Consider the following 81,725-nt stretch of genomic DNA (forward strand, 5'->3'; position numbering starts at 1 on the left):
ATCTTACTGCACACAATATGAGCTATGATTACCGGTTGGCCACCAAATCATAGCTTATAAACATATTAGCATATTCAAACGAACCTAGTAAAAAATTGAAGTCGACTAGGTTTATTTGTCATCCCTTTCACAGCCTAACCCGCTTTACCTTATGTGAATAACCTTTTCATTTTAAAATGTTATTCACAAAAACATAAATAACCCATTGACTAACCGTAAGAAAAAAGGCTATGGCCATATTCGCGAAAAAGTAACCGAATCAGAGCTCATCGATTTTATCGAGGAACACAAGGATCAATATCCCGTCCAGAAAATGTGCGAAGTACTGGCCGTGCCAAGAAGCAGCTACTATGGCTCCCTTGAAAAAACGACGTCAAAACGTGAACTGGAAAACCAGGAACTCACGCAGGAAATCCAACGAATTCACCTGGAAAGTAAGGCGCGTTATGGCGCACCGAAAATCCATAAGACCTTATCAAACAACGGGGTTTGTTTAAGCCTGAAGCGTGTCCAGCTGAGAAAGGCAGGCATCCGTTCGATTACCAGGGAAAAATACCGTCCTTTCCCCTCAAAAGAAAAGGTTGTGCAGCTGGGTAATCTTTTAAAAAGAGACTTCTCTACCTGCACAATCAATGAGAAATGGGTGGCGGATATTACGTATATTCCTACGGTAAAAGACGGCTGGTGCTATCTGGCCTCTGTATTGGATCTGCATTCAAAAAAAATTGTTGGCTATTCTTTTTCTCGTTTTATGACTTCGGAATTAGTGATCGAAGCACTTGAAAACGCCTGTTTTTCTCAAAAGCCCCGAAAGGGCTTAATTCTTCATACCGATCTTGGCTCACAATATACCAGCAGTGAGTTTACTCAGCATGTCCAAAAATACGGAATCAGGCAGTCTTTCAGTCAGAAAGGCTGTCCTTATGACAATGCCTGTATAGAGTCATTTCACGCCATATTAAAGAAAGAAGAAGTCTATCATACCCAGTACACAGACTACCGGGCAGCGAAGCTGGCCATGTTTCAGTTTATAGAAGACTGGTACAACAGAAACAGAATTCACAGCAGCATCGGCTATCAAACACCTCAAGCTATGGAGGATCAGATTAGAAGAACCGCTTGATACTTAACTTTTTTGTGTCCAAATTATTGACTCAAATCCACTTATTCTAGTAGAGGAAGTCATAAAGAAAAGTCAGCTATTTAAAATAACGGAACAAAGATATGAAGCATTACAAGTGTATAAAGAGGAAAAAAAGAAGAATGCTTCAAAGGCGAAGCAAATTTATAATAAAAAATTGAGTGATATAGAATCAGAACAAGCGAAGATAGAGAAAAATTTTGAAAAGAAGATAACACAATTAAATGAGTCTAAAGCGAAACAATTAGCCTCTATAGAGAAATCGATGGAATACAATATCTCTTCCATGCAAAAAGACGAATCCAAAAGAATAGAAATAAATTCTGGAACAGATGAGATTATAAATAATATTAATTTAATTAATAAAGCGGTGGTTAAATATAAAAAACAAGCAATCCAATTGAATTTTGATAATGATATAAAAAATAAAGAAATAGAAATTAAAATACTTGGTTTAACGACTAACTTAGAAAAGGATAAATGGAATTTTCAATTTAAAAAAGGAACTATATCTAAAACGATACTCAAAAACAAAATTAGCAATCTAGAGTTTGCAGAAAAAACAGAAAGAAACAGGTTGAACAGAGTTGTATCCACAATGGAAAAAGAAAAGAACAATCAACTTCAAAATCTATCTGTAACCGCTAAAATAAAGTGAACAGTTTTTGCTCACTTCCAATGAACACTTTTCGCCTAAAAAATCATTCCTGTAAACTGGGTTTATCAGTTTGTAGGAGGAGCAAAATGGAGGAAAAGTTAATGATATATCTAGAGATTCACCAATTAACTAAACAAAGATTAAGAGTTTCTCAAATTGCTAAAAGATTAAAGATTTCCCGAACTACTGTGTATAAATATTTGGAAACGACTTTTGAAGAAGCTGTAAATGAATTTGATATTGGTGAACGAAAAAAGATATTGGATCCCTATCGGGATTGGATTGTCAATTGGCTGAAGGATTATCTTCCCTCAGTGGAGCTCAGATTTTTGATTGGCTACAGGAAAGATTTCCAAATATTAAAGTCGGAGAAAGCACAGTGCGACGCTATGTAAATGAAGTAAGAGAACTGTATCAAATCGAAAAGAAAGAAGAATCACGTGAATATGAGTCTGTCGATGAACTACCACCAGGAAAACAGCTGCAGGTGGATTGGGGACAAGGTGTTCAAAAGGATATGTATGGTAAGGAAATACGCCTCTATTTCATTGCGTTCGTACTAGCACATTCCCGACATAAATATATGTGGTGGCTCAACAGACCCTTCACTACCGAGGACACCATGCGCTGTCATGAACTAGCTTTTCAATATTATGGTGGTGTCCCTGAAGAAGTTGTATATGATCAGGACAATTTGATTGCGGTAAGTGAGAATGCAGGAGACCTAATCTTGACTAAAGGATTCCAAAAATATATTCAGCAAAGAAAGTTTCGAGTGTATCTATGTAGAAAGGCTGACCCTGAATCTAAAGGGAAAGTCGAGAATGTCGTAAAATACCTAAAGAACAACTTTGCCAAGAACCGAGTGTATTCTACACTGGAAGATTGGAACAACCGTAGCCTAAAATGGCTTGAAAGAACCGGAAACTTCAAGGTGCATAAAACAACTAAAAAGAGACCTTGCGAAGTGTTTCTCCTGGAAAAGCAACACTTGCGAAAGATCTCTAATCAGCTTTCTTACGAAAGCAACTATACTGAAATTATAACAAGGAATGTCAGTAAGGACAATACGGTGCAATTCAAATCGAATCGATATTCTGTACCTGTGGGTACATATACTAGACAAGCAATAGTCCATTTACACATCGCTGACTATGTACTGAAGATTTGTAACCCTTCCACAGGAGAAATTATTGCGGTGCATTCTATCTCTCAAGATAAAGGGAGACTAGTCAAGAATAGGAACCATTCTCGTGAGCGTTCCAAGTCGCTCGAGTTATTAAGACAAGAACAGATTGACCTTCTTGCCCATGATAAACAAACTACATAGATAAAGTCAGCAAGGATTATGAACCTTATCGTTGAGACCAATTCACACTAATTAAAAAGTTGCTTAAGAAACAAGGAATGGGTCCACTTAGTGCTTGAGAAGTGATAGATGAATGCCTGTACAGCGACAATAGCTTCCGTGATGACGTGGAATTTCTCAAGCAAACATCACTTGATCAGCAACACAAAATGATGGAAGAGAGCGACAAAACCCCAGTAGATATAGAGGTTCAGACTAGAGTTATGGATCAATACCTCCCAATTGATGGGAGGAAAATAAATTAGTAAGAGTAACAGCAATCCTTTTGGCAGTTAATGATGTGGGAAACTGCAGATGGTCTCTCCGATATCCACCGCAAGGCGGAACAGAAATCTTGGACCTATCTCGAGTTATTAGAAGAATTAACCACGTTTGAACTTAAAAAGCGAGAAGAGAAAAGTATTGAAAAGCGATTGAACTGGGCACGATTCCCTTACCATAGACCGATTCATATGTTCCGAGTTGAGGAACAAGACGCAATTACTGAAAGGCAATTAAAGCAGTTACGTGAATATGAGTGGCTTGAACAAAACTATAATCTCATACTACTTGGGCCGCCAGGTGCAGGCAAGACGCTACTTTCCTTGGGACTTGGTATTGAAGCAATCTATAAGGGATATATTTCATAACAATGGGTGAGTTGATTCAGTTACTTAAGACAGAGGAGTACGTAAACAAATCTAAGATCCAGTTGAAGCGCTTGCGCGCTTCTGATCTGGTCATAATTGATGACATCATGTATATGGCAATGGATCAACGAGAAGCTACCCTTTTCTTTCAATTAGTCCACCAACTATACGAGCAAAGTTCTTTAATTTTGACATCTAATAGAAGCCCTGAAGAGTGGACAGAGATTGTCGGAAATCAAGGAATGATGACCGCAATATTGGATCGATTATTGCATCGTGTCGAGGTTATTCATATGAATAATGAAAGTCATCGACTGAAGAATCAACATGTCCAACTAAGTGTAGCCTATCCAACTCATTTAAAAACCTCCTTAAAGGTGTACCTTCCCTGGGTAAACCTATTTTATTTATAAACCAAACTCTATTGCAGGTGGGTTCTTATGAGTGTTTGTAAAGCAACGAGCTTTAGAAAATCAAAAAGTACTGTAACAAAAGTAAGTAACAAGAATATTATATATAGACATAATATCACCTGTCGCAATAAGGTAGGTTTTAACGAAGACAATTGTAGGGAGTTGTCTTCGTTTTATTGAGCCTTTAAATACTTAAAACTTATAGCCCTCGTACCAATTAGTTGAACTAGCATAAATGTACCTTCTCCTTTAATATTTTTTCTTTCTACCCTTCTTTCTAGAAGGGTTTTTTACCTAAATAGATAAGGTGTACTTTTAAAGTACACCTTATCTGGACAGAAAAATTAAGATCACGTACACTAGATTTAAAACAGATGAGGAAAAGCCACTATGACAAACCGAGCCATTATTGATGAATATGATCTGACTCCGTCTTCTCTTGACCGGTGGATCAACCAGGAACTGAACAGTAGGAGCTTTTAGAACTCCGCAAGGAACTAAAACAGCTAAGAATGGAGAACGACATTTAAAGCAAGCCGCGCTGATAATGGGACGAAAGTAAATAGCATTAAGCAAAATAAAGACAAATACTCGGTATCAGCAATGTGCAGCGTCCTGCAAATCTCACGTAGTACGTACTATTATTATGAGGATAAAGAACTTCAGTTAGAAGACGAATTGGCCGTATCATGAAGGAGCGAGGGCTAGTTTCTTCCTATACAGTAGCACAGTTTAAGCCACAGAAAACTCCCTGTAATGAGTCGGCTCAGAAAAACGAATGGAAATGAAAGTTTCAGCAGGCAGAAGTAAAAAAGTAGTCGTCAGTGATTTAACATACGTAAAGTCAAAAATAAATGGTATTACGTATTATTGATATGCTCCCCTTAAAGTAGACAGACAAAAAACAAAAAATCTGTTGCTTATCTTTGTCACTCTCTTTAATCACGAAATCATTGGTTACAGCATAGGACCCAACAAAGATGCGTGCCTTGTCGCACGAGCTTTCTCTACTATTAAGGGTGATCTGTGTAGCGAGTTTAAAAACCAGCTGATCGACCAACGTTAGCGGCCTTCCGGATTGGCTGCTCTTTAAGTATGAAAGCTGTCGGGTAACGCTATAGTGGAAGCTACATTTAAAATCATTAAAACAGAATGGAAGGGGGATCCGTTTTCTTTCCAAACTTCCTTCTTATTAGCAGGGCATATCTTCAAAAAGGTGTATCCATTTCAGCTTGAAGGAATCACACAAAGTGTAAAAAACCTTACTCGGCTGAGTAAGGTTTTTTACACTTTGTGATTAATGAAGGGTTAATACATTATATGCAGATATATATAATTTTCTACAAATTACATTAGGAAATTAAGATTAGTTGTAATTCATTTAAATGAGCAATTTTTAGGACTTTCCCTAGATAATAAAAGATACTTTTTATGTAACAATCTGGAGAAATAAACCTTTAGTGGAAAAAGGGGTAGCATTCCTCCAATGAATGAACTTTTAAGATCAATTTTATATTCCAAGAAGGATTTATAACATTTATTAATTGGATTAATCAAATAAAAGAGTCATGTGGAATGGAGCCAACAGGCCATTATTGGCTTAATTTAGTTTATATTCAAAAGGGGGAACAAGCTTAAATTCGATATGGTTAATCCCTTACACGTCAAGCATAAGCATTGTACACTAAGCGGTTTGATTGGCATACTAAACCTCTTTTTCCTAGTGAAGGAATTCTAACTCCTATCTACATGACTTATAATCGCCAATTACCAATATCTCTTTAGATTCATCCATAAAGTCTAAGAAATTATCATTGTCATAAACTTTTCTTAAATCTCTTACGGTTGCTGTACATTTTATAACTCATCCAAATTTAATAAAGTGTCTTCCAGCTCAGGAGTTATAGTTACAAGATTTGGATCAATTTTAATTTCCATTGCTATTCCCCCAAATTTCAAGAGATTCCTTTTTATTTTTACATTGTCCTATTATCCTCTTTTATTAATCCAATCAAACACTTATTCTCTCCAATAACAGAACAGCAAGCAGAGGAACAGGCTTTTTCTGTTAAGCAATCTTTTGAAAGAACTGCACGGACTAAAAAGTAACTTGCATCAGTATTGTTTGAACTTTTTATTGAATGAAGCAAAGCTAAAAGACCAATTTGATTTAGGAATCTTTTCTAAATCCCTTCACTTTAAATGTTATTAAGATATTGTTTCTTCACAGCATCATATACCCAATAAATAACGTAGCTAGCAATGTAACCATATTTAATTGACCCTCCGTCTGGTTATATGAGTGTAAATAACCCTATTAATAGATGTGGCGACCTTAGAATTAGTTTAGACAAAAATTTCCCCGAATAAGGTATATAGTTGATTTTGCAGTAAGTGTTCAAAATCCTACAAATGCGACAAGATTTCAAGAAATTCTTAGAAAATTTCTCACTAAACTTTAGCCGAATAAAACGAGGTTATAGAGTTTAGACAGTTCGCCCAGCATGCTTGCCAAACAAAGCTAAAAACAATATAGTTTCTATTTCTAACCCACTTCTGTGTTAGAAATAGTATTAATAATTTTATGGTAGGTAGAAAAAACGAAAATCACGAAGAACAAGGTGCTTAGATAAACCAAATTCAGAGAGGTCGCAAAAATTATTATGGGCATGGTTGGGCCCTTTGGTCAATTACTAAAATCTATAACATAAGAGCGTTACAGGAGGAGTATGTTAAGGTGTAGTAGTCAAAAAAGCTTTAACTTGGGAAAAGGATATAAAAAATTTAAAAAAAGAAATTATGGAGCAAAATACCTCTAAATAATAAAATTACTTTACCGATAAAATAAAAGGAAATTGTATTGTATATACAAGCTCTAAAAGTTGTTCTGGATAAATAAAATTGGCTGCTTTTAGTTTTTGATTAATAAGTGCTGTTTCAGTTGAGAAAAAAAACTGTAATAATACCTTTTGATTTCTTCTATTCATTATAAAGACACCAACTTAAAAAATGGAAGAAAAAGTATTGGTGTAATGGGTATATCTCTTATTTAATCTTAAATACATCATTTTATTATCTGTCACGAACAGTATTAATAAGTAAAGAGGGGATTATTCCATTAATCGTGTAAAGTTTAAATTTACTCAATAGTTCATTAGGGTTAAATTTTTTATGTTAGAAACAGTTATTTATACCAGATAGGCGAATCAGTACAGGAGATGACACCAATGAAAATGAATGTAAGAAAGAAATTATTTGCAGGATTTTTTTCAGTTTTGATTTTATTAGTAATAGTAACAGCTATCACAAATTATCAGTTTAGAACTGTTGATGAAAGTTACACTGAGGCTATTGAAGATCGCTTTGGTAATTTAAATCTAATTTCTAAAATGGAAAGAGCAATTCTCGAAGAACAAATTGCTCTGCGTGGTTACCTTATAAATGGGAACGAAGAAAGTCTAAATCAATTCGGTAATTCAGCAGAAGATTTCAAATCAAGTTCAGGAGAATTTTTAAACTTAAAAATTTCCTCTGAAGCGAGAAAATTAATTGAAGACTTGGTTGAAGTAGAAAAACAATATCAACAAGTGGGAAAAGAAGCAATTGAATTTAAAAAACAAAACCGTTTAGATGGTATTACAAGATTGATGCAAGAAAAAGGAAATGCAATAACTCAAAAGATTAATGAAGTTGGAGAAAAGGCTCGTATATATCAAGAAAAAAATCTAATAGAAACAAGTGATAATCTATCTCACCAAGTAAGTGTTATCAGAAACCTAATACTCTTTATAAGTGTAGCAGCATTCATTTTAGGGGTAGCTATCGCAATATATATTGGTAAGATTATATCCAAGCCTGTTCAATTAATTTCTAAATCCGCAGAGCAAATTGCTGATGGGAACCTCTTAATAGATGAGATTAACATTAAGAATAAAGATGAAATCGGTCATTTAGCTGTTTCCTTTAATAGGATGACCAGAAATTTGAGAGATTTAATTCACCAGGTAAGTAGTACATCAGAGCATGTTGCATCATCTGCTGAAGAATTATTGGCAAGTACGGAACAAACTAATTCTGCAACTAATCAGGTTGTCACTTCGATACAAGAGATTGCAGGAGGCGCTGAAATTCAAGGTAAGAATACTGAAGAAAGCGTAAAAGCAGTCAGTGAAATGGCAATAGGTATTCAACGTGTTGCGGAGTCTATTTCAACTGCTGCAAAATCTTCATCGCATACTACTCAGCAAGCTAAAATAGGTAATGAGTACATTCAAAAAGTAATAGAACAAATGACATCAATAAATAATTCAACAAATGACACAAATCTTGTAATTAAAGAATTGGATAATAAGTCTGCACAAATTGGTAAGATCATTGAAGTTATTACGGGAATAGCTGACCAGACAAACTTATTGGCTTTAAATGCGGCCATTGAATCCGCCAGAGCTGGGGAACACGGTCGAGGATTTGCAGTTGTAGCAGACGAAGTAAGAAAATTAGCGGAGCAATCAAGAGATTCTGCTAGTAAGATCGCTCACTTAATACAAGTCATACAAAATGATACATTACGAGTTGTTGAATTGATGGGTAAAGGAACAAATGAAGTAAGCCAAGGTATGCAATTGGTCGAAGAGACTGAAAAGACCTTCAATCTAATTTTGAAATCTGTCGAAAACGTTAATTCTGAGATGCAGGAAGTATCTGTTATTACCGAACAAATGTCAGCAAGTGTGGAGCAGGTCAATTCTAAAATCGGTCAGGTTTCAGGAATTGCAAAAACTTCTATAGAAAGTACATCAGAGATTGCATCGGCTTCTGAAGAACAGTTAGCCTCCATGGAGGAAGTTGCTTCTTCATCATCAGCATTAGCCAGAATGTCAGAAGAATTAAGAAATTTAGTTGGGAGATTCAAGGTATAATTAAATGAGACTATCATTATGCATTAAATATTGTAATGTAAAGAGCAAGAAATTATGGAAATGATCATTCAGAAGAATGTAATCAGTTTATAGTAATATATTTAATCAGGAGAGAATGCTTCGAAAAATAAAAACATTCATAATGAGTTGTCGAACTTAGCAATACGAAAAAAAATTTGAGAAACATCAAATCATCTACTTTTCCACAGAAGAAGATTTCATGTCATTATCGGTGATCATCTTTCTTTGCATTCAGTCAATTAATGTAAGAGCGTCATTAATAAATGACATCATTTATAGAAACAAAACTAAAGATGTTTTAGATTGTATACCTAGCATAAGCGGATTAAATCTATAAGCCTTTCAAACTACAAGAATTGTTTGACGTAATAAAAAGAGACAAACGTGTTAAGTCACTTAACCAGGTCATGAGAATCTGCCATTTATTACTGCAGGTTATTAGAAAATGGAATACTCTGATCACATTAGAAATACTGAAGAAGTTTTCCTAAGTAATAACCTAACGATTGCCATTTTTAGTAATACTTTTTACAGAGGTAATAAATGCTGTGCCGATGAACATTTAACAGTTTTGTATTGTACACATAGTAAATACAGCAGGAGTCGTTTTTTATTATACACAGAAAAACATAAATGACCACGTTAATTCAGGTAAGATTAGATTCTCAAGAAACTTTTGCTTCTGAGTTCTTGAAGTAGAAATTATGTTACCCGTGTTAAAAGGTAAGATTGATTATGATTTTATCGAAGAAAGTTGTGCACCAACTGAGAGTTAAAAAGGATATAAAGTTAACATTATAGAACATATCCAGTTGTTAAACAAGAAGTTATAATATTAACCCCACCTAGAAAAATTCTTGGTGGGTTTTTTTTGGGGGGGGGAATCCTTTTAATTTTTGGCTATGTTAAAGGTAAAGGTTGATTTTTTCAAAAACACCCTTAAGATTAATTTTTTCCGGAAAGGATTTGCATACGATGGTAAAGAAAAGAAAAACAAACCAAATTAAAGATGTGTGGATGAATATGTCGCTTGCTTAGTGACATACGGCGGCGGCAAAAGTTATATCTATGAAAAATTCAATCCAAAGTTTGCTAAAATGGCTGTCACTTCTTGCGGACTTACTACAACTTTCGTTTGGGAATTCATGCAAAAGTAAAAGCAAATTAACTCCTACACAACAGCTGGCATTACTGACAAACAATTTACCTTGAATGATATAATGTATTTCAACTAAATACGGTGATTTTGGTTTTGTTTTTTTTGAAAGATTGAGGAGCGTGAGTACCGTGTCGGAAACAGAGTTTGTTGAACTTCAAAGAAAGGTTTTTGGCTTATATAAATTAGGTAAATACGATGAAATTCATTCACTGATTGAAAAAGTACAGGATAAATTTCCCGAAAAATTAGATAAAACAATCTTTTGGAGGGCTTGTGCTTATTCTGTTCAAGGTAAGCAAGAAAACGCCATCGCAGCTCTTAAAGATGGTTTGCAAAAAGGAATATGGTGGAACCCTTTGACATTAACTCGTGACCAAGATTTAAACAACCTCAAAAACATCGAAGAATTTGAAACGATAGTAAATGAGTGCCAGGAAATATTGGAAAGTCGTAAACATAAATCTAAACCTCAGCTGTTTATTTACGGAAATGATAAATCAAATACAGGATTAATCTCTTTGCATTGGCGTGGTTCAAATGTGAAAGACTTCGCTCCTTATTGGTTTGACAACAGAGAATTTCTTTTTGCATTTCCGCAATCATCACAGGTCTTCGGATACAACACTTATTGCTGGGACAATCAAAAAATTACAGTTGAAGAAATTACGGCATCATTCAGGGAATTCAAAGAAAAATTTAATACAAAGCAGGATATTATGGCTGGTGCATCGCAAGGTGGGAAATTAGCGATTGAACTAAGTTTAAATGGAAATGCTCTTGGGACAAAAGGATTTATAGCAGTTATTCCTGCAATTAAAGATGTGGCTTCCGTTGAAAGATTATTAGTTGGAAATGGAAACAAAATTAAGGGTTGCATTATCACTGGAGATAAAGACCCTTTTTACAATAAAACAGTTGAATTAGTAAACCTTCTAGAGGAAAATGAATTTCAATGCAAATTGCTGGTCAAAGAGGGTTTAGGTCACTTCTTCCCTGCTGATTTTGCTGATTTATTAAAAGAAGCCATTGAATTCATTCATTCATAAATCTAAAAAGTAAATATTGGATAACTAAAAAGAGCTTGATATTACTCAAGCTCTTTTCTTGTGATTTTAATGTGAATTACCCTGCGAAAATTTAGTGATTATCCCTGTTTTTAAGACTGCTAAATGGTGTTTTACACCCCCAAAGTAAACCCGTTAGGGTAATCCTGGTGTCTTTTCTTTTGAATATTATATAGATCAACCTTCGCCTTTAACATAGCCTAATTTTTTGCATTTTCCAGCTATACTAAACATTGCTGAATTAACATAAACACTGGAATGTCAACCCAAATGGGCAAATTTTATAAGGCCTACCTCTTAAAATTCACTGGTAATAAATATATATAAAAGGGAAAGGTAAAGAAGGTAATTTCAAAAATGTTTATAGAAGGCAAAACGAATATTATACTGTTTCATTTGAAGCAAATATTTTAAAGTCTTTTATATTGATGAGTTGGAAAGCGTCAAGTTAGCCGTATCTAAGGCTACTAAGAATTAGAAGTTTACGTTTGAAAGAGGTTTTATAATTCATTAAAATAAACGAATTAAAGATGAAATCGAATACGATTATCTTACAATGGTTACCTTAAAAATACTATTAAATTTTAAGGGGGATTATATTGAACGAAAAACGTATAGAACATTTCAATGAAATTGTGAATTTAAGAAAAGAGTCAACGGAAGCCTTATTGAATTATTGGGAATATTTTACTTTTTATACCTCTTTTGAGTATTGGTTATTGGTAGGGTTCTTTTTAATACCATTGATCATTCTTATTAAAAAAATTGATAAAAGTAATATTTTTTTAATCGGTTTTTTTGGATATTGCATCCATATTGCTACTTTATATTCAAATTTATTAGCTGTTAATTTAGGTTTATGGAATTATCCAATTCAATTAATACCAACAATGCCCAGTTTTTCACTTGACTCAAGTCTTATACCTGTAACTTATATGTTAGCTTATCAATGGACAATGATTAAGAATAAAAATTATTATATAACAATTTTTGTGGTATCAGCGTTTTTTTCGTTTATTTTTGAGCCATTGATCGTAAAATTAGGAATGTTAAAGATGTATGGTGAAATTACTCATGTACATACTTTTTTTGTGTATATTTTTATAGGTCTATTTGCGAAATTCACTACAAATATATTCTTATGGCTTCAAAAAAAATATGCTAGTTAGCATAATCTGATTTTCAATATCAAAATATTAGTTTAAGTAGGAATGAGAAATAAACCTTTCTAGGAATAATTCGTTAATGTTCTTAAATTTTACCTTTTTAAATATTTCCTATCTGAAAGCTAATATTTTATAAACTTCTTGTAAAATTACTACTTAACGAATCTTGGAAAAGTGCTTAAAGCGGAGACATTGATGTTATATTAATTATCAAAAGTAATGTCTATACACTGAAAATGGTGATTCAGCAACTTGATTTGAAGAAAAGGGACTTTTACTTCTTGATAAACTGTAGAGAGACAAAATTTATCAATAAAAATATCCAGAGGATTAAAAATTTCGCAAGTGATTTCATCGTCTTTAAATACCAAATGAGAAATCCAAAAAGAGTTTATTTATTTTCCTTTCCAATAGCAGTTACTATTGCCTTTGTTCAGTACATATCAATAGAATAAATAAGGACCAGTTGACAAATAATAGGATTAACTCAAAATAAAAGGAAGATGATTCTATGTCAGACACAGGAAAAATGCCAAGAGAAGAAGGAATGGACCATAGTATAAGCCTATTGAGAGAAGGCTATATGTACATAATGAATAAACGCCACAGTTTTAACTCTGATATATTTGAAACCCGTTTACTTGGAAAGAAAGCTATCTGCATGGGTGGTAAAGAATCGGCGGAACTTTTTTATGATTCTGAAAAATTCAAAAGGGAAGGGGCAGCACCAAACCGGGCGATACAAACATTGTTTGGCAAGAACGGTGTTCAGGCGTTAGATGGCCAAGCTCACAAACATCGCAAAGAAATGTTTATGTCAATCATGTCTCCTGATGAACTTATTAGGTTAACTAGCATTACAAAAAAACAGTGGGAGATAGCAGTAACTAATTGGGAAGCAATGGATAAAGTTATTCTTTATGAGAAAACGAAGGAACTTTTGTGCCGGACAGCTTGCGAGTGGGCCGGCATACCAATTCATGAAAGAGAAATAAAGGATTTAACAAGAGATTTGGGGGCGATGTTTGAGTCAGTAGGGGCTGTTGGACCAAATCATTGGCGGGGAAGAAATGCACGTAATAAGGTCGAAAAGTGGATGGAGGAACTAATTGAAAAGGTTCGTCAAAGGAAAGTTAATCCACCTGAAAATACGGCATTACACAAATTTTCTATGCAGCGAGACTTAGAAGGAAGTCTTCTTGACACAGAAAATGCTGCTGTCGAAGTAATTAATATCTTACGACCAATTGTGGCAATTGCAATATTTATAAATTTCATAGTTTTAGCAGTGCATCATTATCCAGAAGAAAGAAATAGGCTTCAATCCAGCGATGATAAATATGCTCAGATGTTTATTCAGGAAGTTCGTCGTTTTTATCCATTTTTTCCATTTGTCATTGCAATAGTAAAGAAAAATTTTACTTGGAACAGTTATCAATTTGAAGAAGGAACCTTAACTCTTTTGGACATTTATGGAACAAATCATGACCCTGAAATTTGGGATAATCCAGATGTCTTCAATCCTACTCGCTTTTCCGATTGGGAAGGGAGCCCATTTAACTTCATACCCCAGGGGGGCGGTGATTATTTTTTAGGACATCGATGTGCAGGTGAATGGGTAACGATTGAGATTATGAAAGTGAGTCTTAACTTTCTTGTGAATCAAATGGAATATGAAGTCCCTGATCAAGATTTAAGTTACAGTATTGTATCCATGCCGAGTATTCCCCATAGTAAAATAATAATTAAGAATGTTAGACGAAAAGTATAGTTTCCTTTAGAATGGTTTGTTTTTAGTTAGTAGGGAAGTAAAAAAGCCGATTCCGTTATGTATGAAAAAAAACACTCATACTTATTCATCATAAAATTGAGTTATAATGAACTGATTTACAGATTAATGGTGTATTTGTTAATTATTCACAAGTACAATATGTAAGCTATAACATGTTGTGGATAAAGGTATTAAAAGTATGTTGGAGCATTTCCCTTTCATTTTCGTGAATATGAATGATAGAGAAATGGCATTAGCCAATTTACACTTTAAAACGTTCTAGTCGATAATATGCATATTATTCAGTAATGGGAGCAGCAAACTCGAATCAATTGCTTTTCTGCCACCACTTTTTTATATGAATTTTCCCATGTGTATGATATGTAGCAATACATAGTAAATAGGTTTTGCTTTCTTTTAAAACGAGTGGATTAAAGCATGCCTGGCTAAAATTGGAGCGTTTTTTAAGTTGTTTCCGAAAAATTCAGGAAGAATTCAACAATATGTAAATCAGTACTAATAACACACTTGGTACAAGTGATCCAGCTAATTTGTAAAGCAGGCTAAGTGGTTGTTTTGATGATTATAGTCCCAAAATAAATCTTTTGGGACTATTTATTTTTAGGGTTTACCTATTGATTAATTGATACTTCACATTTGCTAAGTATTGATTGAAGAAACAGGATGTAGAAGCGCATGAAAAGCATTAGTAAATGATGGAACCAATCACTTTTATAAAAAACCTTTAATTTAAAAGGCTTATACTTTACTCAATTGAATCCCCTAAATTTTTAGCAACAGCCAATTGTTTTTTTGTTTCCTGGGATTCTCTTAATGCAAGAATTAAATTCTGATCTCTTTCTAATTGCCTTTGTTCCTGACGTTCTAATCGTTCTAGTATCTTTATATTGAATTCTTCTTGTCTCTTCATCAAGGTCAAAAGGGGAGATTCTTCTTGTTGTAGCGTTGTTGTATCGGTAGGAAATATAGATAAATTGTGATGATATAAGTGCGCTATATGGGTTATAGATTCTTCTACAGATGTACTATTGTTCCTTAATGCGGTTAAGTGTTTGAAGGCGGTTAGATCGACGTCAGTATAGCGTCTATGATCTTTACTATCTCTTTCAAAGACATAGCCCTTTTCTTCAAGCATCTGAGAATACTTTCTTACCGTTACTGGTTCTGCTAATATCTGTTTGGCTATATCGCTAGATGTATATCTTTTTGTTTTTTCCATATCGGATTCACCTCGCAATATACATTCCATGCAACTAGATAAATTCCCTATTGATGCGATATAAATTTAAAACCTTTGTGATAGCATAGAATAAAAATTTAGAGGTGTTTTATTTGAAGAAAAATGACCATTATCAAAATTTATTAAAAAGACTTTGTGAAGCTAATAATATTCGAAAACCAAGATTCGAAACTCTTGAAGGTTCAGTCATTATCCATATTAAAAATCAATTGAAAGAAGGAGTCGATTTAGATAGTTTTAAAATTCTAAATTTGGTACTTCAAACAATTGTCCCCCTAAGTATAAAGTTCAATCAGCAATTATATTTGTATCCAAATGGAGATAGATTGGATAGAGTGACAATTACTTTTAGTGAAGATGATTATATAGAGCTAAACAGAAAACTAGAAGAAGGAGATTTTAAGGCTGATCTCTAGAATTACAAAAAACGCATTTAAGCGTTTTTTTTATTTTTAAGATTTTTAATCTGAAGATAAAACTTAACGAGGAAGAAACCGTAGGGAGCATTAAGGAGTTGATAGATTCTCTATCCCCGAACCCTCTTGGCATTGTCAAAACCTTCATCGCTGTGCCCGTTGCTCCATCTTTTGATTTCTCCCTTCTGTTTGAGTTGAACAAATGACATATAGCTTTAGCTTTAGCCACTTGAACCCTTGGCTTGTAGAGGAAATTTAAAAATTGAAATAAAGTGACCGAATTATATTAATCAAGTACTCTTAATTACTAAGACCAAGTAAGACTCCCGAGTAAAAGTCAATTATTTATCTGATCTTATCCATCCGGGTATGTGGGGAAAGATGGATAATAATGAATTAAGTGACTTACATTTAAATCCAATTTTTTTAGGTTTGTTGTAAATTCCTTAATCTCAGCCGTTTTTTTATAGCCATTTTTAGTTTTCTTATATCAGATTATAAAACAAGTAATTCATAAATTTTAAGTGTTTCATGCCAAGCTAACGTTTTGCGTTCTTCCATATTCATATATTTTCATACACTTAATCCATACAAACTAAGAATCAATAGTCAATTGTCCCAAGGAAACAGCATTTCAATCTTGATGTTCAAGGTAGAGTTAGCCTTTTTTAATTTTCAAATAATACGATATTTTATATAACAAGAAGGAGGAATCTTCATTAAAATCCTAATGTTACATTGACAATTCAATTCGGAGGATCTAATGGAAATTTACTACAACTATAAAGTGAATAAAGACTTAGATAGAAAAGGGATATAGTTACAACGATAATAATTATTGAAAAACAGGAAACCACTTACAATTAATTGGGAATATATTATCTGCAATTGGAGTTTCTATTTTGGATTTTGGGCAAAAGGAGAGGAGGATAGCTGTTTTATTATTATATTATGAAAAGGATTTTTAATCGGCCTCATTAAGTTGTATAGAAGATATAAGGGCTAGTCACTAAACATACTGACATAAAGGAGCTTGGCATTATGCTATGTCAATGTAGAACTCCTACAACTGAATTTAAACTTCTATTTAAATAATATAACAGCATCCGCATTAGGTTGAATGAAAATCCATCAAGAAACAGGATCCTTTTTTGCGAAAAATAATTTCAAGAAAGAATAGATTAAGTTTATGAGAATTCGCAAAGAAAACCAATGCTTCATGATGGGGAATGACATTTTAAATCAAGTTGTGCTAGTTATGGGCCCTAATATAGATGTGGTTAGAAATTACACACACAAATATTCAATTTTGCAATGCGTAACGTCCACCATATTCCCCAATGTACTTACTATTACCAAACCAATTTGCACGTAAAAGAAGCAAAAAAGGATTGTTTCTCGGTGTCAAATCGGTAGAATTATGAAACAACTAGGGTTTGGTATTAATTATAAGATGGAGTAATATAAGCCATATAAATAAAACAGTAAAGAAGCTCCTATACGAAAGGAGTTACAACATCCGTTTAACAAAGAAGAATTGCTGCAGTTGTAAGTGATACCATACGTCCATGTCTAAAAAAATTGCATTACATTTGCTTATTTGTCGATTTTTCTAACTGAGAAAATATTGGCTATAGTTCTGGAACAGATAAGATGGGTGGCCTTGTATATAATTAGTCAGTATTAAATAGAACATTAATAATATTAAGATGTTTCATAAGACCGAGGAAAAGAGTTTGATAATAAACTACTATCCGAGACTTTAGAAACATCCGGGATTCAAAGATCCTTGAGTAGGAAGAAATGTCTGTACAATAACGCCTTGGTAGAAATAAAAGTTATTAAAACAGAAATTGCAAGCGTTGCGCACCACTGCACTACTCTAGAACAGCTAAATCTAGATTATGTTCATTAGTTCAATAATATTCGAATTCACAGAACACTAGGTTATTTAACGCTCATAGAATTTAAGAAAAAATCCGTATAAAATCTTCCAACTTAGTGTTGACGTACTAGTCATCACTAGTAAATAAACCTAATCTTTGGGTGTTACTAGAAATGTTTTTAGAAGTTATAAGATATATGAAATATTATTTTAAAGCATAGAGTATACATACTTTGCTTGAGTAAATAATTTATATTTTTTATTCTATTACTATCATTTATTTGGTTTAAAGATAAAATATATAGGGAATGTGTAAGATACTGTATGGTTTTATTTTAGGTTGCGTTTGAAAGAAAATTAAATCAAAACGTATATCTGTTTTTTGATTTGGAATTAGTATAGTTTTATAGACACAACTTAGTTAAAGTCCTTACAAAAAATAATTCATGCAAAAAATATAAGAGGATTTCAAAAAAACAGTAGTGCATTATATCATTCCGGATCCCTTTGAAGGAATGATATGATGCTCCGAAAATACCTCGGAAACTTTTTTAGAGTGGACTCTCTGTATATATAAAACGTGTACATTGAATCATGATCATTAAAAAAGTAATAATCTGTTGAATAACCAAGAAAAAAACACCTATACTCCAGGTGAGAAAAAGAGATGGAACGAATGACCTGTTAGTTAAATAGAGAATTTTCTACTAACACAATTATGAGGAATGGATCTCAGTTATTACCTATATCCATAATGAAAGAGATGTATGTTTTACCTGACTGCCAAAATGGACTTACTTTCAAAGAAGATGGTAGGTTATTCGCTTTTACGTTCCATGACAACAGATTTAGTAATAAATGTTTTAGGAAACGCTTACTCTGCTCGAATCCAACCAAAGGTTTACTTCTACATACAGATTTAGATTTACCTTACACAAGATGGAGTTTATGAATACGTTCAATCTCATGAAATTAAGCAATCATTTTAGCCAAAAAGGTTGTTCTTATGATAATGCCTGTGTCGTATCCTTTCACATTAATATATAAAACTCCAGTTAAACCTAACTTAAGTAAGGAGGACAAAATTTTGAAGAATAAAAACAAATGCATTTATTCTAATAGGCTATTTTTTGAAATAGGGAGACTCACAGATAAATCAAAGGAGCTTAAAAAAGTTTCAGTAGATTTGAAAAACAAAAGTAAGATGTTAAAAAGTATTCCTTACCATTAATCTATGACATAGAATATACTCGGAAAAGTTAGTATTAGATGAAAAGAATGAAGGAGTCTCAAGTATAATGGGTAAGGTGAAAATTGGATAAAAGTTCATAAATAAGTGGTATTGTATATTTACTCCCGATAAGGACTTTTTACAAATATATTTATCACTATGGGGAATATTAATCCTTGATAAGTATAGAGTAAAGAGGGGTTACTATAAAAACAATGAAGTAGTATTAATATTGACAACTAGTGAAGTTGCAAAGTAGAGGAATTCGTATTCAAAAGATACTCTGGGGATTTGTACAATCGCTTATTAGATAAAGGTTAAAGGACATTGAAATCCGTAAGTATTAAAATATGCGTTAGATTTGTTATAAAGAAAACAAATAGAAAATATAACTTACATTTTTAATTAAGAAAAATTCCTATTCCGATGGGATTTATTAATCAAGATGTAAACATACAGGCTGCAAAACTTTATACCGATGCATTTATACTTTATAATATTCAAAATATGGGAACAATAGGATTAATAGCTATAGATAGCATTAACTAGTGTTGTTCGTATGGATATTCAAAAAGTTTATACAAGCTTGCATTCCTCCATGGAACTCTTTATGAAGCTTTATAAAGCCAGTGCCCTTTTCTACAAGAAAAAAATTTGCGTTTCGTGCACCTTTTAGCCTTATCCTATTCAAGTTGAGTTTGTACATATAAAGCATTGTATTGAAGAATGGTTCGGAAAATCAAGGTCTCTAACAGCGATTAAGATTTGTTTGTTTGATAATCTGTATCGTAATTCTGTTACTAGTGCTTTACTAATGTTTTTTTCCCAACTCGCACAATCACATGAAGTCCGCCAGATTATATTACGTGGTTCGAAAATTGCTAGACATCATTGTGCTATTTTTAGAAAATTCCTGGTGATAGTAAGATTAATATTAAATGCTTCCATGAGTGAAGATTTGTTACATCTAAGTCAAAAGATTCGGTTTTTAATGATGAATTATTGATGTTTCGTATCGAAGATAATATAGGAATAGAGGAATAGCTTATAACGGATCGAGTTGGGTAGTGTAGCACGAAAGGATTTGGACACAACCTATACGCGATTATGAGCTGAGGCAGCAGAGTTTGCAGGAGAGGGAGCTAATAAAATGATTGTTAATGGTTGGTTAGTAGCCGCCTTCAGCACTTGACCAACAAAATTTGGCAAGGGGTTAACCAAATGTGGGTAAGTAGAAAAGAATTATTATTATGGAGCATAGCCCTACCAGGATTTGGACAGTTATTGAATGGAAAGCTGTTTAAGGGTATTGGTATAATTATATTAGAAATACTCATTAATGTTAATTCTCATTTCAATGAAGTAATTATGCTTAGTTTTCAGGGAGATATAGAAAAAGCGACTTTACAAGCAGACTACCAATGGTTAATGTTTTACCCGTGTTTGTATTTTTTTTCGATGTGGGATGCTTGGATTGATGGGGGAGGAAGAAATAATAAATATTCATTTCTCCCCTTAGTGTTTGTTGTTTATTTTGTGACGATTGGTTGTATTTATTCTTCAAAGTTTCGTTTGTTTGGAATATTATTTGGTCCAGTGTGGCTGCCAATATTAGCTGTTATACCGGGATTGGTAATAGGGATATTAATAAAAAATCTTTTAATAATATTTGTCAGCAGGAAGAGTAGACTTTAAATTAATAATGTCTTCTAATTTATAAAAAAAACGCAAAAAAGTTCTCAATATGAGAACTTTTTTCATAGGTGTTTATTAAGTTAGAAAATCAGAGAATTAATTTTTAATCTTCTTTCTTTTGAGCTAATTTTTTCCTGTTTTTAGTCCCAGGTGGTTGTTCAAGCCAATTGTACTTTATCATTATATCAGCACCACTTTTGGCATATTTCCCAATTTCTAAGGACAAACGTTCATAATTTAACGCTAAATCACTACGTTGACTAGCTGAAGCAGCAGTTGCGTAATTTCCAGTTCCAGCAGCACTTAATAAGGACATATGAAACATCATAAGTTTGTCAGAATATACTCGAGTTGTAGAACTAGTCACACACACATCAGGTGAACCTGGAGTTGTGATATTATCATCAAGCAAGGTTTGTCTAAATATACTTACATGTTTATCAGATATTTCCTTACCTCTGAACATAAAATCTTGAATTTCTTTAATAGATGTTGTTTGAGCAAAAGCTAAACATAATTTAATCCCTATTGAGTTTGTTTGTATATTTGTAAACAGGTGTGATATTTCTATGGAGTTAAGTGGGCGTTTATCTGTAAAAGGATTTAGTCCACTTAAGTAACTTTTACTGTTTATATAGTCAGTTTCACTAGGAGTCTCAATATAAGGAGCACGGATATAAATCCCTTTGTCAAGCATTACATTTAAACTTTTTTCATACAAAGAAGTTGTTTCGATTAGACCATTTGTAAAATATTCTCGGATGTCATCTCTCGCACTCATAGAAATCATTCCACTGTAACCTAATAAACCTACTTTTGCCATGTGATTAACATAAGTTAAACAAAATGTTTCTGAAAATAGTTGAGGTGAATTTATATTAACATCTCCTTCATTAAAGCCAATTGGTATAGCGTATTCTTCCTCTGTTAATAGTTGTATCAAAAATTCTACGTGATTCTTTGCAATATCATATGAAAATTGAATGATTGATTTAATCTCTGTATCTTCAATATGTGCCATCATATGAGAAAGGATAGCTTTGGCCATACTATCATTCATATAAGATGTCCAAAGAGCAGCAATTTCTGATGAGGTAAGATGAATTTTATTTAGTTCCACAAATAAATCCTCCTTAGGATTATAATTTTTATTTATATTATTTACAAAAAAAGACTGGCTATGATAAAACTTTTTTATTTTTCTTCTAGAATCCTTGTTGCCAAAGTATACTTTCTGATCATAACTAGTAATTATATGTGATTTTAAGAAATAGAACTAGTTATGGTACATACAATTTATTCACTGATATAATGACTTATTGGTATGTTGTTTTACTGCTCTGTTGTTTTAAATATGGAGGGGTTAGATTATTTAATGAGTTTTAGTTCTGAATTTTCATATAAGTATGATAGTATAGAAACTAGGATAAAGTCTCCCAACTTTCCTAATTGTCCCATCTTCTCGATTTCTTAAAAAGAAGATGGGATGGTTTATGGGCTTGACTATAATGCTTATAAATAATAAATCATAACTCAACGTTAACAATGACTGAAAGTATTTATCTTAAAATTATTGATAGATGCTTTTTTATTTTTCAATGAGACATTAGTTTTGCAATATGCTTTTGTTAAAAATATCATTTCTTTAGAAAGTTTTAGTCATATGCGCCTCCCTTAAAATGAGACTTATTTTATCTTCCAAACAAAAACAAGATTATCTATTACATAACCAAGTAGTATTTGGAAAAGATAACAATGAGGTGGTTATTTATGGATAAAAAAGAGTACTGGGAAAGAATATATGAAGAAAATATGGAATTAAATTCATTATATTCTTCATATTGGAGTCAATATTCTAACTATGAAACTTGGCAATTTTGGATAGTTATTTCATTGTTAGTAATTCCCTTGGTGCTATTGATCTCTACAGTAAACCGTAAAAATGTATTTGAATTATTTTTCTTTGGTTATACCATACATATGCTTTGGACATATATGGATTTAGCACTTAACCGAAACGGTTACTTTATTCACCAATACTATTTGACACCTTTTTTGCCTGTTTCATTGAATATAACTGCATCTGTTTTGCCCGTTGGATTTTTATTGATATACCAATACTGTTCTAATAACAATAAAAATTTCTACTTTTATGCAGTGATAATAAGTTGTTTATATGCATTTGGATTTGCTTCTATTGAGAAGTATTTTGCATTTGTGGAATTAAGGAAAGGAATGAATCTCTTTTATCTCTTTTTTTTGGATTTAGCGATAGCATTTATCTCTTACTGGTTAACAAAAGCAGTATTAAAAATGAGAATTAAGGTTAACTCTTAGTCTACATATTGAGGGGAAATAAATGAAAGTATTTAAATTAATGATAATTATATGTTTAATTATTACTTTAACCGGTTGTTGGGATAGAAGTGAAATAACTGAGGTATCTATTGTGACAGGAATGGCAGTAGATAAAGGGGAAAATCAAAAGTATAAATTAACTATTGAAACAACAACAGCAACTGAAATGAATAGAAAAACCGCACAAGGATATGCTCCATCCTATATCCAATCATTAGAAGGGAATACAATAGGAGAACTTACTCATAAGGTTAGTATATCAAGTGCAACCCGATATATATATTCCCACATGCGACTGTTGATTATAAGCGAAGAAATAGCAGAAGAAGGACTAATAAGTTTTATGGACTTTTTGTATCGTAATAGAGAGATACGAAATGATTTTAATATTGTAATCGCAAAAGGGGGGGACGCAGCAGATTTAATAAAAATTGTTAGTACAGATAAGAAAAGCTCTGCTTTAAAAATATATTCTCAATTAATGACGATGCATGAAGAATGGGGAGGAGCTCCTAATATTAAATTAAAAGATTTTGTCCACGTTTTTACTTCTGACGGGCAAGTTCCAGTACTTGCAGCTATGCGTCTAATTGGTGATTCAAAGAAGGGCGGGAATGTAAAAAATATGAAGCAAGTATCTAGTGATAATAAAGTTACTATAGATTCACTTGGGATTTTAAAAAATGGAAAACTAATCGCTTTTTTATCACTGGAGGAAATTAGAGGAATGCTGTTTCTTCAAAATAAAATAAAAAATACAGTTATAACAGCTAATTGTGGTAAGGAAAATAAAAAATACGGATTACGTATTACCCGTTCTAATACAAAAGTGAGTGCAAAAGAAGAAGATGGAGTTCCATCTTTTCGGATAAAAGTTAGGGCAGAGGGATATGTACAAGGAACAGAGTGTATTACAAATCTTGAAAACCCAGATACATATAAAAACTTTGAAAAATCTATTAATAAAAAAATGAAGCAGGATCTGACTGACTTAGTTTTTAAAATGAAAGAAGATTATAGAGCAGATATTTTTGGGTTTGGTGAGCATTTAAAGGACCAAAATTATAAAGTCTTCAAGAAATATAAAAATGATTGGGAGAACCACTTTGTTGATTCTAAGATACATATAGACTTCTACAGTGATGTAAAAAGAAGTGGAATAAGGAAGGAAAGATATATAATTAAGTGAGCAAAGCGAAGTAACTTTTTATTTTATCTACTCATTTTAAAAAAAAGGTGTCTAATTATTAAGCTGTGTTATATGGCTGATAACGCATAAAGAAATGCAGGAACTTCAAAGTCCCCTGCAATCTATTATCGTTGAATAATTAACAGATTTTAACAACAGCCCTACAAGAATGTAAAAAGAGAAACCTATACAGTGCAACAGATTTTAGCGATATCATTCTATACCTTAAGCGACAACAACAAGTTCATGATACAGCGAACGACAGCGCTGGTCTTGTTTCACCATTAAACAGCATATCCGGCTGGGTTATGGAAATGGAAGCACAAAAAAGAAATGTAGATGCCTATACAGTCTTTTTGGAGGAAGGCTCAAAGATGAATCAACACCAGGAAGTTCAAGATTTATTGAGGTCCCTTCGGTTAGCTGAGACAGCTAATCGATTACATAAATTACTAAGAGAAGCTGAGAAAAATGACTTGGCCTTTTCTCAGTTTCTACTAGATGTAGTAGCGTTTGAATAAAAACGCAGAGATGAAAAGCAACTGTAAAGGCATAATGCGGAGGATGAATAGACGTGAATGAGCGAAAGTGTCCTTAAGCAGTACTAAGTTAAACCAGTTAAAAGGGACTTAACATGGATGGAGTAGCTATATAAATATCATTTTCCTAGGACCGCCAGGAGTAGGTAAGACCCATCTTTCGATAGGACTGGGAATCGAGGCTTTAAGCTAGGGATATAAAGTGATTTTTACAACTATGGGAGATCTTATTCAGGCATTAAAAATAGAGGGAAAAACGAGGAATCCAAAACAAGAATGAAAGGAATCAGAGAAGCCGATTTGATCAGATTTTCCATCGAGTAGAAATTATTCATTTAAATGAAGACAGTTGGAGAATGAAACATCGAAAAACGATATTTGGTGAACAAAGTGATTCAAATTAATCAGCAGAAATTGTGTCATTCTACTTGACGGTCACAAGTATTTTGAATAAGCTGAATGCTTAGATAAATATTTGCCAATATATAATTTTATTTTAGCTTATACAAGATTATTTTTGTAATCGTTTTTTGAAGATACTCTTATTCAAAACTTGCGCAAATAGTTATAAAAAGTGAAACAGCTACACTAAGTTGACAGAAATATTGGGCTAGTAAACTACGTTTCGTACTATGTCAACTCAGATCTTTTACAGAAGAATTTAATTAAGCTATGTAAAAATAGAAAGTCGTTCAGATATCTGTCAAGAATATAAAAATCACCATCCTCATTAAGCAAGCTGCATTGATTATGGGAAGAAGGTATATGTGAGTCAAAATAACACGTATCAGCAGTGTGTAATGAACTCATATTCCCAAATGTACTTTACTATTGCCAAGCCAATGTGTTTGAAAAGAAAACTCATGACGACAGAGAAAAAGTGAAGTTTTTAAATCCCGCATTATAAGGGAAGTCGTAGTAAACATGATCCACAATAAATTTAAAGTAGAGTAAAGTAAAAGAACAAAAAGGGCTCGTTGCACGTTGTCGATTCAGTCGAATTAACTAGATGTACTTTCTAATTATACGGTGTCACAATACAGCAAAATAATCAAACCAGTAATGAAGTGCCTATAAAGTGAGTTGCACCGTCAATTTAATCAATCATGGGGTAGTTATTGGATATACTGCTGGTCCAATTAAGAAGGCTGATCTTGAATATAAAGCACGTTGACGGACATATGTAATTTACATAACTTGAAGGTTTTCCTTTATTTACCTAGGGAAAGAGTTTGATTATAATCTAATTTTTAAGGCTTTAGAAAGAAACATTGATCTTAGAGTAAGAAGGAATTTCCCAATGATATAGTTGTTGCTGAAGTGATACGTAAAGTATGAAAAAAATCCAAAAAATGGAGCATACACCTTTACTGGAGCACCTCGCATTATAACAGAATGATTACGTTCATTGGCTTAATATATTTGATTCGAATTCCGATACCTAAGTAAACTTTACATCATTAAATCCAAGGAAACAAGCCTTATAAAGGTTGTCCAAACTGATATTGATTTACAAGAAAACCTAACCTCATTGAGATGGGTTTTTCTATGTTTAAAATTTGCTTGTAATTTTATGTAGCATAACTAATAAAATAACCATAATATATATAGACAACTTTTCCCTTTTTTCAATAAGTGAGGGGAGGGGTTTAACAGAGACAATTTGGACGGAGTTGTCTCTGTTTTATTATTTAAGTATGTACATAGATAGTACTAATTTTTAAAGCCTGCATATAATATTAATGTAATCTTCCCCTTTTAAGCTTGTTTTATTTTGCCTTCTCATAAAACTTTGGGAAGGCTTTTTTCCATAAAGAGAGGAGTATTGCTTGTCAACATTTAATCAAACAGCTTTTTTAAGGGATAATCGTTTTAGTAAATTGGTCTTACGTAACCTAGTGTGCCATGAAATCGCAGCTCAACATAGTCACTGAATCCAAGCGTTAGATGTTATAAACTATCAAATTTTATTTGGCTAATAAACCCTTTTTTATGATTTTAAACGTTGCTTTCGCCACGGCGTTATCACACGGACAGCCTTCCTGCTTAAAGAGTATCCAATTCTGGAAGGACGCAACCGGTTTTGTCGATGAGTTGGTTTTATAGATTGTCATGGTTTGTGTGGAGGAGCTGATAATCCAGCAGATCAATTAGAATGGAAGAAAAAACTCGTGCGACAGGGTCCGCATTTCCTGCTGCTAAAGCCCATGATCTCACGATTAAAGAAATCCACAAGATACATACGTATACGTAATGCCATTTATTTTTGACTTTAACTTATGTTAAATCACTGACGACTACTTTTTTGACGACTGTCTGCTGAAACTTGTGTTTCGATTCGTTCGCCTGTGCTGATTCATTAGAGGAAGTTTTCTATGGCTTAAAATGTACTACTGTATAGGAAGAAACAAGCCCTTACTCCTTCATGTTACGGCCAATTCGACTTCTAAAAACCGTTAATCCATGCTTGTGCAGTAGCTCGACTTTAATCTTACCATACTACATACATAGGCATTGTTTGAAAAACTATATGACAGTGGCTGTTACGTCGTCATCTGACTGACGTTCTTTAGCCTCATAAAACCACTTACAACGTGGATTTATTTGTAGGACGCTGCACATTGCTGATACCGATATTTGTCTTTATTTCTGTAAATAACATTTACTTGCATCATCATGATCAGTGCGCCTTAAAAATATCCTTCTCCATTCTTAGCTGTTTTAATTCCTTGCGAAGTTCTAAAAGCTTCCGCTGTTCAGGAGAACAGTTGTCTTTCTCTTTAAAAGACCGGAGGTTTTATCCTGGTTGATCCACAGGTCAAGATATTATGGAGTCAGATCATATTCATCAATAATAGTTCGTTTCGATTTTTTCGTTCTGATTTAGCTAAACCAATTTGCTTTTTAATATCGGGCGTGAATGTGCTACGTTCTCGTTTTGTCATAATTGCATCTTCTGATCAGTTTTAGGTCAAGTGAACATGAGCTTATTTTTCTGTCCAGATAAGTGTAGACAATCCATATAAAAATTACTTTAGGAACGAAACAGGGTGCGCCTTTTAATGGCACACCCCTTAATGAGGAGGTTTTATGAGAGTACGGATGCCCCACTACTCTTAGACAGAAGGGTTTGTGACTTCCACATCACATTAATAGAGTATGCATTGTGAAATAATAATGCACGGCTATTGTCCATTTAGCAATGGTGTTTATTTAAAAAAGTATGTATAAGAAGTTATACTAGCTATAAATAGGATTTATTTTTTTCAATTCATCTTTTACTTCCTTTCTGAGTAGTACTTTTTAAATTACTGTTATATCTCTTAATGAAATTATCATTAGAAAGTGGTGTTGTGATGAATTGCATGTTTATATAACTGTACAAAATTGAAAAAAGTATAAAGTATTAAAATAATTAGTGAATATGAATGGTTTCTTAAAAAAGTAAATGCACTAACTGAGCTATACCCCAACGATAGTGCCGATTACCAAAGAATGAAAAGTATGGAGGTAAGGCCTTACTCTGCGAGTAAGGCCTATTTATTTTTATAGATTTTTTTGTTTTTCTATTAATTGTTGAAGTGTTCGTTTTTCTTTTATGGAGAGATTGTCCAGTTTATTTAAAAGTAATTTTTTTGCGTAATCATAAACTTCTATATCCATTTCGTTATATTTTTCAATGAGCCTTAAGGTTTCTTCAGGTAATACTTCTTTTGTTAATCTAGATTTAGTCATATTCATTTTTCTATATTGTATATTGTGCCATTTGAAAGTTTTTTTAAACAAATATAGTGACTCATTAAACAATTCTGTTATTCCGACCATATCAAATGACATTATTCTTTCTTTTGCTATATTCACATCTGGATTTATGGGGTATCCACACAGAAGAGTAGTTTGATTATTTTGTGCTTCAGGAGTTGCTTCTACAAATTCTTCCAGAGTCATTTCCTTCATCCATTCGTATCCAGGATAGTCGTTCTCCTTTAAATAATAATAAAGAGACAGAACACGGTCGACAGGATGACGAAGCATTGTAAAATAACGATAGGGCTTATTGAAATGTTCATGTATACCATAAAAATGATGTCCAGAAATGGCATTAATTCTTTTTTTATGCTCCTTATCTAATTCGGATAAAGGAATGATCTTCCGATCAAATAAATCATGATTATGGAATTCTTTTACTGTATATTGACGAGTAAATACTGAATTAAGTGTTGTACCTCCAGTTTTGGGTATATGGAGAAAAATTGTTAGGTTCTGATTCTTTTGGCTCATACTGTCCCTACTTTTTCAATTAAATTTATCTGAAATTAATGTTATACCTTGAAAAATACGCTCCCATAGTAAATCATTACCCTCCCAAATTTCCTCATTTGGCATTTCGATTGCGCATACATTTTTGATTTTCCAATCTAGTTCTACTATTTCTGTTACTTTAGAATGGTTAACAATAAGAATACAAAAGTTATATTTTACTAATTGGGATAATATATTTTCTAATTCTAAAGTATCTTTTATATTAGCTTCTGTTCGTATAAATAATAAACGTTCTGAATTGGATTGTGTTTCAATAAAATGATTAATACGCTTTTCATACTTTGCTTGTACTTGTGGTAAGCTTGGAAGGTGGTTCAGTGTATTCTCATGAGTTTTAAAATCATGATTAAACGATATGTGATTAACGGTATCAACTACAAGAAGATCTTCATCAGATGCATACTGTGGAACTATTAAATGGTCGGAGATGAGAAAATTTGAAAAGTTTGTTCTTAATAGGTTAGTTACCTTTGGTAGATTTGGAGAACCAACCCAATCTAAAGGACCTGCAAATTCCCGCAAGTTAAACTTTCTTAGTTTTAAAGCGGGTATACAATTTTCTCCGAGACTATATATCGCATTGTATGCACCTTTAATTTCATTTATTTTCATAAAATTTCCCCTTGAATCTATATTTGGAGTCCAACTACAGAGAAGTTGGACTCAAGGAATTTTACATGAAGCTTACTATATTTAATGATTTTCAACGAAAAGTGTACATGATAAGAGTTTACTTTTTTCAATTATGGACAATAAAAATAATTATAAGTTATAACGGTCACATCCTTCCATGAATTGCAATGTAAGAACATACTAAGTTGTTTCACGCCTGTAGCATTTCTAAAAAATTTTGAAGAAATGTACTTGAAGTAAATAAGTTTCCTCAATTAATGGGTAAACAATTACTTGTTAGTATCTTATACGACGAGGATCTACGTTCTAATACTTTAATATGTAAAAAAATAAATAAAGATCAACAAGAAGAAATAAAAAGTACTTGGAGTTAGTGTAGTTTCATGGACACAATCGACGAACTCATTTTAAAGGTATCGACCTTTTCTAAGAAATTTTTGATGATAACGTTCTTCAAGCCACGAATCATAAGATGGCCGGTGGAAATGTTCTTCTCACAGACTCTACCCACTTGGAAGCCAAGCGCCAATAAACATAAATTTACTCGTCAAGAAGTAGAAGTGGAAACTAGAGAATATGTAGATGAACTCAACCGAACAATTGAAAAAGACCGAAAGTCACATGGGAAAAAGCTTTAAAAGATAGAGAGGAGGTAACAGAAAACTAGGCAAATTTGTAAAAGTACCACAGACCCTAATTTTGGCATTATGTCTAGAGATAACAAACAGGAAACTTTCTGTTATCTCGATTATTGCACGACGGCAATGAAATACAATAGTTTTACAGATGCCTTTGTCATGCCTTGAAAATACTTCATTTGAAAGCTTTAAAGCCTTTCGAACAGTGTAAGAGCTTCATTATACTTAATTTGTATCTTAGTTCCCGGTGGGGGATGTTCTCCTATCATGTATCGCCAGAAAGAATTTACTCTCTGGCATTCTTTTTTTTACTTTTTTCAAAGTTGTTCAATTTCTAATTTGTTATATTTGTACGGATGAATTTCATCACAGATGAGAATAGAAGGTGAAAAAATCCTCGTTTTTTGAATATCCTATTTGATTAGCGTTTGTTTTATTTTTTCGAGGATAGAAATGTCGAGTGAAACAGATATTTGGAAGGAAAAATCCTTTTAACTTGTTAGTACAAATGTTGAGTGATGTTGACGTATGTACGTATGAATAATATACTTAAATTGTTAATAATCTCAAAAAGAGTTGGAGGTACCTTTTTTTTACAAGATTTTTTAATAGCAGACAGAGGAGGATTTATTTGAAAACAACCAATTAGACCTGAAATAAGCAATTTATAATAAAAACAATATCACTAGGATTAGAATAGGAACAACAAAAATCAGAGTTCCTTTTTGTCCTCAAAAAGCTAAGTTGGAAATGTTAGAGAAGGAACTTTCATCTGCATATCCTTAAATTGATCTGGTAATAACACCAAACGGAATTTCTGTTTCCTGCGAACAACCGCTCTAACACATTTTTTCTCTTTCTAGGATTTTTGAATTTTTCAGGCAATAGGTCAAGAGGTTGTAACGAGTAAATTATTCAATTGATGAATTAAAAAATGGAAGCGGAACCAATCAGTGTCTATTTCGCTTAGCTGGTAAACTATAAAATTATTAAACGAATGAAAAGAGGTTACTAAGATAGAACAGGAAAATAGTATTTTGGTTTGTCGTAGGTTCAAAGTATCTTTATAGTGAATAAGCTTTAATGGAAATTAAAGCAAACGTTCAAGGTATGACAGATACCAAAAATGAAAGCGGTTATCTAACTTACCCGCAAGTATCGCAAGATTTAGCTATAAGTGCAGATAGAGTTAAAAGCATCAGGATAGAGGTAACCTATCTTGACGAAATAGCTAGTATCATCACTTTTATGATACATTCTCATCTTTTAAAATGTGGATTTGGAAAATAAATTTATTAAACTATTGTATCATTTAGAGACACACAATTTAAGGGATTTACCCCTTGTTCAAGAATTGATATGGACTTCTATGAACCTGAATCATTCCGCTAGTGATGACCGTGAATATGGTTTTACCATTGCCCAGTTGTAAAAAAAAAAGAAAATAATATAGGAAATCGAGAGCGTCCTGCAGTACACAAACAAATTATAGAGTGGATGAAAATTTCAGCTATATAACGAAATCCTCAATATCATGGTTGCTCGTTTTGGTAATAACATGTTTAATTTTGGTGAGTCTGAGGGGATAAAATGGGAGCACAAATTCAATTTGGTTGGAAAATGGACTTGGCTACTATAATGGTGACTTAGGTTGGATAAGTGAATACTGTTAAAGACGAAGATATTATAGACTTCTTTCCAGAATATGCAGACCTGTATGAATTTGATTATGGGACATACAGCCAGGAAGATTGGGAAAAGATTATAAAAATCCAAGGAAGCTAAGGAATTTAATATATAGCGCTTCCTTAATAATAGTGAGTTGACTATTGGGCTTTTCATTTAACTTAAAAAATTTACATTGACCGAAACAGCTCCTAGTTTTGCTGTCCAAGTGCTATGAAACAATGAAATAACTTCGCATGGGAAAGGCATTAGAAACTGCAGTACTCGATCGCTTACTGAAAGTATGAGCCATAACCAATCAAATGATTTTATGAAAGATTACATAAACTGGTCAAGAATCAATTTTTCATTAGTATATGCTTGAAGTAGTTCCATCTTTTGCAAGTGAAAAACGAAAGTCGTTGTATCTCCATTAGGTATTGGTAATCGAGAAGACCAGCTCGTTAAGTACTCGACGGAAAAGCAGGGGATGATGTGTTTGACTCAACACCAGACTTTATTACGCATTACCATCTATTTTTTCACAATAAATAGGAAGCGTTTAAACTATTCAAACTGTAAATTGTGGAAAGCTCCAAAAACTATAAACAGAAATGAACTTTTGAGGAGAGAATCTTAATGGTTAATGAAAAGAAAATTTCAAGTGGCTTCATTTATTTTTTTGGGGCATTTGCGGGAATTCTATTTGGTTATGATATTGGGGTTATGACCGGTGCCCTACCTTTTCTTCAACAAGATTGGAGTCTTGAGAACAATGCAGGTACAATTGGCTGGATTACTTCTTCGGTGATGCTTGGAGCGATTTTTGGAGGTGCATTGGCCGGACAACTTTCTGATCGTCTAGGTCGGCGCAGAATGATTTTAATATCTGCTTTAATTTTTATTGTTGGATCTATTTTATCAGGAATAGCTCCTCATAATGGTGTCATTTTTTTAATCATTGCTCGGATATTATTAGGCTTGGCTGTAGGGGCTTCCTCTGCTTTAGTTCCAGCCTATATGTCGGAAATGGCGCCTGCACGTATGCGTGGTCGTTTGTCAGGAATTAATCAAACAATGATCGTTTCTGGTATGTTGCTATCTTACATTGTTGACTTTATATTGAAAGATTTGTCGGGAACACTGGCATGGAGATTAATGCTTGGTATGGCTGCCATACCTGCTATAATCTTATATGTTGGTATGTTAAAATTACCTGAATCTCCACGTTTTTTAATAAAGAACAATAAACTTGATGAAGCTCGTAAGGTCTTAGGCTATATTCGCTCTGACAAAGGAGAAATTGATTCGGAAATCAAACAAATATTTGAAGCCGCCAGAGAGGAAAGGAAGCTAAACCAAAAAACATCATGGGGAACACTCTTAAGTAATAAATACCGTTATTTATTAATTGCCGGTGTGGGTGTTGCAGCTTTCCAACAATTTCAGGGCGCTAATGCCATTTTTTATTACATCCCTTTAATTGTAGAAAATGCAACAGGACATGCAGCTAGTTCAGCGTTAATGTGGCCAATTATTCAGGGAATTATTCTTGTGGTAGGTTCATTAATATTCCTAATGATTGCTGATAAATTTAATCGACGTACTTTATTAACAATTGGTGGAACAGTTATGGGACTCTCCTTTATTTTACCTGCAATAATGAATGTATTAATTCCTAATGCAAATCCAATGATGATGGTTGTTTTCTTAAGTATCTATGTAGCACTTTACTCATTCACTTGGGCTCCTTTAACTTGGGTTATCGTTGGGGAAGTTTTTCCGTTAACAATTCGTGGACGTGCGTCTGGATTAGCTTCATCCTTTAACTGGATTGGTTCATTCTTAGTTGGATTGCTATTTCCAATTATGACCGATTCCATGCCTCAAGAAGCAGTTTTTGCAATCTTTGGTGTTATTTGTTTACTTGGAGTTATCTTTATCCGGATAAGAGTTCCAGAAACTCGTGGCTGCAGTTTAGAGGAAATTGAAAAAATTGGAGAAAATAAACAAAGCGCTTGAACTGGGATGGCTAGCAGGGGTAGGCTCAACTTAGTTCTAGTTTTTACAGATATTTGAATGATATAAAGAATAGTGCTTTATTAAATTAATTGTATGGCTTTTAACGGTCGGGGAACTTTATGATGTATAAATGATCTAAAATTCAGGTAACAACCATATTTTCGCGAAACTGAATTCAATATTTAGGCTTTTTAAACAAATGAAATTATAAACATATAAAAAAAAGGCACTTTCTTTGCATAAATATATTCAAAAGTGCCTTGCTTTTTAAATAGTGATATTCCATTGGCTTAATATTCAAAGATGGAAGAAAGTGACCGTTAAATATCGGTAAGCAGCGTAGGAAGTTAGATATAGATTATGGCATCTGGAAGATCTCTCAATAGCAAGGATGTCTTAAGCCTCTATAGATTGTTGGACTCAAAAAGGCGGAGTTTTAACTGCACGTATTTTGCACATGTTAAGAAAAATCATGAGTGGGCCGCTAAAAGGGACATATCTACTCGGGGAATAATCGTGAACTATAACCAAACTCATAACATAAATTACACCTAAAATCATAGTGATTAAAGAGCAGGATTATAAAAGCATATGGTTTAGGTTCTACTTGCTTTTTTAATAATACCCAAGAAGGATTTATGACATTTATTAATTAGATTAATCAAATAAAAGATTCCTGTGTAATGGAGCCAACAGGCCAATATTGGTTTAATTTAGCTTAGCTTCTAAAAGGAAGAATAGATTAAGTTCGTAACGATTTTCATATAAAAAGTTTCTTATGTACAGCGAAGGTCGAATTGTTGGAAATCCTATGTAATACCATGATTGTATGTATTCAGTTTGTATATGGAAGCATATAAGTGTGTCAACTACCATTAAAACATATTTTGGGAGATTGTCTCCGTTTTACATAATCTTGTTTACCAAAAATTTAATATAGCGATTCAACTATAGGTTGCTGTAAAAAAGGAAAATGAATTTTTGTCCTAAACTAGCCCCTATGTAATGACACAATAAAAAAAGAAATTAAGCAGCTTTAAGATGGTTCCTATACTGTATAAGAACCATCTTTTTTAAATTCCACTGGTATTGATAGTTGTTATAGTATTTCATGTAGTGATTTATTTTTGCAAACCAGCTGCTTTAGTCTACCAGCTTCCTATCTTACTTCTTCTGGATAACTCTCGTGCCCATAGAACCCCCCTCCTAAAATCATGTATTAATCCGATTCAGGTTGTTTATTCCTTGTCTCAATTATCTGGGTCTCTCCAGGTCAGCTTATCGTTCAAAATGCTATAAAATTTGTGAATCAGATTTTACTCTTAGTCATAATTCCATAGAAAACATTCTTTAATCAATATATTCAAGTCTATTAATAGCATGAGCAAGAGAAGAAGTGATAGAGATATCTTTAAACTTTAAACCAAGTTGAATGGCAGTTTGGGCCACTTCAGGTCTTATACCTGAAAGGTGAGTTTTCACTCCAATTAGTGATAGCGCATCTAATAATTGGAAGATTTGGTGTGCGACCATTGTATCAATAACTACAACGCCAGAAAAATCTAAAAGTAAATGTTCTGTTCTTAATCGACTACATTCTTCTAATGTTCTTTCAAGTAAAATTTTAGCCCTAGCAGTATCAATTTCTCCTACTAATGGTAGCAATGCTACTTTATTATTTAATGTAATTACTGGCGTACTTAACTCCAAAATTAATTCTTGCTGGGAAAATAGTCTATTTTCAGCATTTTTATTATACTCGATGGTAAACCATTCAATTACCTGACTCATTGTCTCCACTACTAAGTTATATAAGGAATGAATATCCTTTAAAGTATATTTACTTGAATTGTTTTCTAGATAATCGTTCACTAAATCAAGGTATTGTTTCTGAGTGCTATGGAATTCCCTAATAATAAATTGAATTGGTGTACTACTATGTTCCTCGTCTTGAGCAACTTTTAAAACCCATTGTTCAAATTCTTGTACGTAGGTTTCTCTGTCTTGGTTGAAAATCTCTGCAAAATGTAAATGAAATTCATAGTTTTGTTGTTTTACTGTTTTAATAACTTCCGGTTCACTAGAAGCATAAACGCCCGAACTATCATTCTTACTAACATTGGCATACCAATCTTCTGTTAGATCCCAAGTCTTATCAAGGAAAAAGGTATATAATTTATTTGAATCCATTTCTTATCAATCCTTTATTGGTAAATTTTTTAGAAAGTAATAATTTTGTTAAAATCTCATTTTAATCTAGAAAACGATTTGAACGTTCCTTTAAGAGAACTATTTTTAATTTTAATAAGATTAATTACTCTTGAATGGATATGAATGTGTATGTACGCTTTATGTTTTTGTGATTTTCAATTATTCATTACGTTGATTTAACTTAATAATAATAATAAACAAATTTTAGGAAAGATTTAAGCAGATCCCTTCATTCATTGCATAAATAAAGTATTATTATTTTAGGAGATCTAATATATTCAATATGATATTTCCTTCTTTTAAAAGTCCATTTTATTTTACATATTCTCAAGTAACTAGCATTGATTATACTATTTAGTCTATGGAAAGGGGAATAATTGAACTGAAATTTAGAATAAAAGTGATATATTCTCTTAATCTCTTGTTTCGGGGAAGGAGTAGTTAACACTCCCAGATTTACGCTTGTCACGTTTGGCTGCGTTGACTGCCATATATAAAGCGCGACGCAGTCTACTTGAACAGCGTTAAGTAATACGGTTTTATGAAGTTCTTAATTTACGTGATACAAAGACACTAGGATCAATGTCCGCAAATGGACAAATTTTTGGGACTTGTACACCGTCTATTTTACCAACCTCGTGTTTAATCGTTGCCGCGATTTTTTTAACAACTCCTAATTGACTTGATTTAGTATATTCTTCAGTTTCTTTTACAGTGTAGAGAACGGAATTCCCATAAAACATTGATTGTAGTAGCTAACTGTTCCTCACTAGCCGTAATATATCCTTAGAAGATGGATATTCTGAAAATGTCTTCAAAGAAACGATCGAATGTTAATCTCCAAAATCCCTCTATATTCAGGGGAAACTTAATCTAAAATAAGAATATACCTGTGACATTCTCGTGTTGTCTTGTCTGATTTCGCAGGTTTAAGAGTTAAATGTCACTTTTTTATAAGGCTTTAGGTCCTCTTTGAAATACAGCTCGCATAGATAACTGGCTTCAATTGGGTCAGTTTTCACTTTTCTAAAACTTTAAACCCTCTTTGTTCGATACGAGATTAATGATTTACGATTATAAATAAATAATGTCGATTGTCCAAATGGTGTACAACAGAGGAATGATAGTGTCCTGTTGATTCTAATACTACAGGGTGCTGAATCCAGTTTTACCTTTAACTTCTTACAGGAAATTGAGGAGCTCCTTCAGCTCCTCGAAAGTATGAGAAACTTTAAATCGAGCGAAGGCTTTGTGAGACTTGGGTGGGTAAATTCCCATAAGTTTGTGGACATCCATTGGTTCGTACAATACCTATTTATCCAACTTTTGAATCTGTACTCAATTTCTTTGTAAACAGCATGACTGTGATCTTTTTTCGTTCTAACTAAATCTATAAAATCAAACAAGTTGGATAGCATAAGAGATGAGTGTTTGTTTATTGAGGCAGTTAAAGAAGGGATAATGAACATATAATTTTGTAATATAATCGTTCGAGTTGGTAATAATATTACGTACAATAACGAAAGGGTTGGTGTTTAATTTTGTGGCTGATATTACCCTATTTTGCACTGTTTATAAACCTAATTATTATTTCGTTAATGCCAAAGCGTTTAACTAAAGTAGAAATCTATATTTCTTGGTTTGTAATAGCAATGATAAATTTAAGTTCAGATGTTGTTTTAGATTTGGTTTTTAATCTATATAGTTTGAACGGAGGTAAAGTCCAACTCAGTGTACACTTTATTGAATGGACTCTTTCAGCCTCTTATGGAATTATATATCTAAATTTTTTACCACATAAAAGAATACAATTTATAATATATCTATTTGGATGGCTATTGTATTCTTGTTTATTTGAATATATGTTAGTTCATTTTAATTTTATCAATTACTCAGGTTGGAAGTTATGGTTCTCAGTACCTTACTACCTCTTTGCATTATTGTTTATGAAGTGGCATTTGAAGTTTATTAAATCTGAAAATAAAACATAAAAAGGGGAGCTATCTTTTGTAAAGAATAATTACCTTTTTAAATTAAGATTGAGTGTTTCCTTTAATTATGGAAAAACAACTTTTATTATTTCACTATAAGGTGTAGAAATTGTTGTGATTTCCGTAATTCAATTTAAGAATTCAGATTGAATCAATAATAAAAGGACCCCATTCAAGCGGGTATAAGTATGTTAATCTTGTTGGACTTCTCATACCACCATCAACAAGTTCTTTTTTTATCAATAGAATTCTCCCTTCTTGTAGGGTACAGTTTGCGGGTGGTTCTTCTTTATTCAAAGACCTAGTAAACCGTACGCAACTAGGAATCGAACCATGCAAGCTTCCTGCCGGTGGGATAGTGGCCCAGAAACAAAACAATTTGTCTGTAAAAGTGATAAGAAGGGATAGTATATAATAAATTCAATAGATCATTGCTTATTGAAACGTAATCGGTGGTTTAGAAGAATAAAAAAATTTGTAAAGTATTTAAACTATATAAATGTCGTTGCTATTTGTGGGTAAGGAATATCAATATAAATCATCAGATCTTGAAATAAAAATTGTTGCATACGGAGTAGAGCAAAAAATGATAGTATTGTGATACTTGTTGTGACTGGCATAACATTTCATTTCATCATTACAATGGCGAACTATAAAAATACTGAGAGGACATAATGTAGCATATAGAGTTGAAGTTTCGTTTTAAGACTTATATGTTGTAGGGAAAAAGAACTTGTTGGGTTATGATTTTGAAGTTCTCGGTTCAGAAAACAGCATTAAATGTCTTATTAAGTGTCAAGGTGAACAGTATTATAAGGCTGTAGATGAGTTTGGTGGAGTCTAACAATATGAGTTTCAAGTAAAGAATGACGAATTAAACGGATTTATGCCTAGTAACATAATATACCTTTATTTGAAATTTCCTATATTTGTAATACATTCGAAAAGGAAATAGAATTTCTTAAAACAGCTAGAATTAGTTAATCACATATTTTTCAACAAATGAGTAACTTAACTGCACTTGTCAAGTTGCACTGAGAAAATGATTGTTGGATATCGGAAGAGAGCATAAAAATCTTATTATCGCTTAATTAATCTGGTAGTGAATAAGTCTAATCGCTTATATATAAGGGATTAGACTCATTTTTATTATTTCTTGAATCCAAACTAAGAAGGTTTAACGTCCATTTCCAACGTGTATTATTTAAGAGAGAAATGTTTCTTTATTAAGGAAGGATTGTTTAATAAAAACAACGAATAATTAGATAGAAAAATATCTAATGAAAGAGGATTTAAAGCATGAATGATTGGATGTTAATGCCTCCAGCAAGTGAAAGGGAAATAACAATTGTTGAGGAGAAGATGAAGTTAAGATTACCTAATTCTTATAAGGATTTACTAAGAGATAATAATGGTTTGTCTGTTAATGGGAGAATATTAATTTATGGTACACAAGATATAATGGAGAGAAATGAAACTTGGGATATACAAGTATTTGCACAGGGTTATATTGCTATTGGTGACGATGGCGGTGGAAGAGTATTTCTTATGCACCAAGGTGATAATGAGACAAGGGTTTTAATAGTTCCTGGTGGGGATAAGGTTCACGAACATGCCCATTTGCTTACTTCAGATTTTACTCAATGGGTTCAAAGTGGATTCTTAATTAATTTAGATGAAACTGAAGATGATGTCAACTGGTCTAAAAATTGTGAAGTAGTTTTAATAGACACTATTGATGGTGGATTAAAGGATCTATTAAAAATTAAAAGATATTTTAGACTAGATATTGCAGCAGCCGACTTACTAAAGGGTTCAAAGAACCTCCCTTTTATAATAGTAAAGGGATTTCCATATGGATTAGCAAACAAATTAGTTGGAAAATTGGAGAATATTAAAATAGAGCTCAGAGTTATGAAATAAAAGTTTCTTTGTGTTGAATTTGAACTTATTGTACTAAAGTGGCAGCTCCTGTAATAAGCGAAATCTTGTTTGTGTTAGAAAAATTGCAGTTTTGTGGTGGGAGGAATTGTAACCTAAACTGTAGAAGTAAGAATAACAAAGTGAATTAATAAGGAGGAGATTAATGTAATGATTTTAAGAAAAACTGTTTTTTCTTCCACTATTATTCTTGTTTTCACATTAATCATAGTCACATGTTATCTAATTATTCTAGCCGTAAGCTCTGTGCATCAATTATTCTTTCCAATGGTTACATCTTTTGTTGAATCAAGAAATAATAAAGCAAGTTGGGAAAGTATAAGTTTTGATAATGAAAATGTCTTTACTTTCAATAGCTTTTTCTGGGATACGAATATTACTAATAGTGTAAATAGTGTAGGAGAGATGATTTTTAAGGGTAAAAGATATATATGGGAATGTTGTATTAGATGAATTTAAAATAGTACCTAGAGAAAGTGTACACTTAGATTATCTAAAAAATGATGAAAAATACTTTTTTGAAATTAAAGCTTCAAAAGGGAGAACATTTATAACCGTAACCTGAGCGAAAAGAGACCTAAAGGTCTTTTGGATGTGATAGTGGGTTAGAATTAGATTCTGAGATATATGTATGCAGAAAGAAGAAAAGAAAAGTACAAGTGTGTGATTCAATGCAATACACTTAAATCTTCATGGCATTGTTCCAAGAAGGTTAATGCTTTTGGTATAGAAGTACTTATGTGATAAAGGGTAAGGATTATTATGTATGATGCGTTAAATATTTGAGGAAAAATAATATTTTGAAAAAATAAAAGATATAAAAGATATAGGTGATGAAAGTGCTTTTCTTAAATAAAGAGGAAGTATATATTGATTATTCAATCGCAGACTTTCAAAGGTGAGAGATATTTTAAAAGAAAAGGGTATTAAATTTACAAACAAAACTGTTAACATTTGGAGTTAGTATAGTTTTATGGACACCATTTAGTTAAGTCCTTACAATCTAATTTATGGAAGGATGTGTCCGTATGGAACGTAATAACACAAGCAAAAAATACAATGAAGATTTCAAAAAAACAGTAGTGGATTTATATCATTCCGGTACCTCTGTGAAAGAACTAAGCAACGAATATGGCGTTTCTGAAGTGACTATTTATAAATGGATTAAGGATTTTACTCCTATTGGAACGGGAGAGGAATTCCTTATGCCTAAAGAGCTGGCTGCCATCCAAAAAGAGAACCTTCGTTTAAAACAAGAGATTGGAATCTTAAAAAAGGATGGCCAAATTTGCGAAAAAATAACCGATACAGAGCTTACCGATTTTATGGAGGAACAAAAAAATATTACTCGGTTCAAATGATGTGTGATGTATTAGGTGTTCCAAGAAATATCTATTACCATTCCTTACAGAAAACAGAGTCCACCCGTGAACCTGAAAATCCTGCAAAAACCCAGAAAATAATACATATCCATCAAGAGAGTAAGGAACGAAATGGAGCTCGAAAATACATTGGATACTCCAAAGCAAAAATCCGTTCGATCACCAAGAAAAAATACCGTCCGTACTCCATCGTGAAAAAAGTGATGGAACGCAAGAATCTGTTAGATCAAGACTTCTCTACCACCACAATCAATGAGAAATGGGTCGCAGATATCATCTACATTTACACGGTAAGAGACGGATGGTGTTACCTAGCTTCCGTAATGGATTTACATTCTAAGAAAACCATTACTTAATGATGGAGAATGATAATTAAAGCAAGATACGCTGATTATGGGGCGAATTAGAAATGATTCGAAATAACACACACATTTCTGTATCAGCAATGTGTAGCGTCCTTCAACTTCCTATGTATCTTCTCCTACCAAGCTACTGTACGCGTCGGCAGTTTTAAACAAACAGGAGCCATTAGCTTTAATTGTAAGTGATTTAACATACGTTCCTATAGAGAAGAACGGCAATATGTAGGCTTATTTTTCGATTTTTTTCAACCCTGAAATTATAGGGCAAAGTGCTGGTCGAAATAAGAATTCAGTCCTTGGGTATAGACCATTAGCCAGCATAAAAGGTAATTTACATACTGTAAAGCTGTTTCATACAGTTCGAGGAGAAGAGTTTGATCAATAACATAATTTCAGAAGAATTAGAAACATTTGGGATTCATCGAATCCCTGAGTTGAAAGGGATGTCCCTATGGTAACGTTATCGCTGAAGCGTTGTTCTAAGTATTTAAACAGAAATCGCGCAAATGGAGTAAACTTCACCTCTTTGGACATTATTTTATTATTATGACTTTATGGGAATAATGTTTGTAAAAATAAAAAAGGGGAATTTAGCTGTGTATTTGTTTTTAGTTGTTGGTATTTATATTCTTTTCGCTAAAATATTTGTAGACTGGAACCGATGGAGGGAATTTTATCCCACTATTCAATTCTATATAATTTGCAATTTACTTTACAACTTTGTTTTTTATCAACATACACTATGGAGATATAAGGCTGTGACACTGCCATGGCTAAATCATACGCTTATTGAAATCACGTTTTCATTCTTTATAATTCCCGTTGTGCTAATTATCTATCTTCAATATTATCCAAGGAGGAAGAAGAGATTCATCTATATGGGAGTTTGGATTGCCTATTTTTCATTTATTGAAGTCCTATTTGAAAAAAAGGGTTTATTTATATATGAGAATGATTGGAACGTCTGGTGGTCTACATTATTCAACTTAATTACATTTAGCATCATACGAATTCATTATAAGGATCACTTAGTTGGTATATTGGTATCTATTCCAATTGTAATCATTCTCTTATTGTTTTTTCATCCATCATTACATGAATTGAAATAGGCGGTGATAGTATGGATTCCCTATCTACTCCATTATTTTTAATTCTTCTATTAAGCATTTATATTTGTATGGCAATATATTTAATGAAATTGAGGAAAAAGAAATAACTATGACATTACTTTGTAATAGTTTAAGAATGGTCAAAAAATACCATCAATCAAGATAGGAAAAAAGGGCATCTTGTCAAAAACTAATAAATCTTATTTTACGAAACCCCTTAAAATAGAAAAGTGGTTGAAAGATACTTACCTTAACTAAGCCTAGAAAAATAGGAAGAGGATATAGCGAAGGCTTTGAGATATTAATAATTAGAAGAGGATCGAAATCTGCTTTCATAAATAAAATACAAATGTAGTCGTTAACCCCATTTGAATTTTTAATCTTTAAAGATCCTTTGTTAGTTCTTCAGAGATTCTATTTGAAGTGAAAATTAAAGAACCGTTCTTATTATAATTTAGTCAATTCTTCCAAAAACTTGAGATAGGTCCAAGATTCTGTTCCGCCTTTCGGTGGATATCGGAGAGGTCATCGGCAGTTTCTCCAATCCTTACTGCCGAAAGGATTGCTGTTACTCTAACTCATATTTTTATCCCATCAATTGGAGGTAGGTATTGATCCATAACTCTAGTCTGAACCTCTATATCTACTGGGGTTTTGTCACTCTTCTCCATGATTTTGTGTTGCTGTTTAGTGATGTCTTCTTGAGAAATCCTACACATCACGAAAGGTATTGGCGCTGTACAGATTTTCGTCTATACTCTTCTCAAGTGCTAAGTGAACCCATTCCTTGTTTTCATAAGCAACTTTTCTAATTAGTGTAAATTGGTCTCAACGATAAGGTTCATAATCCTTGCTGACTTTATCTATGTAGTTTGTTTATCATGGGCAAGAAGGTCAATCTGTTCTTGCCTTAATAACTCGAGCGACTTGGACCGATTACTGGGATGGTATCTAATCCTTGACTATTCTCCCTTTCTCTTGAGAGATAGAATGCTCTGTGAAGGGGCACAAATCTTCAGTACATAGTCGGTAATGTGTTTATAGACAATCGCCTGTCTAGTGTATATTCCGACAGGTACAGAATATCCATTCGATTAAGGAATGTACTGTGTTATCCTTACGGACATTCCTTGTTATAATATCAGTATAGTTGCTCCCTCGGAAGATAGCGGATCAGAGATCTTTCGCAAGTGTTGCTTTACTAGGAGTAGGAGAAACACTTCGCAAGGTCTCTTTTTAGTTGTATTATGCACTTTGATGTTTTCGGTTTTTTCAAGCCACTTTAGGCTATGGTTGTTCCAATCTTACAGTGTAGAATACACTCGGTTCTTTCTCAACTTTTCCTTTGAATTCAGGTTCAGCTTACTACATAGATACACTCAAATTTCTTTGTTGGATATATTTTTGGAATCCGGTAGTCAGCTCTTCCACTAATATTTATTATTTATACAACCTTATTTTACCTAGTGCAGCTAAATAACAATATAATAACTGTATATTATCTATTCTTAGGGAGCTTAAGTTTATAAAGTGGTTAAAATGTTTTATTCTTATTTGTTTGATTTCCCTTTTAACGGGATTTTGGGTTGAAACGTGCTATCTGAAACATCTATTGTTACAGGAATGGTAGTTGACAATGGAGATTCATTTAAGTACAGATTAACCATTGAAAACAGCGGATGCAAGAGAAATTACAAACAAAAACAGCCTCCGGTTTTGCTCCATCTAATGTTACCACTTTGGAAGGTAATACAATTGGGGATATGGTTCATAAATTCAAATCTTGTTAAACCAGTTAACATTATTACTGAATTCAAGCGTTAAATTCTTTATAAAAAAGATGTCTGATTTAATGTTGACAATCCATCAGATTGGATAAGCCAGTACAAGCTTCATTACCGAGGTTGAACTCAGACTCTGAAAGGCTTTTTCTTAATCGGGATCGTAACTTTTAAAAGTTGTTGTACTTTATTTTTTCTTTGGGTAAGTTGGACATTTAAATACCAACGATCTCTCTTTACCGTTCTAAAAAGGGACTGTAAACCCTGCTTTTGCTCTTAAAGCGTAACTCCTTGCATCTGAAGGTAATTGTCTATACCATAAGTTTTTAACGGAATCACCATTTGTAGATGCAGCAATCACTCTTTTCTTCATTCCTTCCTGATTTTTCCGGTTTCCCACATCACCTATGAGCAGCAGTAACGGGCTGCCTCATATTCTTAAATATTTTTTTTGTCGTAACACATTAATTTTTATTAGCTAAATTTTCTCGATCTTCAGCTAGCGGCGGTTGCTCAAGCCAACCGTTTTTTATCAGTAGTTCTGCCCCGTCTTCAGCATATAATCCTACCTCAGTCATAAGTTTAGTATATTTAAAAGCTAGATCCCTCCTCTGTGAAACAGATACACCAGCTCCATAATAACCAACTGCAGCCGATATTAAAACAACAATATGATTTAACATCAATTTATCCGAAAAAGGAGGTATCGTTGAGTTTGTTACTTCTGATACCCATGAAGCAGGTGAAGCCAATCCTCCAATTGTTAAAATTGAGCTAAGAGTACCAAATTGTTTTTCGCAAACCTTTTTTCCTCTTTGAAAATAACCTTTTATTTCTTTTGTTTGACATACTTGTGCAAAACCAAGTTCTAACACAACTTTTACGATAATCTTTACCATATTGAAGCTTATGCCACTAATTTCAACAGCACTTAAAGGTCGCTTTTTTCCAAACCAACCCGATAAATACCGCTGATTATTTACAAAATCAATTTCATTTGGTGTATTAATTCTTGGTGGTTTACTATAAATTCCCTTTTTTAACATTACAGTTGCAATACGTTTATATAATTCCATCGTTTCTGTATTACACTGAATAAAATATTCAATTTGGTCAGAACGGGATGAAGTTGCTATTGCACCAGCATATCCTGTTAATCCAAGTAGGGTCATAACGTGCATATAGACTAACATAAATGTATCTGTAAAAAGGGCAGGAGCATTAACATGAACATCTTCTCTTACCGAGTATCCTTTTGGAACCTGGAATTTTTCTAGTTTAAAAAATTCTGTGAGTTTTTCAATATGAGATTCAGCGAGGCTACGTGCAAATTCAAGTATAACCTTTATTTCTTCATCTTTCGCCACTTGAATAGAGTGGGTAAGGATACATATAGATGATGAATCGTTCATATATTGAGTCCAAAGATTTGCTATTTCTGCTGATGTAAGCTCAACTTTATGTTCCATGAATTACCTCCGATTATATTGTACATAATAGGTATTATGTTTATTATGTCGCATTTTATCCATGGGAATGTTTAAAGAATAACCGAAATATTTTATAATGTTAAAAGGAGGGGTGTTATTTGAGAATAGCAATAGAGGAACTTAATTTTCAGAAATTAATGGATAACAGCTTAAATTCCACTTTGGTACTTGATAAAAGGACAATAGTTTATGCTAACTCGGCATGTATTAAACTATTATCATTAAATACTAAGGAAGATATATTAAATCAGAATTTCGATTTTTTCTTACATCCGGATTTTCACTCTATCTGTAAAGATAGATTAAAACGTGTAGTGGAATATCAAGAAATTGCTCCTTTAATGGAACAGAAAATGATTCGATTGGATGGAACCATAATTGACGTAGAAATAATGGCTACTCCCTATCAACATGAAAGAAAAATTGTATCTCATGTCATCATTAGAGATATTACAGAAAAAAAAGTGATTCAAAAAAAAATAATGCAATCCGAAAAACTATCATTAATAGGAGAATTGGCTTCTGGTATTGTACACGAAATTAGGAATCCCTTGACCTCGATAAAAGGATTTATACAGTTGTTAAAAATAGATTTTCCCAAAAATATATATGCTGATATTGTTCTTTCTGAGTTAGAGCAGATCGAGCAAATAACAAATGAATTGTTATATTTATCTAAACCCAAAGAGACTATTTTTGAGTCTGAGGACTTAATCCAAATAGTTGAGGAAACTGTTAATTTATTCGGGACACAAGCCTTTAAAAATAATATTGAAATTCTATTTGATAAAAGAGACTGTGAAGGAATAAACGTTTTAGGGGATAGATCTCAACTGAAACAGGTGTTTTTAAATCTAATAAAAAATGCAATAGAATCTATGGCGGAAAATGGGAAAATACATATAAGTGCAGAAAAAGATGTTAAACAGGTACATATTAGCATTAAAGATAGTGGCATAGGCATTCCAAGAAATCAAATTAAAAAAATTGGCCAGTCCTTCTTTACGAATAAAGCAGAAGGAACTGGTTTAGGTCTCATGGTAACATATAATATAATTGAAAGTCATAACGGTAAAATTGAGGTTGATAGTGAAGTTGGGATAGGAACTGTGTTTACTGTCAAGTTACCATATGTAAAAAGGATATTATAAAAACTCAAACATTTATAAAAGTATAAAAGTATAAATAATTATTCATTTGGAATAGTAAACTAGGTTAGAACTAACCCTTAACTGCTGTTATAATGCCGATAAAGTATCATGCAATGGAACAGTAAATAACAATTGAATTCGAATGTTTATAACTGCATAATTACATATCAATCTTGTAAAATAATAGATATTTGTCCGTAATACAAGGACGAGCTTTTAATCCATTTCGTTTTCATTGTTGTATTGGTATCTTACGAGGGATTATAAGATAAAACTAGTATTTAATTCCAATGAGTTTCAGTGGTGTCCCTAAAGTACTACATGAATAAGGATTTTAGTGGCTTGGACAATAGAACATCTGCAACTTTTACAACAAGCATAACGAAGTAATGTGGAAATAAATTTAAGTCTTTTGAATAAAGTATTGAGATTATATCACATATAAAGAAAAGGACTGAGCCAGAACAGTCTCAGTCTTTGCCTTATTTAACAGTGATGAAAAATCTGATAACATCGTATAAATCAAAGGTTATATCAAGTGCTTCCTTAAAAATGTGGAGCGTCTACACTTATCTGGACAGAAAAATTAAGGTCACGTACACTTGATCTAAAACAGATGAGGAGAACCCACAATGACAAAACGAGAACGCCGTACTTGCACGCCCGAGTTTAAAAAGCAAATGGTGCAGCTATACCAGAATGGAAAAACGAAACGAGCCATTATTGATGAATATGATCTGACTCCGTCATCTCTTTACCGGTGGATCAATCAGGATGAAGTTCTTTTAAAGAAAAAGACAATCGTTCTTCTGAAAAACATGAGCTTTTAGTACTCCTCAAGGAACTAAAACAGCTAAGAATGGAGAACGACATTTTAAAGCAAGCCGCGCTGATAAAGGGACGAAAGTAAATGTCATTAAGCGAAATAAAGACAAATACTCTGAACAAAATCGAAATGACTACGGCACGCGCAAAATTAAAGTAGAGCTGCAAAAGCGTGGATTTACGGTTTCTAGGAGGAGTATTGTCCGTATCATAAGAAGCATGGGCTTGTTTCTTCCTTTACGATGGCACAGTTCAAGCCGCAGAAAACTCCCTGTAATGTGTCAACTCAGGCAAACGAATTGAAACGCAAAACAGAGGCCAAAAAAGTGGTCTTCAGTGATTTAACATTCGTTAAAGTCAAAAATAAATGACATAACGTATGTACCTTTGTCGATCTCTTTAATCGCATATGAAACCCAATTCACTGCCTTAGTAAAATACGAATAACCTCTATACTTAAAATTAACGAAGGTAACAACATTCGAACAATATGGTATAAAAACCAGAATTTAAGGTATTTGACATCTGTTTTCCTGTATAAGTGCTGCACCTATTTTCAGAGTTCTTTATCGTCTTTAAAAGTTGGAATAGGAAGGCAGCCCTTCACTTGTTAAAGCTGAAACATTTTCGGATGAACTTTTGAGATATACAGACGAAGAATTATAGTATACCTTATGCAAGCAGTGAACATAGTATAGGGATAAAAAGGAGATACAGGGCTTAAGAAAAGTAGTCAACCCGCTCGATTGGCATTCGTTATGGAGCCATCCATGATGGCTAGTATGGAATTAAGATTAAATCGCTTACAATAGTGAAGAAATCCGCTATAGTAAGTGTCCAAGTCCAGTTATCTCTAACAGTAGATCCAGGCCCGGAATATATCTTTCAATGTTACAAAGAGCAGGATTAGTTCATGCTAAACTTATTTAGGAAGTGGACATATTACAAAAAGAGAGAGAAAGGCAATTAAAAAACTTGGCTTGCAATTTTTAGAAGAAAGGTAACAAACTATAAAGAAAGGGTCTGTTACAACTTTATCATTGGTTCTTTTGTTTTCTTTGTGTTTTTTGATAATGAAATCGACAATTTTAGAATTGACTATTTCGTATCATTTTATTGAAATGATTCACCTACATGGAAAAATTCGAGTACTAACAATGTACTAAAATTTATCCGCATTCATTCTAACTGAATAGACTGTCCTTTACCATCATCAATTTCTTCAAATGATTGCCCTCTAATTTGTTCGCTAGAGTTACCTTTTAAAATAAAATTATAGCAGGATTCTAGTAATTCGAATAGAATTTTATATATTACACATATCGTTCAAATAGCTAGAATTAGTGAGGTAGTCTTAGATATGAAAATTACAGAAATAGGTACTCGTGAGATATTAGACAGAATTACAGATGGCTTTTTTTCATTAGATAAAAACTGGAATTTCACCTATATTAACAAGGAGGCAACACTCCTTTTATTCCGTAGCCGCGAGGATCTCGTTGGTAAAAATGTATGGGATGAGTTCCCAGAGTCAGTGCAATTGCTATTCTATGAACAGTATCATAAGGCTGTTCTTGAACAAATTTCCGTTAAATTTGATGCTTATTTTCCACCGCTAAATACATGGTTTAATGTGAGAGCTTATCCTTCAGAAAATGGCCTAACAGTTTATTTTCAAGATGTTACAGAAGAAAAAAAGGCATTAACACAAAATGCACAACATTATAAATCCCTTTTTGAACATAATCCTGATGCTGTATTTTCTTTTGACCTAAACGGAAAATATCTCAGTGTAAATACTGCTATGGAAAAGCTCTTAGGATATAGTGAAGAGGAATTCTTACAACTAACATATGTCCCTTTAGTTTCCCATGATGATATAGAGAAGACAACGGAGTATTATGAAAATGCAACCAAAGGCACAACTCAAAATTACGAAACAAAGGCAGTACATAAGAATGGTGAAGTTGTTCACGTAAGTGTTACAAATATGCCAATCATAGTTGATAATGAGGTTATAGGGGTTTATGGAATTGCGAAAGACATAACAGGTCAAAAGCTTACAGAACGGAAGCTAGTAAAATCTGAAAAACTCTCAGCAGTTGGACAACTTTCAGCCTCCATTGCCCATGAAATACGGAATCCCCTCACAGCGCTAAAGGGGTTTCTACAATTAATGAGCTCATCAGAAGGAAAGGTTACAGTGAGTTATTTAGAGGTTATGTCGAAGGAAATTGAACGAATTGAATTGATTACGGGAGAACTATTACTGCTAGCTAAACCACAAGCTCATCATTTTAAACTTGAAAATATATATGGGATTATTGAACATGTAACTGCGCTTCTTAAATCTCAAGCATTGATGAATAGCATTGAAATAAAAGTAATGTATGAGGAACTACCTCCAATACGTTGTATTGTAAATCAAATAAAACAAGTATTTATTAATATTATTAAAAATGCTATAGAATCCATGCCAAGTGGTGGGGAAATAACTGTTAATCTTAAGAAAAAAAATAAAAATACATTATTTATTCAAATTGCTGATCAAGGATGCGGAATCCCAGAAGATTTAATTGAAAATATTGGTATTCCCTTTTATACAACCAAACAAAGAGGTACTGGGTTAGGAATGATGACTACTCTGAAAATTATTGAGGTCCATAACGGAACAATGGATATATCAAGTGAAATAGGAAAAGGCACAATTGTTAATATTTATTTACCTATGTATTCTTTAATTTAAGAATATTTTAAAAGGCTAGAAGTAATTGAATTAGTAGTTCCAATAAACGATGTATTACGCATAATACTACAAAAAAATCTTTCAGGAACAAAGTTTTTGAAAGGTTTTTCTTTGTCTACTCATTTAATGATACCATTTTAAAATGGGTTTTCCTTAAATAAAAGGAACCTTATCTAATATCGCTAGATGGGGGCAGCATTCCTGTAATAACTAAAATGCAGGATAAATGAAAAAAGGTTCTTGGATAATCTGCAACAATTAAACCTATTAGATAGAGGTGCTTTTGTTAATCCGTATTTCTGATTATATTTAAGAGACACAAGAAACTTAAAGAGGTCATGATAATCATGTACCAATATTCATTCCACCATTCCACCATGTGATTACACACCTTTCGTTACTTTTAACAAGCATAAACCTCACTCTAATGACTTATTGGAGTTTTATTTAATTGGCAAGTTTTAATGATGTCGGATAGAAGAGAAAATATTGAACTGCTGTAGAAGGAATAAACCCCTGATAACTCGTAGAGTCTTTATAGATAATCCTCAAGTTACTTGTTACCTATTACTAGTGTGTGTAAAGTCAAAAAAAATATACGTAACATTGATCATGCTTTGAATTATCAAGGCTTTGCTCGCTATTTAATGTAATTAAAAGTGACATTCCTGTAATAACTATAGAGTATCTTTCGTGAGGAACAAACTTGGGAGAATAATTGAAAAAGGATTACATGTTGTACATATTGAATAAAGTTTATGAATGAACAACTTTATGAAGGGAATCCGTTTGGAGAATTTAGAAATTGTACGAAAAGCCGAAAAAGACTCTCATGATTCTTGCAATGAAAACTATAAGTTAGTTGAAGATGGTTCATGGTAATATCAACCAGGTAAAACAGTAGCCATTAAAAAAGTTGGATTAAAAGTGCTTGATTTGAAGATCCTGAGTTGGTAGAAATAGCATTCCTATTGCAATACAAATAAAAGAGAAGGAAAAGTTGTTTGTATAGAACTGCTTGATTCAGCTTTAATTATACTGAAGTATAGTAAGTAATATAAAGTAAAACATAGCATTCAACTAGAAAAGGCAGATATAGGTGATTATAAAATAACCCACAATAAGTTTGATCTTATTATTGTTGTTTTCACATTGGAACATGTTAAATGAAGAGACATTTGAAAATGCACTTAAAAAATGGAACAGGAATTAAGATGAATTGTTGGAATGGTCAATATTAAAAAGTTACTATCCAATATGGCTGTAGGTAATCAGCTAAGCGAATTTTATCAGAACACACATTTGTAACAGCAATTACTCGTATTCAGGATATCTTGTATAAAATGCAAAAAGAAAATATTCATATAGTATTGATCATTGATGAATACGGTGGTACTTCAGGTATTCTTATCATGTAAGATATACTGGAAGAGGAAAAGAACTATTAAATAAATGGTCGTGTTTTATTAGAGGAACTAGAAGATCGATTTGGTATACATTTTGACGAACAGGAAAATATCGATATACAATTGGTGGGTGGATACAGTATCAATTTGTGGATAATATTCAACTAAATGATCAAGTGAAAATTCGTACAATATACTTGGAAGGTAAAGGAAATGGATAATTATCAGGATTAATGGTATTAAATCTGTTTTTAGTAGCAGTATTTGTTGGGTAACTGCATTCTTCGTAGGTGTGAAATTGCAATATTGAAGGTAAGGATGTCTCGGATTGATCAACTAATAACTGAAGGAAATAAAAGGCGATTATTGCGAAAAAGGTTGCACAAACTCTAGACTTTTACCTTTCAGCATGTTTAGTTAGGTATTACCATTACTGCTCAAATACTTTCAGCATTAGGTGAACCTACAATGGAAAAGATGTTACATCCCGTATTTGAAAGATTCAATGTGTCAGAAGCTATATCTACTATTCTTTCTTATATAATTGCTTCTAGCCATTGTAGAATTTTTACACGTTTTTCTTAGGGAACTGGCACATAAAACATTAACCATTAAATTCTCAGAAAGAATGACATTAGCATTGTCTCCATCACTATATTGGTTTGGAAAAGTAACAAACCCTTTTATAACTTTGTTAAATGGTTCTTCTCGTCTTCTTATTCGTATTTTTGGAGTTAAACCTGCTAGACATGAGACAGTTGACTCAGAAGAAGAAATTAAACTGATTGTTACTCAAAGTTATGAAAAGAAGATTAATCAAACGGAATTAGAGTTTCTTGAAAACATTTTTGTATATGATGCTTATAAAAATGACATTATGATTCCAAAAGAAAAGATTGTATCTCTTGAAAAAAAGATGACGATTGTGGAAGTTGTATCAGATTAGATAAATTTCAATAGATTTCCAGTAACTAAAGATCAAATTACTATAAATTTATAGGTTTCATTAATACAAGAGAGATGTTAACAGTATTTTAGCTGGAAACGCACCAACTATGGATACTTTTATTCACCGTCTTCCTAGCTTCTTTGAACTGCTCCTTTTTCTTTTTGTATAGATTTACAAAAGTTTTTATGTTGAAAAATAATTGAAATATTCTTTTTATATTTGGATAGTACTGGCACACTAGTGGAATTTTTTCATAAAATGCAGGATAAACAACTATTGGTTTTCACTAAAGCGACTATTCTTTCATATGAGGTGATAATCTTGAAGAAAGAAAAAATGATTGCAGATGAATTACAGTGTATGTACTTAGAGGGTAGACTTGTTGAGTTTGATGAGAGATATATTAATAAGATAAGTCGGAAATTACGGACAGGTGACTTATCACTTAATGAGTTAATTCGCGATGATTCTATCCTAAAAAAGGTAGTACTCGAGGCTTTCGAGCGTTTGTATTTATAGAGAATAATTGCCTAATCCCTTCTTAATAAAGAAGAGTTCATCTAATAGTTATAAAAGAATTATAAAATACGCTAGAAAAAATTCACTTACGAGTGACTTCCTCAATAGGGCTCAAATGTGATAATCAGGTCATGATAGATGAAGTGAAAAAATCACAAAAACTATTCTAAACAGGCTTCGATAATATTTACAGTACTACTTCACTAAATCCCTAAAAGGACGAAGATAATGATGTGGAAGGTGAAACTGCCACTATATATGCAAGTTGTTTGCATATATATAATCTGTTAATTATAAAAAGAGAACAATCCATCGCTGACTAACACCTTTCCGGAGTGGGTTATAGAGTTCGAACAAGTAAAATGAAGAGGGTAAACCTAAATATGAAAGTTTATGTCATTCAAATTGCCGTCTTATTTTAATGAATAGGGCGCTTTTTTGTTGTGTCTATAGTTAATTAACCGAATAGAATATAAAGGCTTTTTAATTAAAACTTAATCTTTAATTCTATAAAGTCAAATCGATCTATCGTTTTACGGTAAGGAAACCTCGCAAACTTTAGCAGAATTTTTCTTCATTATTTCCTGTTTATCAGTGATTTTCAGCTTCAGAAGACTGAAGAAAAACTGAAAATATGGTATATTATCATTAGTCGCTTGTTCGGCCAGTTTACCACCGATTCGCAATAGCGGACAAGTTTCATTTTTGGTTATATTCCTTTATCTCTCTTTTCATGATGATTCCCCCTAGTAAAATCATCATAGACTGATATAGGACGTGTAGCTACTTCCAAGGAAACAGGCAGTAAGGCGCCAACCACGACAGTTTCCTTTTTATTTTTAGGATATTTTTTTCCGTCGCTGTTGCTTACTGATTTCTTCTCCCTGATAAAAAATCATAATTGATCCCTCTAGAGATTCTTTTACCAAAAACTCTTTACTAACATACCTAGAAGAAAGAATCTAACTTTTCTCTTTAATAGGAGAAGCTGAAGCTTCTGTCCCAATGAACTTTTATAACTTGTATCATATTCTTTCTTCTCATTTATTGGATGGGATAGCTTTTCCTCTGTCCATTTTTCTTGTGGTGAATAGCCGTTTCATTCCTCTTTCAATTGCCAACGCAATTGAGCCATCTCATTAGAAGTTGTCTCAAATCTTTCACACTATAAAACTTTGTCCCCACGTAAAAACATAATGTACTGAATATCCCTTTCAACTTTTCCCTTCGTTATGGCTCTGTATGGGTGGAAGAACTTAGGAATAGGCGAACTTCAGCGAATCTTTAATTACACTTAATGACTCCCTGATCATGTCCATCTGTGACAGTTCTTATTTATCAAACAAGATAGTAGAAGGTACCAACCAGATACTTAAAACTTTTTAATGCCAATGCATGACATGTTCCTAGGATAAAGTAAACAGAGCGTACTTTATTCTCGAATATTTCGAATATCCTAAGATGGCAACAAACATGGAGAGATTCCTTTTTTTTCGTTCAAAATTACTGCTCCGTCCTCCTTCCATTCAGCAGCATCCTGTTTACCCGGAAGGGTTTTATAATGTTCAGTATATTTCCTGTTTCCCTGTTTCCGATAAGGCTACATCTAAACCTTTAATATTGTTTTGCCTCCTTGGTAAGCAAGTGCCTTGATCTCGAACAGCAGTTTCTCTGCATTAAATCCCCAATCTTACAGCATCCTCTTATCGATATAATCCTTGAATTCTTCAAGTTTACTCTTCTTTCCTTTTCTAACAGTTGGAATGTTTTTTGACATATGTATTTTTAACCGCTTAGGGACATCGTCAACTCGTTGGCGATATCATAATACTCATTCCTCATTAGTACATTTCTATAATCTTAAAAATCCGCCTCTTGCCTTACGAATCATAGCTCATCTCAACAAACTATGGTTCTATTTTTAGATGAGGTATTTATTCTGGTTAAATTGAGGATTTTAACATCGACTTTAACAGCAGTAACAGACTGCCTGACAAGAATTATTTAGTATTTCTTTACATATAAATGTGATATCGAGTATATGAAATAATAAAGAGGTGCTTTTAATTGAGCGATAAAGTTAGGCAACTATTTGAATATTTATTAGAAGTCAATAACCTTAGAGCTAAAGTTGTCCGTAATTTTAAGGAATATGATAAAAATTGGACTAAAGCTTCTCTAGAAGAATTTGGTGATGGTGTTTATTTAATGGGATCAGGAAATGATAAAGAAGCAATTCTTGAGATTCATAGACAGAAGTTTACTGAAGAAATCTTGACTCCTCCACACCCTGACAAATCCATTAGAGAGTGGATTACATATTCGTATAATAAAGAAAATAACCCTCCAGAAATACCTAATCCAAAAGTAGTTATACAAGGATCTGATAAGTTAGAAATTCGTTTTGAGGAAGATCCGAGGCGGATAAAATTGTTTAATGACTGGAAAGCAGCATGGAAAGACTGGGCAGATTCAATTTCAAAGATGGAAAAAGTTCAAACATTATATGAACTTTTTTTTAAAATCAATCAAGACTTTCAAATTGAAGGTGAAGGACTTGAATTGATGTTAGGAAAGACAATTTTTACGTGGAAAACTGAAGTTGATCCTATATTACACCCTTTATTTACCACGAAAATGGATATTGAACTTGATACTGACAAAGGTATTATTATTGTTAAGCCAACGAATCAAGGATTCAAACTTGAACTTAATATATTTAGTGGTATCCCACTTCCTAATATAGAAGAGATTCAAAATATAGGACGAATAGCGCGATATAGAGATGTGTTTGAAGAAGATATGAATGATTTATCTACTCAATTTATGCAAGTAATTGATGCGAGTGGTCGAACTGCTTTAGAGGATGAACCTCTTATTGCTTCAAAAGATGCTATAGGCCACTTAAATGAATATGTTATTGTTCTAAGACGAAAGGATAATCAGGTTTTACAAAAGGATTTAGAGCAAATTATTGAATCTTTGCAAGAAGAGGAATTTAAGGTACCTGCTACAGTTGAATCTATTGTTGGACATGAATTCCTAACTGATAAAGATCTAAATAATAATAATTGGGGCAGAGTAGCTACAGATTTATATTTTCCTCTTGCTTCAAATGAAAATCAAAAAGAAATTGCTAGAAGACTGGCAAGTAACTACGGTTTGACAGTACAAGGACCTCCAGGGACTGGCAAAACTCATACGATAGCTAATTTAGTATCTCATTTATTAGCACATGGAAAGAAAATACTTATTACAAGTCAGAAAGAAAGTCCTTTAAAAGTACTTAAAGAAAAAATTCCAAGCGAAATACGTGATTTATGTGTACCAGTCCTAGGGGGAGGAAGAGATTCTCTTAAAGAAATTGAAACATCTATACGGACAATTTCTGATAAGCTCGGGAATACTACAATTGAAAAATTAGAAGCAGAGATTACAAAAAACAAAGAAGAATTAGAAGATAGTAGAAGAAAGGAGGCGAAATTGAAACATCAGTTAATGGCATATAGTAAAAATGAAAAAACAGAAATTGAGTACAAAGGTAATTTCATCAGCAAAGCTAATACTGCACAAATTTTGACTGATGAATCAGTAGATTATCATTGGATCTTGGATAAAGTGGAATTGAATTCTAAATTCCCTATATCAGAAGAGGAGTTTAGAACTTTCTGGGAACTTAGAGGTAAATTAGAAGAAAAGGATCTTTATTTAAAAGATATTGTTCTTCCAAACATACAATTAATAAAAACAACTGAAGAAATGAAAAGGTGGCTTTCCAATGGTAAGAATTTAAAACATAAATATGATAATGCTATCTTTCATACTAATAAAATTAAATTTCCTCATGATAAGTCATATACTGAAAAGATAAACAATCAGCTATTAAGAATCTTACAATACAAGGAGTTTTTCAAGGAGGGAACTGTACATCAGCAGATTCTCGATGATTACATAGCCGGTGGTTCTCGAAAAGAACGATGGACCTCTTTCTTCAGTAGTATAAAAGTACTGAATAAAGAAATGCTAACTATTTATAACTCTATTGTTAATCATCAAATTACCTTACCAAACAAACCAGACTTTGAATTAGAGATAGATATATCTATTTTGGCGGACCGTCTTAAAGTAAACAAGAAACCAGGTACATTATTTGCTTTAACTAAGGGGAAAAATGCAAGATATTTATGGGAATCACCTATTATTAATGGGAAGCCAATCAGAACTATAGAGGAAATTGAAATACTGCAACTTTATCTTCTATTAAAAAAGAAAAAAGAGGAAGCTGTTCGCATTTGGAATGCTAATATTCATGAAATAGGCGGTATCCCAATAAATACTGAAGACAAACGTCTTTTTAGTACGATTGACAAAACGATACAAACTTATGAAAAATCCCTACAGTTAGGCGGTTGGGTAGAAGATTTCATACAAACCTCAAAAAACTTATTACTAAATAATACAAACTGGCTGAATTACAATTTTTATATAGAGTTTAAATTAACAATTAATTGCGTGTTTGATGTTCTAAACTTTCAAGTATGGGAAAAGGAATACAATTCATATAGAAATTCATTAAAACAACTCTCAATAGAAAAAGAAGTACACCCAATTATAAAATCCTTCCTTCATGTATTGGATAACAAAGATGATTCTAGATGGGAGCATGTACTTGAAAAATTAAAGCATCTAATTAAAAGGAAGGAAGATGTAAATAGATTCTCCGCTTTATATACTAATTTTGCAATAACTGCTCCAAAAACAGCAAATAGGATAGTTAAGTTACTTTCCAAAGATATAGCAATGCCAAGAGAATTTAAAAAATCATGGGAACTTAAGTCATTATATAATTGGATGACAGAAAATCAAGACTTTGAAGCTGAACAAATTGAAATTAGCATTAAATCTGAACAAGATTATCAAAAAAGGTTAATAACTTCAATAGTTTCAAATTCTACTTGGTTGAATCAAATAAGCCGAATATCTGAATCTCAAAAGAGAGCACTTGTAGCTTGGAAGAACTTTATAAAGCGCTATGGGAAAGGTACTGGCAACAACAAACGTTACTTAGCTGATGCGCGTATAGAAATGGAAAAGGCCCAATCTGCTATTCCTGTTTGGATTATGCCAGTTAATCAAGTGATTGAAAACTTCCCAATTTATAATGATAAGTTTGATGTAATTATTTTTGATGAAAGTAGTCAATGTGATATCATGTCCATCCCTGTGCTACTACGTGGCGAAAAAGTGGTTGTAGTAGGGGATGATGAACAAATAAGCCCGTATGGGATTGGAACAAAAGACTCTGAAATAGAAGAATTAATACAACGCTATTTAGAAGGGGTACCAAACAAGAGGTTGTTTGACCATAAAATATCGCTTTACGAAATTGCAGATCAAATTTTTCCAAAGAGCGGTAGATTAATGTTAAAAGAACACTTTAGATGTGTACCGGAAATTATCCAATTTTCGAATGACCTCAGCTATGGAGGGCAAATGGTTCCTTTAAGACTTCCATTTAACAACGAAAAAATAGAGCCTCCAGTAGTAGCAATTAAAGTTGAAGACGGTTTTGTTACTGAAGGAACATCAAGCTCTTTAATAAATGTTCCGGAAGCAGATAAAATTGTTGAGGATATTGAAAAGGTAATAACAGATCCAGAGTTTGAAAAACACACAATTGGAGTAATTACATTACAAGGGAATAAACAAGCAACTCATATTGAAAATAAAATACGTGAGAAAATATCTGATAGTGAGTTTGTAAAAAGAAAAATAATATGTGGAAATGCATACAGTCTTCAAGGAGACGAAAGAGATATTATATTCTTATCAATGGTTATTGCCGGGAACAGGAGGTTTCTTGCGATGACAAAAAAAGAACATCAACAAACCTTTAATGTAGCTGCAAGTAGAGCTAAAAATCAAATGAGACTATATCATTCAATTGAATTAGAAGAAATGAATAAAAATTGTTATCGATACAAGTTTTTAAACTATGTGAAAAATCCAACAAGGGTGAATGAAATTGTAGAGATCTTAGAAGAAAAGTGTGATTCTCCATTTGAAATTGAAGTATTACGAATGATTGTAGAAAAAGGTTATAAGGTCCAGCCACAAGTTAAAGTAGGAAATTACCGTATTGATTTAGTTATTGAAGGAATTAGAGACCGTCTTGCTGTTGAATGCGATAGTGAAAAATGGCATGGCCCTGAAAAGTGGGAAGAGGATATGCAACGGCAATATGACTTAGAACGAGCGGGTTGGAAGTTTTGGAGAGTTAGAGGTAGAGAGTTTTATTATAATAAAAATAAGTCTTTAGAAAGTTTATGGGAGAAATTAGAACAGTTGGGTATTGAGAAGATTGAAAACTGACCTATATCTAACTACTTATGGGAAAACGCAGGAGATTATTCTGCGTTTTTAAATTCAAAAAAAGACGATGTAGGTTCATTAGAAATATCCTCCCGTTTCAATTTGATGGCCAGGGAAATTCGAAATCCTCTGTAATTTGAAAATCATATCACACTATTTAAATCAAGTATTGATATTTTATGCGACTTAGGTTGAAGAGCAGTTAATAAAAATGCTGTTCTATAGTTAGAAATGAACACTAGTATATAAATGTATTTAGACTAGATTAGAGTAAATTGAAGGAATTGAAAACAAACATGTTGATTTTGTCTTTTTATTTTTCCAAATCTATTAGGTAAAGCCATTTTTATACGAAAATATTTACAGTTATTTTCTTTTACTTGTTTTCTTCCTAAAACCGCATAATTGTGTTCCTTTTTTCTAAATATACCTTTAAAGTTAGCTAATAATATGAACAAAACTGTCTATTTAAGAAAAAAGTATTTGTTTATTGAGGGAGCATTTCTGTAATAATTAAAAATGGTGACAATGTTTACGCGTTGGTCGTTTTGCTTAATAATTGCGAAATGAAAAAGTTTGTGGAATACTTATAGAGACCTATCTATAGGACTGATTATCTGAAGGTACATAATTATGAACAAAATAGAACTTATAAATGCAGTAGCTCTAAGCTCTGATCTATCGAAAATAGACTCAACTAAAGTAATTGACTCTGTATTGGAAACAATCACAACAACATTAAAAAATGGTGAAAAAGTGGAAATTTTAGGATTTGGTAACTTTTCTGTTAGCGAACGTACAGCTAGAAAAGGACGTAATCCACAAACAGGCGAAGAAATTGAAATTGCAGCAAGCAAAGTTCCCTCTTTTAAAGCAGGAAAAAAATTAAAAGATGCAGTAAAGGGAATAAAGGAAGAGCAAAGTGCAGGAGACTAATCCTGCCTTTTTTTATTTAATCTCAATGCAAAAATAGTATATTTTTTAAATTTATTACTGTGGTAATCCGTTTCGAAATTCCTCTTGTAGATATAGGGATTAACCTTTCCATTCAAGCAGTAAGTGATGAAACGTCTAATAAGGATTTACCAGTAAGATTTATTGAAAGGGGAACATTTTAAATCAAAGTGTTTATTTGGTTTTGGGGGAAATATAAATGAAATTACTAACATTGAACTGTCATTCCTGGCAAGAAGAAAATCAAATAGAAAAGATTAATATCTTACATACAATCCAAGAAAAATCATATGATATGATTGGCCTACAAGAAGTAAATCAATTAATTGTGGAAGAGTACATATATATTAATGTTAAATCAAGCAATTTCGCCTACATATTATTAAAAGAGCTTGAAAAAATAGGTGTTACTGAATATACCTTAGTTTTGGGTCTCTTAAATGAAATTAAGAATATCTACGAAAAGGGTCTAGCCATTTTAATCAACAGGTGAAGAATATTCCTTCTACGTTTCAAAAAGTGTGGATATTAAAAATTGGTAAACTCGTAGGTAGTCGGAGTTAAAATTATCTATGATAGACGACCAATATCCTTTTATTCTTGTCATATGTGTTGGTGGAGAGACGAAGAAGAACCTTTTAAGCATCATCTAGACACCTTTCTCAAGCATGCAAACAAACTGGAGAAGTCCTTTTTTTATGGGAGATTGTCCGCTGATCGAAAACCATGAAACGATTTGGATTGGGGGAAGAAGAAATTCCCCTTGGATATAAACCAACTCGTATTATAGTTCGGACATTCTTAGATTAAATTATAACATAATAAAAAATGTCTAATCCCATATATATCATCTAGTAAATTTGATCATGACGTACATAAAAAAATCAAGTTGACAATATAAAAAATGGAATGTATACTCTGAGACATGACGTTAACGTTATGTTTGAAGGGGTGATATTTATGGATAAACGAATGCGAATTGGAGAACTAGCAAAACGAGCTGGGGTAACTCAACGCACCATCCGACACTACGAAAGCATAGGACTCATGCCTCCGGGTGAGCGAGAAGGAAAGGGGCAGCACTATTATACCGAGGAATCTATAGAACGTCTTCGGAAAATTGACCAACTAAAGAAACTAGGTCTGAGTTTGGATGAAATGCGAGAAGTAGTTCAGCTATATTTTATCGATCCTAGTGGAGTACAATCAAAAAGGAAAGCTCTAGATATCCTTCGTCAGCATTTAGCAGAAGCAAATCAGAAATTAAATGAAATCCAGCAATTCCGTGGGGAAATTCAGTCACTAATTGAACACTTTGAGCGCTGGTTTGAAAAAAGAGAAGGTGGATAACCTTTTTTTAAACCAAACATTACGTTTGCGTAATACGTTAATTTAATTTGTGAGATGCCTATATATCTATGATGATAAGAAACAGGTGGTGTATTTTATGACAAAAGAACAATCTACAAAAAAAGTTAATCGAATGGGAATTATTGCTGTGCTTATGTTTGGAACGTTTATTGCGATTCTAAACCAAACATTAATGACTACTGCATTACCGCATTTAATGAAAGATTTCAATATCACAAGTAATACTGCACAGTGGCTTACCACAGCGTTTATGTTAGTAAACGGGATTATGATACCTGTTACTGCATTTCTAATCCGGAAGTTTACTACTCGAACATTGTTCTTTTTGGCAATGGGGTTGTTCGCATTAGGTACCTTATTCTGTGCAATAGCTCCTAGTTTCTCCTTTCTGTTGATAGGTAGAATGATTCAAGCTTCAGGTGCTGGTATATTAATGCCACTTATGCAAACCGTTTTATTTGTTATTTTTCCTAAAGAAAAAAGGGGAACGGCCATGGGGATTTTCGGACTGGTTGTTGCTTTTGCTCCAGCCATTGGACCGACGTTATCTGGTTGGGTCATAGACGAATATACATGGCGCATTATGTTTGAAATACTATTTCCCTTGGCTGTCATTGTATTAATTGTCTCTTATTTTTTAGTGCAAAATGTAACAGAACTTACTTCCCCAAAGGTCGAACTGTTTTCCATTATTCTATCTTCGTTTGGTTTCGGTGGACTTTTGTATGGATTTAGCATAGCTGGAAATGAAGGATGGGGTAGCAATCAGACCATTTTTATCCTAATTGGTGCAGTTATCGTGTTGACTTGGTTTATTATCCGTCAATTAAAGTTGGAACAGCCAATGCTTGAATTCAGAGTGTTTAAATACCCAATGTTTACACTGCCGATGGTGCTAGTCATTATTGTATTTGTTACCTTTATTGGTGGTATGACCATATTACCTATCTTTATGCAAAATATGCTTGGCTACACTGCATTGAAGTCAGGTTTAATTATTATGCCTGGTGGGATAATAATGGGAATATTGTCACCAATTACAGGAAGAATCTTTGATAAGGTTGGGGCTAAATGGCTTGCAGTTGTGGGACTTGCGATTGTGTCAGTTAGTGTATTTATGTTCACTAATCTTAGTGCTGAAACATCGTTTGCTTATTTAACATTAATTTTTACACTTATGATGGTGGGACAATCAGCAGTAATGATGCCACTTACCACTGCAGCTTTAAATCAATTGCCAGGTAAATATATTCCGCATGGAACGGCGATGAATAATACGCTACGTCAAGTCGCAGGTGCGATAGGAACGGCCGTTCTTGTTACGATTATGACCGATACTGCGTTAAATTCACAAGTGCGTGGAATAGAGGGTGCTATTTATGGAGTAAATATGACCTTCACTGTTCTAGTTTTCGTCAGCTTTATTGGAGTGATATTAGCTTTCTTTATAAAAGGAAGTCGTTCAGAAGAAACAAATCTTCAGAAGTAGAAGGATAATAATAGGTATACTGAAGATAGATAAATGGGAAAGTACTATAGGAGGTAAATTGATGAGTTTAAATCCTGCCCAACGAAAGCAAACAAGTAAAGAACTAATTGCAAATTACGAAATATCAGGTTTAACACCTGAAGATATTCAAGCAGATCTAGGTTTTACTGTTAAGCAATTGGAAGATACACTTAATCTTGGACCTGCTTCTCATGGAGAATCAGTTTGGCGACTTCGTGATTATTTGGAGGCTGAAATTAAAGAGCAAGGAAAAGTACCGTATCCTTATTCCATATTAAAAAAGAATATTTGGTATAAATATAAGTAATGAAGATAGATAATTTGGAGGGATAAAAATATGGTAAGTAAAAAAGAGATATTAAGACTAGGACTTGGCTGTAGTCGTATGTCAAATGCTAATTCTGACAGAAGGGAAAGTATCGCCACGATTCATGCTGCCATGGACGCTGGAATCACTCACATTAACACAGCAGACTTTTATACGAGTGGTCATAACGAAATACTGATTGGCGAAGCACTAAAGGGTTACAATCGAGACAAAGCTTTTTTATCAGTAAAATTTGGTGCATTAGTTGCTCCGAATGGCAAAATGTATGGTTTGGATGTTAGACCTCAACATATAAAAAATTATTTAACTTATTCACTTAAACGATTAGGTGTTGACTATATCGATTTATATCAACCAGCAAGAATCGATTTAGACATACCAGTTGAGGAGACGATAGGAGCAATATCCGAGTTGGTCGATGCCGGATACGTCAAACAAATTGGGATGACCCAAGTTGAAGCTGATACGTTAAGAAAAGCCCATTCCGTTCACCCAATTAGTTTAGTGGAGTACCAATACTCTCTTTTCAATCGCAACATTGAGAATGATATTTTACCAACAGCAAGGGATTTAGGAATTAATGTTGTGGCATTTGGTACACTGGCTCATGGATTACTAGGTGGCAATCTGACAAAAGACAAAGTGGATCATACTACTTCTCATATTCCTTTGTTTTCTAAGGAGAATATAGACAAAAATCTTTCTCTAGTCGAAGCATTACGGCAGATAGCTGAAGAAAAACAAATGACGGTAGCACAACTTGCTGTTGCGTGGGTTTTAGCCAAAGGAGAAGATATTCTACCTTTAATTGGTGCCAGAAAAGTATCTCAGCTTCTGGAATCAATGAAGGCTCTGGATGTTCATTTAAATGGTAGTGATGTAAAAAGAATTGAAAAAGCCATACAAGTTAATGAAATTGCTGGTGGTAGTTTTCCTAGAATGCAATTCAAAAATGGAATGGTGGTTCAACAGTAAAGAAGTTTTTTGGAGAGATTTTTCAATATTATTATGAAGTAATGTACTTAAACTCTAAGGTACAAGAAGGGTGAAGGGAGGAGCTGTCATTGTGGTAGCTTTTCTTCTTGCAACGTTAAAACATATAAGTATGCCTATAAAGTAGGTCTTTTTAGATTACTATGAAAAATTCAGATTAATTTACAAAATGTTACTAGTAATGTAGTAATTATCGAACTGAAATTAGGCTATTCCCTCATCTTGCAATACGGACTGTCAAGGTCGATTAAAACTTCCTCAAATTCGCCGGTTTAAAATTCCCCAGAAGGACATTTCAGTCCTTCTGTTTTTGCGTACTCAAGTGCTTCTCTTTTAGTCTGTAACTATCACCTTTCAAGTTAATGATACGTGAGTGATGCAAAAGGCGATCTAACATCGCTGTAGCAATTCTCGGATCCAACCATTTCTCCCCATTCTCCAAAGCCTTTATTGGAGGTAAGGATAATAGAGCTACGTTCATATCTTTTTGATATAACTTGGAACAAATAGTGTGCACTTTGCGTATCAAGGTTCAGATAATCAATTTCGTCGATAATTAAAACCGAAGGTTTAATAAAGGAAACTATTTTCTTCTCCAGATTTTCCTGCTGTTCAGCTTTTCTTAGCTGGGATACTAGCTCGCTCATTGTAATAAAATGGGTTTTCATCCCTTTTGAGATTGCTTCCATACCAATTGCTACTGCAAGATGTGTCTTCCCAATACCAGGAGGAGCTAAAAAAATTAAATTTTCTTTGTTATCGAGGAAAGAAAGACCCATTAATTCTTTAATTCTTCTTTCATCCATGTCCACTTGGGCTGTAAAATCAAATTGATCTATCGTTTTACGGTAAGGAAACCTTGCAAACTTCAGCAGGGTTTTCTTCATTCTTTCCTGTTTTTCAGTGATTTCCAGCTCGAGAATAAAAACTGTGAATATGGTACATTATCTTTAGACGCTTGTTCGGCCAGCTCGGACCATCGGTCCGCATATAACGGGCAAGTTTATTTTTTGGCTATACTCCTTTATCTCTCTTTTCATGATGATTCACCCCTAGTGAATTCATCATAGACGGATAAGGGGCGTTTATCTACTTCCAAGGAAACAGGCTGTGGGGCGCCAACCACGACAGTCTGTTTCCTTTTTATTTTTTCGGAGAAGGTGATAACTTTTTTTTCGTCGCTGCAGCTTACTAATTTCTTCTCCCTGATAATATCCTAATTAACCCCTCCAGAGATTCTTTTACCAATATTTCTTTTCCAGCATACTTAGAGGATAGAATCCAGCTTTCTCCCTTATAGGAGAACCTTCCGTCCCAATGAACTTTCCTAAAGGAAATATAACTTGTATCATATTCTTTCTTCTCATTATTGAATGGAGCTTTTCCTCTGTCCATTTTTCTTAAGGAGAATAGCCGGTTGTTTCATTTCTCTTTCGATTACCAACGGTATCCAGCCATCTCATTAAAAGTTGGTTCAATTCTTCCACACTAATTAAACTTTGTCCCTACATAAAAATGATTCATAATGTACTGAATAGCCCTTTCCACTTTTCCCTTTGTTTGGGCTCTGTATGGGCGGCAGGCCTTTGGAATAAATCCATAGTTAGAGGCGAATTCTGCAAATCTTCTCTTCCATTTAATGACTCCTTAATCACGTCCATCTGTGACAGTCCTCATATTATCAAACAAGATAGTAGAAGGTATCCCACCCAGATATTTAAAACTGTAAATTAGACCATGCATAACATGTTCCTGATCCTGGGATAAAGTAAACAAAGCATACTTCATTCGCGAATAGCCTCAGATGGCAACAAACATGGAGAGCTTCCTTTTTTCTTCGTTCAGAATTCGACCTCTTTCCAATCGACCTGCATCTGTTTACCCGGAAGGGTTTCATAACGGACAGTATATTTCTTTTTTGCCTGTTCCCGATAGGGCAGCATATAATCCTTTAATCTCGTTTTGCCACCTTGATATCCAAGCGACTTGATCTCGAAGAAGCAGTTTCTCTGCATTAAACACCTGATCCTCTAACATCCTCCTATTGTTACTGCTTCTATTTCTTTTCCTAGTAGTTGGGATGGTTTCGGACATTATGTATTTTTTTAACCGTCTTGCGGTCCATCTTTAACTCATTAGCAATATCAGTAATACTCATTCCTTGTTGGTACATTTCTTTAATCATAAAAAATTTCCCTCTAGTTTTCACGAACCATAGCTCCTCACAAAAAACTATGGTTCTATCTTAGATGGGGAATTTTATTCCGGTTATATTGAGGATTTAAACATCGGCTTTAACAAAAGTAATGTAATAAAGATTTGTGACATTGATTTATATCAAAAGAAAACATTTATAAATAAGATGGGGCGTATGTGGGGGGCATCAAGATTCATGTCCAGAAGAATTTGTGTTAGGTGCCAAAATTGACCAAAGGACAAACGTATTTAATATGGGAGCAATTGCATTTGGGCTTTTAGGAGGAGAACTTGTTCGCTCCACTTCAAAGTGGGATGGAGGACAGAACTTTATAAAGGAGCTATTAAAGCAGTTAATTTAGAAAGATTAGAAAGATATACAACAATAGAAGAATTTCTATTTGATTGGGAAAAAGCTTCAGGCCCCAAGTCATTAGCTTTATAATTGCTAATTAAAAAAGTTTGTGAAATACTAGTAGTGTCCTATTTGGAGAACTGATTTTTAGGAGGTACATAATGATGAACAAAACAGAACAGAACTTATTAATGCAGTAGCTGAAAGCTCTGAACTATCAAAAAAAGACTCATCTAGAGTAGTTGACTCCGTAATGGAAACAATCACAATATCATTGAAAAATGGTGAAAAAGTAGAAATATTAGGATTTGGTGCTTTCTCTGTTAGCGAACGAGCAGCTAGAAAGGGCCGTAACCCGCAAACTGGTGAAGAAATAGAAATTGCAGCAAGTAAAGCACCAACTTTTAAAGCTGGAAAAAACTTAAAAGATGCAGTAAAAGAATAAGAACTTTAGTATGGTAGGGGATTAATCCTCTACCACTTTTTATATACCTTTTAATTTCTTTAAGGATTAATTTTTAGACAGAATGCTCCAAGTAGCAAAACTAAATATTTGTATAACCAGGCGGTATGTTATAGCTGCTTCCAGAACGAATGATTATAGTACCAATTGGAGAAAGTAATACTGCCTAGAAAATACAATGGAGTCTCATTAACGGACAAGAGAAGTAGTATAAACAATTATTATACGAATATATAAGTCTGCGTTAAATTCTCATTTAACGAACAAAAAATATAGTTTAAGATACTCATTGAGATTATATTATGATTCCTTAGAAGCGGTTAGACGGGTTGTAGCTGTAATGATATACGATGATAAATAAAAAAAGCTAACTTTAATTTTACGCGTTCATAATATTTTATGAATATAAAATTTCAGTATTTAGGGATTTCTTAAAAGATATTAAGCTATTACTGAAATTTACAACTTCAACAGTTTTGTAAATACTAAATTTGTAATAATCTATTCTGCAAAAAAAGTTGGATACCAAGAGGGGCTAAATGATTTCGGAAAAACGCATTGTGACAAATTTACGTGAGTGATTCATCATGTTAACTAAATTAATTTCGTCTGAGAGAAGTGATTCTTAAATAAAAAAACCGCCAACCCTTACAGCCTCAAGGGTTGGCGGTGAAAATCAATTGCTAAAAAATCTTGAAACATCCTTATTTCTCATGGCCTTTTGCTTCTGTTCATTGCTAACATGGGTATAAATTTGCGTAGTGTTCAAATTTGTATGTCCCATAAGCTGTTGTATAGTTACTAAGTCGGTGCCATCTCGAACCATACTAGTTCCAAAGGTGTGGCGTAATTTATGTGCTGTTAGTTTCTTTTGTTCCAAGTATTGAAATCCAGGTTGCTGTTCCAAAAACTCAAAGGCATTCTCTGTTATTTCTTGTATTCTCCTTCTGGAAATTCTTACACCTCTTTTGGAAAGGAAGAATGCATTCGAATGATTGGGTTTTGGTTTAGCACGGAATACTCGTTCATAATCCAATAGCAATTGATATAAAGGAATAGGAAGGGGAATGTATCGAGCTTTATTTCCTTTCCCTGATACTTCAATGCCTGGATCTTCTTGATCTCTAATAATGTCTGAAATGTTAAGATTATGTACTTCTACCACACGTAACCCAGCAAGTCCCATCAACATCAATATACATTTATTACGTATATAGTAATCGCTTGGTGGCATAGACGTAAAAAGTAATAAGAGTTCTTCGTCACTTAGATAAGTGGGAAGTCGTCCTTTTTCTTGTTTTGCCATATCCACATCTTGAGCAGGATTATAAACTAGAACTTCTGATTTCATTAAAGATTTATATAGAGTTCTTAGAGTCATCAATCGTCGATTCCGGCTTGCCTTCGAAGCTTTCCGGTGATGCTTGCGTAAAAATCCTGCAATATCTTGTTTGGTGACAGTGTCCAATCCAACTTTTTGTGATTTATGATCATATAGAAAAATTAGGAATAACTTAATGTCATAAAAATAGTTACGGATCGTAAGGGAAGAGTACCCCAAGTCCTCTAAGTACACTCGAAAAATATCTAACTCTTCTTCATAGTAAGAAAGAAGGTCTTTCTCCATGTCCAAATGATGTTTGTCTTTCGAATTCACTATATCCAACACCTTTTCTAAAGATTATCGGTCAAGAACATATATTCTACTATACTACAATTTTTATCTAATCACACATAATAACCATTATGTGCGATTAGATGGAAATAATATGGTGATTAAAAAGTGAAAAATCTTTTATTTAATCTTAGTTATAAACCAATGTGTTGCTAAAGGCCTTTTAAAAGAAATTAGATGAGCAGTTGTTCATGAAAAAATGTAATTCCGCCTAAAGCACAAGAAAACTAAAGATAAGTGCATGTAAATTCAATGTTATCAATGATTTAAGGTTGGTTTTTCATAGTAAAAAGTTTAAAGGAAATGTTTAATTCGCTGTTAAAAGTTTGGGATAAATAAATAATTATAACTAGCTACTTGAAAGAATTCTGCTTATTCAAAAATCTAGGCTCAAGGAGAGATAACTTCCAGAGAAATAGCTGAGTTATTAGATATGAAAATAACAATTATTCAAAAATATGAGAGAGAGAAAAGGCTATTACCTTCTAAAGGAGCAAGTTCCCGTATAGATAATAGAAAGTACTTTTCTGAGAATGATATTTTAAAGTTAAAAAAGATTAGCAAAACTAGGTTATACAACAGGGGAAGTAGATAAAAAATGTAATTTAAGTCCTGTGACTGTTTCACAATATGTTTCAAAAGGATTACTGAAAGTGGAGAAACATATGTATAGAGAAAGCGAGATAAGTTTCATCACTCCAGAAGAATAGAGCGATTTACTAATGATTATGGGAGTAGAAACGTGCAGAAAAAAAGGAGTTCTAGGATAAGGAACTTGAAGTAGCCTGGTTCAAATCTTTTTGTAAGAGGGATGGAACAATGGGGGAGAATCTTACTATAATAAATTAACCCAATACTAGTTACATCAGAAGGAAATAGAGTTGCTATTAATGAAAAAGTAACTAATGGTTTTACTCCTCGATTTAACATAAAGACCATGGATACTCTTCTAAAAAAGGAAGTTAATAGAATCTTTGATGAAAAAGCTTATCAATGGAGAAGTTACTATTAGAAATAGTAACTAAGTATCTTGAAAGAGTAATCAAGTTAAAAAAAGCCAAACTCGAATGAGTAGGGCTTTATTAATACTAATAACTTTTTCCTATTGTGCCTCTGTGAATTTAAAGAATTACTCGTATTTTTGTGTCTCCTGAGGAAAGACCTCTAAAAATGGATACTAGCTTTGTTGAGTCTCATTATTTTCTTCTGTTGCCTGTGGACTACTACTATCTGTTCTTGGTTTTGCACCGGATGCTAAACTGTTAGAAACATTACAGAAATTAAGTAATAAAGCCAATAAAAAATCTAATCATGTGAAAAAATATAGATATCTTTAAAAAGAAATTAATTGTGTAGTTGGTCATTAAAAATTCTTAAATTCGAAGGAACTAAAGTGGAGTACTTATAAACATCAACTGAATTAAGGGATTTTAGGGTGATATTTACAGATATAAGTTAAAGGCAATGTACAAAGTTTATTCCCCTGTCAATAATCGATATAAATAATGAAATTAAATTAATGATTCCTTTATGAGTCTGCATGATATAATAAAAAAGAATAGGTAGATTAGGCTATTCTTAATGGAAGAAATAAAAGATTTATTATAAATGGAAGTAGCAAATTATGCTTGTGTTAATATAAATCTCTAAATAAACACTTGGTTTAAATTTAATCTGCTTTAATTATAATGATTATGTTATAAAGACTGGAGGGGGAAAAATGGAGAGAGTACCATTTAAAGTTTCAGCTAGAGCTGCTAGGCTAATAGGGAGAGAAAACGTAAGTAATGCGGAAGCAGCAGTAATAGAGCTAGTTAAAAATGGATATGACGCCGATGCTAATTCGTGTGTGGTTTTTATAGACAACTTTTATCCAGACATTCCAAAAACATTAAGTGAGTCAGAATTCAGAGAAATTAATACCCAATTTATTAAATTAGATGAATTTTACATAGAAGATGGTAAACAACTTTCCTATACATTAAGAGATGATTTAGAAGATTTAACAGAACTATACGAATATTTTATGAGCTTTAATAATGTTTATATTTTAGATGATGGAACTGGTATGAGTAAAGATATAATATTGAATCATTGGATGACTATAGGAACTAATAATAAGGAAAATAATTATTTTAGTGATAATGGTAGAATTAGAACTGGTGCAAAAGGGATAGGAAGATTTGCTTTAGATAGATTAGGTAGTTCCTGTCAAATGTGGACATTGGAGCAAAATAGTGAAAAAGGACATCATTGGAATGTAATGTGGGAAGATTTTGAATCTACAAATGCAATAATTGATGATGTTTATGCTAATATGAATGAATTCAATAGAGATGATTTTTACAGCCTTATTAAAAGTAATATCTTTAATAGGATTGATTTTACTAAATATGATGAGAACCAGTTAGAAGGTTTTGATATTAACAAATTTAGGGAAAAAGGGACATTTTTTAAAATAACAGGAGTAAGGGATGTTTGGAATAACAGAAATATTGATAGGCTCTATCGAAGTTTAGATTCTCTAATTCCACCGAAGGAAGAACGAATATTTGATATATTTATTTTTACATTAAAAAGTGCAAAAACATACGGTGCGGTTCGCTCAGCTGGGTGTGACGATTATGATTATAAATTAACAGCGTATGTTACAAAAGAGCAGGAAGTACATTTTGAAATCAATAGAGAAGAGATAGATCTTGAAAAATTGGATTATGATATATTTAATGAGAGTTTAAGAGAGCCGCCGTATGATAAGGAAACTTTCCTTACCAAAAAATATAAAACTAAACATAGTTTGACATATATGTTGCCTGGTGTTTCAGAAGATATAAGAAAAAAGCTTACAGATTTTTCTTTGACAATTTATTTTCTTAAGAGAGATTACTCAGTATCTGATTCGAAGACATTTAAATATAAGCATTTCGTACCAGCTAGTCGAAAAGAATGGCTTGATCGATATGGAGGAATCAAGATATTTAGAGATCATTTTAGAGTTAGACCATATGGTGATATAAACTCTACTTCGTTTGATTGGTTAAGGTTAGGAGAAAGAGTTCAAAAAAGTCCAGCTGGTATTGGTAAAAAAAATGGTGCTTGGAGAGTAAGAGCAAACCAAATATCTGGAACTATAAATATTTCTAGAAAAAATAATGTTTTTGAAGATAAATCTAGTCGTGAAGGATTGCAAGAAACAATAATATTTGAACACTTCCAAGAATTAATACAAAAAATTATTGAGGTCTTTGAAAAAGATAGGATAAAAGTTATGAGGGCTATCAAGGATCATCATGACAAAAAGAATCATAAAGAAAATATTAAAGACAAAGGAAAAAATTTAGCAAAAGAGGTTTTAAAGTCTTGGGATGTTACTCAAGAGATCAAAGCTCCTAAAAATACTGAAGAAGCTCGAAAGAGAATAGAGAAGCTTCAACAAGAAAAATTACTACTAGCTCAATCCCATAAAATAATAGAGGAGTCTATTGAAGAAAAGGAAAATGAAAATAAATTATTGAGAGCATTAGCTGGTACTGGTATAGCTCTTACTTCATTAGCTCACGAAATAAAAACAGTAAGCAATCCTTTAGTTACACGGAATGACTTTTTAAAGTCCTTAATTGGTACTCTCGATGTAAATTTAGACAGGAAAAAAGAAGTGATTAAGTTTATAGACTTAATGAGTGAAAAAGACAGAGTTTTAAAAGGCTGGCTAGATGTAGCATTAAATGTAGTATCTAAAGATAAACGGAGAAGGAATAAAATTAGACTAAATGACATCTTAGAAAAGGTACTGAAAACGTGGGAACCTCCACTTTTGGAGAAAAAAATTTCCGTCGAAATTGTTAATCCGAAGGACATTATTATTGAATGGAGAGCTTATATCATAGATGTTGAGAGCATATTAAATAATCTTATAATTAACTCTATGATTGCATTTCAAAAAAAGGAACATAAAGGAGTAAGAAATATAAACTTTATTTTAAATTATTTAGATAATGAGGAAAGTTTCGAATTTACTTATCAGGATTCTGGCCCAGGATTATCTAAAGAAATAAATGATAAAAATGATATATTTGAGCCATTATTTACAACTAATTCAGATGGTGGAACCGGATTGGGATTGTGGATAGTAAAAACTATTGTTGAAGAATATAAAGGTGAAGTAAAAGTATTAGATAGTGAAAATGGGTTTCAATTATATTTTAAATTTCCACTTAGAAAAAGAGGGGAAGGTATATTATTTAATGTATAAGATTGGTTTAATTGAAGATGATTTTATGACTGCAACGCTTATAATTGATAGGTTGAGAAGAGGTACTGATGAAATAAAACCTAGTGTTGAGCTTGTTCCATTTGATAATATGACTTTAGAAGAGTTGGTTGATTATATCTATGCTAATAGATTTGATGGACTGGTTGTAGACCATAAACTTAAATCGTCTAACCCGGATATAGATTTTGAAGGAACTGATATTGCTTTAAGTATGGAAAACTTAATCCACTTTTATCCCTTATTTATTTTAACTTCACACCCCAATGATGCAGAATCTGAAAGGTATACAGATGTTAATATAGTATATGAAAAGGGAAATTATATAGCTGATACTACGGGTTTAATAGTAGAGCATATTAACAAAAAAATTTTAACTCAGATAGAACATTTTAAGAATCGATTAGCGGATGCAGAAAGTGAGTTAGAAACTTTACGGAATAAAGCAAATAAAACTGATGAAGAAAAAGATAGATTCATTGAGTTAGACCATCTAATTGAAACTAGTCTCTGTGGAAGACATGTTATGCCTAAAAATTTAAAAAATCAGAGCGAGGATATACAAGAATTGTTAGGATTAGCTAGAAAAATATATAAAATGAGTGAGGAAGAATGAGTCTTAAAACATCTAAAAAAACAATCTTTCGTAAAAATACACCTATGAAAAGAATTGTTGAATATGTAGCAGAAGCAGATTATAAGTCATACAGAGAATTTTTAAAAGAAGACTTTAAGGGTCGTTGTGGTTATTGTGACTCTTTTTATGGAATAGTCAAGAAAGATTATCATATTGATCATTTTGTACCTCGAAGATTAATAAAAAAGTTCATTACACATAAACATCTGGAAAATGATTACACAAACTTAGTTTATTCGTGTCCTTCATGTAATATTAGCAAAAGCGGAAAGTGGATATCCGAAAATCCTGATATTGATTTAGTTGATGAAGAGGGTTTTATAAACCCTTGTAGTGACAATTACACATCTTTATTTTATAGAGATCAGACAGGTGCCATAAAAGCTGTAGAAAATAACAAGACTGCTACATATATTCATAAAGAACTAAATTTATCTTTAGAAAGACATAAAGTTACTTGGAATATAGAACAGTTAGTAAACTTAATAGAAAATATTGAAGAAAGTCCTAATCCAACTCTTAAAGAAACACTTTCAAATTCTCTGTTGGAAAACCTTAGAACTCACTTTGAATTGGTATTAAAAGATGATGAATAAAGTAGAAGGAGCATACTATACACCAAGATATTTATCTGACTATCTAGTAGAATTAAGTTTTAAAAACATTAAAAAAAATGAAAATGAAATAATAAAAATTTTAGAGCCAAGCTGTGGTGATGGTGTTTTTATAAAATCTCTTCTTAACACTAATAATATAGCTAAGGAAATTATTGGTGTAGAAAAGAATAAGAATGAGTTAGACAAAGTAAAAAAGGTTGTTAACTCAAATATAAGTAAAAATGACAATGTATGCCTGTATAATATAGATTTTCTTGATTATATATTAGAAACAAAAGAAAAATTTGATTTAATAATAGGTAATCCTCCTTATATACAGAAAAAATTAATGAGTAAAAGTCAATTAGACAAGGCTAAAGCGATTGTATCAGACTTGTCAATTAATACTATATATAACATTTGGATTCCATTTGTCGTTGCTTCGATAAACCTACTAAATAATAATGGTATACTATGCCTTGTTCTTCCATCGGAAATGCTTCAAGTAAAGTATGCTGATTCAATTAGGAAGCTAATATACTCTAATTTTCCATATTTTAAGATAATATCGTTTGACTTTAATGTTTTTCCAGAAATAGATCAGGATGTTGTAATATTATTAGGTATTAAAAATAAGCCTGCGGGCCTTTCGTTTGAAACATTAACTAAGGATCATTCTAACAATTTAAAGCTCCTATCCAATATAGAAGTAGACAGTAGTAAAAAATATGATAAATGGTTATGGTTTACATTAGAGAAGGAAGAAATACTATTATTAAATAAAATTGAACAGAAAGTGGTTAAGATATCTAATGTTTGTGAAAGTACAGCTGGAATTGTAACTGGAAATAACAATTTTTTTATACTTTCAGCAAATGATTTAACACAATTCGGGTTAAAGGAATATGGAAAACCTATTTTAAAGAGAAGTCTATATAGCAAAAATACAATCAACTTCACCGAGCTTGATTTTAATGAATTATTAAAAGGAAAAGAAGGTACTTATTTATTAGATTTTAATGCACTTCCCCAAAACTTGAATCACGAAGTAATAAACTATATAGATAATGGCCAACAGATAGGAATTCATAAAGGCTATAAATGTAGCATTAGAAATTTATGGTATGAAGTTCCATCGATTTGGAAATCAGAAGGTTTTATATTTAAAAGAGCCCATACCTATCCTAAAATTCTAGTTAATAGTGCTGATGTCTATGTTACCGATACGGCATATAGAATTAAGATGAAGGAAGGGTATAATATAAAAAATTTAGTATTTAGTTTTTATAATAGCTATACGCTTAGCATAGCTGAATTAAAAGGGCGTAAATATGGGGGAGGAGTCTTAGAAATCACTCCTAGTGAATTTCGAGATATAGATATTCCATATACAGATATTAGCAGTGAGCAGTTTAATATGTTAGATAATCTATTTAGAAAAAAGGCACCGATTGAAGAAATTTTGGACTATACTGATTCCATTATTTTAAAGGATAATTTAGGGTTAAAAGATAGTGAAATCGAAAAAATAAAAAGTATACGAGAAAAACTAGTTAAAATTAGGATTTCTTGATATAGATTTAGTTAAGGCGCTAAAGTTAGGTTAGTGCCTTGACGCATATTATACTTTTAAAACTGTTGTCAATTGCTCATTGATTAACAGTATAAACCGTATAACAAACTTAAAAATATAGTTTGTTTATTATCGTAAATGGGTATAGAACTTGCAATAATATGTAAAAAAGGTACGCGTACTAATCCCATTAATATTTAGATTAAATTAATTGGTTTGTTATCTTCATATTATATAGTACTACCGGCCTTACTTTATCGCATCTAAAAATCGCAGAATTTATAAACTCAGAAGATGAAGTAAATAAGTAAATATACATGACTCATTACCTTTATTTTATGGTGAGAGTCTTTTTTTGTTTAAATAAAGTGTTAGAAGTAAATTATAATCTTAAATTGTCTAAGTATGATAAAATAATAATATATCCACATAAAATATTTCAATGTAATATGTGCCAATTAGTTAATCATTTATAAATATTTTGGATATAGTGTTATAGAAAGGAGTAGATACCAATGACCATTAGACAATTTGCAGATCATGTGATATCTGTGTCAAATAGTAAAGGAAATGGCATCACAAACCTGCAGCTACAAAAAGTAATGTATTTTGCTTTGGGAAATTACATTAGAGAGAATGGTATCGATGATTTGGTGTTTGATGTCTATACTGAGCCATTTGAAGCGTGGACGTATGGTCCTGTAGTTAGATCTGAATACTTCAGACATAAATCCTTTGGAAGATACACAATTAGAAGTAATGGTGAGTACAATAGGAACTACATTAACTTTGATAAATATATACTAAAATATATGAAAAAATCTCCAAATGAATTAGTTGAGGAAAGTCATATGCATAGTACTTGGTTGAAAAATAGGGAAGCAATTCTTAGACAAGTACCGATTGAATATGAATTAGAGGATTTGAGCCGTGACTTCGCAATCTGATTTAAGAAGACAACAAGGAGAAAAACTAATAGTAAAATTATCCGAGATACAAGGAGGTATGGAGAACTTTGTTGATCAGGAAATAACAGATGGATTAATTTCAGATTTATTAGTTATAATCAAACAATTTCCTATAGACATCTTACCATATGCAGCAATATCCCAGTTCGTGTACAATAATCATCTTGAGGATTTCACCTATTTTTTTGAACAGCTTACTGATGGAGTTTATGATGTTGCTGATTCAAACGATCCCAACTTCAAAAAATACTTAAAACTTTTGGAACATATGGAACTTGCTGATCAACAGAAGGTCGCTCTTTTCAATAAGCAAAAAGAAGAAATTGAAAAGTTAAAAAGGTTTAATTCTACTTATGAAGCAAGTGCAAATGAATTAAAACAAGTAACGAAGAAAATCGATGAATTACAAGAAACAAGTAAAAATATGACTACAAATTTCATCTCAATTTTAGGGATTTTTGCTGGTATACTAATGGGTGCTTTTGGAGCGTTACAAGGATTCACAAGTTTATTTGCAAATGCAGACAAGCTCTCTTTAGGTAAATTACTTATTATTAGCTCCATTAGTGCATCTTCTGTTATTTTAATTCTTTTCCTCTTATTAAATGGTGTAGCAAAATTGACCAATAAAAGCTTGTCCAGTTCGACTCGGTCAGACGATAATATTTTCAACAGACATCCGACGTTAATTATCATTTATGGAATTTTAATATTAATATCATTGGTCGGATCCGCATTAGAATTGAGTAATACAGTAATTAATTATGCTCCTGAGGGCTACTGGTGGATAGTACCTGGAGTATGGTTTATATATTTTATTACAGTATTAAAGACTAAAAAATTCTTTATACTTAAGTAGCAATACCCCTACGCAAATGTAGGGCCTTTTGTGTATAAACCGAAATTCAGAAAGAGTGCATGGTGGGTATGCAAATACTTAACAACCAACTTGTAGGATATCTTTCACTTAGCTCTTCGATTAATTCATAATTGACTCTTATGTGAGTGGTGACCTAACCTTGTATCAAAATACTCTCCATCCCTCCACTTTGCTACACAAACTGGAAGCTGTATACAATCTTAATTCCAAGTTCCCTGGAATAGACAACATATCTTTTATTTGCATTAATATATTTCATCGCTGCTTGCGTTTAAATTCTTCTGTATAACAATGATATGCCTGTCCAGTGTATAATCCAACAATGTTTTTGGTTTTTTACACTTTCTACTTAAAGGGAATAATATAAAACAATTCGTCTTATGCTGAGGTTTTCTTTTATTACTTTTTATTGATATAACAGAAGTGTGACAAGCAGTACAATGGAGTTTGTAGTTTTATGACACAACTTAATTAAGTCCTTACAATGTAATTCATGGAAGGATCTGTCCGATTGAAACGTAATAATGGTATTAGCTATATTATGCTAGGTTCTTTTGAGAATAATCTTTATAAAATAAAAACTTCATTAACACCTTTTCAAGGTTATGAGGATGAATAAATATATTAAAAACACAGTTTCACTACCTAGTTGGGGGATGAAACTGTGTTTTTATATTCAGAAGATAACTCCCACCATGCATTGCCTTTAGTAAGATAGAGGAATGATTAAACATTTATACTATTCGTATAATCCGCATTTTACGAATAGTACTAATTGGTACAGTATATGAAAACTAAATGATAAAATAAAAGAAGCATCCCTAAAGGAATGCTTCTTTTTGAAGGTTAATTTTCGGACACTCACGTGAGTGCGTACTAATTAATCCATCAATATTTTCGGCCGCTCACATGAGCGCGTATTTATTGTATAATCATAATATAACACCCTTTAGAAAATGTCAAATAAACCTATAATCATGATAGGATGGTTTTAATGAAGCAAGAGACTTTAAATACAGAAAAGGTACATATCTTTTTTGATGAAAGTGGCAGCAATAATGTTAAGCAAAGACCAACTTTAATGGCTGGACTTTTAATCCCAGAATCAATATACCAAGCAGATGATTTTAGAGAAATTAATAGAAAACTACAAAACAATGAATATATGCCTCTTCATTGGGCTGAGTATTCAGGATATTATCCTTTAAGAAGAGATATAATGAGTGTAATAAACATTTTCTCAAAATACTCTCCCCTTTGTAAAATGAATATCATCAATTACGATGAAACATCGCTACGAGAACGTAGAAGTTTCTATGATGATATTAACTTATCACAAAGAATGATTTATACTAAATTACCAGAAAGAATTCTATACGGTTTGTTACGTAATTATGGTAAGGATGTTAATATAAAAGCTAATTTATTTATTGAAAATTCCTCGACCTACACTAAACTTCAGCTAGATCGACTTTTAGTAGAGCAACTTAACACTCAATCTATGTATAGGGGCGAACAGTATAAAGTAATAGACTGCCAGCTAACCCCCAAAAAACAAGAAATAGGTGTAGAAATTGTTGATTTATTAATGGGTTTTGTAAGAACCATCATACAGAATAAAAAAGGTTCATTAAGTAAAGGTGAATTGATGAGGAATGAGCTTGTAATTAACTTTTTAAGAAATCCGATTTTTTATAACTTCTTATGTAATATAAATTATTATGAATGGCAAAGTGCGCGTGAATTGTCTAACGTTAAATTCAAGGAATATGTAGATTTGTTTATAGCATCTAACTACACTTCCCTTTTCGAAAATTCATTAGAGCCCAAGTCTATTGCTATTGAGATGAAACAGCCAATAAAGAAAAGACCAAGAATAAGAAAGACAAGATTAATAAGAAGACGCTGATGTTCTTCAAAGAAAATAAAACAAGAACAATTGTTCGTAATAATTGTATTATACGAACAATTGTTCTTGGATATTTCGTTATAAATTAATTCTAGGGGTTAATTTATACTCTTGTTTAAGTATTCTTAAAATAAATTATTACTACCTATTTTTAGTGAACAACCTTTAACATGGATTTGAGTCAATAATTGGACACAAAAAAGTTAAGTATCAAGCGGTTCTTCTAATCTGATCCTCCATAGCTTGAGGTGTTTGATAGCCGATGTTGCTGTGATTTCTGTTTCTGTTGTACCAGCCTTCTATAAACTGAAACATGGCCAGCTTCGTTGCCCGGTAGTCTGTGTACTGGGTATGATAGACTTCTTCTTTCTTTAATATGGCGTGAAATGACTCTATACAGGCATTGTCATAAGGACAGCCTTTCTGACTGAAAGACTGCCTGATTCCGTATTTTTGGACATGCTGAGTAAACTCACTGCTAGTATATTGAGAGCCAAGATCAGTATGAAGAATTAAGCCCTTTCGGGGCTTTTGAGAAAAACATGCGTTTTCAAGTGCTTCGATCACTAATTCCGAAGTCATAAAACGAGAAAAAGAATAGCCAACAATTTTTTTCGAATGCAGATCCAATACAGAGGCCAGATAGC

At 32.7% G+C, this 81,725-nt stretch carries 55 protein-coding genes and 9 pseudogenes; 50 read left to right on the top strand and 14 right to left on the bottom strand.

The features are described from left to right. Positions 1–220 precede the first annotated feature (220 nt). The 5 genes and pseudogenes from EM808_RS24955 to EM808_RS29875 form a co-directional block, all read left to right on the top strand. Positions 221–1,123: pseudogene (locus EM808_RS24955) on the top strand (IS3 family transposase); the annotation flags it as partial. 115 nt (positions 1,124–1,238) lie between these two features. Further along, positions 1,239–1,799: a hypothetical protein gene (locus EM808_RS24960; protein WP_127741983.1), complete on the top strand. Its 561-nt coding sequence runs from the start codon at positions 1,239–1,241 to the stop codon at positions 1,797–1,799. Between the two features lie 101 nt (positions 1,800–1,900). Next, positions 1,901–3,413 (top strand): annotated as a pseudogene (istA, locus tag EM808_RS29870) (IS21 family transposase). Between the two features lie 30 nt (positions 3,414–3,443). Beyond that, positions 3,444–4,210, top strand: a pseudogene (istB, locus tag EM808_RS24975) (IS21-like element helper ATPase IstB). 405 nt (positions 4,211–4,615) lie between these two features. Continuing rightward, positions 4,616–5,366: pseudogene (locus EM808_RS29875) on the top strand (transposase family protein); the annotation flags it as partial. 1,672 nt (positions 5,367–7,038) lie between these two features. Here EM808_RS29875 and EM808_RS28815 read toward each other — a convergent pair. Continuing rightward, positions 7,039–7,197, bottom strand: coding sequence for a hypothetical protein (locus EM808_RS28815; protein ID WP_164849789.1), 159 nt, complete (start codon positions 7,195–7,197; stop codon positions 7,039–7,041). Between the two features lie 240 nt (positions 7,198–7,437). On the opposite strand from EM808_RS28815, the gene EM808_RS24980 reads away from it, so the two are divergent. The 4 genes from EM808_RS24980 (at position 7,438) to EM808_RS24995 (ending at position 14,310) form a co-directional block, all read left to right on the top strand. Next, on the top strand, positions 7,438–9,129 hold the full coding sequence (locus EM808_RS24980; protein WP_127741987.1) for a methyl-accepting chemotaxis protein: 1,692 nt from the start codon (positions 7,438–7,440) through the stop codon (positions 9,127–9,129). Positions 9,130–10,437: 1,308 nt separating this feature from the next. Continuing rightward, positions 10,438–11,355 (top strand): DUF3089 domain-containing protein, encoded by a 918-nt coding sequence (locus EM808_RS24985; RefSeq protein ID WP_127741989.1) that lies wholly within the window; start codon positions 10,438–10,440, stop codon positions 11,353–11,355. Positions 11,356–11,972: 617 nt separating this feature from the next. After that, complete coding sequence (locus EM808_RS24990; RefSeq protein WP_127741991.1) at positions 11,973–12,542, top strand: CBO0543 family protein; 570 nt, start codon at positions 11,973–11,975, stop codon at positions 12,540–12,542. 508 nt (positions 12,543–13,050) lie between these two features. Continuing rightward, positions 13,051–14,310, top strand: coding sequence for a cytochrome P450 (locus EM808_RS24995; RefSeq protein ID WP_127741993.1), 1,260 nt, complete (start codon positions 13,051–13,053; stop codon positions 14,308–14,310). 766 nt (positions 14,311–15,076) lie between these two features. Here the strand turns inward: EM808_RS24995 and EM808_RS25000 are convergent. Next, positions 15,077–15,550 carry a DUF3967 domain-containing protein gene (locus EM808_RS25000; protein ID WP_164849790.1) on the bottom strand — a complete coding sequence of 158 codons (474 nt, stop codon included), beginning with the start codon at positions 15,548–15,550 and terminating at the stop codon, positions 15,077–15,079. 113 nt (positions 15,551–15,663) lie between these two features. Between EM808_RS25000 and EM808_RS25005 the strand changes: the two genes are divergently transcribed. From EM808_RS25005 to EM808_RS25020, 5 genes are all read left to right on the top strand, one after another. Beyond that, on the top strand, positions 15,664–15,987 hold the full coding sequence (locus tag EM808_RS25005; RefSeq protein ID WP_127741997.1) for a hypothetical protein: 324 nt from the start codon (positions 15,664–15,666) through the stop codon (positions 15,985–15,987). A gap of 2,972 nt (positions 15,988–18,959) precedes the next feature. After that, positions 18,960–19,103, top strand: coding sequence for a hypothetical protein (locus EM808_RS28820; RefSeq protein WP_164849791.1), 144 nt, complete (start codon positions 18,960–18,962; stop codon positions 19,101–19,103). A gap of 420 nt (positions 19,104–19,523) precedes the next feature. Further along, the gene (locus EM808_RS29880; protein ID WP_362662802.1) at positions 19,524–19,652 is read left to right on the top strand and encodes a YvdQ family spore coat protein; all 129 of its coding nucleotides are present in this window, start codon (positions 19,524–19,526) and stop codon (positions 19,650–19,652) included. A 169-nt stretch (positions 19,653–19,821) separates the two neighbouring features. Beyond that, positions 19,822–20,109 carry a DUF3231 family protein gene (locus EM808_RS29885; RefSeq protein WP_362662804.1) on the top strand — a complete coding sequence of 96 codons (288 nt, stop codon included), beginning with the start codon at positions 19,822–19,824 and terminating at the stop codon, positions 20,107–20,109. A 215-nt stretch (positions 20,110–20,324) separates the two neighbouring features. Then, the gene (locus EM808_RS25020; RefSeq protein ID WP_127742001.1) at positions 20,325–20,798 is read left to right on the top strand and encodes a hypothetical protein; all 474 of its coding nucleotides are present in this window, start codon (positions 20,325–20,327) and stop codon (positions 20,796–20,798) included. Between the two features lie 103 nt (positions 20,799–20,901). Here EM808_RS25020 and EM808_RS25025 read toward each other — a convergent pair whose 3' ends face one another. Next, complete coding sequence (locus EM808_RS25025; RefSeq protein WP_127742003.1) at positions 20,902–21,918, bottom strand: DUF3231 family protein; 1,017 nt, start codon at positions 21,916–21,918, stop codon at positions 20,902–20,904. Between the two features lie 650 nt (positions 21,919–22,568). Between EM808_RS25025 and EM808_RS25030 the strand changes: the two genes are divergently transcribed. From EM808_RS25030 to EM808_RS28970, 4 genes are all read left to right on the top strand, one after another. Beyond that, positions 22,569–23,135: a hypothetical protein gene (locus EM808_RS25030; protein WP_127742005.1), complete on the top strand. Its 567-nt coding sequence runs from the start codon at positions 22,569–22,571 to the stop codon at positions 23,133–23,135. Between the two features lie 22 nt (positions 23,136–23,157). Continuing rightward, positions 23,158–24,345 (top strand): Ger(x)C family spore germination protein, encoded by a 1,188-nt coding sequence (locus EM808_RS25035; RefSeq protein WP_127742007.1) that lies wholly within the window; start codon positions 23,158–23,160, stop codon positions 24,343–24,345. A 374-nt stretch (positions 24,346–24,719) separates the two neighbouring features. After that, entirely contained in the window at positions 24,720–24,866 is a 147-nt protein-coding gene (locus EM808_RS28965) for a hypothetical protein (protein WP_205685899.1), read from the top strand. Between the two features lie 139 nt (positions 24,867–25,005). After that, the gene (locus EM808_RS28970; RefSeq protein ID WP_412973759.1) at positions 25,006–25,077 is read left to right on the top strand and encodes an ATP-binding protein; all 72 of its coding nucleotides are present in this window, start codon (positions 25,006–25,008) and stop codon (positions 25,075–25,077) included. A gap of 3,353 nt (positions 25,078–28,430) precedes the next feature. Here EM808_RS28970 and EM808_RS25045 read toward each other — a convergent pair. Together EM808_RS25045 and EM808_RS25050 are read right to left on the bottom strand one after the other, a co-directional pair. After that, positions 28,431–29,165 (bottom strand): sulfotransferase family 2 domain-containing protein, encoded by a 735-nt coding sequence (locus tag EM808_RS25045; protein ID WP_127742009.1) that lies wholly within the window; start codon positions 29,163–29,165, stop codon positions 28,431–28,433. A 15-nt stretch (positions 29,166–29,180) separates the two neighbouring features. After that, positions 29,181–29,819 (bottom strand): DUF1796 family putative cysteine peptidase, encoded by a 639-nt coding sequence (locus EM808_RS25050; RefSeq protein WP_127742011.1) that lies wholly within the window; start codon positions 29,817–29,819, stop codon positions 29,181–29,183. A gap of 412 nt (positions 29,820–30,231) precedes the next feature. Here EM808_RS25050 and EM808_RS29280 point away from each other — a divergent pair. From EM808_RS29280 to EM808_RS25065, 5 genes and pseudogenes are all read left to right on the top strand, one after another. Next, positions 30,232–30,643: pseudogene (locus EM808_RS29280) on the top strand (IS5/IS1182 family transposase); the annotation flags it as partial. A gap of 918 nt (positions 30,644–31,561) precedes the next feature. Beyond that, positions 31,562–31,768: a hypothetical protein gene (locus EM808_RS25060; RefSeq protein WP_127742015.1), complete on the top strand. Its 207-nt coding sequence runs from the start codon at positions 31,562–31,564 to the stop codon at positions 31,766–31,768. Continuing rightward, entirely contained in the window at positions 31,752–31,910 is a 159-nt protein-coding gene (locus EM808_RS29975) for a hypothetical protein (protein WP_459564312.1), read from the top strand. Before EM808_RS25060 ends, EM808_RS29975 begins: the two co-directional genes overlap by 17 nt. Positions 31,911–32,137: 227 nt before the next feature. Further along, positions 32,138–32,263 carry a hypothetical protein gene (locus tag EM808_RS29610; protein ID WP_268926533.1) on the top strand — a complete coding sequence of 42 codons (126 nt, stop codon included), beginning with the start codon at positions 32,138–32,140 and terminating at the stop codon, positions 32,261–32,263. Between the two features lie 519 nt (positions 32,264–32,782). Next, positions 32,783–34,165, top strand: a complete 1,383-nt coding sequence (locus EM808_RS25065; RefSeq protein WP_127742017.1) for a sugar porter family MFS transporter — start codon at positions 32,783–32,785, stop codon at positions 34,163–34,165. A gap of 1,026 nt (positions 34,166–35,191) precedes the next feature. On the opposite strand, the gene EM808_RS29700 is transcribed toward EM808_RS25065, so the two are convergent. Together EM808_RS29700 and EM808_RS25070 are read right to left on the bottom strand one after the other, a co-directional pair. Beyond that, positions 35,192–35,290: a hypothetical protein gene (locus EM808_RS29700; RefSeq protein ID WP_412973760.1), complete on the bottom strand. Its 99-nt coding sequence runs from the start codon at positions 35,288–35,290 to the stop codon at positions 35,192–35,194. Between the two features lie 225 nt (positions 35,291–35,515). Further along, complete coding sequence (locus EM808_RS25070; RefSeq protein ID WP_127742019.1) at positions 35,516–36,355, bottom strand: STAS domain-containing protein; 840 nt, start codon at positions 36,353–36,355, stop codon at positions 35,516–35,518. A gap of 3,311 nt (positions 36,356–39,666) precedes the next feature. Between EM808_RS25070 and EM808_RS25080 the strand changes: the two genes are divergently transcribed. From EM808_RS25080 to EM808_RS29705, 4 genes and pseudogenes are all read left to right on the top strand, one after another. After that, positions 39,667–40,290 carry an SMI1/KNR4 family protein gene (locus EM808_RS25080; protein ID WP_127742021.1) on the top strand — a complete coding sequence of 208 codons (624 nt, stop codon included), beginning with the start codon at positions 39,667–39,669 and terminating at the stop codon, positions 40,288–40,290. Between the two features lie 168 nt (positions 40,291–40,458). Continuing rightward, positions 40,459–40,761: a hypothetical protein gene (locus EM808_RS25085; RefSeq protein ID WP_127742023.1), complete on the top strand. Its 303-nt coding sequence runs from the start codon at positions 40,459–40,461 to the stop codon at positions 40,759–40,761. A gap of 575 nt (positions 40,762–41,336) precedes the next feature. Next, positions 41,337–42,040: pseudogene (locus EM808_RS29285) on the top strand (transposase); the annotation flags it as partial. Positions 42,041–42,615: 575 nt separating this feature from the next. After that, positions 42,616–43,161 (top strand): CBO0543 family protein, encoded by a 546-nt coding sequence (locus EM808_RS29705; protein WP_328590391.1) that lies wholly within the window; start codon positions 42,616–42,618, stop codon positions 43,159–43,161. Between the two features lie 2,245 nt (positions 43,162–45,406). On the opposite strand, the gene EM808_RS25110 is transcribed toward EM808_RS29705, so the two are convergent. After that, a complete protein-coding gene (locus EM808_RS25110; RefSeq protein ID WP_127742031.1) occupies positions 45,407–46,411 on the bottom strand; it encodes a DUF3231 family protein in 1,005 nt (334 codons plus the stop codon). 119 nt (positions 46,412–46,530) lie between these two features. Here EM808_RS25110 and EM808_RS25115 point away from each other — a divergent pair, with 119 nt between their 5' ends. The 13 genes from EM808_RS25115 (at position 46,531) to EM808_RS25175 (ending at position 65,538) form a co-directional block, all read left to right on the top strand. After that, the gene (locus EM808_RS25115; protein ID WP_127742033.1) at positions 46,531–47,583 is read left to right on the top strand and encodes an ATP-binding protein; all 1,053 of its coding nucleotides are present in this window, start codon (positions 46,531–46,533) and stop codon (positions 47,581–47,583) included. 632 nt (positions 47,584–48,215) lie between these two features. Beyond that, complete coding sequence (locus tag EM808_RS25120; protein ID WP_127742035.1) at positions 48,216–48,413, top strand: helix-turn-helix domain-containing protein; 198 nt, start codon at positions 48,216–48,218, stop codon at positions 48,411–48,413. A gap of 85 nt (positions 48,414–48,498) precedes the next feature. Then, positions 48,499–48,711 (top strand): IS3 family transposase, encoded by a 213-nt coding sequence (locus EM808_RS29890; protein WP_127742078.1) that lies wholly within the window; start codon positions 48,499–48,501, stop codon positions 48,709–48,711. Between the two features lie 1,057 nt (positions 48,712–49,768). Further along, positions 49,769–51,154, top strand: a complete 1,386-nt coding sequence (locus EM808_RS25130) for a PAS domain-containing sensor histidine kinase (RefSeq protein ID WP_127742037.1) — start codon at positions 49,769–49,771, stop codon at positions 51,152–51,154. A 1,950-nt stretch (positions 51,155–53,104) separates the two neighbouring features. Next, entirely contained in the window at positions 53,105–53,506 is a 402-nt protein-coding gene (locus EM808_RS29710; protein ID WP_328590392.1) for a CNNM domain-containing protein, read from the top strand. Between the two features lie 324 nt (positions 53,507–53,830). Further along, complete coding sequence (locus EM808_RS25140; RefSeq protein WP_127742038.1) at positions 53,831–54,028, top strand: hypothetical protein; 198 nt, start codon at positions 53,831–53,833, stop codon at positions 54,026–54,028. A gap of 2,067 nt (positions 54,029–56,095) precedes the next feature. Beyond that, complete coding sequence (locus EM808_RS25145) at positions 56,096–60,400, top strand: AAA domain-containing protein (RefSeq protein ID WP_127742040.1); 4,305 nt, start codon at positions 56,096–56,098, stop codon at positions 60,398–60,400. A gap of 633 nt (positions 60,401–61,033) precedes the next feature. Continuing rightward, complete coding sequence (locus tag EM808_RS25150) at positions 61,034–61,336, top strand: HU family DNA-binding protein (protein WP_127742042.1); 303 nt, start codon at positions 61,034–61,036, stop codon at positions 61,334–61,336. A 217-nt stretch (positions 61,337–61,553) separates the two neighbouring features. Next, complete coding sequence (locus EM808_RS25155) at positions 61,554–61,847, top strand: exonuclease/endonuclease/phosphatase family protein (protein WP_127742044.1); 294 nt, start codon at positions 61,554–61,556, stop codon at positions 61,845–61,847. 467 nt (positions 61,848–62,314) lie between these two features. After that, entirely contained in the window at positions 62,315–62,704 is a 390-nt protein-coding gene (locus EM808_RS25160; protein ID WP_127742046.1) for a MerR family transcriptional regulator, read from the top strand. 97 nt (positions 62,705–62,801) lie between these two features. Continuing rightward, positions 62,802–64,214, top strand: a complete 1,413-nt coding sequence (locus tag EM808_RS25165; RefSeq protein WP_127742048.1) for a DHA2 family efflux MFS transporter permease subunit — start codon at positions 62,802–62,804, stop codon at positions 64,212–64,214. 61 nt (positions 64,215–64,275) lie between these two features. After that, entirely contained in the window at positions 64,276–64,542 is a 267-nt protein-coding gene (locus tag EM808_RS25170) for a DUF2316 family protein (protein ID WP_127742050.1), read from the top strand. Positions 64,543–64,572: 30 nt separating this feature from the next. Next, on the top strand, positions 64,573–65,538 hold the full coding sequence (locus tag EM808_RS25175) for an aldo/keto reductase (RefSeq protein WP_127742052.1): 966 nt from the start codon (positions 64,573–64,575) through the stop codon (positions 65,536–65,538). Positions 65,539–65,851: 313 nt separating this feature from the next. On the opposite strand, the gene EM808_RS29895 is transcribed toward EM808_RS25175, so the two are convergent. The 4 genes and pseudogenes from EM808_RS29895 to EM808_RS29980 all read right to left on the bottom strand — a co-directional run. Further along, a complete protein-coding gene (locus tag EM808_RS29895) occupies positions 65,852–65,953 on the bottom strand; it encodes an ATP-binding protein (RefSeq protein ID WP_412973758.1) in 102 nt (33 codons plus the stop codon). Next, positions 65,916–66,443: an ATP-binding protein gene (locus EM808_RS25180; RefSeq protein ID WP_328590393.1), complete on the bottom strand. Its 528-nt coding sequence runs from the start codon at positions 66,441–66,443 to the stop codon at positions 65,916–65,918. The genes EM808_RS29895 and EM808_RS25180 overlap by 38 nt, the downstream gene beginning before the upstream one ends. A 149-nt stretch (positions 66,444–66,592) precedes the next feature. Continuing rightward, positions 66,593–67,599 (bottom strand): annotated as a pseudogene (gene istA / locus EM808_RS29900) (IS21 family transposase); the annotation flags it as partial. A 41-nt stretch (positions 67,600–67,640) separates the two neighbouring features. Further along, a pseudogene (locus EM808_RS29980) lies at positions 67,641–67,765 on the bottom strand (helix-turn-helix domain-containing protein); the annotation flags it as partial. Positions 67,766–67,964: 199 nt separating this feature from the next. Between EM808_RS29980 and EM808_RS29905 the strand changes: the two are divergent. Both EM808_RS29905 and EM808_RS25190 read left to right on the top strand, forming a co-directional pair. Then, complete coding sequence (locus EM808_RS29905; protein ID WP_164849793.1) at positions 67,965–68,114, top strand: hypothetical protein; 150 nt, start codon at positions 67,965–67,967, stop codon at positions 68,112–68,114. Positions 68,115–68,273: 159 nt separating this feature from the next. Then, a pseudogene (locus EM808_RS25190) lies at positions 68,274–68,552 on the top strand (HU family DNA-binding protein); the annotation flags it as partial. Between the two features lie 694 nt (positions 68,553–69,246). On the opposite strand, the gene EM808_RS25195 reads toward EM808_RS25190, so the two are convergent. Next, the gene (locus EM808_RS25195; RefSeq protein ID WP_127742056.1) at positions 69,247–70,227 is read right to left on the bottom strand and encodes a tyrosine-type recombinase/integrase; all 981 of its coding nucleotides are present in this window, start codon (positions 70,225–70,227) and stop codon (positions 69,247–69,249) included. Positions 70,228–70,660: 433 nt separating this feature from the next. On the opposite strand from EM808_RS25195, the gene EM808_RS29910 reads away from it, so the two are divergent. The 8 genes from EM808_RS29910 to EM808_RS25235 all read left to right on the top strand — a co-directional run bounded on the left by EM808_RS29910 (position 70,661) and on the right by EM808_RS25235 (position 81,078). Further along, the gene (locus EM808_RS29910) at positions 70,661–70,840 is read left to right on the top strand and encodes a MerR family transcriptional regulator (RefSeq protein ID WP_351954346.1); all 180 of its coding nucleotides are present in this window, start codon (positions 70,661–70,663) and stop codon (positions 70,838–70,840) included. A 1,125-nt stretch (positions 70,841–71,965) separates the two neighbouring features. Then, positions 71,966–74,497, top strand: a complete 2,532-nt coding sequence (locus EM808_RS25205; RefSeq protein WP_127742060.1) for a sensor histidine kinase — start codon at positions 71,966–71,968, stop codon at positions 74,495–74,497. After that, a complete protein-coding gene (locus EM808_RS25210) occupies positions 74,490–75,131 on the top strand; it encodes a hypothetical protein (RefSeq protein WP_127742062.1) in 642 nt (213 codons plus the stop codon). The genes EM808_RS25205 and EM808_RS25210 overlap by 8 nt, the downstream gene beginning before the upstream one ends. Then, complete coding sequence (locus EM808_RS25215) at positions 75,128–75,748, top strand: HNH endonuclease (protein ID WP_127742064.1); 621 nt, start codon at positions 75,128–75,130, stop codon at positions 75,746–75,748. Before EM808_RS25210 ends, EM808_RS25215 begins: the two co-directional genes overlap by 4 nt. Next, on the top strand, positions 75,738–77,321 hold the full coding sequence (locus tag EM808_RS25220; protein ID WP_127742066.1) for an Eco57I restriction-modification methylase domain-containing protein: 1,584 nt from the start codon (positions 75,738–75,740) through the stop codon (positions 77,319–77,321). Before EM808_RS25215 ends, EM808_RS25220 begins: the two co-directional genes overlap by 11 nt. Before the next feature lie 515 nt (positions 77,322–77,836). Beyond that, positions 77,837–78,268, top strand: coding sequence for a Panacea domain-containing protein (locus tag EM808_RS25225; RefSeq protein ID WP_127742068.1), 432 nt, complete (start codon positions 77,837–77,839; stop codon positions 78,266–78,268). A gap of 58 nt (positions 78,269–78,326) precedes the next feature. Next, complete coding sequence (locus EM808_RS25230) at positions 78,327–79,148, top strand: hypothetical protein (RefSeq protein ID WP_127742070.1); 822 nt, start codon at positions 78,327–78,329, stop codon at positions 79,146–79,148. 1,015 nt (positions 79,149–80,163) lie between these two features. After that, a complete protein-coding gene (locus tag EM808_RS25235) occupies positions 80,164–81,078 on the top strand; it encodes a DUF3800 domain-containing protein (protein ID WP_164849794.1) in 915 nt (304 codons plus the stop codon). A 210-nt stretch (positions 81,079–81,288) separates the two neighbouring features. Here EM808_RS25235 and EM808_RS25240 read toward each other — a convergent pair. Then, the coding region (locus EM808_RS25240) for an IS3 family transposase (RefSeq protein WP_127742074.1) at positions 81,289–81,725 on the bottom strand (437 nt) is incomplete at its 5' end.

The organism is Niallia taxi, assembly GCF_004005475.1.
GTDB lineage: Bacteria > Bacillota > Bacilli > Bacillales > Cytobacillaceae > Niallia > Niallia taxi.

Bases quoted from the DNA above. Each gene is read 5' to 3' on its own strand.
- EM808_RS28815 (WP_164849789.1), bottom strand. From the start codon at position 7,197: ATGAATAGAAGAAATCAAAAGGTATTATTACAGTTTTTTTTCTCAACT.
- EM808_RS24980 (WP_127741987.1), top strand. From the start codon at position 7,438: ATGAAAATGAATGTAAGAAAGAAATTATTTGCAGGATTTTTTTCAGTT.
- EM808_RS24995 (WP_127741993.1), top strand. From the start codon at position 13,051: ATGTCAGACACAGGAAAAATGCCAAGAGAAGAAGGAATGGACCATAGT.
- EM808_RS25000 (WP_164849790.1), bottom strand. From the start codon at position 15,550: ATGGAAAAAACAAAAAGATATACATCTAGCGATATAGCCAAACAGATA.
- EM808_RS25020 (WP_127742001.1), top strand. From the start codon at position 20,325: ATGTGGGTAAGTAGAAAAGAATTATTATTATGGAGCATAGCCCTACCA.
- EM808_RS25030 (WP_127742005.1), top strand. From the start codon at position 22,569: ATGGATAAAAAAGAGTACTGGGAAAGAATATATGAAGAAAATATGGAA.
- EM808_RS25035 (WP_127742007.1), top strand. From the start codon at position 23,158: ATGAAAGTATTTAAATTAATGATAATTATATGTTTAATTATTACTTTA.
- EM808_RS28965 (WP_205685899.1), top strand. From the start codon at position 24,720: ATGAATCAACACCAGGAAGTTCAAGATTTATTGAGGTCCCTTCGGTTA.
- EM808_RS25045 (WP_127742009.1), bottom strand. From the start codon at position 29,165: ATGAGCCAAAAGAATCAGAACCTAACAATTTTTCTCCATATACCCAAA.
- EM808_RS25050 (WP_127742011.1), bottom strand. From the start codon at position 29,819: ATGAAAATAAATGAAATTAAAGGTGCATACAATGCGATATATAGTCTC.
- EM808_RS25060 (WP_127742015.1), top strand. From the start codon at position 31,562: ATGGAAATTAAAGCAAACGTTCAAGGTATGACAGATACCAAAAATGAA.
- EM808_RS25065 (WP_127742017.1), top strand. From the start codon at position 32,783: ATGGTTAATGAAAAGAAAATTTCAAGTGGCTTCATTTATTTTTTTGGG.
- EM808_RS25070 (WP_127742019.1), bottom strand. From the start codon at position 36,355: ATGGATTCAAATAAATTATATACCTTTTTCCTTGATAAGACTTGGGAT.
- EM808_RS25080 (WP_127742021.1), top strand. From the start codon at position 39,667: ATGAATGATTGGATGTTAATGCCTCCAGCAAGTGAAAGGGAAATAACA.
- EM808_RS25085 (WP_127742023.1), top strand. From the start codon at position 40,459: ATGATTTTAAGAAAAACTGTTTTTTCTTCCACTATTATTCTTGTTTTC.
- EM808_RS29705 (WP_328590391.1), top strand. From the start codon at position 42,616: ATGTTTGTAAAAATAAAAAAGGGGAATTTAGCTGTGTATTTGTTTTTA.
- EM808_RS25110 (WP_127742031.1), bottom strand. From the start codon at position 46,411: ATGGAACATAAAGTTGAGCTTACATCAGCAGAAATAGCAAATCTTTGG.
- EM808_RS25120 (WP_127742035.1), top strand. From the start codon at position 48,216: ATGACAAAACGAGAACGCCGTACTTGCACGCCCGAGTTTAAAAAGCAA.
- EM808_RS25130 (WP_127742037.1), top strand. From the start codon at position 49,769: ATGAAAATTACAGAAATAGGTACTCGTGAGATATTAGACAGAATTACA.
- EM808_RS25150 (WP_127742042.1), top strand. From the start codon at position 61,034: ATGAACAAAATAGAACTTATAAATGCAGTAGCTCTAAGCTCTGATCTA.
- EM808_RS25155 (WP_127742044.1), top strand. From the start codon at position 61,554: ATGAAATTACTAACATTGAACTGTCATTCCTGGCAAGAAGAAAATCAA.
- EM808_RS25160 (WP_127742046.1), top strand. From the start codon at position 62,315: ATGGATAAACGAATGCGAATTGGAGAACTAGCAAAACGAGCTGGGGTA.
- EM808_RS25165 (WP_127742048.1), top strand. From the start codon at position 62,802: ATGACAAAAGAACAATCTACAAAAAAAGTTAATCGAATGGGAATTATT.
- EM808_RS25170 (WP_127742050.1), top strand. From the start codon at position 64,276: ATGAGTTTAAATCCTGCCCAACGAAAGCAAACAAGTAAAGAACTAATT.
- EM808_RS25175 (WP_127742052.1), top strand. From the start codon at position 64,573: ATGGTAAGTAAAAAAGAGATATTAAGACTAGGACTTGGCTGTAGTCGT.
- EM808_RS29895 (WP_412973758.1), bottom strand. From the start codon at position 65,953: ATGTTAGATCGCCTTTTGCATCACTCACGTATCATTAACTTGAAAGGT.
- EM808_RS25180 (WP_328590393.1), bottom strand. From the start codon at position 66,443: ATGAAGAAAACCCTGCTGAAGTTTGCAAGGTTTCCTTACCGTAAAACG.
- EM808_RS25205 (WP_127742060.1), top strand. From the start codon at position 71,966: ATGGAGAGAGTACCATTTAAAGTTTCAGCTAGAGCTGCTAGGCTAATA.
- EM808_RS25210 (WP_127742062.1), top strand. From the start codon at position 74,490: ATGTATAAGATTGGTTTAATTGAAGATGATTTTATGACTGCAACGCTT.
- EM808_RS25215 (WP_127742064.1), top strand. From the start codon at position 75,128: ATGAGTCTTAAAACATCTAAAAAAACAATCTTTCGTAAAAATACACCT.
- EM808_RS25220 (WP_127742066.1), top strand. From the start codon at position 75,738: ATGATGAATAAAGTAGAAGGAGCATACTATACACCAAGATATTTATCT.
- EM808_RS25225 (WP_127742068.1), top strand. From the start codon at position 77,837: ATGACCATTAGACAATTTGCAGATCATGTGATATCTGTGTCAAATAGT.
- EM808_RS25230 (WP_127742070.1), top strand. From the start codon at position 78,327: ATGGAGAACTTTGTTGATCAGGAAATAACAGATGGATTAATTTCAGAT.
- EM808_RS25235 (WP_164849794.1), top strand. From the start codon at position 80,164: ATGAAGCAAGAGACTTTAAATACAGAAAAGGTACATATCTTTTTTGAT.